The sequence below is a fragment of the Janthinobacterium sp. P210006 genome (assembly GCF_036231885.1).
GTDB classification, from domain to species: Bacteria; Pseudomonadota; Gammaproteobacteria; order Burkholderiales; family Burkholderiaceae_D; genus Janthinobacterium; species Janthinobacterium violaceinigrum.
On record NZ_JAZARD010000008.1, the window covers coordinates 1 to 115,343 of the forward strand.

General features: G+C 64.2%; 98 protein-coding genes and 1 tRNA gene (1 of these 99 running past the window's edge). 26 read left to right on the forward strand and 73 right to left on the reverse strand.

Translation table 11 applies throughout. From position 1 onward, the window contains the following. Positions 1-494: 494 nt before the first annotated feature. From VPH41_RS27675 to VPH41_RS27685, 3 genes are all read left to right on the forward strand, one after another. Positions 495-1,787, forward strand: a complete 1,293-nt coding sequence (locus VPH41_RS27675; RefSeq protein ID WP_328572185.1) for a sensor histidine kinase — start codon at positions 495-497, stop codon at positions 1,785-1,787. A gap of 76 nt (positions 1,788-1,863) precedes the next feature. Continuing rightward, positions 1,864-2,622: a LytR/AlgR family response regulator transcription factor gene (locus VPH41_RS27680; RefSeq protein WP_101480230.1), complete on the forward strand. Its 759-nt coding sequence runs from the start codon at positions 1,864-1,866 to the stop codon at positions 2,620-2,622. A gap of 170 nt (positions 2,623-2,792) precedes the next feature. Continuing rightward, positions 2,793-3,983 (forward strand): PAS domain-containing sensor histidine kinase, encoded by a 1,191-nt coding sequence (locus VPH41_RS27685; RefSeq protein ID WP_152284752.1) that lies wholly within the window; start codon positions 2,793-2,795, stop codon positions 3,981-3,983. Positions 3,984-4,030: 47 nt separating this feature from the next. Here VPH41_RS27685 and VPH41_RS27690 read toward each other — a convergent pair whose 3' ends face one another. The 3 genes from VPH41_RS27690 to VPH41_RS27700 form a co-directional block, all read right to left on the reverse strand. Further along, positions 4,031-4,978: a porin gene (locus VPH41_RS27690; RefSeq protein WP_152284751.1), complete on the reverse strand. Its 948-nt coding sequence runs from the start codon at positions 4,976-4,978 to the stop codon at positions 4,031-4,033. 185 nt (positions 4,979-5,163) lie between these two features. Beyond that, positions 5,164-5,814 carry a class I SAM-dependent methyltransferase gene (locus VPH41_RS27695; protein WP_099665030.1) on the reverse strand — a complete coding sequence of 217 codons (651 nt, stop codon included), beginning with the start codon at positions 5,812-5,814 and terminating at the stop codon, positions 5,164-5,166. A gap of 61 nt (positions 5,815-5,875) precedes the next feature. Continuing rightward, positions 5,876-6,817 (reverse strand): CysB family HTH-type transcriptional regulator, encoded by a 942-nt coding sequence (locus VPH41_RS27700; protein ID WP_034751505.1) that lies wholly within the window; start codon positions 6,815-6,817, stop codon positions 5,876-5,878. 160 nt (positions 6,818-6,977) lie between these two features. On the opposite strand from VPH41_RS27700, the gene VPH41_RS27705 reads away from it, so the two are divergent. From VPH41_RS27705 to VPH41_RS27740, 8 genes are all read left to right on the forward strand, one after another. Next, positions 6,978-7,751, forward strand: a complete 774-nt coding sequence (locus VPH41_RS27705) for a sulfite exporter TauE/SafE family protein (RefSeq protein ID WP_152284750.1) — start codon at positions 6,978-6,980, stop codon at positions 7,749-7,751. Between the two features lie 82 nt (positions 7,752-7,833). Further along, entirely contained in the window at positions 7,834-9,522 is a 1,689-nt protein-coding gene (locus VPH41_RS27710) for a nitrite/sulfite reductase (RefSeq protein ID WP_328572186.1), read from the forward strand. Then, positions 9,515-10,075, forward strand: a complete 561-nt coding sequence (locus VPH41_RS27715; protein ID WP_328572187.1) for a DUF934 domain-containing protein — start codon at positions 9,515-9,517, stop codon at positions 10,073-10,075. The genes VPH41_RS27710 and VPH41_RS27715 overlap by 8 nt, the downstream gene beginning before the upstream one ends. 9 nt (positions 10,076-10,084) lie before the next feature. Beyond that, a complete protein-coding gene (locus tag VPH41_RS27720) occupies positions 10,085-10,801 on the forward strand; it encodes a phosphoadenylyl-sulfate reductase (protein ID WP_328572188.1) in 717 nt (238 codons plus the stop codon). Between the two features lie 40 nt (positions 10,802-10,841). Next, on the forward strand, positions 10,842-11,753 hold the full coding sequence (cysD, locus tag VPH41_RS27725; RefSeq protein WP_034782216.1) for a sulfate adenylyltransferase subunit CysD: 912 nt from the start codon (positions 10,842-10,844) through the stop codon (positions 11,751-11,753). Continuing rightward, positions 11,753-13,069, forward strand: coding sequence for a sulfate adenylyltransferase subunit 1 (locus tag VPH41_RS27730; protein WP_287779444.1), 1,317 nt, complete (start codon positions 11,753-11,755; stop codon positions 13,067-13,069). Before cysD ends, VPH41_RS27730 begins: the two co-directional genes overlap by 1 nt. Positions 13,070-13,097: 28 nt before the next feature. After that, complete coding sequence (cobA, locus tag VPH41_RS27735) at positions 13,098-13,862, forward strand: uroporphyrinogen-III C-methyltransferase (RefSeq protein ID WP_328572189.1); 765 nt, start codon at positions 13,098-13,100, stop codon at positions 13,860-13,862. Positions 13,863-14,112: 250 nt separating this feature from the next. Beyond that, entirely contained in the window at positions 14,113-14,763 is a 651-nt protein-coding gene (locus VPH41_RS27740) for a hypothetical protein (RefSeq protein WP_328572190.1), read from the forward strand. 6 nt (positions 14,764-14,769) lie between these two features. Here VPH41_RS27740 and VPH41_RS27745 read toward each other — a convergent pair whose 3' ends face one another. Genes VPH41_RS27745 through lptF form a run of 4 tightly spaced genes read right to left on the reverse strand, consistent with a single transcriptional unit; the run spans position 14,770 to position 18,489 of the window. Then, positions 14,770-15,762 carry a Stealth CR1 domain-containing protein gene (locus VPH41_RS27745; RefSeq protein WP_328572191.1) on the reverse strand — a complete coding sequence of 331 codons (993 nt, stop codon included), beginning with the start codon at positions 15,760-15,762 and terminating at the stop codon, positions 14,770-14,772. Then, positions 15,759-16,178 (reverse strand): sirohydrochlorin chelatase, encoded by a 420-nt coding sequence (locus VPH41_RS27750; protein WP_328572192.1) that lies wholly within the window; start codon positions 16,176-16,178, stop codon positions 15,759-15,761. Before VPH41_RS27750 ends, VPH41_RS27745 begins: the two co-directional genes overlap by 4 nt. Next, entirely contained in the window at positions 16,178-17,347 is a 1,170-nt protein-coding gene (lptG, locus tag VPH41_RS27755) for an LPS export ABC transporter permease LptG (protein ID WP_328572193.1), read from the reverse strand. Before lptG ends, VPH41_RS27750 begins: the two co-directional genes overlap by 1 nt. Next, complete coding sequence (lptF, locus tag VPH41_RS27760; RefSeq protein ID WP_152284740.1) at positions 17,344-18,489, reverse strand: LPS export ABC transporter permease LptF; 1,146 nt, start codon at positions 18,487-18,489, stop codon at positions 17,344-17,346. The genes lptG and lptF overlap by 4 nt, the downstream gene beginning before the upstream one ends. Positions 18,490-18,556: 67 nt before the next feature. On the opposite strand from lptF, the gene VPH41_RS27765 reads away from it, so the two are divergent. Further along, the gene (locus tag VPH41_RS27765; RefSeq protein ID WP_328572194.1) at positions 18,557-20,050 is read left to right on the forward strand and encodes a leucyl aminopeptidase; all 1,494 of its coding nucleotides are present in this window, start codon (positions 18,557-18,559) and stop codon (positions 20,048-20,050) included. A 192-nt stretch (positions 20,051-20,242) separates the two neighbouring features. On the opposite strand, the gene VPH41_RS27770 is transcribed toward VPH41_RS27765, so the two are convergent. From VPH41_RS27770 to VPH41_RS27785, 4 genes are read right to left on the reverse strand one after another with little or no spacing between them, the layout of a single operon-like run. Beyond that, complete coding sequence (locus tag VPH41_RS27770) at positions 20,243-20,767, reverse strand: hypothetical protein (protein ID WP_328572195.1); 525 nt, start codon at positions 20,765-20,767, stop codon at positions 20,243-20,245. A gap of 11 nt (positions 20,768-20,778) precedes the next feature. Next, positions 20,779-21,249 carry a CreA family protein gene (locus VPH41_RS27775; protein WP_328572196.1) on the reverse strand — a complete coding sequence of 157 codons (471 nt, stop codon included), beginning with the start codon at positions 21,247-21,249 and terminating at the stop codon, positions 20,779-20,781. Between the two features lie 33 nt (positions 21,250-21,282). Further along, positions 21,283-21,471: a DUF1653 domain-containing protein gene (locus tag VPH41_RS27780; protein ID WP_034782199.1), complete on the reverse strand. Its 189-nt coding sequence runs from the start codon at positions 21,469-21,471 to the stop codon at positions 21,283-21,285. A gap of 10 nt (positions 21,472-21,481) precedes the next feature. Next, positions 21,482-21,853 carry a hypothetical protein gene (locus VPH41_RS27785; protein ID WP_287779471.1) on the reverse strand — a complete coding sequence of 124 codons (372 nt, stop codon included), beginning with the start codon at positions 21,851-21,853 and terminating at the stop codon, positions 21,482-21,484. A 569-nt stretch (positions 21,854-22,422) separates the two neighbouring features. Between VPH41_RS27785 and xth the strand changes: the two genes are divergently transcribed. Then, positions 22,423-23,187 (forward strand): exodeoxyribonuclease III, encoded by a 765-nt coding sequence (gene xth, locus VPH41_RS27790; RefSeq protein WP_152284737.1) that lies wholly within the window; start codon positions 22,423-22,425, stop codon positions 23,185-23,187. Between the two features lie 22 nt (positions 23,188-23,209). On the opposite strand, the gene VPH41_RS27795 is transcribed toward xth, so the two are convergent. Then, positions 23,210-26,866, reverse strand: coding sequence for a sensor domain-containing protein (locus VPH41_RS27795; RefSeq protein WP_328572197.1), 3,657 nt, complete (start codon positions 26,864-26,866; stop codon positions 23,210-23,212). 210 nt (positions 26,867-27,076) lie between these two features. Between VPH41_RS27795 and prpR the strand changes: the two genes are divergently transcribed. The 5 genes from prpR (at position 27,077) to VPH41_RS27820 (ending at position 32,396) form a co-directional block, all read left to right on the forward strand. Continuing rightward, positions 27,077-28,708 carry a propionate catabolism operon regulatory protein PrpR gene (gene prpR, locus VPH41_RS27800; protein WP_328572198.1) on the forward strand — a complete coding sequence of 544 codons (1,632 nt, stop codon included), beginning with the start codon at positions 27,077-27,079 and terminating at the stop codon, positions 28,706-28,708. 23 nt (positions 28,709-28,731) lie between these two features. Further along, positions 28,732-29,658, forward strand: a complete 927-nt coding sequence (locus VPH41_RS27805; RefSeq protein ID WP_328572199.1) for a phytanoyl-CoA dioxygenase family protein — start codon at positions 28,732-28,734, stop codon at positions 29,656-29,658. 90 nt (positions 29,659-29,748) lie between these two features. Next, positions 29,749-30,621 carry an alpha/beta fold hydrolase gene (locus VPH41_RS27810; protein WP_328572200.1) on the forward strand — a complete coding sequence of 291 codons (873 nt, stop codon included), beginning with the start codon at positions 29,749-29,751 and terminating at the stop codon, positions 30,619-30,621. Positions 30,622-30,624: 3 nt separating this feature from the next. Next, on the forward strand, positions 30,625-31,680 hold the full coding sequence (locus VPH41_RS27815; RefSeq protein ID WP_328572201.1) for a sensor histidine kinase: 1,056 nt from the start codon (positions 30,625-30,627) through the stop codon (positions 31,678-31,680). Further along, a complete protein-coding gene (locus VPH41_RS27820; RefSeq protein WP_328572202.1) occupies positions 31,677-32,396 on the forward strand; it encodes a LytR/AlgR family response regulator transcription factor in 720 nt (239 codons plus the stop codon). Before VPH41_RS27815 ends, VPH41_RS27820 begins: the two co-directional genes overlap by 4 nt. Before the next feature lie 5 nt (positions 32,397-32,401). Here VPH41_RS27820 and VPH41_RS27825 read toward each other — a convergent pair whose 3' ends face one another. The 3 genes from VPH41_RS27825 to clpS all read right to left on the reverse strand — a co-directional run bounded on the left by VPH41_RS27825 (position 32,402) and on the right by clpS (position 38,587). Then, the gene (locus VPH41_RS27825) at positions 32,402-35,773 is read right to left on the reverse strand and encodes a S41 family peptidase (protein ID WP_328572203.1); all 3,372 of its coding nucleotides are present in this window, start codon (positions 35,771-35,773) and stop codon (positions 32,402-32,404) included. 214 nt (positions 35,774-35,987) lie between these two features. After that, positions 35,988-38,288 (reverse strand): ATP-dependent Clp protease ATP-binding subunit ClpA, encoded by a 2,301-nt coding sequence (clpA, locus tag VPH41_RS27830; RefSeq protein WP_152284730.1) that lies wholly within the window; start codon positions 38,286-38,288, stop codon positions 35,988-35,990. Then, positions 38,285-38,587 carry an ATP-dependent Clp protease adapter ClpS gene (clpS, locus tag VPH41_RS27835; RefSeq protein WP_034751577.1) on the reverse strand — a complete coding sequence of 101 codons (303 nt, stop codon included), beginning with the start codon at positions 38,585-38,587 and terminating at the stop codon, positions 38,285-38,287. The genes clpA and clpS overlap by 4 nt, the downstream gene beginning before the upstream one ends. Before the next feature lie 321 nt (positions 38,588-38,908). Between clpS and cspE the strand changes: the two genes are divergently transcribed. Next, on the forward strand, positions 38,909-39,112 hold the full coding sequence (cspE, locus tag VPH41_RS27840) for a transcription antiterminator/RNA stability regulator CspE (RefSeq protein ID WP_010395943.1): 204 nt from the start codon (positions 38,909-38,911) through the stop codon (positions 39,110-39,112). 93 nt (positions 39,113-39,205) lie between these two features. Here the strand turns inward: cspE and icd are convergent, their stop codons facing one another. Then, positions 39,206-40,459 (reverse strand): NADP-dependent isocitrate dehydrogenase, encoded by a 1,254-nt coding sequence (icd, locus tag VPH41_RS27845; RefSeq protein WP_328572204.1) that lies wholly within the window; start codon positions 40,457-40,459, stop codon positions 39,206-39,208. A 310-nt stretch (positions 40,460-40,769) separates the two neighbouring features. Here icd and VPH41_RS27850 point away from each other — a divergent pair, with 310 nt between their 5' ends. The 3 genes from VPH41_RS27850 (at position 40,770) to VPH41_RS27860 (ending at position 42,376) form a co-directional block, all read left to right on the forward strand. Continuing rightward, the gene (locus VPH41_RS27850; RefSeq protein ID WP_096234386.1) at positions 40,770-41,333 is read left to right on the forward strand and encodes a pseudouridine synthase; all 564 of its coding nucleotides are present in this window, start codon (positions 40,770-40,772) and stop codon (positions 41,331-41,333) included. 111 nt (positions 41,334-41,444) lie between these two features. After that, positions 41,445-41,771, forward strand: a complete 327-nt coding sequence (locus VPH41_RS27855; protein WP_226941554.1) for a hypothetical protein — start codon at positions 41,445-41,447, stop codon at positions 41,769-41,771. A 152-nt stretch (positions 41,772-41,923) separates the two neighbouring features. After that, entirely contained in the window at positions 41,924-42,376 is a 453-nt protein-coding gene (locus VPH41_RS27860; protein ID WP_328572205.1) for a DUF192 domain-containing protein, read from the forward strand. Between the two features lie 168 nt (positions 42,377-42,544). Here the strand turns inward: VPH41_RS27860 and rpsT are convergent, their stop codons facing one another. Further along, complete coding sequence (rpsT, locus tag VPH41_RS27865; RefSeq protein WP_038495058.1) at positions 42,545-42,811, reverse strand: 30S ribosomal protein S20; 267 nt, start codon at positions 42,809-42,811, stop codon at positions 42,545-42,547. 308 nt (positions 42,812-43,119) lie between these two features. On the opposite strand from rpsT, the gene murJ reads away from it, so the two are divergent. Then, positions 43,120-44,667 carry a murein biosynthesis integral membrane protein MurJ gene (gene murJ / locus VPH41_RS27870; protein ID WP_328572206.1) on the forward strand — a complete coding sequence of 516 codons (1,548 nt, stop codon included), beginning with the start codon at positions 43,120-43,122 and terminating at the stop codon, positions 44,665-44,667. Between the two features lie 135 nt (positions 44,668-44,802). Here murJ and VPH41_RS27875 read toward each other — a convergent pair whose 3' ends face one another. The 12 genes from VPH41_RS27875 to gspG form a co-directional block, all read right to left on the reverse strand. Continuing rightward, positions 44,803-45,297, reverse strand: a complete 495-nt coding sequence (locus VPH41_RS27875) for an FxDxF family PEP-CTERM protein (protein ID WP_152258773.1) — start codon at positions 45,295-45,297, stop codon at positions 44,803-44,805. 223 nt (positions 45,298-45,520) lie between these two features. Then, positions 45,521-46,153 carry a type II secretion system protein gene (locus VPH41_RS27880; RefSeq protein WP_328572207.1) on the reverse strand — a complete coding sequence of 211 codons (633 nt, stop codon included), beginning with the start codon at positions 46,151-46,153 and terminating at the stop codon, positions 45,521-45,523. A gap of 5 nt (positions 46,154-46,158) precedes the next feature. Further along, positions 46,159-46,551 carry a type II secretion system protein gene (locus tag VPH41_RS27885; RefSeq protein WP_328572208.1) on the reverse strand — a complete coding sequence of 131 codons (393 nt, stop codon included), beginning with the start codon at positions 46,549-46,551 and terminating at the stop codon, positions 46,159-46,161. Positions 46,552-46,554: 3 nt separating this feature from the next. After that, entirely contained in the window at positions 46,555-47,046 is a 492-nt protein-coding gene (locus VPH41_RS27890) for a type II secretion system protein (protein ID WP_328572209.1), read from the reverse strand. Further along, the gene (locus VPH41_RS27895; RefSeq protein WP_328572210.1) at positions 47,043-49,073 is read right to left on the reverse strand and encodes a secretin N-terminal domain-containing protein; all 2,031 of its coding nucleotides are present in this window, start codon (positions 49,071-49,073) and stop codon (positions 47,043-47,045) included. Before VPH41_RS27895 ends, VPH41_RS27890 begins: the two co-directional genes overlap by 4 nt. Further along, a complete protein-coding gene (locus VPH41_RS27900) occupies positions 49,073-49,594 on the reverse strand; it encodes a hypothetical protein (protein ID WP_328572211.1) in 522 nt (173 codons plus the stop codon). The genes VPH41_RS27895 and VPH41_RS27900 overlap by 1 nt, the downstream gene beginning before the upstream one ends. After that, entirely contained in the window at positions 49,591-50,175 is a 585-nt protein-coding gene (locus tag VPH41_RS27905; RefSeq protein ID WP_328572212.1) for a hypothetical protein, read from the reverse strand. Before VPH41_RS27905 ends, VPH41_RS27900 begins: the two co-directional genes overlap by 4 nt. Beyond that, on the reverse strand, positions 50,172-50,720 hold the full coding sequence (locus VPH41_RS27910; RefSeq protein ID WP_328572213.1) for a hypothetical protein: 549 nt from the start codon (positions 50,718-50,720) through the stop codon (positions 50,172-50,174). Before VPH41_RS27910 ends, VPH41_RS27905 begins: the two co-directional genes overlap by 4 nt. Further along, positions 50,717-51,568 carry a hypothetical protein gene (locus VPH41_RS27915; RefSeq protein ID WP_328572214.1) on the reverse strand — a complete coding sequence of 284 codons (852 nt, stop codon included), beginning with the start codon at positions 51,566-51,568 and terminating at the stop codon, positions 50,717-50,719. The genes VPH41_RS27910 and VPH41_RS27915 overlap by 4 nt, the downstream gene beginning before the upstream one ends. Continuing rightward, positions 51,561-53,267: a GspE/PulE family protein gene (locus VPH41_RS27920; RefSeq protein WP_328572215.1), complete on the reverse strand. Its 1,707-nt coding sequence runs from the start codon at positions 53,265-53,267 to the stop codon at positions 51,561-51,563. The genes VPH41_RS27915 and VPH41_RS27920 overlap by 8 nt, the downstream gene beginning before the upstream one ends. Beyond that, positions 53,264-54,469: a type II secretion system F family protein gene (locus tag VPH41_RS27925; protein ID WP_328572216.1), complete on the reverse strand. Its 1,206-nt coding sequence runs from the start codon at positions 54,467-54,469 to the stop codon at positions 53,264-53,266. The genes VPH41_RS27920 and VPH41_RS27925 overlap by 4 nt, the downstream gene beginning before the upstream one ends. A 38-nt stretch (positions 54,470-54,507) precedes the next feature. Beyond that, positions 54,508-54,951, reverse strand: coding sequence for a type II secretion system major pseudopilin GspG (gene gspG / locus VPH41_RS27930; RefSeq protein ID WP_034782166.1), 444 nt, complete (start codon positions 54,949-54,951; stop codon positions 54,508-54,510). Between the two features lie 266 nt (positions 54,952-55,217). Between gspG and VPH41_RS27935 the strand changes: the two genes are divergently transcribed. Next, the gene (locus VPH41_RS27935) at positions 55,218-55,583 is read left to right on the forward strand and encodes a protease inhibitor I9 family protein (RefSeq protein WP_328572217.1); all 366 of its coding nucleotides are present in this window, start codon (positions 55,218-55,220) and stop codon (positions 55,581-55,583) included. Positions 55,584-55,589: 6 nt separating this feature from the next. Here VPH41_RS27935 and VPH41_RS27940 read toward each other — a convergent pair whose 3' ends face one another. The 4 genes from VPH41_RS27940 to VPH41_RS27955 all read right to left on the reverse strand — a co-directional run bounded on the left by VPH41_RS27940 (position 55,590) and on the right by VPH41_RS27955 (position 60,842). Further along, positions 55,590-56,273, reverse strand: a complete 684-nt coding sequence (locus VPH41_RS27940) for a LuxR C-terminal-related transcriptional regulator (RefSeq protein WP_152285154.1) — start codon at positions 56,271-56,273, stop codon at positions 55,590-55,592. Then, positions 56,273-56,986, reverse strand: a complete 714-nt coding sequence (locus VPH41_RS27945; RefSeq protein ID WP_328572218.1) for a winged helix-turn-helix domain-containing protein — start codon at positions 56,984-56,986, stop codon at positions 56,273-56,275. Before VPH41_RS27945 ends, VPH41_RS27940 begins: the two co-directional genes overlap by 1 nt. A 189-nt stretch (positions 56,987-57,175) precedes the next feature. Then, entirely contained in the window at positions 57,176-57,814 is a 639-nt protein-coding gene (locus VPH41_RS27950; protein WP_152285147.1) for an NF038129 family PEP-CTERM protein, read from the reverse strand. Positions 57,815-57,824: 10 nt separating this feature from the next. Then, positions 57,825-60,842 (reverse strand): ExeM/NucH family extracellular endonuclease, encoded by a 3,018-nt coding sequence (locus VPH41_RS27955; protein WP_328572219.1) that lies wholly within the window; start codon positions 60,840-60,842, stop codon positions 57,825-57,827. 459 nt (positions 60,843-61,301) lie between these two features. Between VPH41_RS27955 and VPH41_RS27960 the strand changes: the two genes are divergently transcribed. Beyond that, on the forward strand, positions 61,302-62,039 hold the full coding sequence (locus tag VPH41_RS27960) for a PEP-CTERM sorting domain-containing protein (RefSeq protein WP_226941601.1): 738 nt from the start codon (positions 61,302-61,304) through the stop codon (positions 62,037-62,039). Positions 62,040-62,110: 71 nt separating this feature from the next. Here VPH41_RS27960 and VPH41_RS27965 read toward each other — a convergent pair whose 3' ends face one another. The 40 genes from VPH41_RS27965 to VPH41_RS28160 all read right to left on the reverse strand — a co-directional run bounded on the left by VPH41_RS27965 (position 62,111) and on the right by VPH41_RS28160 (position 114,445). Next, entirely contained in the window at positions 62,111-63,142 is a 1,032-nt protein-coding gene (locus VPH41_RS27965) for a TIGR03790 family protein (protein ID WP_328572220.1), read from the reverse strand. A gap of 72 nt (positions 63,143-63,214) precedes the next feature. Continuing rightward, a complete protein-coding gene (locus VPH41_RS27970; RefSeq protein WP_328572221.1) occupies positions 63,215-64,669 on the reverse strand; it encodes a mannose-1-phosphate guanylyltransferase/mannose-6-phosphate isomerase in 1,455 nt (484 codons plus the stop codon). Between the two features lie 20 nt (positions 64,670-64,689). After that, positions 64,690-65,844, reverse strand: a complete 1,155-nt coding sequence (locus VPH41_RS27975; protein ID WP_328572222.1) for an NDP-sugar synthase — start codon at positions 65,842-65,844, stop codon at positions 64,690-64,692. A gap of 49 nt (positions 65,845-65,893) precedes the next feature. Then, a complete protein-coding gene (locus VPH41_RS27980) occupies positions 65,894-67,156 on the reverse strand; it encodes a glycosyltransferase family 4 protein (RefSeq protein ID WP_328572223.1) in 1,263 nt (420 codons plus the stop codon). Next, positions 67,137-68,447: a UDP-glucose/GDP-mannose dehydrogenase family protein gene (locus VPH41_RS27985; protein ID WP_328572224.1), complete on the reverse strand. Its 1,311-nt coding sequence runs from the start codon at positions 68,445-68,447 to the stop codon at positions 67,137-67,139. The genes VPH41_RS27980 and VPH41_RS27985 overlap by 20 nt, the downstream gene beginning before the upstream one ends. Continuing rightward, complete coding sequence (locus VPH41_RS27990; protein WP_328572225.1) at positions 68,444-70,459, reverse strand: heparinase II/III family protein; 2,016 nt, start codon at positions 70,457-70,459, stop codon at positions 68,444-68,446. The genes VPH41_RS27985 and VPH41_RS27990 overlap by 4 nt, the downstream gene beginning before the upstream one ends. A gap of 7 nt (positions 70,460-70,466) precedes the next feature. Further along, positions 70,467-72,335 carry an asparagine synthase (glutamine-hydrolyzing) gene (asnB, locus tag VPH41_RS27995; protein WP_152285140.1) on the reverse strand — a complete coding sequence of 623 codons (1,869 nt, stop codon included), beginning with the start codon at positions 72,333-72,335 and terminating at the stop codon, positions 70,467-70,469. A 26-nt stretch (positions 72,336-72,361) separates the two neighbouring features. After that, complete coding sequence (locus VPH41_RS28000) at positions 72,362-73,441, reverse strand: glycosyltransferase family 4 protein (protein WP_193317680.1); 1,080 nt, start codon at positions 73,439-73,441, stop codon at positions 72,362-72,364. A gap of 172 nt (positions 73,442-73,613) precedes the next feature. Continuing rightward, positions 73,614-74,828, reverse strand: coding sequence for a glycosyltransferase (locus tag VPH41_RS28005; RefSeq protein ID WP_328572226.1), 1,215 nt, complete (start codon positions 74,826-74,828; stop codon positions 73,614-73,616). 187 nt (positions 74,829-75,015) lie between these two features. Further along, entirely contained in the window at positions 75,016-77,271 is a 2,256-nt protein-coding gene (locus VPH41_RS28010) for a heparinase II/III domain-containing protein (RefSeq protein ID WP_328572227.1), read from the reverse strand. Between the two features lie 193 nt (positions 77,272-77,464). After that, entirely contained in the window at positions 77,465-78,409 is a 945-nt protein-coding gene (locus tag VPH41_RS28015; protein WP_328572228.1) for a glycosyltransferase family 2 protein, read from the reverse strand. After that, positions 78,409-79,824, reverse strand: a complete 1,416-nt coding sequence (locus tag VPH41_RS28020) for an O-antigen ligase family protein (RefSeq protein WP_328572229.1) — start codon at positions 79,822-79,824, stop codon at positions 78,409-78,411. The genes VPH41_RS28015 and VPH41_RS28020 overlap by 1 nt, the downstream gene beginning before the upstream one ends. 93 nt (positions 79,825-79,917) lie before the next feature. Further along, a complete protein-coding gene (locus tag VPH41_RS28025) occupies positions 79,918-81,420 on the reverse strand; it encodes a lipopolysaccharide biosynthesis protein (protein WP_328572230.1) in 1,503 nt (500 codons plus the stop codon). Positions 81,421-81,484: 64 nt separating this feature from the next. Beyond that, a complete protein-coding gene (epsI, locus tag VPH41_RS28030) occupies positions 81,485-82,171 on the reverse strand; it encodes an exosortase-associated protein EpsI, B-type (RefSeq protein ID WP_152285060.1) in 687 nt (228 codons plus the stop codon). Then, on the reverse strand, positions 82,168-83,076 hold the full coding sequence (xrtB, locus tag VPH41_RS28035) for an exosortase B (RefSeq protein WP_152285059.1): 909 nt from the start codon (positions 83,074-83,076) through the stop codon (positions 82,168-82,170). The genes epsI and xrtB overlap by 4 nt, the downstream gene beginning before the upstream one ends. Beyond that, complete coding sequence (gene epsG, locus VPH41_RS28040) at positions 83,076-83,954, reverse strand: chain length determinant protein tyrosine kinase EpsG (RefSeq protein WP_152285058.1); 879 nt, start codon at positions 83,952-83,954, stop codon at positions 83,076-83,078. Before epsG ends, xrtB begins: the two co-directional genes overlap by 1 nt. 13 nt (positions 83,955-83,967) lie before the next feature. Beyond that, a complete protein-coding gene (epsF, locus tag VPH41_RS28045; RefSeq protein WP_152259120.1) occupies positions 83,968-85,365 on the reverse strand; it encodes a chain length determinant protein EpsF in 1,398 nt (465 codons plus the stop codon). 41 nt (positions 85,366-85,406) lie between these two features. After that, positions 85,407-86,195, reverse strand: a complete 789-nt coding sequence (epsE, locus tag VPH41_RS28050) for a polysaccharide export protein EpsE (protein ID WP_152259121.1) — start codon at positions 86,193-86,195, stop codon at positions 85,407-85,409. A 56-nt stretch (positions 86,196-86,251) separates the two neighbouring features. After that, positions 86,252-87,208, reverse strand: a complete 957-nt coding sequence (locus tag VPH41_RS28055) for an EpsD family peptidyl-prolyl cis-trans isomerase (RefSeq protein WP_328572231.1) — start codon at positions 87,206-87,208, stop codon at positions 86,252-86,254. Between the two features lie 572 nt (positions 87,209-87,780). Continuing rightward, positions 87,781-89,163, reverse strand: a complete 1,383-nt coding sequence (locus VPH41_RS28060; protein WP_152285057.1) for an undecaprenyl-phosphate glucose phosphotransferase — start codon at positions 89,161-89,163, stop codon at positions 87,781-87,783. Positions 89,164-89,172: 9 nt separating this feature from the next. After that, the gene (gene epsL, locus VPH41_RS28065; RefSeq protein WP_152285056.1) at positions 89,173-90,417 is read right to left on the reverse strand and encodes an XrtB/PEP-CTERM-associated polysaccharide biosynthesis outer membrane protein EpsL; all 1,245 of its coding nucleotides are present in this window, start codon (positions 90,415-90,417) and stop codon (positions 89,173-89,175) included. Positions 90,418-90,457: 40 nt separating this feature from the next. Continuing rightward, on the reverse strand, positions 90,458-91,120 hold the full coding sequence (locus VPH41_RS28070) for a CAAX prenyl protease-related protein (RefSeq protein ID WP_328572232.1): 663 nt from the start codon (positions 91,118-91,120) through the stop codon (positions 90,458-90,460). A gap of 175 nt (positions 91,121-91,295) precedes the next feature. Then, positions 91,296-93,188 carry an ATP-binding cassette domain-containing protein gene (locus VPH41_RS28075; protein ID WP_328572233.1) on the reverse strand — a complete coding sequence of 631 codons (1,893 nt, stop codon included), beginning with the start codon at positions 93,186-93,188 and terminating at the stop codon, positions 91,296-91,298. 171 nt (positions 93,189-93,359) lie between these two features. Further along, a tRNA-Arg gene (locus VPH41_RS28080) sits at positions 93,360-93,434 on the reverse strand. A gap of 70 nt (positions 93,435-93,504) precedes the next feature. Next, positions 93,505-94,548, reverse strand: a complete 1,044-nt coding sequence (locus tag VPH41_RS28085; RefSeq protein WP_328572234.1) for a hypothetical protein — start codon at positions 94,546-94,548, stop codon at positions 93,505-93,507. Between the two features lie 8 nt (positions 94,549-94,556). Continuing rightward, positions 94,557-96,029: an MBOAT family O-acyltransferase gene (locus tag VPH41_RS28090; RefSeq protein ID WP_328572235.1), complete on the reverse strand. Its 1,473-nt coding sequence runs from the start codon at positions 96,027-96,029 to the stop codon at positions 94,557-94,559. Between the two features lie 166 nt (positions 96,030-96,195). Next, positions 96,196-96,936 (reverse strand): PEP_CTERM-anchored TLD domain-containing protein, encoded by a 741-nt coding sequence (locus VPH41_RS28095; RefSeq protein WP_328572236.1) that lies wholly within the window; start codon positions 96,934-96,936, stop codon positions 96,196-96,198. A gap of 133 nt (positions 96,937-97,069) precedes the next feature. After that, the gene (locus VPH41_RS28100; RefSeq protein WP_035828787.1) at positions 97,070-97,462 is read right to left on the reverse strand and encodes a RidA family protein; all 393 of its coding nucleotides are present in this window, start codon (positions 97,460-97,462) and stop codon (positions 97,070-97,072) included. Positions 97,463-97,479: 17 nt separating this feature from the next. Further along, positions 97,480-98,640 carry an acyl-CoA dehydrogenase family protein gene (locus tag VPH41_RS28105; RefSeq protein ID WP_328572237.1) on the reverse strand — a complete coding sequence of 387 codons (1,161 nt, stop codon included), beginning with the start codon at positions 98,638-98,640 and terminating at the stop codon, positions 97,480-97,482. 4 nt (positions 98,641-98,644) lie between these two features. Beyond that, positions 98,645-99,499 carry an enoyl-CoA hydratase family protein gene (locus tag VPH41_RS28110; protein ID WP_328572238.1) on the reverse strand — a complete coding sequence of 285 codons (855 nt, stop codon included), beginning with the start codon at positions 99,497-99,499 and terminating at the stop codon, positions 98,645-98,647. 2 nt (positions 99,500-99,501) lie between these two features. After that, the gene (locus VPH41_RS28115) at positions 99,502-100,014 is read right to left on the reverse strand and encodes a MarR family winged helix-turn-helix transcriptional regulator (RefSeq protein WP_328572239.1); all 513 of its coding nucleotides are present in this window, start codon (positions 100,012-100,014) and stop codon (positions 99,502-99,504) included. Positions 100,015-100,027: 13 nt separating this feature from the next. Continuing rightward, positions 100,028-100,810 (reverse strand): SDR family NAD(P)-dependent oxidoreductase, encoded by a 783-nt coding sequence (locus VPH41_RS28120; protein WP_328572240.1) that lies wholly within the window; start codon positions 100,808-100,810, stop codon positions 100,028-100,030. A gap of 19 nt (positions 100,811-100,829) precedes the next feature. Continuing rightward, the gene (locus VPH41_RS28125; RefSeq protein ID WP_328572241.1) at positions 100,830-103,217 is read right to left on the reverse strand and encodes a bifunctional salicylyl-CoA 5-hydroxylase/oxidoreductase; all 2,388 of its coding nucleotides are present in this window, start codon (positions 103,215-103,217) and stop codon (positions 100,830-100,832) included. Then, positions 103,214-104,833 carry an AMP-binding protein gene (locus VPH41_RS28130; protein ID WP_328572242.1) on the reverse strand — a complete coding sequence of 540 codons (1,620 nt, stop codon included), beginning with the start codon at positions 104,831-104,833 and terminating at the stop codon, positions 103,214-103,216. Before VPH41_RS28130 ends, VPH41_RS28125 begins: the two co-directional genes overlap by 4 nt. Positions 104,834-104,926: 93 nt before the next feature. Beyond that, positions 104,927-105,637 carry a response regulator gene (locus tag VPH41_RS28135; protein ID WP_152285044.1) on the reverse strand — a complete coding sequence of 237 codons (711 nt, stop codon included), beginning with the start codon at positions 105,635-105,637 and terminating at the stop codon, positions 104,927-104,929. Positions 105,638-105,723: 86 nt separating this feature from the next. Further along, positions 105,724-109,908: a hybrid sensor histidine kinase/response regulator gene (locus VPH41_RS28140; protein WP_328572243.1), complete on the reverse strand. Its 4,185-nt coding sequence runs from the start codon at positions 109,906-109,908 to the stop codon at positions 105,724-105,726. 98 nt (positions 109,909-110,006) lie between these two features. Next, positions 110,007-111,176 (reverse strand): patatin-like phospholipase family protein, encoded by a 1,170-nt coding sequence (locus tag VPH41_RS28145; RefSeq protein ID WP_034751717.1) that lies wholly within the window; start codon positions 111,174-111,176, stop codon positions 110,007-110,009. 39 nt (positions 111,177-111,215) lie between these two features. Beyond that, on the reverse strand, positions 111,216-112,991 hold the full coding sequence (ggt, locus tag VPH41_RS28150; protein WP_328572244.1) for a gamma-glutamyltransferase: 1,776 nt from the start codon (positions 112,989-112,991) through the stop codon (positions 111,216-111,218). Positions 112,992-113,076: 85 nt separating this feature from the next. Further along, positions 113,077-113,835 (reverse strand): 3-hydroxyacyl-CoA dehydrogenase, encoded by a 759-nt coding sequence (locus VPH41_RS28155; RefSeq protein WP_152259135.1) that lies wholly within the window; start codon positions 113,833-113,835, stop codon positions 113,077-113,079. Positions 113,836-114,007: 172 nt separating this feature from the next. Continuing rightward, complete coding sequence (locus tag VPH41_RS28160; RefSeq protein WP_328572245.1) at positions 114,008-114,445, reverse strand: hypothetical protein; 438 nt, start codon at positions 114,443-114,445, stop codon at positions 114,008-114,010. A 286-nt stretch (positions 114,446-114,731) separates the two neighbouring features. On the opposite strand from VPH41_RS28160, the gene VPH41_RS28165 reads away from it, so the two are divergent. Further along, on the forward strand, positions 114,732-115,343 hold the 5' portion of the coding sequence (locus VPH41_RS28165; RefSeq protein ID WP_328572246.1) for a TonB-dependent receptor domain-containing protein. 1,449 nt of this gene lie beyond the right edge of the window; 612 of the gene's 2,061 nt are visible here — the first part of the coding sequence; the start codon lies at positions 114,732-114,734; its stop codon lies beyond the right edge, outside the window.

Genomic DNA, 115,343 nt, shown 5'->3' on the forward strand with positions numbered 1-115,343 from the left:
ATCCTATTTCATTATTTCTTGTGAACATTTGATATTTTAAGTTTGACGCTGCTTACGCAGCGCTGCACTTACATCAAATGCCCACACTTATCGACTGTTAATTGTTAAAGAACTGTATTCGGTTACTGCTTTCGCGCTATCGACAAAGCGTTGTGTTTGCCAGCTGCGAAGAAGGAAGAGTATGAAGCAATTTGCTACGTCCGTCAACTCCTTCTTTTTCTCGTCTCACTCGGCATTTGCATGCGTCGTTCAACGAGGGGGCGAATTATAGCCAAGGTGCCGCGCCGCCGCAAGGGCTATTTTTATACTACCCCCGTCCCACCGCCCAGCAAGCATAGTCTTCACTTCAAGCGCCTTTTTGTGCAGCCTGTCGCAATCGGCTGGCGTAGTTCGTAGTCTTTAGGCACAGTGGCAACATCAGACTCTGACGCGGCTCAACAAGCGGTTAAACTTGCCCGCTGCGTCGATTAACTCTTGTACTTGAAAGTGCCCCCATGCTTCCGATTTCCAGCCTGCCCCAATTGTTGAAAACCATCCTCGCTTGGTTGCAACGGGCATTCGACGCGACGACGACCTGGGTCACTCAGCTGTCCTGGTGGAAATTTTTCCTGTTTGCCGCGCTGGCCCTGATCGCCGGTTCCATCTTGCAAGATGAGCTGTTCTCGTCCAACCCGGATGAAGAAGTCGTCATCAAGTCGCACAAGCGCAGCAGCAAGGGCTCGGGCGAAACCAATATCCTGATCGACGATACGGGCATCCATTTCAATCCCCGCAACAGCAAGAACCGGCGCAGCAGCACGGCAGATGCGGCCAGCGAGCTGGCCGATGCCGCCGAGACGGATGAGCACGCAAATACCGCGCCGCCGGCGCCACCGGAACCGCCGGCCGCCCCCGCCAAACCCAGCTATCCAGTGACCACGAATGCTTCTGGGGAAGAAGTCCATATTGAATTGCCGCCACAAATCGGTGAAGAGTTGTCGAATGCCATAGAAGAAGCGGTCGATGATGCCGCAGAACAAAAAGTGTCGCGCTATCACCAGCAAGCCTCGACCTGGTTCAAGAGCTTTGTGTCCCTGCTGGTCCTGGCCCTGTTCGCCATGAAGGCCCTGGTGGGCGGCAAGAAACGTGCAGAAGCGGAAACCGTCACGGCAAACGAGGCAGCCGAGCGCGAATCCATGCAGCGCCAGCTCAGCGAAGCGAAGATGCAGATGATGCAGGCGCAAGTCGAGCCGCACTTCCTGTTCAACACGCTTGCCTCCGTCGAACACCTGATCCAGGTCGATCCGCCTCGCGCCGCCAAGATGCAGCGCAGCCTGATCCAGTATCTGCGCGCCGTGCTGCCGCAAATGCGCGACAACGCCCTGATCACCAACCTGGGCCGTGAAGCGGACATGGTGCAAGCGTATCTGAACCTGCTGAAAATGCGCATGGAAGAACGCCTGACCGTCGATTTCCAGATTCCCGACGGCCTGCGCAGTGCCGCCTTCCCTCCCATGATGCTGCAATCGATGGTGGAAAATGCCATCAAGCACGGCCTGGAAGTCAAGCCGGAAGGCGGCACCCTGCGCATCGTGGCCGAAGTGGCGCACAGCAAGCTGCGCGTCACCGTCACCGATGACGGCCTGGGCTTTGGCGTAGTGCCCAGCGATGGCACGGGCCTGGGCTTGCCCACCATCCGCGAACGCTTGAAACTGCTGCATGGCGACCAGGGCAGCCTGACGATCACACCCAACCAGCCCAGCGGCGTGTGCGCCGTGATCGAAGTGCCATATCAACTGTCCAAATAAGCTGCCCAAATAAGACAGTTGATAAAAACGCTAAATCATTGAATAATCAATCTTCGCCTGTTCACACTTGAGACCTATGCCTACCGCTATTATTGCCGACGACGAAAGACTGATGCGCGACCAGCTGCGCCTGCGCCTGGGCCAGGCCTGGCCCGAACTGGAAATCATCGGCGAAGCCAAGAATGGCGACGAAGCGATCGAACTGGTGGAACAACTCAAACCCGATTTTGCTTTCCTCGATATCCGCATGCCGGGCAAGACGGGCATGGAAGCGGCGCAAGTGATTGGCAGCAAGACGCATATTGTCTTTGTCACGGCCTACGATACCCACGCCGTGGAAGCGTTCGAGCGGGGCGCCGTCGATTATGTGCTCAAGCCGCCCGAGCATGAGCGCTTGCTGGTGACGGTGGAGCGCCTGAAAACGCACTTGAACAAGCCGGCCCTCGATGTCAACAGCAGCGTCACGGCCATGCTGTCGCAGCTGGCGGAGAAAATCACGGCCAAGCCCACCTACCTGCAATGGATACAGGCCAGCATCGGCCAGGACTTGCGCATGATTCCCGTGGAAGAGATTTTATTTTTCCGCTCCGACGAGAAATACACCTGCGTGCAGACCGCCAAGTATGAGGCGCTGATCCGCAAGCCCGTGCGCGACCTGGCCGAAGAGCTCGACCCTTCGCTGTTCTGGCAAATCCACCGCGCCACCCTCGTCAACGTGAATGCCATCGAAGGCGTGACGCGCGACATCCGCGGACGCCACCTGGTGCTCATCAAAGGCAAATCCGACAAGCTCGAAGTGAGCCGCAGCTTCTTGCACCTGTTCAAGCAAATGTAAGTCCGCCGCCGCCCGGCCCATGCCGGCGCGGCGTCTTGATCTCGTCCACTCCCCTTCCTGCGCCACATCAAGCCGCGCCGTCCCAGCAGGCATAGGCTATTTACTTAGATAAAGTCCTGCCCGCCATCGCTGTCTTGCCTGCCTTCGTACACGTTCGCAAGGAGATACCCATGCCCGACCGAGGCAGTCCCGCACTGCTGCGCATCCTGCCGCTGGGCATGGCGGCGGCGCTTTTGCTGTGTTTGTTTCCTCCGTTGAAAGCCCGCCGGCAACGGCAGGCGCGTGGCCAGGCCATCATCGACAACGCCAGCGACGCCATCATCAGCATCAACAGCGAACAAATCATCCTGCATGCGAACGCGGCGGCAGCCAGGTTATTCGATGACACGCCGGCCGGCATGCGCGGCATGCGCCTGGGTCACTACATTCTGCGCGACTTGCGCACCCTGGGCGGCCTGGGCAAGCAGGATGGCGATCCGCCGTTCGGCGATATCAGCCAGGAGCTGCGCCTGACGGGCCGGCGCGCCACCGACTACACCCTGACGGGACGGCGCAACGATGGCGCCATGTTCCCCCTCGAAGGCTCGCTGTCCAGCATGCAGGAAGACGGCCATAGCGTGTTTACCATCATCGTGCGCGACATCAGTGCGCGCCAGCAGATGCATGAACAGCTGGCCCGCTCCTTTTCGCAATTGCGTGAATTGTCGAGCGCGCTGCAATCCATCCGCGAAGAAGAGCGCAAGCATATCGCGCGCGAACTGCATGACGACCTGGGGCAGTTGCTGGCCACCTTGCGCGTCGACCTGACCCTCGTGCGCCAGCACACGGATACCACCGTGCCCCTGCAGGCCTTGCTGCATAGCATGGACGGCTTGCTGGTGACGGCCATCACTTCGCTGCGGCGCATCGCCAGCAACCTGCGTCCGCGCGCGCTCGATGAAGGGGGCTTGTATTTCGCGCTGCAAAAACTGCGCCACGATTTCCTGTTGCGCCGCGCCATCCATTTCGACTTGCTGGCCGACGAGGCCGACCTCGTGCTCGACGATGCGCGCAGCACGGCCATCTACCGCATAGTGCAAGAGGCGCTGACGAATATCGCACGCCATGCCGAAGCGAACCACATCACCATCGCCCTGCACCGCATCGATTCCTCGCTGGCGATCACCATCCAGGATGACGGCCGCGGCATTGCCGAACACGACCTGGAAAAAGCCACGGCACTGGGACTGCTGGGCATGCGCGAACGGGTGTGGGGCTTGAACGGCAGCATCCATATCGGCGCCGATAGCGAACTGGGCGGCACGCGCATCGAAATCTCGCTGCCCATGCATGCGGAGGCGGCCGCCGCGGCGATGCAATAAGAAAGGCGCCCGCAGGCGCCCTTGTCATCCCTCACATCAAGCGATGCTTAGAATTTGTGTGCGATACCAACCTGGTACGAGGTCAGCGATTTCACGCGCTCGCGGCCGGCGTAAGCGTACACGTCGGTGCGCTTCGACAGGTGGTAGTCGTAACCGACGCCGAATTCCTTGATGGTGTCCTGATCCTTGAACTTGTTGTTGCTTTGCTCTTGCTTGCCATACGACACTTTGGCATCGCCGCCGCCAACCGTGTAGTTCAGGCCGATCAGGTAGGACTTGAATTCGCCGGTGGTTGCCACCTTGGTGTCGCCTTTCGAGTAGGCAGCCGTGATCTTGGCTGGGCCGAATTTATAGCCGCCACCGATGGACCACAGGTCAGCCTTGGCGGACGTTGCCGTTGCTTGCACGGCTTTTTCGTAGCCGGCGTGCAGGCTGATCGGGCCATTGTCGTAGGTTGCCAGGCCGATCACGCCAGCGTCAGCGCTGTTGACTTCGCTCAGCACGTATTGCAGGCTGCCCACGAAACCTTCAAAGCTTGGGCTGTTGTAGGTCACGGCGTTGTTCACGCGCGACGAGCCGACGCCCGAACGCAGCAGGGTTTCATTGTTCTTGCCAACCACGCCGTAGGTATTGAATGGGTCGACGCGGGCGATGGTGCCATCGACCAGGTTCTTGGTGCGGCCCAGGATGGCGGTACCGAAAGCGCCTTTCAAGCCCACATACGCTTGACGGTCGAACAACACGCCTTTTTGCGCGCCGGTGTCGGCCAGGAATTCACTTTCCAGGTTGAAAATTGCGGACAGGCCGCCACCCAAATCTTCCGTACCCTTGAAACCGAGGCGCGATGCATTGTTTTCGCGTTCGACGGTCGGCTGGCCAGTGGTCTTGGCGATACCGAGGTCAACCAGGCCGTACACGGTGACGTTCGATTGTGCTTGCGCCGTAGCTGCCGCGAAGGTGCCGATGATCAATGCTGCCAGAGTAATTTTTTTCACTTGAGATTCTCTACATTAGGTTGGACAAGAGTGTTGCTGCTTAGCTGCTGAACCGAATCATGCCCATCAAATACTTCAACAATATGACATCGACAAGATGTTGCTTTTTGGCACAACACCGTGTTACCTAAAAACAACAGGCGAAAAAAAACCGCCCGAAGGCGGTTCATATTGTCGTTCCGGCCTTACTTCAGGCGGCAGCTCAGCAGCCAGTAGTATTCCAGGCGTTTCATGCGGATTTCACGGGCCGAGTGGGCAAACTTCTTGCGCAGATGGCTATCCGACGGGAAATTCTTCAGCACTTCATAGCGCTCGCCCCCCTCCGTCGTGCGGAACTGGTGGGTATTGCCTTCCAGGTCAGTGCGCGCGATCACGGTGCTGCTGCCATCGACATAGGAATTGTCGATCAGCACCAGCAGGATGTCCTTGCCCAGCTTGCTGCGCAATTGCTTCAGATACTTGTCCTGGTCTTCGCGCTTGACGTGCGACCACCAGAAGCCGGCAAACACGGCCGTGAACTTGCCCAGCAAGTCATCGGGCAGGTTAAAGGCGTCGAGCTTGGCGAACGTGACGTTGTCTGGCAAGCCGCGCGCCTGGGCCAGCGCCAGCATTTCATCGTTGATATCGGTGGCCAGCACGGATTCGGCCGATTCGGCGACCACTTCCGTCCAGTAGCCGGTGCCGCAAGCCAGTTCCAGCACGGTGTGGCCTTCCAGCACGTCGGCGACCTTGTCGCGCAACACTTCCAGGTCTTCCTGGCGTTCGGGCTTGTCATAGACGCGCTCGTACTGCTGCGCGATGGTGGCGTAATATTTGGCAAGCTGATCGGTAATCATTGTTTCTTCTCTTCTTAAATAATCTTGGCCAGGCACATCGCCCGGCCGACTTCATGCATTGTTATAGTTCGTAGTGCTCTTTATCACCGCTCATCGCCTGCTCGATGAGCTTGCGATTCAGGGTCGGCGTCAGCAACTCGATAAAGGTATAGATATAGCTGCGCAAATACGCGCCCTGCTTGACGGCCACGCGCGACACATTCATGCCGAACAGGTGGCCGACAGGGATGGCGCGCAAGCCTTTGTCGCGCTCGGCATCGAAGGCCATACCCGCTATGATACCAATCCCCATGCCCAACTCGACATAAGTCTTGATCACGTCCGCATCGATGGCCTCGAGCAAGATGTCCGGCTTCAAGCCCCGCAGCACGAAAGCGTGGTCGATTTTGTTGCGTCCGGCAAACGCGCTGTCATAGGTAATCAGGGGGAAGGCGGCGATTTCTTCCAGGGTCACGGACTTCGATTTGAGCAGCGGATGGTCAACCGGCACCACCACCACGTGCTCCCATTGATAGCAGGGCAAGGTGATCAGGCCATCGATGGCGGCGATCGATTCCGTGGCGATGGCCAGGTCGGCCTGGTCGCGCTGCACCATCTCGGCGATCTGGCGCGGATTGCCTTGCAGTAAAGACAATCGTACCTTGGGGAACTTCAGCATGAAAGCTTGCACCACCTTGGGCAAGGTGTAGCGCGCCTGCGTATGCGTGGTGGCAATGGTGAAGCTGCCGCTGTCCTGCGCCGCGAATTCCTTGCCGATGCGCTTCATGCTGTCGATTTCCTGCATGATCAGCTCGACGGACTCCAGCACCAGGCGGCCCGGCTCCGTCAAGCCGCGGATGCGTTTGCCGTGGCGCGTAAAGATATCCACGCCCAGTTCTTCTTCCAGCTCGATAATGGCCTTCGATACGCCCGGCTGCGACGTAAACAAGGCCTTGGCGGCGTCCGTCAGGTTGTAATTCTGCCGGACCGCTTCGCGCACGAAGCGCAGTTGATGGAGATTCATTGCTGGTTTGCCCTAGATTGCCGTGATTTGCCGAGTTTCCGCCCCACCCATGATTTTGCGTTCATGCATATACGCATATCGCATATAAGCAAATGCGTACTAAGTAGTTTGGATTAAACGCCAAGTTTATTACTATTGCGGGTACTTTGGGGGTGAAAGCATGACTTTGTCTTATATAGTCTCAGGATTTGCCGTAGGATTACTCGTAGGAATGACCGGTGTGGGCGGCGGTTCGCTGATGACGCCGCTGTTAACCCTGCTGTTTGGCGTGCCGCCCTCCGTGGCCGTCGGCACGGACCTGGCCTTCGCCTCGATCACCAAGAGCGCCGGCACCCTGACGCACCGCCTGCGCGGCACCATCCGCTGGGATATCGTCAAGCGCCTGTGCATCGGCGCCCTGCCCGCTGCCGTCGTCTCGACCCTGGCGCTGAAATCGTTCGGCACCCTGTCGCCGGAGATCGGCCAGATCATCCGCTATTCCATCGCAGCTTCCGTGCTGCTGACCGTCGTGGCGCTGATCTTCAAGGGCCGCATGCTGGCCTGGATCAATGCCCACCCTGAAAAACAATTACAAGGCAACAAGCTTGCCGCCGCGACCATTTTTTCCGGCGCCGTGCTGGGCGTGCTGGTAACGGTGTCGTCGATTGGCGCCGGCGCCATCGGCGCCACCCTGCTGGTGATGCTGTATCCACGCATGAGCTCAGCCGAAGTGGCGGGCACCGACATCGCCTACGCCGTACCCCTGACGGCCATCGCCGCCCTGGGCCACTGGTGGCTCGGTTCCATCCACTGGGAATTGCTGGCTTCCTTGCTGGTCGGCTCCCTGCCCGGCATCACGCTCGGCTCCTGGGTGGCCCGCTCCGTGCCGGAAAAGTTTTTGAGAGTCTTGCTGGCGATGACCTTGACCGGCGTGGCAGTAAAGCTAATCTATTAATTGACCGACCATGTGACACGAACAGTATCAAGAACATAATCCCAGGCAATCTTCCAGCACCCCGGCTTTTTTAGGAATTGATATGTACCATTACGATCAGTACGACCACCTCATCATCAAAGAACGCATCGCCCAGTACCGAGACCAGGTTGCGCGCCGTATCGCCAATGAACTGACGGAAGAGGAATTCATTCCGCTGCGCCTGCAAAACGGCCTGTACATGCAACGCCACGCCTACATGCTGCGCATCGCCGTGCCCTACGGCTTGCTGTCGTCGAAGCAGATGCGCATGTTCGCGCACATCGCGCGCAAGTATGACCGCGGCTATGGTCACTTCACCACGCGCCAGAACATCCAGTTCAACTGGATCGAGCTGGAGCAGACACCCGATATCCTGACGGACCTGGCGTCCGTGGAAATGCACGCGATCCAGACCTCCGGTAACTGTATCCGCAATACAACATCGGACCCGTATGCCGGCGTCGCCGCCGATGAAATCATCGATCCGCGCCCGTACGCGGAAGTATTGCGCCAGTGGAGCACCTTCCACCCCGAATTCATCGCCCTGCCCCGCAAGTTCAAGGTCGCCATCAATGGCGCCGAGGAAGACCGCGCCGCCATCGCCGTGCACGACATCGGCTTGACGGCCGTGCGCAACGCAGCCGGCGAAGTGGGCTTCAAGGTGATGGCCGGTGGCGGCATGGGCCGCACGCCGATTCTGGGCAGCGTGGTGCGCGAATTTTTACCGTGGCAGCATTTGCTGACCTACATCCAGGCCATCATGCGCGTGTACAACCTGCACGGCCGCCGCGACAACAAATACAAGGCGCGCATCAAGATCTTGCTCAAAGCCATCGGCGTGGAAGAATTCACGCGCCAGGTGGAAGAAGAGTGGGTCGATCTGAAAGATGGCCCGGAAACCTTGACGGCAGAGGAAATGCAGCGCGTGGCGGACTTCTTCAATCCGCCCGCCTACCTTGCCCTGCCGGAACTCGACTACCAGGCGGAGCACGCGGACAACAAGGCGTATGTGAACTGGCTGGCGCGCAACGTCAAGCCGCACCAGCGTCCCGGCTACGTGGCCGTGGTGCTGTCCTTGAAGAAAACGGGCGTGCCGCCCGGCGACGCGACGGCCGAGCAGATCGACTTCGTGGCCGATCTGGCCGACCGCTACAGCTTTGGCGAGCTGCGCGTGACGCATGAACAGAACCTGGTGCTGGCCGACGTGGAGCAATCGAAACTCTTTAAACTGTGGCAGGAAGCCAAGGCGCACGGCCTGGCCACGCCGAACATCGGCTTGCTGACCGACATGATCTGCTGCCCCGGCGGCGATTTCTGCTCGCTGGCCAACGCCAAGTCCTTGCCGATCGCGGCTGCCATCGCGGAACGCTTCGACAGCATCGACTTCCAGCACGACATCGGCGAGATCGAACTGAATATTTCCGGCTGCATCAATGCCTGCGGCCACCATCACGTGGGCAGCATCGGCATCCTCGGCGTCGACAAGGATGGCAGCGAATGGTATCAAGTGTCGATCGGCGGCGCGCAAGGCAACAACGCCGCCATCGGCAAGATCATCGGACCATCGTTCTCCTCCCTGCAGATGCCTGAAGTCATCGGCCGCCTGCTGCACGTCTACGTGCGCGAACGCCATGAAGGCGAGCGCTTCGTCGACACGGCCCAGCGCCTGGGCCTGGCGCCGTTCAAGGAACACGTATATGCAACGCCGATCACGGTCGGCAACCTGGTGGGAGAAGACGAATATGTTTGAAGTACGCGAAGAAATCATCAAGAACGCCGCCGTGGTGCCGAATACCTGGGGCTTGCTGCGCCTCGATGAAAACGAGACGCCGGAAACGGTGGTCGTACCCGCCGGCAAGGTCATCGTGCCCCTGCCCGTGTGGCAAGCCCAGCGCGAGGCCCTGGCCGCCCGCCTGCCCGACATCGGCGTCTGGCTGGCCAGCGACGAGCGCCCGGAAGAACTGGCGGCCGACGTGGCGCAACTGCCCGTCATCGGCGTGGACTTCCCGAAATTCACGGATGGCCGCGGCTATTCCATCGCCTTCAACCTGCGCGCCCGCCTCGGTTTCCAGGGTGAATTGCGGGCCATCGGCGACGTGCTGCGCGACCAGCTGTTTTCCATGCACAGGGTCGGCTTCGATGCGTATGCGACGCGGCCGGACCGCAGCATCCATGACGCCTTGAAAGGCCTGTCCGTGTTTTCGGAAACCTACCAGGCGTCGTGGGACCAGAAGTCGCCGCTGTTCCGCCGCCACCACCGCGAAGGCCAGAATCCCGACCTCGACAACGCGGCCGGCATCTGAGGAATTGTCATGAGCGATTTGACTTCTTTGATACACGCCACCGAGCAAACGCTGACACGCATCGCCGCGGACTTTTCGCCGGCCGTGTTCGCGTCCAGCCTGGCAGCCGAAGACATGGTGTTGACCGACATGATTCTCAAAGCGAAGCTGCCGATCGGCATCTTTTCTCTGGAAACGGGCCGGTTGCACCAGGAAACCCTGGCCGTGCTCGACAAGGTGAAAGCCCGCTACGGCCACGACATCACCCTGTACCGCCCGCAGCCGGAAGCCGTGGCCGCCTACGTGGAACAGCATGGCCTGAACGCCTTTTATGACAGCGTCGAGATGCGCCGCGAATGCTGCCGCATCCGCAAGGTCGAGCCGCTGGGCCGCGCCCTGGCCGGCAACAAGGCCTGGGTGACGGGCCAGCGCCGCGCGCAGTCCACCACGCGCGCCGAACTGCACGTGCAGGAAGACGATGCGGCGCACGCGATGACGAAATTCAATCCGCTGGCCGACTGGTCCGAGCAGGACGTGTGGGACTATATCCGCGCCAACGACGTGCCCTACAATGCGCTGCACGACCAGGGCTACCCGTCCATCGGCTGCGAACCGTGCACGCGGGCCGTCCAGCCGGGCGAAGATGTCCGGGCCGGGCGCTGGTGGTGGGAAAATCCCGATTCCAAGGAATGCGGCCTGCACATGGTGGACGGCAAACTCATACGCATCAAATCCGTGGCTGCCTGAACAGACATAACAGACGCAGCAGAACAAGAAAGCACTCCATATGAGCAATATTTTGAACCAGCGCCACCTCGACAGCCTTGAGTCGGAAGCCATTCACATCATGCGCGAAGTGGCGGCCGAATCGGCCAACCCCGCCCTGCTGTTTTCCGGCGGCAAGGATTCCGTCGTCCTGCTGCGCCTGGCCGAAAAGGCCTTCCGCCCAGGCAAGTTTCCATTTCCCCTCGTGCATATCGACACGGGCCACAACTTCCCGGAAGTCATCACTTTCCGCGACAAGAAAGTGGCAGAACTGGGCGAACGCCTGATCGTCGGTTCCGTCGAAGATTCGATCAAGCGCGGTACCGTGCGCCTGCGCAACCCGGCCACGGATTCGCGCAATGCGGCGCAAGCCGTGACCTTGCTGGAAACCATCGCCGAACACGGTTTTGACGCCTGCATCGGCGGCGCCCGCCGCGATGAAGAAAAGGCCCGCGCCAAGGAACGCATCTTTTCGTTCCGCGACGAATTCGGCGCCTGGGATCCGAAAGCCCAGCGTCCGGAATTGTGGGACCTGTATAACACCCGCGTGCATCCCGGCGAAAACATGCGCGTGTTTCCCATCTCGAACTGGACGGAGCTGGACGTATGGCAATACATCGCCCGTGAGCAGCTGGAATTGCCGCCGATCTACTTCGCGCACGAACGCCAGGTGATTCCGCGCAACGGCCTGCTGGTGCCGCTGACGGACCTGACGCCGCCGCGCGAAGGCGAGACGGTGGAAACGCAAGTCGTGCGCTTCCGCACGGTGGGCGATATCTCGTGCACCTGCCCCGTGTCGTCCGATGCGGCCACGGTGGACGCCATCATCGCCGAAACGGCAATCACGCAAATCACGGAACGGGGCGCCACCCGCATGGATGACCAGACTTCCGAAGCCTCGATGGAAAAACGCAAGAAAGCAGGGTATTTCTAATGAACGCAGCAATCCAGAACACCAATCTCACCGACAGCGTCGAACGCGGCATGTTGCGTTTTATCACGGCCGGTTCCGTCGATGACGGCAAGAGCACGCTGATCGGCCGCCTGCTGTTCGACAGCAAGGGCATCTTCGCCGACCAGCTCGACGCCATGTCGCGCTCCAAGCACAAGCGCACGGTGGGCGACACGGTCGACCTGTCCCTGCTGACGGACGGCCTGGAAGCGGAACGCGAGCAAGGCATCACCATCGACGTGGCCTACCGTTACTTTGCCACGCCGAAGCGCAAATTCATCATCGCCGATACGCCCGGCCACGAGCAATACACGCGCAACATGGTCACGGGCGCATCCACGGCCGACGCCGTCATCATCCTGATCGACGTGTCGAAGGTGAAACTGGGCGACGACGGCAGCGTGGAACTGCTGATCCAGACCAAACGCCACTCGACCATCGCCCACTTGCTGCAGATCGAGCACGTGGTCGTCGCCGTCAACAAGATGGACCTGGTCGACTACGATGAAACGGTGTACAACCGCATCGTCGCCGCCTACCGCGAATTCGCCCAGTCGCTGGGCCTGAAGGACATCACGCCGATCCCCCTGTCGGCACTCACGGGCGACAACGTCGTCGAACGGGGCGACAAGCTGGGCTGGTACACGGGCCCCACCCTGATCGAACTGCTCGAATCGCTGTCCGTCTACGACGAATCGCACGACGCGCCCTTCCGCTTCCCCGTGCAGCTGGTGGCGCGCCACAACGGCCACGAAGCCAATGATTTCCGCGGCTACATGGGCCGCATCGAGGCGGGCAAGGTCAGCATCGGCGACACCCTGGTGGTGCAGCCGTCCGGCCAGACGGCCACCGTCAAGGATATCGTCACCCTGGACGGCTCGCTGCCGACGGCCGTGGTGGGCCAGTCCGTGACCCTGCTGCTCAATGAATACCTCGATATCTCGCGCGGCGACTTGCTGGCCAGCAGCGAACGCCCTGCCACCCTGCTGAAACAGGTGGTGGCCGACGTGTGCTGGCTGTCGGAAGACGCGCTGGACCTGCGCCGCAAGTACTGGATCAAGCACGGCACGAAGCAGACGGCGGCCAAGGTAACGGCGATCGAGTCCATTCTCGATATCAACACGCAGCAGCGCCACCCGGCCGATGGCTTGAAGCTGAACGATATCGCCCGCATCAGCCTGAACGTGCAGCAGGCGCTGGCGGCCGATGCGTATGCCGATATCCGCGCCACGGGCGCGTTTATCCTGATCGATGAAGTGACCCACCAGACGGTTGCGGCCGGCATGGTCCGACTCTAACCCCGCATCGTCCAGGAAAGGCAGCCATATGAACAGCTCCCCATCTCTCCCCGGCAAGGTTTACCTGATCGGCGCCGGCCCCGGTGCGCAAGATCTGATGACCTTGCGCGGCGCGCGCCTGCTGGCGCAAGCGGACGTCGTGCTGCACGACGCGCTGGTCACCGAAGAGATGCTGGAGCTGTGCCCGCAGGCGCAAAAAATCCTGGTCGGCAAGCGCTGCGGCCAGCTGTCGACGGCGCAGGCGTTCATCAACAAGCAACTGGTCGACCACGCGCGCAAGCACGCCGTCGTGGTGCGACTGAAAGGGGGCGACCCCATGCTGTTCGGCCGCGCCGACGAGGAACTGCGGGCGCTGGAAGAAGCGGGCATCGCCGTCGAAGTGGTGCCCGGCATTACCACGGCGCTCGCTGCCGCGGCCGCCACGCAGCAGCCGCTGACAAAGCGGGGCGTGTCGCGCAGCGTCGCCTTCTTCACGTCCAGCACGGCGCCGGGCGAGCCGGACCAGACGCGCATTCCCGACTGCGATACCCTCGTGCAATACATGGGCGGGCGCGAAGCCATCGCCACGGCGCAGCGCTTGCTGGCCCAGGGCCGGCGCTTTGACACGCCCGTGGTGATGATTGAAAACTGCAGCCGCCCGGACCAGCGCATCGTGCGCCTGCCGCTGAGCGCCCTCGCGCACGGTCTGGGCGACACCCACGGCCCCGTGCTGGTGATGCTGGGCGACGCCATGGCCGCGCGCGCGCACCAGGCCATCGACGAAGAGGCCGCCATTGTGGCGCGCCATGCTTGAATAAATACACCGTATTTTACCGACTTTAAAGTCAGTAACTGACGTCTTTCGGCGAAACATGATACGATGCTCACGCATCTTTTCTCGAGAAGTTGTTGCGTGATAGCAAGAAAATCACGCTTCGCCCCGCCATAGCGCTTGCTGCGCGGCTTCCCCGCTGACGGGAACCGCCCCCGGCAATCTCCCCGAAAAAAGCTGCGCCCGCAGGCTGCAATACCGCGCCGCGCAACTTGAGCCGTCACAATCAACAATGAATTTCTCTTCCGTGCGCGAAGCCCTGACTTCGCTCAGCCGCAGCAATGCCGGCGTCGCCAGCGCTGTGCTGTTCAGCATGCTTGCCTCCATCGCCCTGTGGACGGTGTTTCCGAATATCGACGATGAAAACCACTTGCTGGAATGGCTGCAGGCGCTGTTCCTGGCCCTGGCCTGCACGGTGCACGGCGCGCGCGCGTGGCAGGAGCCCGACCGCCAGTCCCTGCGTTTCCTCATGCATGCCGGCTTGTCGGCGCTGCTGTTCGGCTTCCTGCTGCGCGAACTCGATATCGACCAGTTCGGCACGGCGCCCGCGTGGGCGCAGCTGGAAAAGGCCCTGCGCGTGGTCGAGCTGCTGATCCTGATACGCGTACTGATCTTCTTCGCGCCGCGCGCCCGCAAGGTGTTTGCCCAGGCGCCGCAGATTTTCAGCATGCGCATCACCATCCTGACGGCCATCGGCGGCTTGCTGATGGTCGCCGGCTGGCCCTTCGACAAGAAGGTCTTCCACGGCATGCCGGACGCCTACGCGCTGCTGGGCGAAGAAGTGCTGGAACTGGGCGCCTATCTGCTGCTGTTCCTCGCCGCGCTGTCCGACAGCTCGGCCGCCGCCCGTATCAGCCTGGCGCCAAACAAGAAAGCGGCTTGAGCGCCGTCACATTTCAAACGAAGAGGGCAGCGGCAGCAGCCGCTGCAAGGTAGCGGCCACGCGCAGCAAGCGCGGATCGTCGTCTTCGGCCTCGTCGCAGGTATCGTTGATGCAAAAAAACGGCAAGCGGCCGAACTGCGCCAGCAGCTGCTCCAGCTGCCGCGGCGCATCCGCGTCGCCGCTGGCGATATGCAGCGGATCGAGCATGCGCGCCCGCGCCACTCCCTGATGCACCATCCAGCGCGGCACCAGGTCGGGCAGCAATGCCGGCACCTGCCAGGAGCGGAACACGGTCGCGCGCACGCCGGCAAACATGGCCGGCGCCAGCCCTTCCAGTGCATGCAGCGCGCTTTTCAGCATGGGCCGCGGCGCATGCGCATACAGGCGCGGCTCATGCCGGTAATCGGCGTACTGCGCCGACAGCCATTGCCGCGACAAGGTGGCGCAATTGACGGGCGCCGCCACGTCGGCGCGCAAGCCCTGCATGTCGTCCTGCAGCGCACTCTCCGTGAAAACGCTCAAGCGCCCGTCCCCTTCCCCGCCGAACCAGAAGGCCGGCTCGAACGGCGCGCCAAAGAATACGTCGTCGTTCAGATACAGGAAGCGCTCGGACAGGCCCGGAATATGGTGCAGATACGATTCGATATGGCCGGAATCGAACACGGGCAGGGACGCGCCGGGCATCAGGCTCGCATGGTCGATCACCGTCAGGCGCGGCGACGCGCGCAGCCAGGCAGGCACCTGGCGGTCCGTCAGCAGATAGATATGGCCGTGGCCGGGGAAGAAGCGCTCGAGCGCGCGCAGGTTGTAGCGCAGTTCGCCGTTGTCGCGGTAGCGCCCCGCCACGTTACCGTGCAGGGCCAGCTGGCCCGGATGCGCCTGCTCCCAGGCGGCATACGCGTGCTGCCGGCGCGCGCGCCAGGCCGGGTCGGCGCCATCGACCCACAGGTAGACGATGTCGATGGCCGCGGCAGGCATCGCGCTGGCGGCGCCGTTCAAGGGATAGGGCTGGAGCTGGGACTGGTGCCTGGCGCGGCCACGCAGTAGTCGGCGATGGCGGCGAGCACGCTGGCGTTCTCGCCCACCGCTTCGACCACCTTCAGGCGCAGTTGCGGATGCTGCTGGCGCAATTCTTCCAGCAAGAGCGGCAAGTCGCGCAGCACATGCCCGCCCTGCCCCAGGAACACGGGCACCACGGTGGCGTCCAACACGGCGCCGGCGGGCAGCTGGGCCAGCAGGGCCGCCACCAGCTCGGGCAGGCGCGGCGACATCAGTTCCAGGAAAGCCAGGTGCACGCTGGCGTCGGGCATGCGCGCCTGGGTCAGGTCGCGCAGGCGCTCGAAGGGCGCGGCCCACGATGCGGCGCGCGCGCCGTGGGCAAACAGGATCAATGCCTGTTGCACGTGCGCCGCCATCAGTGCCGCTCCACCCACCACAGGGCGCCCAGCGCCAGCAGCAGGTACAGGGCGCTCGGCGCCACCGCCGTCACGAAGGCTGGCCATGTGCTGAGCAGCCCGAGATGCGAGAACAGGGTGTTGACCAGCATGAAGCTCACGCCGATCATGATGCCGATGAAGATCTTCAGGCTGATGCCGCCGCTGCGCGTGTGCATGTAGGCGAACGGCAGCGCCAGCGCCATCAGCACGAAAATGGCCAGCGGATCGATCAGCTTTTTCCAGAAGGCGATGCGGAAACGCTCGGTTTCCTGCTTGTTCTCGGCCAGGTGGCGCGTATACACGGCCAGTTCGCTGGCCGACATGCGCTCGGGATCGGACGCCGACACCGTCAGGATCTTCGGCGTCACTTCCGACGTCATGTCCTTGCTGGCGCTTTGCACGGTGCGCACCAGGCTCGTCTCCTGGCCATAGTAGTTCGACAGCTTCGGCTCGAAGCCGGGCGCGGTGGCCGCGCTGTTCGAGAACGAGGTTTCCGTCACCTCGGTCAGGCGCCAGATATTATTGCCCTGGTAGGTAGCGCCCTTGGCCACGGTCAAGGTGCGCAAGCGCATGTCGGTGTCGAATTCATACAGCTTGACGTTTTTCAGCTGGCCGTCGGGACGCGCTTCGCCCACATTGAAAAAGCGCGAGCCGGTGACGGTGCCCGTCAGGCCGTCGCTCTTGACCATGTCCTTGGTCCACAGGCCGGAGCGGAACTCGCTCGACACGGCCGCGCCGCGCGACGTCAGCTTGATACGCTCGGCCAGCGGCTCCGTGCGCGGCGTGATCAGTTCACCGAAGATGAAGGTGATGACGACGAAGACGATACCGATGCGGAACAGGAAACCGGCCGCCATCGCCGTCGACATGCTCGACGCGCGCATGATGGTAAATTCGGAGCTGGCGGCAAACTGCGCCATCGTATAAATGGTGCCGATCAGGGCCGCGATCGGCATCACCTCGTACACATGCCCCGGCACCAGCACCAGCACGTACAGGAACGCATACTGGATGGTATAGCCGTTGCGGCCCACCTTGGGCAGCTCGCCCGTCAGGTCGATGAAGGCCTGCAGTGCCAGAAAGGCCAGCAGCACGAACAGCACCGCCTGGAATATCGAGACCGCAAAATAGCGCTGTAAAATCTTCATTTCGATGCCGCTTTACTTGTATTGCCGGCGCGGCGCGCGCGCTTGAAGGACGCCAGCAGGACCAGCGGATGATAGCGGTGATTCACATTCAGGCGCCATGCAAACAGCACCACCACGGCCAGTGCCGCCAGCAAATGCAGCGGCCACCAGGCCACGCCAAAGCTCAGGCGCCCCTGTTTCACGCTCGCTTCGACGACCTTGATAAGGTTGCTGTAGGTAAAGAAAATCAGCAGGGCGATGATCAGGTTGGTCGAACTGCCGGCGCGCGGATTGACAAAGCCCAGCGGAATGGCCAGCAGGATCAGCATCAGGCCGATCAACGGCGCACTGACCCGCCACAGCAATTCGGCCATGGTGTACGGGTTCGGCTCGGCGATGAGCGCCATGGTGCTCATGGCGCGCACGCCCAGTTCCGCTCCCAGCTCCTGCTGCTTGCTCTCGATGCGCATGATGTACTGCTCGAATTCCATGGTCTGGAAGTCCGCTTGCGTCGGCACGCCCTGGTAGCGGCGGCCGCTCTTGAGCACCAGGAAGCGTTCGCCCTTGGCGTCGGTATTGATCACGCCTTCGCGGGCGACGACGACGACGGCGCTGCCTTTTTCATCGACGGTATTGACGAAAACATTCTGCACCACGTTTTTCTCGCCGCTGACGCCCTCGACGAAGAAGATGCGGTTGCTGCCGGCCGATTCGCGGAACTGGCCCGGCGTGACTTTCTGCAGGTCTTCCCGCTTTTCGAAGCGCGCCACATATTCATCGCTTTTCTTTTGCGCCCACGGCGTGGCGTACAGGCTCAGGACGCCGGTGGCCAGCACCAGCGGCAGGCCGAAGCTGAGGACGGGCCAGATCCAGCGCGACAGGCTCAGGCCGGAAGCGAACCACACCACCATCTCCGACTCCTTGTAGCTGCGCGTGACGACCATCAGCACCGAAATGAAACCGGTGAGGATGATGATGGTGGGCAGCTGCATCAGGGCGGAAAAGACCATCAGGGACATGACGTCGGACGACGCGATTTTGCCGCCCGCCGCCTTGCCGAGAATACCGATCAGCATCCAGGTGAGCAGGATACTGAACAAAACAGTGAAGGTGGCCCCGGCGGCACTAGCCAATTCACGTCGAAGGGCGCGTTGAAAGATCATTCGGAGTTTATAATTCGGGTCAGTTAGTTGAGTAACACGTTACTAGTAAATGAAAACGGAGAACCAAATGGACTTTAGCATAAAAGCATTCGATACCAAGAGCACCCTCGGCACGGCCAAAAGCGGATGCATCGCGGTTGCGGTATTCGAAAACAAAAAACTGTCGCCAGCGGCAAAATCGCTGGACAGCAAGGGTGCGATTTCGGCTGCGCTGAAGTCCGGCGACATCAGCGGCAAGCCTGGCAGCACGTTGCTGCTGCGCGCAGTCGATGGCGTCGCCGCGGAACGTGTTCTGCTCGTCGGCATGGGCAGCGATGAAACTGTCAGCGAAAAAAGCTTCGCCAGCGGCGTGCAAGCGGCGCTCAAGGCGTTTGGCTCGCTGGGCGCTGCGGACGCCATTATCGCATTACCGCTGACGGAAGTGAAAGAGCGCGACGTAAATTGGGCAATCCGTTGCGTGGTGCAAGCCGCCCACGACAGCGAATACCGCTGCGACTCGCAAAAAAGCAAAAAAGACCCGGCACCCGCGGGCGTGCGCAAGATCGTCCTGTCGGCACCAGCAACGGCCGCTACCCGCGGCGCGCTGGCGCAAGCCATCGCCATCGCCAACGGTTCCGACCTGACGCGCAAGCTGGGCGACCTGCCGGCGAACATCGCCAACCCGACCTACCTGGCCAACACGGCCAAGCAGCTGGCCAAGGATTACAAGTTCGAAGTCGAAGTGCTGGACCGCAAACAGCTCGAAGCGCTGAAAATGGGCAGCTTCCTGTCCGTCACCAACGGCAGCGAGCAGCCGCCGAAATTCATCGTCCTGAAACACATGGGCGGCAAGGCCAAGGATGCGCCAGTGGTCCTGGTCGGCAAGGGCATCACCTTCGACACGGGCGGCATTTCCATCAAGGCCGGTCCCGGCATGGATGAAATGAAGTACGACATGTGCGGCGCCGCCTCGGTACTGGGCACCTTCCGCGCCATCGGCGAAATGAATCTGAAGCTGAACGTCATCGGCGTCATCGCCGCGTGCGAAAACATGCCGTCGGGCCGCGCCACCAAACCGGGCGACATCGTCACCTCGATGAATGGCCTGACCATCGAAGTGCTGAACACGGACGCCGAAGGCCGTCTGGTGCTGTGCGACGCGCTGACCTACGCCGAACGCTTCAAGCCGGCAGCCGTGGTCGATATCGCCACCCTGACGGGCGCTTGCGTGGTCGCGCTGGGCCACCACAACAGCGGCCTGTTCACGCGCAGCGATGCGGCGCATGACCAGCTGGCCAATGAACTGCTGGCAGCGGGCAAGCAATCGAGCGACACGGCATGGCGCATGCCGATCGAAGAGGCGTACAACGAGCAGCTGAAGTCGAACTTCGCCGACCTGGCCAACATCGGCACGCCAGGCGGCGGTTCGGTGACGGCAGCGGCGTTCCTGGAAAACTTCACCAAGAAGTACACCTGGGCGCATCTGGACATCGCCGGCACGGCATGGAAATCGGGTGGCGCAAAAGGCGCGACCGGCCGTCCAGTGCCGCTCTTGACGACGTTCCTGATCAACCGCGTGTAAGGAAACGCCAGACCAAACCTGCTGCGCGGGGCTATTGGCTGCCGGCGATGCTCGCTGTACCTGAAGTACAGCTGCGCTTCTCGGCCACCACTAGCTCCCGCTCGCGACGGTTTTGTCAGGCGTCGTGACACCGTGAAAAAAACCGCCAGGTCTTGCGACCATGGCGGTTTTTTTTTATGCGCAGCGCATGAATCAGTAGACGACGGGATCGGGAATCGGCAGCGGCGCCACCTTGGGCTGCACCACCGCTTCCGGCACGGCGGCCGCCGGCGGCGGTGCGGGAACCGGCGGAGGCGGCGCCAGGCGCGCGGGGTCCTGCATGACGATGGTCAGAATGGACGGGTAGTCGAAGCCGGCACCCGTGTTGCGGTCGACGAAATAGCCGACGCCCAGGGTCAGGATGACATTACCCCAGACGCTGCCATTGAGCTTGGGATCGATATGGTCGTCCGTCGCGATGGCGGGCGAACCGTGCTTGCGGCAATCGACCTTCAGCGGTTCCTGGCTCTTGCGGATGGTGATGCGCCCCGGCGTGGTGACAAACCACTTGCCCACGTCGTTGCTGAGGATGCAGCCGGCGCCGCTCAGTTCGCGGTTGTCCTGGATGGTTTGCACCAGCACCATCTGCTCGGTGTTGCCCGTCAACGTGGCGCAGCCGCCCAGGCCAAACAGCAGCAGCGTCCTGGCGGCAATGGCGGCAGACGATGGTACGCGCATGGATGGCTCGCTTAACGGACGGGAATCGGCTGGTCGCCCGGCACGGCGACGGCGGTGACGCTATTTTTCGGGCTACCCTCGATCAGGCGGTCGGAATAGACGAGATAGACGAGCGCATTGCGCTTGCTGTCGACCATGCGCACGACGCGCACATGCTTGAAGAAGATCGAGGCGCGCTCGGTAAACACTTCTTCCTGGCGCGGCAGCTTGCCCTTGAATTGCAGCGGTCCCACCTGGCGGCAGGCCACGGCCGCATCGGCCTTGTCTTCGGCCAGACCGACGGCGCCCTTGATGCCGCCCGTCTTGGCGCGCGACAGATAGCAGCTGACGCCGGCGACGCGGGGATCGTCATACGCTTCGACGACGATCTTGTGGTCAGGGCCGATCAGCTTGAACACCGTGTCGACCGAACCGATGGTTTCGGCATGCGCCGCGGTGCAGGCAAGGGCCAGCAGCACTGCGGCAGGCAGCAATTTACGCATGAAGATAATCCCGGGCACGCACGCAGGCGGCCATCAGTTGATGGGGGCGAAACGCTGGACCATGACGCCTTCGACCTCGATCAGCTGAAAGAACACGTCTTTCGGCCGGGTCCAGATGGAACCGTCGGCGGCGCGATAGACGATCATCGGCGTGAGATCCGCTTCCAGCGTGGCTTCGCACACCAGTTCATAAATGCCGCCCTTGTAGTGCCGATAACGCATCGCCGTCTCCTCAAGCCGTGGAATCTTCGCTCTTGTCGTCGGCCAGTGCCTTCTGCTTCATTTTCAGGCTCTGGATCACTTTCAGTATGCCTTCCATGCCGGCCGCGCCATCGGCGCCGCTGAAGGCGTCGAGCACCTCATTGAGCACCTTGTTGCGCACGGTCGCTTCATCGGAAGACATTTCCAGCGCGCGCTGGGCCTTCGCCGCCTTTTCGGCAGCGCTCACCCGCGGCTTCGCAGCCGTCTTGCCATGCGTCAGAGCAGCCTGCCAGATAACCCAGCGACGCTGGGTCTCGAAGATCAGGTACTCATCCGGTTTGTCTTCTCTTCGCCGCACAATGTGGCCGTCACGCTGCGCCCACGCTTCAAATGCAGTTCGCATTTTCTTCCTTTGCAAATGCTACGCGCAAGTCTCACTATTAAAACTGCAACATTTCAAAATAGTACCATCTATTGATGTCGCAAAACAGTCTCATAGATATAGTACTGCAATTTATATAACAAGTCTGGCGGCGCCAAGGACGGAATCTACGCTCCGCCCCGGGCACAGTGGTCATGTAATCGGAATAGCAATTACAACTAATTACAACTGCTTCCTGTTCGGTTCTTAACTTGGCTGTAACAAAGCCGTATGACACAGTTGTTACATTGTGCCATTTTAGTAGTTTTTATCGCGTTTTAGCGAGAAACTTTACACCTTTGTCGCGTTAAATGGGGAGACGCAGCCTGCCGCGCCAGCCACTTATGCCAAATCAAACATAGGGGTTGATCAATGATACACAAAAACATAATATTCATGCGCCACGATTGGTTAAATATAAATACTTTATTAATACTCTTTTTCCCTGCAAGCAAATAAAGCATGCCCCCGGCAAGCGGGGCAGGACGCTGCCGGCACGCATGCGGTAAGATTCGCGCCTATCGATACCTATTCAAGCAAGGATTTTTCCCATGAAACTCGCCACCTGGAACGTCAACTCGCTCAAAGTGCGCCTGCCGCAAGTGCTGCAGTGGCTGACAGACAACCCGGTCGACATACTCTGCTTGCAAGAGACCAAGCTCACGGACGACAAGTTCCCCGTCGCCGAGATCGAGGCGGCCGGCTACCAGGTGGTCTTCAGCGGCCAGAAAACCTACAACGGCGTGGCCATTCTGTCGAAGCTGCCGATCACCGACGTGGTGAAGAACAATCCCCGCTATGAAGATGCGCAGCAGCGCATCCTGGCCGCCACCATCGGTGGCGTGCGCGTCGTCTGCGCCTATGTGCCGAACGGCCAGAGCGTCGACTCGGACAAGTACGAATACAAGCTGGGCTGGCTGGCCGCCCTGCACGACTGGCTGGCCGAAGAAGCGCAGCAGCATCCGCAACTGGCCGTCGTGGGCGACTACAATATCGCGCCCGACGACCGCGACGTGCACGATCCCGTCGCCTGGGCCGGCCAGGTGCTGGTGTCGGACAAGGAACGCGCGGCCCTGCAGCGCCTGTTCGACATCGGCCTGGCGGATGCCTTCCGCCTGTTCGAGCAGGCTGACAAATCGTTCAGCTGGTGGGACTACCGCCAGCTGGGCTTCCGCCTGAACAAGGGCCTGCGCATCGACCATATCCTGCTCTCGCCCGCCCTCGCCGCCCGCTGCACGGCCTGCGTGATCGACCGCGTGCCCCGCAAGTGGGAGCAGCCGTCCGACCATGCGCCCGTCGTGGCCACCATCGACTGATCGCCGGCCGAAGCGCGGCAGTTCAGGTCGCGCTCTCCAGCAGCACCTGCGCATTCGCCGCAGGCACCGGAGCGGAAAACAGATAGCCCTGCGCATAGCGGCAGCCGCTTGCCTGCAGCAGGGCGAACTGCTCTTCCGTCTCCACGCCCTCGGCCACGGTCGACAATTGCAGGCTGTCGGCCAGCGCGATGATGGCCGCCACGATGGCGCGGTCTTCCCCGCTGTGCTCCAGATCCTTGATGAAGGCGCGGTCGATCTTGACCTTCTTCACGGGGAAGCGCTTCAGGTAGGCCAGGCTGGAATAACCGGTGCCGAAATCGTCGATCGACAGGCGCAGGCCCATGCCATTGATCTGCCGCAAAATCTCCAGCGTATGCTCGCCATGCTGCATCAGCGCCGTCTCGGTGATCTCGAATTCCAGCAGTGACGGGTCGATGCCCGTTTCCCGCACCACGGCGCCGATGGCCGCCACCAGGCCCTTGTGCATGAACTGGCGCGGCGACAGGTTCACCGCCAGCGGCACCGCTTGCAGGCCCTGGCGCTGCCAGGCCATGCTTTGCTCGCACGCCTGGCGCATCACCCACTCGCCCACGGGCACGATCAGGCCATTTTCCTCCATGATGGGAATGAAGCGGTCAGGCAGCACCAGTCCATGGCCGGGACGGCGCCAGCGCAGCAGCACTTCCATGCCATGCAGGCGGCGCGTGCCGATATCGATGACGGGCTGGTAAAACAGCTCGAACTGCTGCAGCGCCAGCGCCGTGCGCAAGCTGCTTTCCAGGTCGAAGTGCAGGGCCGCCGCCTGGTTCATCGTCTGCGTGAAGAACTGGTAATTGTTGCGGCCATTGCCCTTGGCGTGGTACATGGCTGCATCCGCATGGCGCATCAGGGCGTCGACGTCGCCGCCATCGTCCGGATACACGCAGATGCCGATCGACGGCGTCACGTGCAGCACATGGCCGTCGAGCGGAAAGGCGGGCGTCAGCGCCTCGATGATCTTCTCGGCCACGCGCGCCGCTTCATCGGTGCCGCGAATGCCCGGCACCAGCACGACGAATTCATCGCCGCCCAGGCGCGCCACCGTGTCGCTGGCGCGCACGGCGCCGCACAGCCGCGCGGCCACTTCCTTGAGCAGCAGGTCGCCCGTCATGTGGCCCAGCGAATCGTTGATGGTCTTGAAGCGGTCCAGGTCGATGAACATCACGGCCAGCTTGCGGCCGGAACGCTGCGCGGCCAGCATGGCCCGTTCCAGCCGGTCCGACAGCAGCGCGCGGTTCGGCAAGCCCGTCAGGTTGTCGTGGTAGGCCATGTGGTGCACCCGCGCCTCGGCCTGGCGCCGCTCGACGATTTCGCCCTGGAGCAGCAGGTTGGCGCCGGCCAGTTCGGCCGTGCGCTCCTGCACCCGCAGTTCCAGTTCGTCGCGCGCGCGGCGCACCGCCTCGGCCGCCTCGCGGCGCGCCGTCACGTCGTCAACCAGCCACACCGAACGGCCATGCGCATGCGCCAGGTCGAACGGCCGGCCGGACAGGCGCGCCCAGAAACGGCTGCCATCCTTGCGCACCAGCTGGTATTCCGACATGTGCACCCTGCCCGCGCCGAAGTCGCGCGCCGTCTCGCCGCGCGCCGCCTTCCACGCAGCGACGTCCGGATACAGGGCCTGCACCGACAGGCCGTTGATCTCGCCGGGGCCGTAGCCGAACAGCTCTTCCATCTTGCTGTTGCTGCGCAAATTGTAGCCGTCCTCCACCACCGAGATGCCCAGCACGGCGCTGTCGAGGATGGCCTGGTTTTCCAGCAGCGCGTTGCGCAGGGATTCCTCGGCGCGCTTCGCTTCCGTGCGGTCCTCGATGATCCAGATGGTGCCGGCGGCGGGATCGTCCGGATTGACGACATAGGCGATCAGCTGCGCCCACAAGGTGCTGCCGTCGCGGCGCATCATTTCCACTTCCGTCTGGAAGGGCTTGGCCACCGACAGGAAGGGGAAGGCCGCCGCGCCCAGCAGCTCGTAGGACTGCTGCGAGACGTACAGCGCGCGGCCGGGCAAGCCCAGCGCCTCGTCGCCGCTGTAGCCGAACATCGCGGCAAAGCCCAGGTTGTAGCGCGTGATCTGGCGGTTCTTGGTATACAGGATGCTCACCGAGGCATTCGTCATGATGGCCGCCACTTCCATCTGCGTCTGGCGGCTGGCCGTGACGTCTTCGAGGATCCAGATGGTGCCCTGCTCGCTGTGCACCTGGTCGACGGCCTTGGCGCGGATGCGGCACCAGAACAGGCTGCCGTCGCGGCGGCGGAACAGCGCTTCATCCTGCTCGTACGGCAAGCCCTGTCCCAGCAGCGGCGTGGCCTGCACGCCAAATTCCTCGTAGGCGGCGGGCGAGGGAAACAGCTCGGCGGCGGGCAGGCCCGTCATCTCCTCCTGCGCGTAGCCGAACATTTCGGCGAAGCGGGGATTGCAGCGCAGGACCAGGCGCGAACGGGAAAACAGGATGCCGACGGAGGCGTTGTCGAGGATGGCCTGCTGCTCCAGCATCAGCTGGCGCGTGGCTTCCTCGGCCGCCTTTTGCGCGCTGCGGTCGTCGAACAGCCAGATCGTGTCGCGCAGGCCGCGGTCGGCCTGGCTCTCCGGGTTCAGGACATAGCCATACGCGAGCGCCCAGAACGTGGAACCGTCGCGGCGGCGCATCTCCATCTCGCCCTGGAACGGCAAGCCGCGCCGCAGCAGGGGCGCCGCCTGCCTGACGACATGGTCGTACGCCGCGCGCGACGGATACAGGTCGGCCACCGGCAAGCCCACGCCGCTGTCGCCGTCAAAGCCGAAGCATTCGGCGAAGCGCCGGTTGTAGCGCAGCACGCCCTTGTCGCGCTGAAAACCAATGGCCAGCGGCGCGTTGTCCATCACGGCCTGCATTTCCAGCATGGCGCGGCGCAGCTGGTCTTCATCGCGCCGGTGGTCGCTGATATCCTCGATGATCCATACCGTGCCGTCATGGGTATTGAGGGGATCGACGGCGCGCCCGTGCAACCGGCTCCAGAACAAGGTGCCATCCTGGCGCCGCAATTCCAGTTCGGTGCGGTACGGCTTGCCCTTCGACAGCAGCGGCGCCGCTTCCAGCCCCAGCGCGCGGCAATGCTCGGCGGAGCGGTACAGCACCGCGCCCGGCATGCCCGTCAACTGGTGGCGCGCATAACCGAGCATCTCGGCGGCGCGGATATTGCACTCCTCGATGAATCCGCCCTTGGAAAACACGATGCCGACGGCCGCGCTTTCCAGGATGGCCTGCTGTTCCAGCAGGGTCTTGCGCAAGGCTTGCTGGTCGCGCTGCTGCACGCTGATGTCGGCAAACACCAGGGTCGCCCCCGGCAAGCCATCGCCCACCGGCAGCGGCCTGGCCCACACCTGCACGGCGATGGCGCCCGCCTCCCCTTCGAGGCTGCTGTCCCAGTGCCGCTCGCGCCCCGCCGCGCCCAGCGCGCCGCGCAGCATGCTGGTGCTCGACGCGCGGTAGGCGTCGCTGAAACAATCGGCCAGCAGCCGGCCCGACACATCCCTGCCCAGCAAGGCGTTCAAGGCGCCATTCGCGGCCACCACCATGCCGCAGGCATCGCAGGCGCACGCCGGCAAGGCGATCAGTTGCAAGGCATCGGCGATGAAATCGGGACTGGTCGGTACGCGGTTCATGGACACCATGGGTCGGTTGGTAACGGTCGAACATGCGCCTGAGCAATATATTCCATAGGCATCATGGTGCTGCTAGATCATAAACCAGTTTCCCGGGGTTTTTTCATATTCCTTATTGGCAATATCTGAAACGCCACAGACTGCTTGCAACACGCCCGTTGCAAGGCCGTTGCATGGCTAAAAAATGAAACAAATCGTTTAGAATAAAGCATGCGCCGCCCTCCCCAACCTCCGCTCGACCACCGCGACAAACCCGTCATCTGGACCGTCTCCGTCTCGCGCCTGTTCGACCTGTTCCGCGACATCACGCTCGAATACGACGACCTGGCAACGATCGAGCCGATCAACCTGGGCTTCGACGACGCCGTGCGCCACATCCGCGAACGCATGGCCACCGAGCGCTGCGACGCCGTCATCGCGGCCGGCTCGAACGGCGCCTACCTGAAAGGCCGGCTGTCGGTGCCCGTCATCATCGCCAAGGCCAGCGGCTACGACGTGATGCAGGCGCTGGCGCGCGCGCGGCGCATCTCGCCGCAGATCGGCGTCGTCACCTATCAGGACCCGATGCCGGAACTGGGCGAATTTGCCGCCACATTCGGCTTTCCGATCTTTCAACGCACCTATGCCACCGAGGAAGACGCGCGCGCGCAGATCAACGAACTCAAGGCGGCCGGCGTCAAGGCCGTCGTCGGCGCGGGCCTCGTCACCGACCTGGCAGAGGAAGCGGGACTGGCCGCCGTCTTCGTGTACTCGGCCACGGCCATCCGGCGCGCCTTCGACGACGCGCTGGAACTGGCGCGCCTGACCCAGATCGAATCGAACCGCGGACGCCGCGCAGTGGTGGCCGACACCCTGCGCGCACGCCACGGCCTGCACGATCTGCGCGGCGAATCCGAAGCGATGGAGGCGCTGCGCCAGTCGGTGGTGCTGTACGCCCGCTCGCCGGCAACGGTGCTGATCCAGGGCGAGACGGGCAGCGGCAAGGAACTGGTGGCGCAGGCCATCCACCGCGAAAGCCCCCGCAGCCTGGGCGCGAACCGGCCCTTCATCGCCATCAATTGCGGCGCCATCGCCGAGTCCCTGCTGGAATCGGAACTGTTCGGCCACGAAGACGGGGCATTCACGGGCGCGCGCCGGGGCGGCCACGCGGGCCTGTTCGAGGCGGCCAACCACGGCACCCTGTTCCTCGACGAAATCGGCGAAATGCCGCTGGCCCTGCAAACGCGGCTGCTGCGCGTGCTGGAAGAGCGCGAAGTGGTGCGCGTGGGCGGCACGCGGCCCATCGCCATCAATGTGCGCATCATCAGCGCCACCCACTGCGACCTGGAGCAGCGCATCCGCGAAGGACGCTTCCGCGCCGACCTGTTCTACCGCCTGGCCGTGCTGCGCCTGCATTTGCCTGCCTTGCGCGAACGCGCCAGCGATATTCCCGGCCTGGCCGAATGGTCGCTGAAAAACGCGCTGGCCGCGCTGGGCGCCCGTCCGCACCCCAACCTGCACGCGGAAATCATCGCCTGCGCGCCGCTGCTGCGCCGCTACGACTGGCCCGGCAACGTGCGCGAACTGCGCAACCTGGCCGAACGCCTGGCCCTGTTCCTGGCCGCCGAACCGCTGCAGGCGCTCACTCCCGCCTTCGTGCTGGGCGTGGCGCCGGAACTGACCAATGGCGCCGGCACGGCGGCGCTGCCGCCGGCTGCTACCACCACCGCCACCGCCGCGCCGCGCCCGGAAGACGAAAGCGCCAGCGCCGTACTGGCGCGCTTCGGCGGGCGCCGCGACGCCGCCGCCCAATACCTGGGCATCAGCCGCACCACCCTGTGGCGCCGCCTGCGCGCCGGCTAATTTCTCAATCACCTCAAGACACCATGGACGACTGGCCTCATTTGCACCAATTATGGCAGCGCTGCACGGGACAAGGCGGTGCGCCTGGCGCCGACGGACTGGCGCGCGACAACGGGGACATCAAGGCGCTGTATGCGCGCGGCATTTCGATGGAAGACGCGCTGCACTTCCTGTACCAGCAGCGGCCCACCCTGCAAGCCTACGCCGACTGGATCGCCGCGCGCACGCGGCCCCGCCCGGCCCACGCCAGCAGCCCGCACGAGGACGTGCTGTCCGCCGCCGAACTGCGCCATTTCGAGGAACACGGCTACCTGGTGCTGCGCGGCGCCGTGCCGCGCGCGCAGTGCGCCGCCGCCCAGGCGGCCATCTGGGACTACCTGGGCGCCTCCCCCGACGAACCTGCATCGTGGTACCGGCCGCACCCGGGCAAGCGGGGCCTGATGCTGCAGTTTTCCGACCATCCGGCCCTCGAGGCAAACCGCCACGTCGCGCGCATCCGCCACGCCTACCAGCAGCTGTACGGCGCAGGCACCGGCATCTATGCCAGCATCGACAAGGTGAGCTTCAATGCCCCGGAAACGCCGCAGCACCGTTTCCTCGGCAGCGCCCTGCACTGGGACGTCAGCCTGCAACAGCCGATTCCGTTCAAACTGCAGGGCATGCTGTACCTGAGCGACTGTCCGGCGCAGCACGGCGCCTTCCACTGCGTGCCCGGTTTCCAGCGGCACATCGCCGGCTGGATGCAGCAGGTGCCGCCCGGCACCACGCCGCGCGAATGGGCCATCCACAGCCTGCAGCCCGTGCCCGTCGAAGGCCAGGCCGGCGATTTCATCATCTGGCACCAGGCCCTGCCCCATTGCGCCACGCCCAACCGGGGCCCCGCGCCGCGCATGGTGCAGTACCTGACCTACCATCCGGAGCACTGCCAGGATCAGGATGTGTGGATCTGAACCGTTCATCCCGCCCTGGCGCCGCTCATCCCGCAGCGCTGGCTGCGGGGCGCCTGCGCCGCTAGCATGGTCGTCAAGGAGGAGTACCCCATGAAACGAACATTGCAAACATTGATACTGCTCAGTAGCGCGCTGCTGGCGGGCGCCGGCCAGGCCGCCGCGCCCGCGGCATTCACGGTCGAGGTCACGGGCCAAGGCCGTCCCCTCATCCTGATTCCCGGCCTCGCATCCTCGGGCGAAGTCTGGCAAGGCACGGTGGCGCGCCTGTGCGGACCGCAGGCCGGGCGCGCCTGCCACGTGCTGACACTGGCCGGCTTTGCCGGCGTGGCACCGATCGAAGGCGACCTGCTGGCGCAGGCGGAACAGCAGCTGGCCGACTACATCACCGGAAAAAAACTGGGCCGGCCGGCCATCATCGGACATAGTCTGGGCGGCTTCCTGGCCCTGAAGATGGCCATCGACCATCCCGCACAGGCGGGCAAGCTGGTGATCGTCGATTCGCTGCCGGCGCTGGGCGCGACGCAGCTGCCCTCCATCACGCCGGAACAGCTGCAAGCGATGTCGCAGCAGATGCAGGCGGCCATGCGGGCCCAGGATGCGGCGGCCGCCAGCGCCAGCCGGCGCCGCACCGTCGCGGCCATGGCCAGCGCGCCGGCCGACGTGGAACGCATCGTCGGCTGGGGCCAGCGCTCGGACCGCGAAACGGTCATCAGCGCCATGGGCACCCTGATGGCCAGCGACCTGCGCCAGGATGTAGCGAAAGTGCAGTCGCCCACCCTGGTGCTGGGCACCTGGATCGCCTACCAGGACTACGCGCCGCGTGCCGCCATCGAAGCCACTTTCCAGCAGCAGTACCGCCAGCTGCCCGGCGTGCAGATCGCGCTGGCCGACACGGCGCGCCACTTCATCATGTACGACCAGCCGGACTGGATGTTCGGCCAGATCGAGCAATTTCTGCGCTGAGCCATGACGCCACTCCGCCGCCCACCGCTGCTGGCCCGGATCGACTGGTACTGGACCTTCCAGCTGGCCGGCTGGGGCGCGCTGGCCCTGTTCAACAGCGTGTACGGCGGCTCCTCGCAACTGCGCATCGTCGCGACCATCGCCTGCTGGGGATCGCTGGGCGGCTTGCTGCTGTCGCACCTGTGGCATGGCGTGCTGCGCCGGCGCGGCTGGGCGGCCAACGGCTTACGCTGGAAACGCATCGTGCCGTCGCTGGTCCTGCTGGCCGCCATCCAGACGGCCAGCGTGACGGCCGCCTTCCACGTCATGTATCCGCCCGACATCCTGCGCGGCATCGCCTGGCTGCCCGGCGCGCTGCTGTTCTGGTTCGGGGTCTTCCTGACCTGGACGGTGTTTTACTTCACCGCGCTGTCGCTGCGCCGCGCCGCCCGCCTGGAAGCGGAAACCCTGCGCCTGCAGCTGCATGGACGGGAGGCCGAACTGCGCGCCCTGCAGGCGCAGGTCAACCCGCATTTTTTCTTCAACAGCCTCAATAGCGTGCGCGCCCTGATCTACGAAGACCGCGAGGCTGCCGCGCACATGATCGACCAGCTGGCAGGCCTGATGCGCCACGCGCTGCAATCGGGCCAGCATGACACGGTGCCGCTGTCGGCAGAACTGGAAGCCGTGCGCGCCTACCTGGCGATCGAACAGATACGTTTCGAGGAGCGCCTGCGCGTCAGCTTCGACATCGCCCCCGGGCTCGATCACGTGCGCGTGCCGCCCATGGCCTTGCAGACGCTGGTGGAAAACGCCGTCAAGTACGGCGTCGAAATTAGCGCCGACGGCAGCGACATCCGCATCGCGGCGCGGCGTGCGCCCCCTGCCGAAGGCGTGGCCATGCTGCAGGTCGAAGTGGCCAACACGGGCGCCTTGCGCGAACCCGGCACGTCCACCAGCGTCGGCCTGCGCAATGCGCGCCAGCGCTTGCAGCTGGCCTGCGGCGAGCACGCCAGCCTGGAATTGCGCGAACAGGCGGGCTGGGTCTGCGCCACCATGGACCTGCCGGAGCAGCCATGAGCGCGCCGCCGCTGAAGGTCTTGCTGGTCGATGACGAGCGCCTGGCGCGCGCCGAGCTGCGGCGCCTGCTGGCGCCCCACGTGCAATGCGGCGCCGTCGACATCGTGGGCGAGGCGGCCAGCGCGGCCGACGCCGTCGCGCAGATCGGCAAGCTGCAGCCCGACCTGCTGCTGCTCGACGTGCAGATGCCGGGCGGCTCCGGCTTCGACCTGCTGGCGTCGCTCGACGCGGCGCCCGACGTCATCTTCTGCACGGCCTTCGACCAGTACGCGCTGCAGGCATTTGAAGTGAGCGCCCTCGACTACCTGCAAAAACCCGTCCAGGCGGCGCGCCTGGCCACGGCGCTGGCGCGCGCCGGCGCGCGGGCGCAGGCCGTGCCGACACCCGCGCCGCGCAAGGTCTTCATCAAGGATGGGGAGCGCTGCTGGTTTGTCGCGCTTGACGATATCCGCCTGCTGGAATCGGAAGGCAACTACACGCGCGTGCATTTCGGCGCGCAGCATCCGCTGATGCTGCGCACCCTGAACCAGTTGGAGGAGAAACTGGATCCGGCCCTGTTCTTTCGCGCCAACCGGCGCCAGATCGTCAGCCTGGCGCAGGTGGTGCAGGTGGCGCCGAATGCCGCCGATGGCCTCGACCTGCGCCTGCAGGACGGCAGCGTGATCGAAGTATCGCGCCGCCGCGCGCAGCAGTTCAAGGCAATCACCGGCCTGTAGCGGCCTTACTTCAGCGCGGGAATCGGCTGCGCCTGGAACGCGGGGCGCGGCTGCTCCCTGAGCTTTTTCGCCAGCATGTCCAGCGCCACTTCCAGCTGGCGGTCGGCGCCATTGAAGGTGGCGTGCGGCGGATTTTCCACCTCCACGTCCGGCACCACGCCCACGCCTTCGATCAGCCACTGGCCATCGATGCCGAACTGGCCGTTTTCCGCCACGCGCGCCATGCCGTTGTCGGCCAGGCGCGTATTGTCGCTGAGCCAGACGCCGGCGCCGGCCGTGCGCTTGCCCACCAGCGGCGCCAGGCCCAGGGCCTTGATGCCGGCGGCGAAGGTCTCGCCATCCGAGTACGTGAGCTCGTCGACCAGCACGACCAGGTGGCCGCGGAAGGTGTTCTGCATGTTCGACGACGGCTGCACGCCCGGCGGCGCCCAGTAGGCCCAGGCCTTGCGCAGCAGTTTTTCGATGATCCAGCTGTCGATATTGCCGCCGTTGTTGCGCCGCACGTCGATGATCAGGCCTTCGCGGTTGATGTTGGCGTAAAAGTCGCGCGCAAACGAGGCGATGTCATTGGGTCCCATGGCGCGCAAATGCAGGTAGCCGATGCGCCCTTGCGAGGCGGCAGCCACCTGCTCGGCGCGGCTCAGTTCCCAGTCGCCATAGCGCAGCGCCGTCTGTTTCGCCATGTTGACGGGCGTGACGATGACGGCGCGCGGCGCAGCCTTGCCCCGCTTCACCTGCAGCAGTACCTGCTTGTCCGCCTGGTTCAGCAGCAGGTCGCTGATGTCGCGCGCGGCCAGCACGTCCTTGCCGTTGACGGCCGTGATCACGTCGCCCGCCTTCACATCCACGTCGGGACGCGACAGGGGCGCGCGCGCCGCGGGCAATTCCGCCTCGCTGCGGTAGACATGTTCGACCGCGTAGCCGTCGCTGGTGCGCGCCAGCACGGCGCCCAGGCCCGCCGGCGCGCCCTCCTGCTCCGTGCGGCGCAATTCGCCGGGACGGATCTGCGAATGCAGGGCGCCCACTTCGGCCACCATCATGCCCAGCACGTCATTGAGTTCGGCCCGGTCCGTGACCCGCTCGACCAGCGGCGCATATTTGTCGCGCGCCGCCTTCCAGTTCACGCCGCGCATCTTCGCGTCGTACAGGAAGTCGCGGTGCAAACGCCAGGCGTCGTTGAACATCTGCTTCCACTCCAGGCGCGGGTTCGACACGAAAGTCCAGTCGTCGACCTTGACCTTGGCCTTCGACAGGTCGGCCGGCAGCTTGGCGCCCGCCTCGATCACCAGCATCTCGCCCGGCCCGGTCGCGGCCGCCGTGCGGTAGTACAGGTGTTTTTTATCCTGGGCCAGGTCGAATTCGCGCACATTGGCCACCAGCAGCTCCGGCTTGGAACCGGTATTGCCGATGGCGAGCGTCTTCAGGCTGGACTTGTTCTCGCCGCCGTCGCGCTCGAGGAAATACAGGCGCTTGTCGTCGGCGGCCAGCGCGCTGTAATTGCCCGCCGCCAGCGGCACTTCATACAGGCGCTCGGCCAGGCCCTGGCTGACGATGGACGGCAGCGCGGCCGGCGCCTTCTTCACGGCCGCCTTGCCGCCCGCCTTTTCCAGCGCCTTTTCCGCCGCCAGTTCGGCCGCCTTTTCATCGTCCGTCTCGGCCGGCTTGACGCCGGGGCGGCTCAGTTCATCGTCGGGCTGGAACGGAAAACGGTTGCCCGGCTGCAGCGCCAGCGCATACACGCCGATGCGCTTGTCGAACACGGGACCCATGTTGCGGTCGCCCCAAGGCGAACCGTTGGCCAGCTGGAAATTGCGCGCCGACAGGAAATACAGCCACTTGCCGTCGGGTGAAAACACGGGCGAGCCGGACGTGTAGCGGTCGCTGGTGACGAACTGCAGCTGCTTCGTGGCCAGCGTGTACAGGCCGATCTGTTCGCGCTGCTCGTTGCTGGCCACGCGCACGATGGCCAGGTTGCGGCTGTCGGGCGACCATTGCACTTCGTCGTGCTTGTCCACGCCCGCCTTGCCCGCGTCGTCGATCAGCGCGTTGCCCCTGGTCGCCAGGTCCAGCAGCCAGAAACGGCCCTTCTTGTCCGTGTGCGCCAGCCAGCGCCCGTCCGGCGACGGATACAGTTTCCAGCGGTGGTTGTCGCCCTGCGTCGTCAGCTGCTCGCCCTTGCCCGAGCCATCGGCGGCGTACTTCCAGATTTCGTTCTCGCCGCTCGTGTCGACGATGGCGAACACGGATTTCTCGTCGCTGGAAAAGACCGCGTCGCGCGCCCGCGCCCCTTCGGGAATGGCGATGTCGACGCGGCGCAAGCTGCCCGTGCCCGCGATGCTGACCCTGCCCCGCGCCGTCAGGATGATGCGTTCGTCCTTGCCCGATACCTGCACATTGCTCAAGGTATCGAGCGGCGAGCGGATCTGGCGCGCGCGCTGCTGGTCGAAATCGGACACGAGGCTGATGGCCAGCGGCTGCGAGGTGGAAGAGGCCGAGGACGCGGCGGGCGCGTTCAGGTCCAGCACGTGCAGGTCGGCGCCCAGCTGGTAGACGATCTTGCCATCGCCCAGCGCCGCATTGCGCACGTCCCACTGCGTGTGGCCGGTCAAGGCACGGCGGTCGGAGCCGTCGGGCAGCATGCTCCACAGATTGTCGCTGCCGCCCTCGTCGCTGATGTAATAGACGCGGCCCTGCCACCACATGGGGCGCTTGTTATTGCCCGCCAACACGGCAGGCTCCGCGTGCATGCGCACGGCTTCGCCCTTACCATCCAGGTCATAGCGCCACAGGGTGGCATGGGCGCCGCCCCGGTAGTTGCGCACATTGTCGTTGGTCATGGCCAGGCCGAAACGGGTGAAGAACAGCGTCTTGCCCGCGTCGTCGAGCACGGCATCGTTGGCGTCGGCCACGGGAAACACGCGGCGCGTCTGTTTCACGGGATCGATGGCGGCAACGATGCGGCGCGAAGCGGGACCATCCGTATTTTGCGTGCTGACCAGCACTTCGCCCTGGGCCGTCCAGCCCAGCACCAGCACGCCGCCATTGTCGTACGAAATACGGCGCGGCAAGCCGCCGGCCAGCGGCATCACATATGCTTCCTGCGCGCCCTCGTAGGCGGCGGAAAAGGCCAGCCACTGACCGTCGCGCGAAATTGCCGCATTCGTTTCATAACCGGGATGCGTGGTCAAACGCTGCGCGGCACCGCCGCGCACGCTGCTTTTCCACAGGTCGCCTTCGGCCGTGAACACGACGGTATCGCCGCGCACGGCAGGAAAACGGAAATAGCTGCCTGCCGTCGCGGCAGCGGCCATGACGGCCGTGCTGCCCAGGAGACCGGCGGAACACAACAGGAAGGCAAGAGTACGGGAAATTTTCATGTAAGCAGTCTTTCAACGAGCTAGGGAGGCGAAACGATGTGGAGCGCAGCCGACATCGGGATCATGATTCTTGCATAGCTTGTGCGAAAGCAATACCTATTTTTAAACAAAGCTATTTTTACAACATTTCAGCCCTCGGCATGGCTGGCACGTAAAAAAACCCGCGCCACTTGCGTGGGGCGGGTTTTTCGGATGCGCGTGGCGCAGGCTGCGCTTACTCCACTTCCACCGTTTCCGGTGCAGCCGTCGGCGCCGCGTCTGGCGGTTCCGGGAATTCCAGCAAGACCTGCTCCTTGTCGTCGAGGTCGACCGTGACCCGTCCGCCGGTAACCAGGCGACCGAACAGCAGCTCGTCGGCCAGGGCCTTGCGGATCAGATCCTGGATCAGGCGCGCCATCGGCCGCGCGCCCATCAGCGGATCGAAGCCCTTCTTGCCCAGGAAGGTGCGCAGCTTCTCGGTAAACACGGCTTCGACCTTTTTCTCGTGCAACTGCTCTTCCAGCTGCATGAGGAACTTGTCGACCACGCGCAGGATGATTTCCTGGTCCAGCGCGCGGAAGCTGATGGTCGCGTCGATGCGGTTGCGGAATTCCGGCGTAAACATGCGCTTGATGTCGGCCATCTCGTCGCCTGCCTGCTTGGAATTCGTGAAGCCGATCGAAGCTTTCTGCAAGCTTTCCGCCCCCGCATTGGTGGTCATGATGATGATCACGTTGCGGAAATCGGCTTTGCGGCCATTGTTATCCGTCAAGGTACCGTGATCCATCACTTGCAGCAGGATATTGAAAATGTCCGGATGGGCTTTTTCAATTTCATCGAGCAGCAGCACCGCATGCGGTTTCTTGGTGATCGCTTCCGTCAGCAGGCCGCCCTGGTCGAAACCGACGTAGCCCGGTGGCGCGCCGATCAGACGGCTGACGGCGTGGCGTTCCATGTATTCCGACATGTCGAAACGGATCAGCTCGATGCCGAGGATGAACGCCAGTTGCTTGGCCACCTCGGTCTTGCCCACGCCGGTCGGACCGGAGAACAGGAAGGAGCCGATCGGCTTGTCCGTCTTGCCCAGGCCGGCACGGGCCATCTTGATGGCCGAGGCCAGCGCGTCGATGGCGGGATCTTGCCCGAACACCACGTTGCGCAAGTCGCGGTCGATCGTCTGCAGCTTGCTGCGGTCGTCCTGGTTGACCGTTTGCGGCGGAATGCGGGCGATCTTGGCGATGATGTCCTCGATCTCGGCCTTGCCGATGGTTTTCTTCTGTTTCGACTTCGGCAGGATGCGCTGTGCTGCGCCCGCTTCATCGATGACGTCGATCGCCTTGTCGGGCAGATGGCGGTCGTTGATGAAGCGCGCCGCCAGTTCGGCCGCCGTCGACAGGGCCGAGGCCGAGTATTTCACGCCATGGTGCTCTTCGAAGCGCGACTTGAGGCCGCGCAGGATCTGCACGGTTTGCTCGACGGTCGGCTCGTTGACGTCCACTTTCTGGAAGCGGCGGCTCAAGGCATGGTCTTTCTCGAACACGCCGCGGAATTCCGTGTACGTGGTCGCGCCGATGCACTTCAGCTGGCCATTGGCCAGTGCCGGTTTCAGCAGGTTCGATGCGTCCAGCGTGCCGCCCGAAGCCGAACCCGCACCGATGATGGTGTGGATTTCGTCGATGAACAGGATGCCGTTCGGGTTGTCCTTCAGCTGTTTCAGCACGGCTTTCAGGCGCTGTTCGAAGTCGCCGCGGTATTTGGTACCGGCCAGCAAGGCGCCCATGTCCAGCGAATACACGACGGCATTCTGCAGGATTTCGGGCACGTCGCTCTGCGTGATGCGGTAAGCGAGGCCTTCGGCGATGGCCGTCTTGCCCACGCCCGCCTCGCCGACGAGCAGCGGATTGTTCTTGCGGCGGCGGCACAGGATCTGGATCACGCGGTCGACTTCTTCCTCGCGGCCGATCAGCGGGTCGATCTTGCCTTCGGCAGCGGCCTTGTTCAGGTTTTGCGTGAACTGGTCGAGCGGGCTTTCCTTCGGCTGGCCGTCGACAGGCGCTTCTTCCACGCCTTCGGACGCTTTCGCGCTTTCCGTCGACTGGTCCTTGCGCACGCCGTGCGAGATGAAATTGACCACGTCCAGGCGCGTCACGCCCTGCTGGTGCAGGTAGTACACCGCATGCGAGTCCTTTTCGCCGAAGATGGCCACCAGCACATTGGCGCCCGTGACTTCCTTCTTGCCATTCGAGGCAGACTGGACATGCATGATGGCGCGCTGGATCACGCGCTGGAAACCAAGCGTCGGCTGGGTGTCGACTTCGCCCGTGCCAGGCACGGTCGGCGTGTTATCGCCGATGAAATTGGTGAGGGTCTTGCGCAGGTCTTCAATATTGACCGCGCAGGCACGCAATACCTCGGCAGCGGAGGGATTGTCCAGCAGTGCCAGCAGTAAATGCTCAACCGTGATGAATTCGTGCCGTGCCTGTCGAGCTTCGACAAACGCCATGTGCAAACTTACTTCTAATTCCTGCGCAATCATACTTCCTCCATCACGCACTGCAGGGGATGCCCCGCCTTGCGCGCATGCGTTAAAACGAACTCCACTTTGGTACACGCTATATCTTTAGAGAACACGCCGCACACTCCTTTGCCGTAGCGATGAACACTGAGCATGATTTGCGTCGCCGTTTCACGGTCCTTGTTGAAATACTCCTGAATGATAGCCACCACAAATTCCATCGGGGTGTAGTCGTCATTGAGCAAGGCTACCTGGTAGAGCGGTGGCGGCTTCAGCACTTGCCGCTCCAGCAGGGTTTCTGTGTCGTGCTTGGTTGCCATACGCTTATTCTAATGCTTTCACAGTGGTTGTCATGCGCAATATCTACGCCTTTCCAATTGTTTTCAATCTTACGCGTTTTCTTAATAGTGCGCAGATGGCGACCTTGCTGTCAAAATCAAGAGTTGCTTTTTTGGTTGTCGTGAAGAATTTGGCAATATCGATGGAAAAGCGCTTGACTTCATTATTTATTCCGCCAACAATGCTGTATCGACTGTTGCAGTAATGTACAGCTTGATAAGAAGTGAGACGTCGAGGAGGGGGCAAGAAGCTTCTTGCTTTTATGGCTCGTGTGATTTGTTTTAATTTTGAAAGTTCTTTTTATGGCAACAGGTACAGTTAAGTGGTTCAATGATTCCAAAGGTTTTGGCTTCATCACTCCAGATGACGGCGGCGAAGATTTGTTTGCTCACTTCTCCGCAATCAACATGAACGGTTTCAAGACCCTCAAAGAAGGTCAAAAAGTTCAATTCGAAGTCACGCAAGGCCCTAAAGGCAAGCAAGCTTCCAACATCCAAGCAGCCTAAGCATCGCCGGCCCTCAGATGTGAAAAACCCCGTTGCGAAACGGGGTTTTTTTTCGTCCGCAGGGTGCCCTGCCCGGCACCCTGCCCCCTCGTGTTACATGTGCTCGATCATCACCTGGCCGAAACCGGAGCACGATACCTGCGTCGCGCCTTCCATCAGGCGGGCGAAGTCATAGGTGACGCGCTTCGAGGCGATCGACTTCTGCATCGCGGCAATCACCAGGTCGGCCGCCTCCAGCCAGCCCATGTGGCGCAGCATCATTTCCGCCGACAGGATCAGGGAACCGGGATTCACGTAATCCTTGCCCGCGTACTTCGGTGCCGTGCCGTGCGTCGCTTCGAACATGGCCACGGAATCGGACAGGTTGGCGCCCGGCGCGATGCCGATGCCGCCCACTTGCGCCGCCAGCGCGTCGGAAATATAGTCGCCGTTCAGATTCAAGGTGGCGATGACGCTGTATTCGGCCGGGCGCAGCAGGATTTGTTGCAGGAACGCGTCAGCGATGGAATCCTTGACGATGATGTCGCGGCCCGTCTTCGGATTCTTGAACTTGCACCACGGACCACCATCGATCAGCTCGGCGCCGAATTCCTTTTGCGCCAGCGCATACGCCCAGTCGCGGAAACCGCCTTCCGTGTACTTCATGATGTTGCCTTTGTGCACGATCGTCACGGAAGGCTTGTCATTGTCGATCGCGTACTGGATGGCCTTGCGCACCAGGCGCTCCGTGCCTTCGATGGACACGGGCTTGATGCCGATGCCGGAGGTGTTCGGGAAGCGGATCTTCGACACGCCCATTTCCTTGACGAGGAAATCGATGAGCTTTTTCGCGCCTTCGGAACCCTGCTGGTATTCGATGCCCGCGTAGATGTCTTCCGAGTTCTCGCGGAAAATCACCATGTCCGTCTTTTCCGGCTCTTTCACGGGCGACGGCACGCCCGTGAAGTAGCGCACGGGGCGCAGGCAGACGTACAGGTCCAGCTGCTGGCGCAGGGCCACGTTCAGGGAGCGGATGCCGCCGCCGACGGGCGTCGTCAGCGGGCCCTTGATGGAGACCACGTAGTCTTTCAGCACGGCCAGGGTTTCTTCCGGCAGCCACACATCGGGACCGTACACATTCGTCGATTTTTCGCCCGCATAGATTTCCATCCAGCTGATCTTGCGCGCGCCGCCATAGGCCTTGGCCACGGCAGCGTCGATCACCTTGATCATGACGGGACTGATATCGATGCCCGTGCCATCGCCTTCAATGAAGGGAACGATGGGATTATCTGGTACATTCAGCGAAAAATCGGCGTTGACGGTGATTTTTTGGCCGTCAGCAGGTACAGTGATATGTTGATACATCGTGATCTCCGAAGTGGGACACGCCGCCGGCGGGCAACACAGGCCGGCGACGCGCTCTGCGGTTGCAGAGTTTACAAAAACAAGTCCGAACATGGCGGCAACAACGCACTTTAGCAGGGAAAGAAGCCCCGGGCCATCCGCATCGCCATGCAGCACGCCGCGCCAGGGAAGCGTACGGGCACGCGGACCTCAAGTCTTCTATAAGACATAAGACTATCATTTCACATTATGCACCAGTATCTTACAAGGCGCCACGCTTTTGCGGCGCCAATCAGCAGCCACCATCGTTTGCATCAATTAATCGACCAGCATGCCACTCATCCTCTTCAATAAACCATTCCAGGTCCTGTGCCAGTTTTCGCCGCAGGACGGCCGCGCCACCCTGGCCGACCATTTGACCATTCCCGGCATCTATCCGGCCGGCCGGCTCGACGCCGACAGCGAAGGCTTGCTGCTGCTGACGGACGACGGCCGCCTGCAGCACGAAATCAGCCACCCGGACCGCAAGGAAGCGAAAACCTACCTGGTACAGGTCGATGGAGTGCCCGATGCGGCCAGCCTGGCGCGCCTGCAGGCGCCGCTGGACCTGGGCGACTTCATCACCAAGCCGTGCAAGGCCGTGCGCATCGCCGAGCCGGACTGGCTGTGGCCCCGCAATCCGCCCATCCGCGCGCGCGCCGACAAGCCCACGTCCTGGCTGGCGATCACTCTCAAGGAAGGAAAAAACCGGCAAGTGCGGCGCATGACGGCGGCCGTCGGCTTGCCCACCCTGCGCCTGGTGCGCAGCGCCATCGGCCCGTTCTCGCTGGCCAGCCACCCATTGCTGCCCGGCGAATGGTGCGAAGTGCCGGCCGAGAACATTGGAAAAGCGTGAGCAGGACAAGAAATAGCGAGTTCGCTGCTGAAATTTTGCCAATAAGCACTATTTATTTTTAGATAATGCATTAAAATCATCTCACCTTAACATGACGGAAAAGGAAAGATGATGACAAAAGTAATACTGACCCTGGCCGCTTCCCTGCTTGCTGGCGCCGCACTGGCCCAGTCGGGCGCCCAGGTACATGCTTCCGCAGCCACCGATGCCGTCAAACCGCCACCCGCATCGGCCGCCAGCCATGCATCGGCCGCCACCGACGCCGCCAAGCCGGTACCGCCGGCATCGGCGTCCACCAATGCGTCCGCCGCGACGGATGCGGCACGTTCGGGTGCGTCGACCAAGGCCTCGGCCGCAACCGATGCGCCGCAACGCCTGGTTCCCCAGGCGCGCAAGACGAACAAGCCGGCCGCCGAAGCAGGCAAGCCGGTGAAGTAAGTCGCAAGAGGTAGGAATCAAGGGTAATTCCCGGGGTTACGGCGGCAGTCATGTTGCTGTAACCCCACGCTTTCGGCGCGGCCAGGCAGCATGCTTGACCGGGCAAGCGCCAGCATGGCTTAATCGCCGCTTCGCAGCCACCATCCCGCCCCATGAAAAATTCCCTGCACCGTCTCAGCCTGTCCATCGCCGTGATGGCGTGCGCCGGCATTGCTCAAGCACAAGCACCGCAAGGCAAGAGCCTGCAGCTATCGGCCGGCATGCACCTGATCCAGGCGGAAGTGGCCGCCACGGAAGAGCAGCGCGAACTGGGCTTGATGTACCGTGAAAAGATGCCGGCAAATGCGGGCATGCTGTTTGTCTTTGGCAACCCATCCACGCAATGCATGTGGATGAAAAACACGCCGCTGCCCCTGTCGGTGGCCTTTATCGATGCCAGCGGCAAGATCGTCAACATCGAAGACATGCAGCCGCACACCCTCGACAGCCATTGCTCCACCAGGACCGTGCCCGTGCGCTATGCGCTGGAAATGAACCTGGGCTGGTTCAAACAGAAAAACATCAAGCCAGGCATGAGCATCGGCAACTTGCCCGCGCTGCGCTAGCCTGTGGCGGCCGGCGGCTGCCGGCAAGCGCTGCCGGCGACAACGGCAAAAACCGCGCATGAACGCGAAAAAACCCGCCAGAATGAATCTGCGGGTTTTTGCTTTTCAACCAGTGCCAGCGTACTGGCACAGGCAAGGCCGCCTTGGCGGCTTGCCTGCTGGCGAATATTAAGCGGACAGTGCCTTCAAAGCAGCTGCCAGACGGCTCTTATGGCGAGCTGCCTTGTTTTTGTGGATGATCTTCTTGTCAGCGATACGGTCGATGGTCGACACGGATGCTTGGAAGATTGCAGCAGCAGCTGCCTTGTCGCCGCCCTGGATCGCTTTGCGAGCAGCTTTGATAGCCGTGCGCAAGGTCGAACGTTGGGACGAATTTTGTGCGTTTTGCTTAACTGCTTGACGAGCGCGTTTGCGCGCTTGTGCGGTATTTGCCATGGAATTTCCTAAAACAGGGTCAAAGTGCGTTTGCAAACATTAGTGTTTGCCAACCGGTGCGTTCTGTGCGTCTGCCGAACCATGTGTGCCAAACCAGTGCCTGTCAAACATTAGTGTCTGCGTAACAGAATTCTGTACAGCCTTCGATTATAGCGATATTTTCAAGCGGGGGCAAATCAAAAAACCGTGTATCACGCCAAAAACACGTGAAAATGGGGCCGGCAAGGGCATATCCGCAGCGAATCGGCAGCAATTGTTACCATATTTTAAGCGTTTAACGGTACCGCCCCCGGCTATAATCTGCCCCCATGAACTTGCTTAAAACCCTCGCCGCCATCTCCAGCATGACCATGCTGTCCCGTGTAACCGGATTATTGCGCGAAAGCCTGTTCGCGCGCGCCTTTGGCGCCGGCGCCTACACGGACGCCTTCATTGTTGCCTTCCGCATCCCCAACCTGTTGCGCCGCCTGTTTGCCGAGGGGGCGTTCTCGCAAGCCTTCGTGCCGATCTTGTCTGAATACAAGAACCAGCATGGCCAGGAAGCCAGCAAGCAACTGGCCGACCATGTGGCCACCACCCTCGTCTGGGCCACCTTGCTCGTGTCCGCAGTCGGCATCGTGGGCGCGCCCTGGTTCGTGTACGCGATCGCCACGGGCCTGTCCAAGGACCCGGGCGCGTTCGATGCGGCCGTGTGGATGACGCGGCTGATGTTCCCTTATATTAGCTGCATGTCCTTCGTGGCCCTGGCCGGCGGCATTCTGAACACCTGGCGCGAATTCAAGATCCCCGCGTTCACGCCAGTGCTGCTGAACCTGTCGTTCATCGCCGCCTCGCTCTTCCTCGCGCCCCACCTGAAACAGCCGATCTACGCCATGGCCATTGCCGTGTTTGCCGGCGGCGTACTGCAGGTGGCCATCCAGATTCCCGCGCTGATCAAGATCGGCATGCTGCCGCGCCTGTCGATCAATCCCGCCATCGGCCTGTCCGACGGCGGCGTGCGCCGTGTACTGAAAAAGATGGGACCGGCCGTGTTTGCCGTCTCCGCAGCCCAGATCAGCCTGATGATCAACACCAGCATCGCCTCGCGCCTGGCCGAAGGCAGCATTTCCTGGCTGTCGTATGCGGACCGCCTGATGGAATTCCCCACCGCCATGCTGGGCGTGGCCCTGGGTACCATCTTGCTGCCCAGCCTGTCGAAGGCCAACGTGGATGGCGACAAGACGGAATACTCGGCCCTGCTGGACTGGGGCTTGCGCCTGACTTTCCTGCTGGCCCTGCCCGCCGCCGTCGGCATGGCGACCCTGGCCACACCCCTGATCGCCACCCTCTTCCATTACGGCAAGTTCACGGCCGAATCCGTGACCATGTCGACGGAGCCGCTGGTCGCCTACAGCCTGGGCCTGATCGGCATCATCCTCGTGAAAACCCTGGCGCCCGCCTTCTATGCGCGCCAGGACATCCGTACGCCCGTCAAGATCGCCATCGGCGTGCTGATCGCCACGCAGCTGATGAATTTGCTGTTCGTGCCCTACATCGCCGTGGCCGGCCTGGCCCTGTCCATCGGCCTGGGCGCCTGCCTGAACGCCAGCTTCCTGTACTGGGGCTTGCGCAAGCGGGGCATCTACCAGCCGAAACCGGGCTGGGCCAAGTTCTTCCTGCGCCTGTTACCGGCACTCATCGTGATGGGCGGCGTGGCGTATCTGGGCGCCCTGCGCATCGACTGGATCGCTATGCAAGCCCATCCGCTGCTGCGGGCCGGCGCGCTGGCCCTCGTGGTGAGCCTGTGCGGCGTGGCTTACTTTGCCACCCTATTCCTTGTTGGCTTCCGTTTCCGCGACTTCAAGCGCAGCGCCTGACAAGCTGCGCAGGACGTTGTTGCCTGCGTCTCGCCGTACTGGCGTACTGTCTTCGACTTGGCGCCTAGTCCTGCGCAGGTTGCAGAAACAAAAAAACCCGCCTCGGCGGGTTTTGTCATTCTGGCTGGGAAACAATCAAACGGCTTTGCGAGCGCGGCGGGCGGCGAAACCGACCAGCGCCAGGCCACCCAGCAGCATGCCGTAGGTTTCCGGCTCAGGTACCGGCAAGGCCGATACCGAACCCAGATACTGGGCCTTTGCCAGACCCGTCAGGCCAGTGACGTGCACGGTGTACTCGCCAGCGGCCAGGGGACCCGTCCAGCTCAGGCTTTGCACCCCGGCCGCAGTGCTGTTGGTGAGACTGCCATACCCGAGCAAGGTGGCCGAAAAATCCTGGATCGCGCCTTCCACCACGGAAAACGTTTGCAGGGCACCAAACGACGTCGACGATGGCGTTACCAGTTTAAAGGTCCAGAAGTCGTCAACCAGGGCCCCCGCCGTGAATTTGGTGGTGATTGCCGACAGCGTATCGGAACCGCTAGGGTCCAGGATGCCCAGGTCGTACGTTGCCGCCGACGCGCTGAACGATGCTGCAGCCAGGATGCCTGCCGCGATAAATTTCAATTTCATAACTTATCCTTAAAAGTAATTTATGGCCGCCACAATGGAGCCAGCCACCGTTTTAGTACCGAAAGTACCAAGCACGATAGTAGCATAAAGGCATTAAATTACTTATAAATATTTTATCGAAATTTCATTTATTGCAATTCTTTCCTCTATGAAATGGTTGCAGGCGATGGAGTATTTCCAAGTGAAAATAGTTCTACCTGCCTTGTTCATTGTTAACTTATGGTTAAGGCGGATCGCGCGCCTCTTGCTGCGCACCGGCCTCTTCCTCCGGTTCCGCCGCCTCGGGCGCCGCTGGTTCGGCTGTTGGCACTGCTGGCCGAGGCGGTGGAAACAAGGCGGGCGGCGCGGGTACGTCTGCCGGCACCTGCGCCAGCCCCGCCGGCGGCACGGGGCTGCCGACGACGAATTGCCACTCGGACAAATGCGTCTTGCCTTCAAAGCCAGTGAAGCGGGCCTCGAAATTGCCCACCTTTAAGGGCGCGGATGACGACAGGCTATGCACGCCGATGATGCCCCGGCTGCCGGGCTGGTACAGCAAGCCCCATTCGGCGCGCCCCGTGATGGGGTCGACGTACAGCTTGCGCAGGTGGCGGCGCACCTGAGGAAAACGGGGATCGCGCAGCAAGGCGGCCAGGGTGGGCGGCTGCTGCGGCTGGCCGGCCGGCGTGGCGCCCGCGTAGCTCTGCAGCGCATCGGCAAACTGCTCGCCGATGTCGAGCAGCTCCTGCTCGGCCGCCTGGCGCTGCAGCAGAGAACCCACCTTCAAGCCGGCCGCCCCCACCAGGCCCAGGATGGCCACCAGGATGATCAGGCCCAGGTAAGTAAAGCCGCGCTGGCGGCGTGCGAAACGGCGCATTGCCGCTACCAGTCGGCAAACGGCGTGCCGCTGCGGTCCTTGCCGGGCGCGCCGCTTTTCACGTCATACACCTGGCCCGGCGTGTCGTCCGGTGGCGGCACGATGAGCCAGCTGGTGTCGCTGTCCGTGATGGGGTCGATGGGCATGGCACGCAGGTATTTCTTTTCCACCAGCTGCTCCAGGGAATCTGGATAGCGGCCCGTATCGCCGTGAAACTGGTCGATGGTGGCGCGCAGGTTGCGCAAATTGTCCGCCAGCACGGTTTCCTTCGCCTTGTCGAGGCTGGGAAAGTAACGGGGCACGGCCAGGGTCAGCAGCAGCGCCACGATGCCGAGCACCACCAGCAATTCGATCAGGGTAAAGCCGCGCGGGCGGGCCGGGGCATTTTCAGCAGCCATGGTTCACCATAAACGGTAGGGCACGTCGTTCAAGCCGGTCTTGCCGGACGTGCAATACACATCGTAGACATCGTCGCCTTCGCGCGGCTCGGCCGCTTCGCTGGCGTAGCTGCGCTTGCCCCACGTTTGCGCATCGCTCAGGCCCGCGTTCGCGTTGAACGGGTCGCGCGGTACGCGGCGCAGGAAAAACAGCTTGCTGCGCTTCGGATTGCGCTGGTCCGGCACGCCCTCGACCAGCAATTCCAGGCTTTTCGGATAGCCGCTGGCATCGGGCGCGCGCAGGATGCGGCCTTCGTCGCCTGCCCGCTTGTACGCGTCGAGCCCCTGGCGGATCTCGCGCAGCGCGCGCCGCAGCTCCTGCTCCTGGCGCCGCTGCACCGTCACCTGCGTGACGGGAATGACCAGGGTGGCCAGCACGCCCAGGATGGCCAAGGTCACCAGCAGCTCGATCAGGGTGAAGCCACCTTGATCGCCCTGCGCAGGCGCCAGCCTCATTTGGCGGGCTGCGGCGCCACCGGCACCGGCTGGCTGGACGACAGCGGCAAGGGCGACGCCTGCAGCGGCACGGGCTGGCCCGACGATATGGGCAGGGACGACGGGGCCGGCTCGGGCGACGGCGCCACTTCCGGCGCCGGCACGCTCTGCGGCAAGGTTGACGGCACCTGGCCCGGCGCCATCAGCGGCTGCGGCGGCGCCGCCTGCATGCCGACGGCCGACGGGCCGGAACGCACGATCACCGTGCCCGGCATCTGCGTGGGCGCCTTGGCCGCCATGTCGGGACGGCGGCGGAAGCTGCCTTCCGTGCCGGCGGAAAATTCCGATTCCTTCGCTTCCGGACGCTGCACCGTGCGCACCAGGTGCGGCGTAATCGACAGCACGATTTCCGTCTTCTGGCTGTCGTCCTTGCTGCTGCCGAACAGGCGTCCCAGCACGGGAATCTCGCCCAGGCCCGGCACCTTGTTGCCCGAGCTGCGCTCCTCATTGTTGATCAGGCCCGCCAGCACCTGGTTTTCGCCATCCTTCAATTGCAGCATGGTCGACGCCTGGCGCGTGCCGATCTGGTACAGGGTCGAGCCGCTCTTGGTGATGGTGGCCGCGCCCAGGTTGCTCACTTCCAGCGAGATGCGGATGCCCACTTCATTGTTCAGATAGATGGTCGGTTCCGCGTTCACCGTCAGGCCCACGTCCAGGTAGCTGATGGATTCGGAGGCAAAACCGCCCATGCCCGGCGAAATGGTGGTGGTAATCACGGGCACCCTGTCGCCGATGACGAATTTCGCCTTTTCCCGGTTGCGCACGCGTATGCGGGGGTTGGCCAGGATGTTCGCATCGCCGTCCGTCTTCTTGGCGTTCGCCGTCACGGACAGGTCGCTCACGCCGATGCTGTGCTGGTTCAGGTTATTCAGGTCGCTGACCGTCAGCCCCAGGCCGCCCGACCGGCTCAGTGGCGCCAGGGTCAGGCTCGACGGCCAGGCCACGCCCAGCTCCAGCAGGCGGCTGCGCTTGACTTCGAGGATTTCCAGCTCCAGCACCACCTCCGCCTCGGGCACGTCCTGCAGCGCGATCAGGCGCTCGGCCAGGCGGATCGCCTCGGGCGTGTCGCGCACGATGACGAGGTTGAGCTTTTCATCGGCCACCACGTCGCGCGTCTTCAGGATGGTCTTGAGCGTGTTGGCCACCTGCTTGGCATCCGCGTTCGCCAGGAAGAAGGTCTTGACCAGCACTTCCTGGTATTCCTTCAGTTTTGCCGCCACATTGGGATAGATCAGAATGGTGTTCGCATCCATCACCTGCTGTTCCAGCTGGTTCGTCACCAGCAGGAAGTAGACGGCCGATTCCACCGTGCTGTTCTTCAGGAAGATCGAGGTTTTCGCATCGGCCTTGACGTCCTTGTCGAAGACGAAATTGAGGCCGGAACGGCGCGCGATCAGCTCGAACACCTGTTTTAACGGCGCGTCGCGGAACTCGATCGTGATCGGCTGCTTGTACGATCTGGCCAGGCCCGATTCGACCACGGGCGGCGCCGTCTTTTCATCGACGTCGCGCAGCAGCGCGCGCGCGCCGGCGTGATTCGGCTGCTCCGTGAGGATGGCGTTCAGGCGCTGGCGCGCCGGGTCGTAGCGCTTCGCTTCGACATCCTTCTGCGCTTCGGCCAGCAGCTTGCCCTGGCGCTGCTCGCGTTCGAGCGCGCGCAAGCCGCTGGCGGCCCGCTCGTTCTGCGCATCGATTTCCAGCACGCTTAGAAAGCCCGCGCGCGCCTGCTCGCCCTGCCCCGCCTGCGCCTGGCGCTCGGCCTGCTGCAAGCGGCTGCTGGTGGCCCGTTCGCGCGCCTGCAGGTACGCGCTGCGGTATTGCGCGTTGCCGGGGTCCTGCTGCAGCGCTTCCTGCAGCTTTTGCAGGCCGGCCGGCACCTGGTCTTGCGCGATCAGCTCGCGCCCGTCGCGGTAGGCTTGCTGCCCGGCGCAGCCGGCCAGCAGCACCAGCAGTGCCAGCAACGGCGCCGATGAAAAGGAACGGGACATCACTCGAGTACTCCAATGTTGAGCTGCTGAACCTGGTTCAACGGCAGATAAGTGAGCGTCATGACGGGCGGCGCGATCGCCACGACCTTGTAGGCGCCATCGATGACGGTATTGGCGCGCACGATATACGTCTTGTCGGCGCGCGACAAAAACACTTCCCAGGCGCCGTCGGCGGCCGCCTTGCCCAGGTAGACGAAGGGCAGCGGCGGCGCCATCGGCGCAGGTGGCGGCGGCGCGGCAACGGCCACCACCTTCGGCGGCGGCGGGGTCCAGTTCTGGCTCTGGAACACGCCGCCGGCGCCGCCAAAGGTATCGCCATCCTCGCCCGCCACTTCGCTGCGCGGCAGCAGGGCCAGGATGGCCGGTTGCGCGGCCTGCGGCCTGGCGGCCGCATGGCGCACCGGCACGACGGCCCGCTCCACCGCCTCGGCCACTTCGGCCACGGGCTGACGCTCGCCGAACAGCAGCAAGGCGCCCGCCCCCAGCACGCCGGCCAGCATCAGATAGTGGCGCGGCATCATGGCGCGCCTCCCGCATCGGCCGGCGTACCGGCCTGCGCATCGGTCAAGTAAAAGGTCAGGCGCAGACGCGCTTCGAGCTCCGTATCGGCGATCTGCTCGCGGCGAAAACTCAATTCGTCCAGCGAGGCGAAGGGGACGGCGCGCAGCGCCTGCAGCGCGAACTGCCACACGGCCGCGTAGCTGCCCTTCAGCGGCAAGGTCACCTGGTACGTGGCGACCCTGCTGGCCTTGTCGTAGCCGCTCTTGTATTCGCCCTGCGCCAGCAGCAAGCCGTTCTTCGCGGCCAGGTCGAACAGCTGCTTGACTTGCTGCTCCGCATGGCGCTGCTGTCCCAGCGCGGCATAAAAGCGCGCCAGGTTCTCGCTGGCCGTCGCCGGAGGCACCGCGATGGCGACGGCCACCGAAGGCTGCGGCAAGGGCCGCGCTTCCAGCCGCGCCGCCACGGCGCGCTGCTGCCAGGCCCACGCCCAGGCGGCCATGCCCAGCACGAGCAGGGCCACGGCCAGGCAGGCCGGTGCGCCCAGGCGGCGCAGCAGCAGTTGCGCGCGCAGGCGCAGCAGCGCGAGGTCGGTGGCCATCATGGCGCGCCCCAGTGCGCTTCGAGCTGGAAGCGCAAGGGCTTGTTCGGATCGAGCGCGTTGATTTCATGGCGCAGCAGCTGCACCCGGGTGCCAAACAGCTCCTGCTGCTTCAGTTGCGCGATGTAGGCCACCATGGCGTCGCTGCCCGTCGTCTCGGCCGTGATCTTCAGCACGCGCTTGCGCGCATCCGGCTCCAGCGCCAGCAGCGCGATGCCGGGCGGCGTGGCACTGGCCAGCGCATCCTGCACATCGCGCCACGGCAGGTTCAATTGCAGGATGGCCGCATTCACGGCCGCCGCCTGCGCCGGCGCGATGGGCGCTTGCGGTGCCGGCGCCGGCCCCTGCGTGGCGGCCAGCACGCGCTGCTGCGCGCGCTGCAGCTGCCCCTCGCGCAGTTGCTGGCGCTGCAATGCGGCGCTGCCGCTCCATGCGGCCGTGACGGTCAGCACCACGCCCAGCGCGCCCACGCCCCACGCCCACGTCGGCACGCGGTGCAGGCTGCGGCGCCAGCCGGGCGGCGCGAAATCGACATCGAGGCGCGTCATGCCACGCCTCCGCTGTGCGCCAGGCGGGCGGCCGGCACAGGCACGTCGCCGGCCGCGGGCAGCGCAAACGGCTGGCAGGCGAAACCGCCCGCCGCGTGCGGCGCCAGCCACGATGCCGGTGGCGCGCCGCACAGCTGCAGCAAGGCCGGCGCGGGCACGCCTTGCAGCAGCGCCTCGCGCGCCAGCGTCTGTTCCAGCCAGTCCCGGCCCGCGCCGGGCGGCACGGGCAGCGCGCGCACGGCGCACAGGCGGCCGTCGTGCAGCACGCCCAGGGTCAAGGCGTTCTCCTGCAGCTGGCCGAACCAGGCACCCGGCTTCAGCGCGCCGTGCCAGCGGTTCCAGTGGCGCGCGAATTGCGGCGTGATGAAAATCAGGGCCAGCTTGCGCGCGGCGGCCACGCGGGTCAGCTGCGCCAGCAGCGCGCGGGGCACGGCGCAAAAAAACGGCGCGCGCGCATCCCAGGCGCTGCTGCTGTGCCATAGGCCGGGCGCATCGCCATACAGCGACTGGAAGCGCAGCGCGGCGGCCGCCTCGATGTCGGCCAGGCGCGCGGCGCCTTGCGGCGCATCGACCTGCCACAGGCGCGTCAAGCCGTCGTCGAGCACCACGGACAATGGCCAACCCGCGTACTCGTTCGCCGGCAGCAGCCGGTCCAGCAACTGCGCGAGCGCCTGGCCCAGGGCGGAAAAATCGCCGTGCAGCGAGTCGTCCGGCGCATACGCGGCTTCGCCCAGCAAGGTCCATGCGGGCGCGCGCAAGCGGCTGCTGCGCCACAGGCTCGCATGGCCCGCCGCCACGCCCAGGCGCAGCCCCTGCCCCAGGTTCAACTTCGCAAAACCTCTACGCATGCAGGGTGACCCTCTTGATTTCCGTGATGGTGGTGGCGCCCCGCTTGACCAGTTCCAGCGCCGCCAGGCGCAGGCTGCGCGTGCCGTTCGCATACGCGGCCGCCTTGATCTGGCGGATCGGCTTCTTGTCGACGATCAGTTCGCGGATTTCATCGGTCAGCACGAGAATCTCGGCGATCGAGCGGCGCCCCTTATAGCCCGTGCCGCGGCAGTCGCCGCAGCCCTTGCCCTGCTTGAACTGGTACTGCGCCACGTCGGCGCGCGCCAGGCCCACGCTGGCCAGCTCCAGGTCGTCGGGCACGTACCCGGTGGCGCAATGGGGACAGTTGGTGCGGATCAGCCGCTGCGCCCAGATGCCGTTCAGGGCCGAGACAAACGCATACGGGTCGATGCCCATGTGCGTGAAGCGGCCGAACACGTCGAACACATTATTCGCGTGCACGGTGGTGAGCACCAGATGGCCCGTGAGGGCCGATTGCACAGCGATTTCCGCCGTCTCGCGGTCGCGGATCTCGCCCACCATGATCTTGTCGGGGTCATGGCGCAGGATCGAGCGCAGGCCCTTGGCAAACGTCAGCCCCTTCTTTTCATTGACGGGTATCTGCAGGATGCCGGGCAGCTGGTATTCGACGGGGTCCTCGATGGTGATGATCTTTTCGCGCCCGTTGTGGATTTCCGTCAGCGCCGCATACAAGGTCGTCGTCTTGCCCGACCCCGTGGGACCGGTGACGAGCAGCATGCCGTAGGCTTCCTGCGCCAGCGCGCGCAGGGCTTCCAGCGATGGCGCGTCAAAGCCCAGCGCTTCGAGGGTCAGGGCGCCATACGCCTCGATCATGGCGCGCTTGTCGAGGATGCGGATGACGGCGTCCTCGCCATGGATGCTGGGCATGATGGAGACGCGCAGATCGATTTCGCGCCCGCCCGCCTCGACGCGGAAGCTGCCGTCCTGCGGCACGCGGCGCTCGGCGATATCGAGTTCGGCCAGCACTTTCAGGCGCGAGATGATGTGCTCGGCCACTTCGATGCCATTGACGGACGTGGCGTGATCGAGCACGCCGTCGACGCGGTACTTGACGGCCAGGCCGCCGGCCGTGCTTTCCAGGTGGATGTCCGAGGCGCCCGCCTTCAGCGCGTCGTACAATGTCGAATTGACCAGCTTGACGGCGGGGCTGGCCGCTTCCGACACGCTGGCGAACGACAGCACGGCGGCCGTCTTGCCGTCGCGCCGCGCGTCCGTGGCGGCGCCGGGCAGCAGGCTGTCGACGGCGCGCGCCGATTCTTCCTGCTTCGACAGGTAGGCGCCGATGTCGGCCTGCAGCGCCAGGCGCACGCTCAGGGCACCCTGCCCCGCGCGCGCGCCGAGCCAGGTTTGCAGGTCCAGGTCGAAGGGGTCGGCGATCACGCCCACCAGCTGGCCGTCGGCGGCGCGCAGCAGCACGCTGTGGCGCGCCAGCGCCTGCGACAGGGGCAGCACGTCGAAGGCGGGAGAAAAGGCCAGCATGTCGGCCGTTTCCAGCACGTCCAGGCCGAACGGGCGCGCCAGCTCGCGCACCACGGCGCGCGCCTCGATGCCGCTCAACTGCTGCAATTCCTCGACCAGGCTGCGCTTCGATTGCCGGCACAGGGCGCGCGCGCGCTGCAGCAGCGCGGCATCGATGGCCACGCCGGCCACGGTGGATTCGGCTGCGCTCTGCATCATGAAATGTCGCCGGCAAGGTCGAAGATGGGCATGTACAGCAGGATCACGATGGCGCCCACGACCAGGCCGATGGCCGCCATCAGCAGCGGCTCGAAGGTGCGCGTGAAACGGTCGATCCAGCGGCTGATTTCGCCGTCGTAAAAGGCAGCCGACTGCGTCAGCATGGGGCCCATGTCGCCCGTGCGCTCGCCCACGCGCAGCATGCGCAGCGAGATGGGCGTAGTCAATTGATGCTGCTCGAACGCGGACGACAGGGGCTGGCCCGCCTCGATGGCGCCGCGCGCGCCCTGCAAGGACGCCTGCATGCCGGGCGAGACCATCGCCTGCACGGTGCCGATCGCCTGCACGATGGTGATGCCGCCCTCGGCCAGCATGCCCAGGGTCAGGTACAGGCGCGACAGTTCATAGATACGCACGCGCTCGCCGATGCCGGGCAATTTCGCCAGCAGGCGCGCTACGCCGCCATGGCGCAGCACGCGCCGCACGGCCATGAACACGGCGCTGCCGGCCAGCGCCAGCCCCAGCAAGAGCAGCAAGCCATGCTGCGTGACGAACTGCCCCCAGCTGAGCATCACTTGCGACATCCACGGCAGGTTCCGCCCGGCGCCCTGGTAGACCTCGGCGAAACGGGGCACCACATAGCTGATCAGGAAAGCGCTGACGCCGCCGCCCACGGCCAGCAGGATGGCGGGATAGATGGCGGCGCTGACGATCTTGCTGCGCACCGTATCGATGCGCTGCTGGTAGTCGATGTAGCGCGACAGCGCGCGCGGCAGGTCGCTGGTGCCCTCGGCCGCCTTGACGATGCCGATGTACAGGGGTGGAAACAGTTCGGACTGCTCCGCCAGCACGGCGGAAAAGCGCTTGCCTTCGCGTAAGCCTTCCAGCAGGCGCGTGAGCACGCTGCGCGTGGCCGGCGCGGCCTCCTTTTCCAGCAAGGCTTCCAGCGCCTCGACGATGCCCAGGCCCGCGTTGAGCAAGGCCAGCAATTCCTGGCTGAACAGCAGCAAGGGCAGCGCCCGCGCGCGCTGGCGCCCGGCCGCGCTGAACGGCGTGGCCCGCAGCGGACGGATGGCGCTGACAAACAGGCCCCGCGCCTCGGCCTGGCGGCGCGCATCGGCTTCGTCGCGGCCGTCGATCACGCAAGTGTGCAAGGTAGCAACGGCCTGGTCCGTGGAAAGCGCGCGTACTTCAAACTGCATGATGGCGTGTCCGTGACAAAAGAGTGAGCGCGCTGGCCTTATTGCGAACTGATGTCCGCATTCTCGCCGCTGCCGCCCGGTTGGCCATCCTTGCCCATGGAAACGATGTCATATTCGCCCTTGCTGCCGGGCGCGCGGTATTGATAGGCATGGCCCCACGGGTCGAGCGGCACGGCCTTTTTCAGGTAAGGGCCATTCCAGCGCGTGCCGGCGGCGGGCGGCGCGGCCAGCAGCGCGGCCAGGCCCTCTTCCGTGGTGGGATAGCGCCCCACGTCGAGGCGGTAGGTGTCCAGCGATTTTTCAAACGCCTCGATCTGGGCCTTGGCCACCGTCACTTCGGATTTGCCCAGCTGGGCAAAATATTTGGGACCCACATAGGCCGCCAGCAAGCCGATGATCACGATCACGACCAACAGTTCGAGCAAGGTAAAGCCGCGCGCATGGCGCGTTGCCGCAAGGTTCTGCCTGTGTGCTGCATGCATCCGCTAACTCCTTATTGCCTACCTTCAATACATTGCCGCCATGTGCACCGCTGGTGGCCGCGCACAGGCGGCGCGCGCCTGCCTGATGCCTAGCAGGCTACCATGCCGCTTATGGTAAATACAATCTTTTCTTTGTACTGAAAACAACAAAATTCCGGGGGAAACCATCGAGTGCGCACTCACGCAAGCCGCGCGCCACCGGCCCTGCTGCCGGCGTACAATCGGCGCATGGGCGGCCATGCCGCCGCCTCCCGCGAAAGGAACGCATGTCCGCCATCCGCTTGAGCCTTGCCCTCCTGGCCGCCGCCAGCGTGCTGCCTGCCGGCGCGTCGGCCGCGCCCCAGCGCCAGGCATACGTCGTGGAACTGCGCGCGCAACTGGCGCCGCCTGACGCGGCGCAAAGAGAAACACAGCGGGAAGCGGGACGCCGCGCCGTGCTGGCGCTGGTGCCCGATGCCACGGTGCAATACCATTACACGGCCGCGCTGAACGGCTTTGCCGCCATGCTGACGCCGGCCGAAGTCCAGCGCCTGCGCGCCAGCCCCCTCGTCGCGCGGGTCGCGCCCGGCACCGACGATCAGTTCAACGGTGGCGGCACGCACAAGGCTGCCGCACCCGAGCCGCAGCGCTGAGCGGCATCAGGCGGCCAGCAGGCGCAAAGCGATGCCGCGCGAAACGGCTTGCGTGCGGTTGCTCACGCCCAATAATTTATAGATGCGCTGCAAATGGCTTTTCACGGTCCCGCCGCTGATGCCGAGGATTTGCCCCACTTCCTCATTGCTCTTGCCGATGCTGACCCAGTGCAGCACTTCCAGCTCGCGCGCACTGGCCGCGCGCGCCGCGCCGGCGGGAGCCGCCTGCGTGCCGTCCGGCAGCGCCAGCCAATGCACGTGCAGGTAGGGCAGCAGCAGTTCCAGCACGTACGCCTGGCGCGCCGGGTCCGGCCAGGATGCGCAAGGGGCGCAGAACAGGGCAAAGAAACTGCCGCCGCCAGCGCCCGCGCTGCCATGCACGAGCACCCCGTCGATGATGGCAACGCGCCGCCCGCCCGCGCGCCAGGCCCGCGCCAGGCACGCCACCTGCCCCTGGCGCGGGTCGCCGAGCGCCTGCACTTCGGCCTCGTCCAGCACGGCGCTATGCCACGCCGCGCTGCGCACCACGCCGCCATCGGCGCCCAGCTGCGCGCAGACGAGGACGGCATGCGGCAGCAGCGCCTGCAGCGGCCCCTGGCTCCACAAAAAGAAATCGCCGGGCGCGGCGATGCCATGCGCGCCCAGCACGGCGTGCAGCAGGTATTCCTGCTCCCTCCCCGTCAGCAGCATCAGGCGCACACGGCGGCGTCCAGCGCCAGATAACGGTAGCCGCTGCCGCGCACGGTTTCGATGCGGTGGCCGCAACCGCCCGGCTGCAAAGCCTGCCGCAGGCGGCCCACGTGGGCGTCGACCGTGCGTTCGTCCAGATAGGCCCCATGGCCCCACACCTGGTCCAGCAGCTGCGCGCGGCTGTGCACCCGGTCCGGGTGGCCCATCAGAAAATGCAGCAGCCTGAATTCCACGCGGCCCAGGTTGACGGACACGCTGCCGGCCGTCACGCGCTGGGTGTGCGGGTCGAGCCGCAAGGCGGTGGTGCCGTCCGCGCCCGAGCCGGCGCGCAAGGCCGCCGGTGCGCGCCGGCGCAGCAGCGCGCGCACGCGGGCCAGCATTTCACGGGGGCCGAAAGGCTTGCACAGGTAATCGTCGGCGCCGCTTTCCAGCGCCAGCACCTTGTCCTGCTCGCTGTCGCGCGCGCTGACCATGATGATGGGCAAGTCGCACAGCAAGCCATCCTGGCGCACCTGGCGCAGCAGCGCGATGCCGGACGCATCGGGCAATGCCCATTCCAGCAGCAGCACGTCGGGCGGATCGGCCGCCAGCAGGGCCAGCGCGCCGCGCGCATCCGGGGCGCAGCTGACCCGGTAGCCCGCGCCCTCGAGGTTGTGCGCAAGCAGCGCTTGCATGGCGGGCGCAGGGTCCAGCACCAGGATATGGCCAGGCATCGATGCATCCTCCCGAAAAAAGTTGGCAGCAATCATGAAAATACTAGACTGCCCGACAAGTTTTTTACTATGCATCAAGCGTAAAACGGTGACCAATACAATTTAGTTTCCTGATTTATAGCTATTTCGAATAAATAGTCGAAAAAAAACACAGCGGCCCGCAGGCGCGTTGTGTCCAGGCTGGAAAGACTAGGCGCGCGTGACGGGTTGGCGGCGGCGCAGGGCAAAAGCGATCAGCGCCAGGCCGCCCGTGAGCATCATCCATTCCGACGCTTCGGGCACGGCCGAGATCGTCGCGATGCTGGCGTAGCTGCTGCCGGTAATGCTGGCAGGCAAGCCGCCGTTGAGCGGGGTCAGCTCGAATTGCAGCACGTTGCCATTCGCATTGCCCAGGTAAGACATACCCGTGTAGTCGAGCAAGCCCACGCCAAAGGTCGTGCCCGCATTGCCGGCCGTGTTCAGGAAATCGCCGCCAAACACGATATTGAAACCGAACTTGCCGCCCAGGGTCACGTTGTGAAACCAGTCGTTATAGGCGCCGCTATTGCCGAAGGTCAAGGTGCCGGGCACGCTGCCGCTGACATTGCCTTCCTGCGATTCCAGTGCGCCGAAAGCGCCCGAGAAATTGCTGAGGACGGCGCTGGCGCCGGGCGCGGGGCTGTTGCCGGCGATAAAGGCGAAATCGAGGAAACCGGCGCCCGCAAACGCGCTCGTGTCGATTTCCACGCGATAGGCTAGCGGATCCGCCAGCGCCACGCTGGAACTGGCAGCCAGCACGGCGGCCAGCAGGGCGCGGCGCAGGGCCGGAGGGAGTGTCGTTGTCATCATGATGGTGTCCTTAGAAATTGCCGGCGTAAATGCTGGCGGAATAATTGATCGTCACTTTCGACGGATTGCTGAAGCTGACGGCAAACGAAGCCGTGGCGCCCGGCGCCAGGCTGGCCGCATTCACCGTGACATACGCGGCACCCGCATGGCTGCCCGTGGCGTTGGCCAGGCTGACGCCGGCCGGCAAGCCGCCGAACACCACCTGGAACGGACCGGCCAGGGCACTCGTGCCCGTGTTGGTGAACGAGAACGTGCCCGTGTACTTTTGCGTCGCGCGGTTGTACGCGAGGCCCGAACCGGCTTGCGCCACGCTGGCCGTGATGTCGCGGTAGGCGGGCTGCAAGTCCAGGCTAATGACGACGGGATCGTGGTCCGAGGCGCGGTAGGGCAAGGCGTTGTACAGGTCTTGCGGCTTGGCAGAGTCGATGTTGTAGTCGATCACTTCCGGCTCGTCCGCATTCACATGCCATTCGGCCACGCCCGCCACTTGCGGGCTCAGCGAGGCGCTGGCCAGCGCATGGTCGAGGTAGCCGCTCTGGCCGCCGAATACATACGAGTACGGCATGCCGGACGGCCGCACGAAACGCTCGAGTTCATTGACGAAACCGGCGCCCGTGATGACCTGGATCGGGTCTTCCGCGCCATATGAATTGAGGTCGCCGATGACCAGCACGTCGGCGTCGCCGGCAACGGCCGCCACCTGCGGCACGAAGCTGCCCACCAGGCGCTGGGCCTGCTGCACGCGGGTGGCGTTCCAGCAGCTCTGGCTATCGTTGTTGTCCGCATCGGGCCCCGTGCCGGACGGGCAGCTGCCCTTCGACTTCAGGTGGTTGACGATCAGCGAAAACTTTTCGCCATTGCCCGCCTGGAAGGTTTGCGCCATCGGCGGACGGTTGTTGATGGCGTTGGCGTCCGACATGGCGCCGCCCACCAGGCCCAGCCTGGCCGGCTTGTAGATCATGGCCACGCGGATGGCGTCCGTGCCCGTGGCGGCCGGCTTCGGCACCACGGCGTACGTGACGCCGCCGATGGCCGCGTTCAACTGCTCGACCAGGTAGGTGACGGCTATTTCGCCATTGTTCTGGATTTCCATCAAGCCCACCACGTCCGCATCGATGGCTTTCAGTTCGGCCACGATCTTGTCGCGCTGGCGCTCGAACTCGGCCAGGTTGTCGGCGCCGCGGCAATTGCTCTTGGTGGTAGAGGCACCCACGGTGCAGCCCTGCCCCGTCTGGCCAAAGATATTGTTGCCATTGGTAAAGGTCGTAAAGAAATTGAGCACATTCGCGCTGGCCACCTTGACGTTGCCCGATGGCAGTTCCGGGCTGCCCGTGCGCGGGTTGTCGCGCGAAAATTGCGGCGGCTGCGTCGGCTGCAATTTATACGCGGCGCCGCCACCGCCGATGACACCGAAATCCACCACGCCCGTCAGGTCGGCCACCGTGTCGCCGCTGCGCACGGTGTTGTCCTGGCCGATGTAGGGAATGGTGGGCGGCGTGACAAAAATCCCATCATCGAGCACGATCAGGTTGTTCGCATTGGCGGCGATCAAGGCTTGCGCTTCGGCGGAGCCGGCCGGATAGCGGTTGGTCGGCACTTCGCGCCGTCCCGCCGACAGGGTCAATTCGCCGCGCGCGCCCAGGTAGGCGTTTTGCGACACGGTCAGGGGCTGCGTGAAACGCACGAGCATGCCTTCCACGGCGGCCAGCTTGTCGTTCGGCAAGGTCACGTTCGTGGGCACGATGCTGTGGCCCGCGCTTTGCGTGAGGATGGCCGTCACGTCCTTCAATTCCGTGTAGGAATTCTTTGCGCCCGTGGGCGTGTATTCGAACACCGTGCCCGTCACGCGCACCAGCTCGCCCGGCTGCACGGTGGTGGCCGTCGCGCCCGTGTACACAAAGATGCCGTCCGACGTGGAAGGGTCGCCATCGCCGGCCGCATCCTGGATGAAGAAGCCCGTGCCCACTTTCAGGGTCACCACGCCCTCCGTCGTCTGCACGGAATTGGCGTAGGGGCTGGCCGCGCCCGCGCCCTGGATTTGCGGAATCGTGTGGCTGACGGCAGCCAGTCCTTGCACGGCGACATCGACCTTGCAAGTGGCCGTCTGCTGCTGGTCATTGCTGAAGCTGACGATGACGGGGTAGTTGCCCACCGGCACGCCGGCAGCCACCAGCAGGCTGACCGTGGCGCTTTCGCCCGCCACGCCGGCCGCGCTGAAACCGGCCAGGCTGATGCCGGCCACGGCCGGCGAGCTCAAGATAGCGGCGTTCACGACGCCATCCACGTCGGACGCGCGCAGCACGGCGCTGCCGCCGCTGCCGGCGGCCAGGGCCAGGCTGGCGGGGCAGCTGGTGACGATCTTGTGCACGACGGGGCCGCCGCACACATTCAGCGGCGAGGCCGTATTGCGCGGCGTTACGCTGCCGGTGGCGAAGTCCACGCTGTTGTCGTCCGTGTCGCCGCAGCCGCCATTGGCGCGCAGGATGGACAAGGTATTCGATGGCGCGGGCGCCACGGCCCCTTCGAAGCCGTTGGCCGTGCCGAAACCGACGAGGTCGATGACGGCCGCGCCCGTGGGGCTGGCGCCCACCTGGGCCGTCTTGCTATTACTCAACAACACCTTGCCCGTCGTGCCCGACAAGGCCAGGGTGCCCGTGGCGTCCGGCGCGGGCAAGTCCTGCGTGCCGCCCGTGCCCTTGGCTTGCTGGACCAGCAAATACTGGCCAGGTTGCAAATCGATAGCCGGCAAGGCTGTCACGGACCAGCTCGTGTTGGCGGCGGCGCCGTACTGCACGCTCCAGTTGCTCAGGTTGACGGGGCTGGCGCCGCGGTTGAACAGTTCGATGAAATCGTTGCGGTACACGGCACCCGTGTTGCCGCCACCGCCATACACCTGGCTGATGACGATATCGGAGGCGGCCAGTGCCGGCAGGGACAGACTGGCCAGCACGGCGGCCATGACCGTCAGGCGCAGGGGCTTGTGCAGGGGCGAAGGCGAGACGGACGGGGCGGCAAGAGGGAAAGGCATGGTTTTCCTGGTCGGTTAAGGGTGGCCGGCGGGTGGCCGGCCCGGGTGGGCGCTGGCAAGCTGGTCTTGATAAAATGATGACGAACTTATTATTTACATACTAAACAGCGCGCATGACGAGTTGATGACATTTCGTTAAGCTGAACGGAGTAATGGCGGAACGGAATCCAGGCGGGCTGCCGCATGCGGCCAGTATCTTTTCAGCAACGCCAAGCGCGACAAAGCAATTCCGGCGCGCATGTGGCCGCGCAATGTGATATAATTCAAACAAATAAGTTTAGTTCCTGACAATGAATTGAACTGCGACACCAGACCCCGTAGTGCAGGCCCCATCCATGCCTGACCTTGAAATGCTCTCCCGCCTTGCTCGCAACAGTAGCCTGGACGGGACCAGCAACAATCGCATGCGGATAGCCGCGTCGAGCGACGCACCGTTCCATGCTTTTTGAGAGATCGATCATGCCAACACCAATTTTCACGCCAGCCTCTTCCCGTCCCTTGCTTCTGGCCGCAGCATTGATGCTGTTCGGCGCCAGCGCCCAGGCACAGACACAAGCGGCCGCGCCTGCTCAGCAGAATGAAAAGAATTGCCAGGCCAGCACGCACGCCGCGAACGGCAATGCGAAAGACGCCAATCTGGACGGCACCTACAGCGCCTGCAGCCTGGCCAACGGCTTCATCGGCGCGGGCACGCGCACCAACGACGGCTCGAACAAGACGCCGGAATTCAACGGCGGCGTATCCGACCAGGAATTCCGCAACGCGCAATCGGGCGACAATAACCACCGCCTGGCCACGCGCCAGTTGCCGGCCGACAGCAGTGCCGAGGAACCGCGCAAGGCGCTCGCCAACAGCGACCGCAACTTCCGTTTTGCCACGCGCGACTTCGTGGCATCCGAGGAAAACCGTCCCTTCGACGATGGCCCCGGCTATACGGCCCCAGGCCGCTCGTACAACCAGGCCCGCGGCAGCGACACCTATGCGCCCCTGGTCGTTTCCAGGCCCCTCGGCGATGGCTTGCCTACGGGCAATAACGGCGGCGGCGTGGGCGGCGGCGGCTCCGGTGGCGGTTTCACGGGCGGCAGCATCATTCCCGTGACGCCGGACATTCCCGCCGTGCCGGAACCGGAAACCTATGCCATGCTGCTGGCCGGACTGGGCCTCGTCGCCCTGGCGCGCCGCCGCAAAAGCAAGTAACAGCCGCAGTCACGCTGCACCATGAAAAAAGGCCCGCAAGGGCCTTTTTTATTGTCTGAAAGAATCAGGCTTCAACGCCGGAAGCCCGCATACGGGGCGGCCAGCGGATCGCCGATGAACAGGCCCTGGGCGGGCCACAGCACGCTGCCCCAGTACGCTTCCAGCGCCGTACTGCCGGACAGGTAGCGGCGCAGCAGCACGGTCGGATTGGGAAACTTCTGCCAGTAGCTGCACGGTTCGCTGACGGTGCCATAGCTGGCCGTCGCACCCGCTTCCAGCCAGCGCTGGCTGCTCATCTGGCTGCTGCCCTGCAAGTCGCCGCCAAACGAGGTCAGGTGGTCGGCCAGGGCGCCGGGCAGGAAATGCAGGGTTTCCAGCTTGGCCACCTTGGCCAGTCCCGTCTGGTACACCATGATGTCTTGCGCCCCTTCCAGGCTGTCCGCCTTGAGGTTCTTGACGGTCAGCTTGCGCTGGCGCACCACGCCCGCGGGCGGAAAGAAGGCGGCCCGGCTGTTGCGCGCCGTGTCGCTGGTGGTCAGGTAGTACGCGCTGGCTGCCGGCACGGAAAAGCCGCTGACGGCGCCGCGGTCCACCACGGCCTTGGCCTCTTCCACGAAATCGATGGGCAGCAGCATCGACAGGCGCAAGCCCAGCTGTGTGTAGGGCTGCGCCGCCTCGCTGTTGAAATATCTGCTCGGTTTACCGGGATCGCAAGTCTTCGCGCATTGATCCCCGTCATAACCGAGGGTGAAGGCGGCCGTGATGGCATTGCATTCGACGGCGTACGGCGCACTCCACACCATCAGCACGGCCTGGATCTCGGGTTTCAGCTGCGCATTGATGCGCTCTTTCAACTGCGTGAACTGGTCGATGCTGAGCTTGCGCGGGCGGTTGGGGATGTTGACGTGCGCCACATTCGCGGCGGGTATGCCGTGCGCCTTGCGGTAGTACTCGCCCACCTCGACACTGTTGGGCTCGGCATCATTGATGACGATGGCCAGCTGCGCCGCCTGCAAGCCGGGCGGCACCGCAGCTGCGGCAGGCGCGTCGGCATGGGCGGCGCCGGCGGCCAGCGCCAGCGAAAGACAAAGGAAGTTACGCAAGGGTCGGTGCACCGGTAAGGGGAATCGGAGGCAGGCGGCCGGGGCCGCGGCTGCCCTGCGGTGATGGCGCCATCAGGCGCGCTGGTAGACATCCTCCAGGCGCACGATGTCGTCCTCGCCCAGATAGCTGCCCGACTGCACCTCGATCAGGTGCAGGGGCAGCTTGCCCGGATTTTCCAGCCGGTGCGTCATGCCGATGGGAATGTACGTGGATTCATTTTCCGTCAGCAAGGTCACCTTGTCGCCGCACGTGACTTGCGCCGTGCCGCTGACCACCACCCAGTGTTCGGCGCGGTGATGGTGCATCTGCAGCGACAGCTTGCCGCCCGGATTGACGGTGATGCGCTTGACCTGGAAACGCTCGCCGATATCGATGCCTTCATAGCTGCCCCACGGGCGGTACACCTTGCGGTGCTGCACGTGTTCGCTGCGGCCCGCCTGCTTCAGGTGGTCAACCACCTGTTTCACGCGCTGCACCTGGTCCTTGTGCGCCACCAGGACGGCGTCGTCCGTTTCCACCACCACCAGGTCCTGCACGCCCAGCACGGCCACCATGCGGCGCTCGGCACGCACCAGGCAATTGCTCACGCCATCGAGATACACGTCGCCGCGCACCACGTTGCCGCTGGCATCGCCCTGCTGCACTTCCCACAGGGCCGACCAGGAACCGACATCGCTCCAGCCGATGGCGGCCGGCAGCACCACCGCATGCGCCGTGTGCTCCATGACGGCATAGTCGATCGAGTCCGATGGGCAGGCGGCAAAGGCCTTCTCTTCCAGACGGCAGAAATCGAGGTCGCGGTAGCCGTCGCGCACGGCCGCTTCGCTGGCGGCCAGCATGGCCGGCTGGAACTGCCCCAGCTCGCCCAGATAGCGTTCGGCGCGGAACATGAACATGCCGCTGTTCCAGAAATAATTACCGGCGGCCAGGAACGACTGCGCCGTGGCCAGGTCCGGCTTTTCCACGAAACGCTCGACCTTGCAGCCTGCCCCGCCGGGGTGCACGGGCGCGCCGCTGCGGATGTAGCCATAGCCCGTCTCCGGCGCCGTCGGCACGATGCCGAAGGTGGCCAGCGCGCCGTCGGCCGCCAGCAAGGCCGCCTGGGCGATGGCCTGGTGAAACGCGGCCACATCGGTGATGACATGGTCGGCCGGCAAGACCAGCATCAGCGCATCGGGATCGATGGCCAGCAGGTATTGCGCGGCGACGGCCACGGCCGGCGCCGTGTTGCGCCCCACCGGTTCAAGCAGGATGCCCAGCGGCGGCAAGCCGATCTCGCGCAATTGCTCGGCCACCATGAAGCGGTGTTCATTGCCGCACACCACCAGCGGCGGCATGACGTCGAAATCGGCCAGTCCGCTATCGCCGGCACGGCGGTTGGGCAGGCTCTGCACGCGCAGTGCCGTTTCCTGCAACATGGTCTTGTCCGTTACCAGCGGCAACAGCTGCTTGGGCAGCACGGCGCGCGACAGCGGCCATAAACGGGTGCCCGAACCGCCGGACAGGATGACTGGATAAATTTTCATGGTTTCACTTCACAAACAGTTTATTGGGCAGCATACAGGGCCGGCGGCGTGTCCGCGCGGCGCAGGCTGCGCCGGTCGCGCGCATTGCCCCAGGCATCTTTTTCATACTCGGAAACATGGCGCATCTGGCCGGCACGGTCGACACTATAATCCTTAAAGACAATCATTTCATCCAGCGCCACGCCAGGCAGCACGCGCGTGTATTCGAACAGCACGCTGCGCACCACTTCGGCGCCATCGCAGATGTGGCTACCGTGGCCTATCCAGGCGGGTCCGATGATGGTCGCACCCGCTTCAATGCGGCAGCCCGAACCGATATACACGGGGCCCTCGATGCGCGTGCCGCCGCTCCAGTCGATGCTCGTGTTCAAGCCCGCCCACACGCCTTCGGCGATCTGGGTGCCAGGCACGTGCAAATGGGCCACCTCCCCCATCAGCACGCTTTGCAGCACTTCCCAGTAATCCTTGACGCTGCCGATATCGATCCAGTTGTACTGGCGCTTTTGCGCATAGAAGGGCAAGCCCTGCGCGACCAGCAAGGGAAACAGTTCCGAACCGATATCGAACGCCTGGCCGGGCGGAATCAGGTCCAGCACGGCCGGCTCGAAAATATAAATGCCCGTGCTGACGCAGTTGGACAGCGCGTCAGCCTGCGCCGGTTTTTCCTGGAACGCGCGGATGCGCCCATCGTCGTCGCTGACCACCACGCCATAGCTCGACACCTTGTCCCACGGCACTTCCAGGGTGATGACGGACGCCAGCGCACCGGTGCGGCGGTGCTCGCGCAGGGCCGCTTCCAGGTCCAGGTCGATCAAGGCGTCGCCGCACAGGACGATGGTCGTGTCGTCAAAAAAGCCGCCGAATTCCTGGATCTTCTTCATGCCGCCAGCCGAGCCCAGCGGTTGCGGCACGACCTCGCCCGCATCGTTCGTATAGCCTTCGAAGGAATAGCCGATGCGCACGCCGAACTGGTGGCCTTCGCCGAAATACTCCTCGATCTTTTCATGCAGGTAGCTGACGTTGACCATGATGTCGGTCACGCCGTGCTGGGCCAGGTGTTCCACCAGATAAGCCATCACAGGCTTGCCCAGGATGGGAATCATGGGCTTGGGCAAATCGTAGGTCAGGGGCTGCACGCGCGTGCCCTTGCCTGCCGCCAATATCATCGCTTTCATCGTCGTACTACTCCATCAAGGTTGGGGATGGCTGGCCAGGCAGCGCATGTCAGCGGCCGTCCTTGCTCAAGGTTACGGGAGCCGCGGGCGCGGCGGCGGGAAACAGGCGCGCATACGCGGCCAGCAGTTTCGGCGCTTCATACTCCCACTCCAGTTCGTTGACCACGCGATGGCGGCCGAACGCCCCCATCTGCTCGCGGCGGGCGGGGTCGTCCAGCAGTTCGACGATCTTGCGCGCCATGTCGACGGGATCGTTCTTCAATGCGTACAAGGATGCCTGCTGTGCAGAAACCTTGCCCTCGACCAGGTCGAACTGCACGATCGGTTTGCCCAGGGCCATGTATTCCATGATCTTGTTCATGGTCGACTTGTCGTTCATGTCGTTGGCAACGTCCGGGTTCACGCACACGTCCGAGGTATTGAGCATTTCCAGCAGTTGCTGGTCCGGCACGCGTCCCGTGAAGGTCACGTAGTCGGCAATGCCCAGGTCCTGCGCCATCTGTTTCATCTGCTCCAGCGAGGTGCCGCCACCCACCAGGCCGAACTGCACATCCTCGCGCTTCAAGGTCTGCACGATGTATTGCGCCGCCTGCAGCAGCAGGTCGATGCCTTCCTGCGCGCCCATCACGCCCACGTAGCCGACCAGGTAGGCGCGGCCTTTCTTGAGGGCTGGCACGGGCGGCAGCACGCGCAGGCGGTCCAGTTTGGGACCGCTGCGCACCACGTAGACATCCTCGGGCTGCATGCCGCCCCGCTCGATGGCGATCTTCTTGTACGACTCGTTGGTGGCGATCGACACGTCGGCGCTCTGGAACGACCAGCGCTCGAACAGCACCATCAGCTTGTAAAAGAAATCGCGCCGGCCGAACTTGGCTTCGTACAGTTCCGGGTTGATGTCATGGTGGTCGAACAGGAAACGCTTGCCCATCGTCAACTTGAAGAAGCCGCCGATGAGGAACAGCAGGTCGGGCGGATTGCAGGCGTGGACGACGTCGAAGCCGCGCGCGAAATGCACCTTCCATGCCAGGCGGAAGGTATGGAACAGGGCCAGCGAATATTCCACCAGGTACCCCTTCGCCCCTTCCGCTTCCAGCGGCAGGTTGTAGCGGTAGATATGGATGCCGTCAATGGCTTCATAGCGCGATTCATAGCCCTTGCCCGTCGGGCAGATGATCGACACTTCATAGCCGTTCGCATGCAGGGTGGTCGCTTCCTGCCACACGCGCCGGTCGAACGGCGACGGCAGGTTTTCCACCAGGATCAGCACCCGGCGCGGCTGTCCTGCCACGGTATTACCAGCAGATGCCGTCATATTGCTCTCCACTTTGTTCTTTGCTGATGCGCACCAGATCGACGATGTGCTGGTGCGGCTGCAGGCTGCCGGGCACGGTCTTGAATTCGGCCGCGCCATTGCCGATGACGATGGTGTCGGCAAAATCGAGCACATCCTGCATATTCGTCACCATCAGCTTGGAAATGTGCGGGATGTGATTGAGGATGTAATCCTGGTTGGCGCCCGTCAAGGCCGCCAGGTTGACGTTCTTGTCGTACAGCTTCAGTTCGTAGCCCTTGCCCAGCAGATATTCGATGACATCGACCAGCGGCGACTCGCGCAAGTCGTCCGTGCCGGCCTTGAACGAGAAGCCCAGGATACCCACCTTGCGCGCGCCCTTGTCGACGATCATCTTGATGCCCTTTTCCACTTGCCGCTGGTTCGACGGCAGGATGGAATTGAGCAACGGCAAATCGAGGTCCAGGCTGCGCGCCTTGTAGGTCAGCGCGCGCACGTCTTTCGGCAGACAGGAGCCGCCAAAGGCAAAGCCCGGCTTCATGTAGTACGGCGACAGGTTCAGCTTGGTGTCCTGGCAGAAGATCTCCATCACCTTGTGGCCATCGATGCCGACGGCCTTGCAGATGTTGCCGATTTCATTCGCGAACGCCACTTTCACGGCGTGCCAGGTATTGTCCGTGTACTTGACCATCTCGGCCGTCTCGACGTCCGTGCGCACCAGCGGCGCATCCATCTTTTCATACAGCTGCACCAGCAGTGCACCCGCCTTTTCATCGGATTCGCCGATCACCGTCTTCGGCGGATTGTAATAATCGTAGACGGCCGTGCCTTCGCGCAGGAATTCCGGGTTGTTGCACACGCCGAAATCGACGCCGGCCACCTTGCCCGACGCCGCTTCCAGGGTCGGAATGACGAGCGAACGCATGGAGCCGGGCAGCATGGTCGAGCGCGCCACGACGACGTGGAAGCTATCCTTTTCACGGATGGCGGCGCCGATTTCCTGGCACACCTTGCGCACATGGCTCAGGTCCAGGTTGCCATTGAGCTGCGACGGCGTGCCCACGCAGATGAGCGACATGTCCGAGCCGAAGACGGCGTCGCGCACGTCGAAGGTGGCGCGCAAATGGCCGCTTTTCACGGTGGCGGCGATCATTTCGCCGATGTCTTTTTCAATGATGGGCGTGGTGCCCTGGTTGATCAGCTCCACCTTGGTTCTGTTCGGATCGACGCCGATCACTTCGTGTCCATCCGTTGCCAGGCAACCAGCCGAGACGGCACCCACATAACCCAAACCAAATATGCTAATTTTCATGTTTTCCTCGTATTTTCTGACAGATCAGGGGTAGCCAAACTCAGGTGAAACTCCGTGCGCAAGGTGGCCGTGCCTTGCAGCCGCCCACGCCAGACCAGCACAGGCGCAGCCTGCTTTTCATCGAAGCGGTGCGAAATCCAGCCCAGCGGCGGATCGTCGCTGCCGCACACCAGCTGCACGGTCGCGTCGGGCAAGCGCGGCACATGCATGTCCAGCGCGAAGGCATCGCCCGTCACATGCAGCACATGGCCGTCCAGCTGCAAGCGGCAGCGGGGATCGAAGTGCCAGAACAGCTCCACCTCATGCGCGCCCTGGCACTCGAGCACGTCGTCGACCGCGATCAGCGCGGCACCGGGCGCCACGCGCACGTCGCGCCGGTGCAGCACACCATCCTTCAAGCCCAGGTAGCCGTCGTGGCTGGCGCTCCAGAATTGCCCATCGGCATCGTCGCGCCACGCCAGGCACTGCGCGCGGGCCTTGTGCAGCCACAGGAAGTTGCCGCCCGATTCGGACTGGTCGCGGCCATCGATGCGCACCGTGTTGTGCGCACTGGTGCCGCGGAAATAATCGCGCCACTGCTTTTGCGTGTGGTAGGCGTAGGTGCCGGGGTCGACCAGCACCATCTGGCCCGCCACGGACAAGGTCAGCGCCAGCGCATCGGCGTGGCCGTGCGCGGCGATGCCCAGGTAGCCCAGCGGACCGGCGTCGGCAATCAGCCGCACTTCGGAGCGCGTGCCGAAACCGCTGCCCATCATATAGTAGCCGCCGTCGGGAAAGGCGCGCGGCAGGGTATCGGGCGCGCCATCCGGCAAGGCGTCAAACGCCTGGCGTCCCGCCTCGCCCAGCAGCCAGGCGCTCTTGTCGTCGAACGCGCGCGCCTTGGCCTTGAAATCGGCGCGACCGAACAGGGCCGCGCCGCTGGCCAGCAGCGCGGCGTAGGGACTCGCGCCGGGCGCCTTGTCCCAGTGCGCCAGTTGCGCGTCGTCCGCGTCGCCGATCATCGGCACTTCGCCCGCCACGTTCAGCATGGCGGCGATAAATTCCAGCATGGCTTCCAGGCGCCGCAAAAAGGCAGCCGAGCGGGGACGGCCATTGGCCTGGCCCGCCAGCACGCACAGCAGCATCTCGTCGGCCACCGTGTGCTGGTAATAGATGGCTTGCTCGCGGTTCACGCCATCGGGGCCGTTCTGTTTCAGCGCCTCCCCTTCCAGTTCCCGTTCCGTCTGCGCCAGCCAGCCGGCACTTTCCGGCCAGCAAGGCCAAGTGAGCGCGGCAATATGCAAGCCCGTCAATTCGCCGAACAGGTGGTTGTTGGCCGACGAGTGGCGCGAAAAATGTCCGGCGATGAAATGGCAATGCTGGTAGATGCTGTCGAGCCAGCGCTGCAGGAACGCCTGTCCCTGCGCGCCCTGGAACAAGGGGCTGTTGATGCCACCCAGCAAGTGCCACGCATGCGACCAGCTGACCAGGCGCAAGGCCAGTTCCAGCGCGCTGCTCCAGTTCGGCCCCAGCGGATACGGACACTGCTGCCACCACGATTCCAGCAACGCTTGCGCGCCGTGCGCATGGCGCAGGTCGCCGCCGAGCCGGTACGCCATCGCCAGGTCGGCCACGGCCAGGTGGCGGTTCGGTTCCCACAGGCATTTGATGTCGCCCACCACCGCTTCATCGCGGTAATTGAGCGTCTTGCCAAAGCCCAGCGGCACCACGGTGCCCGTCTTCGGGTCGCGGTTCCATTCGGGCGGGAAACCCAGGTCCGCATCGCGCAGGGCAAACACGTCGAAGCGGCCCGCCAGGATGCGTTCGGCCGCCGCCAGGTGCGGCGCCGCGTCAACAGGCAATCCCAGCCATGGCGCGCCGAAGCGCTGGCGCGCGGCGGTGGGCGGCACATGCGCCAGGCCATAGCCGCGCGCCTGCAGCTTTTGCTGCACGGCATCGCGCACGCGGTGCGCCACCTCGGGCGCTCCCATGGCGCGCAAGCGGTTCAGTTTCCAGGACAGGTTACTCAGCATGGGCATATCACAGATACTGGCGGTGCCAGATTTCCAGGGTCAGCAAGCTCCACAGCAACTTCTCGTGGTTTTGCCGCCCGGCCACGTGCTCAGCCAGCACCTGCTGCAGCGCCGCCGCATGGTAATAGTGGCGCGTGCGGGAATCGGCGCCCGTCAGGTGGTCGTACAGATAGTCCTTCATGGGGCCGCGGAACCATTCGTTGACGGGCACGCGGAAACCCACTTTCGGCCGCGACAGGATATTTTCCGGCAGTAACTGCTTCATGGCTTCGCGCAAGATCCACTTGGTCGTGCGGCCCCGCACGCGGTAGTCGTCCGGCAGGCTAGCCACATACGCGGCCAGTTCGTGGTCCATGAAGGGCATGCGCGCTTCCAGCGACGCGGCCATGGTCATGCGGTCGCCCCGTTCCAGCAGGTTGTCGGGCAGCCAGCTCAGCTGGTCGAAGCACAGGATGCGGCGCAAGGCGCTGTTGTCCCCGTTGCCGCAGCCCAGCGAAGGATCGCGCTGGCGCGCCGGCGCCGGCATGGCCACCAGGCGCGCCCGTTCCTGGTCGGACATCATGCCGAACCAGCGCGGCATGCGCTCGTCGAACGCTTCCAGGCCCAGATTGACGATGGCCGTCTTGGCGCGGCGGAAACGGTAGGGCAAGGCGCCGATGGCCGGCTCGATCAAGCCCCGGCGCAGCAGGCCCGGCAGCATCTGGTAATTGCCCGCATAGCGCTCGTACACATGCTTGGGGTAGCCGCCCAGGATTTCATCGGAGCCTTCGCCCGTCAAGACCATCTTCACCGTCTTGCGCGATTCCTTCGCCAGCAAATAGATGGGAATGTCGGACGGTTCGGCCACGGGAGCGTCGCGGAAGCGCACGAGGTCGGGCAGCAAGGCGATGACCTGGTCGACGGACACTTCCAGCTCATGGTGTTCGGTGGAAAACTGACGGGCGATATCGGCCGCATATGCCAGTTCGCTGAAGCCGCCCTCCTTGAAGCCGACGGAAAAGGTTTTCACGGGCACGCCCGCATGGCGCGACATCAGCGCCACCACGGCCGACGAGTCGATGCCGCCGGACAGGAAGGCGCCGAAGGGCACGTCGGAAATCATGCGGATGCGCACCGATTCGTCGAGCTTGTCGAGGAAGGTGGCGACGGGGTCGGCCGGCAGCGGCGCGGCCGCGCGGGGCCGGCTGTCCGGCGGCGTGTAATACACGCGTTCGCGCAGCACGCCGTTTTCCCACGTGGCCGTGGACCCGGGCGCCAGCTTGCGGATGCCCTGGAACAAGGTGGCCGGACCCGGCACGTAGCGGTAGGCGAAATAATCCCAGATGGCGGCCTGGTCCGCTTGCGGCGCCACGTCCGGCAAGGCCAGCAGGGCCTTGATTTCCGAACCGAAAGCCAGCTTGCCTTCCTGCTGCCACAGGAACAGGGGTTTCTTGCCGAACGGGTCGCGCGCCATGAACAGGCGCTCGTTGCGCGCATCCCAGATGGCAAACGCAAACATGCCGCGGAAATGCTGCACGCAATCCTCGCCCCATTGCACGTAGGCATGCACGATGGTTTCCGTGTCGGATGCCGTGCGGAAATGGTGGCCCAGCGCGATCAGCTCGTCGCGCAGGGGCTGGAAATTATAGATTTCGCCGTTGAAGATGATCTGCACGTCGCCATCCGCGTTGCCCAGCGGCTGGTGGCCCGTGGCGATATCGATGATGGACAGGCGGCGGTGCAGCAAGCCCACCTGCCAGGCGCCGTCGGCCGTGGCCGCCTGCAGCACGCCCGTGTCATCGGGGCCGCGGTGCGCGATGGCGCGCCCCATGGCGTCGAGCGCCGCAGGCAGGCCGGCGACGGACGAGGGGAAAATCAAACCGGCAATACCGCACATATAGGCTCGCTTAAAAAAGGGTCCGACTAGATCGCTGGCGGCGCCAGCAGGGTGCGATAGACGCGGCGAAAATCCTGCGCCAGGCGTTCCACCGTGTAATGGCGCTCGATGCGCTCGCGGCAAGCCTGGCCCATGCGCTGCAGCAGGGCGCGGTCGCCATCGAGGCGCACGATGGCGTCGGCCAGCGCCTGCGCATTGCGCGGCGGCACGAAGACGCCATGCACGCCGTCCTGCATCACATCGGGAATCGCGCCCACGGGACACACGAGGGCCGGCGTGCGCGCGGCCATACTTTCCAGCAAGGCGTACGGCAAGCCCTCATGGTGCGTGGGAAAGCCGAACAGGTCGGCATCGCGCCACGCCGCGTCTTTTTCCGCGCCAAACTTCTGTCCCAGGAACGTCACTTCCTGCTGCAAGCCCAGCGCCGCCACCCGTTCGCGCAGGGCCCCGTCGGCCGGGCCGCTGCCCACCAGCGCCAGGGTGGCCGCCACGCCGGCGCCGCGCACCAGGCGCATCGCCTCGACCAACTCGAACAATCCCTTGCTGTCGGCCAGGCGGCCCACATACACGAGCGACAGCGGACGCAGCGGCGCAAGCGGCTTGGCGCCCGCATCCATGCCCGCATCGATGGCGTTCGGTATCACTTCAGGAGCCAGTGCCGCATCGAAGCGGCGGTAGCCCAGCAATTCGCACTGCGCCAGCAAGACCAGCGCATCGGGCAGGCGCAGCACGCGCCGCAGCAGACCCGTCAGCAGACCCTTGCCGCCAAAAAATACCTGCGGCAAGGCACCGCCATGCACCTGGTACAGCACGCGCTTGCCCATGGCCTTGGCCAGCAGCAAGTACACGAGGTCGCGCCAATAGCTTTTCACTTCCATCGACGTGTTGATATGCACGATCTGCGGCTGGTGCACGCGCAAGGCGCGCACGAACTGAACGGGACTCCAGGCAAAACGCAGCAGCTTGCGCAAGCGCGACTCTTGCCGGCCTTCACTTCCCACCTGGAAATGCACCAGTTGAAAGTCGCGCGACAGGGAACAGGAAAACAGTTGATTCAAATGGGTAGTCACCCCGCTGACCGCATTGAGCGCGGGTCCAAGCAACATTACAGTAGTCATATTGACATTATATGTTATAAATTTGCAATTGAGCTATGGACGCACCTATTTTTACACCGATCAGGCCACACTCCAGTTGCTTTCACGCAGCATGGCCAGCTTCATTCTGCGCGCCACGGCTTGAATCGGCAACAAATACTTGCTGTCTGTACACATGCCGTCAGGCAGCAGCCAGGACCCGGTAGCGCTGCGCCAGTTCCGCCGCCAGCACGCGGTAGCTGCGCTGCGCTTCGATATACGGGGCGCCGGCCAAGGCGCGCGCGCGCGCCGCCGGCACGTCGCGCAAAATCTCCGTCATCGCCACGGCCATCGCGGCCGGATTGCTGGCCGTCAGCCAGCCCGCCTGGCTGTCCGACAGCACGCGCACCTGGTCGGGATTGTCATTGCCCACGGCCGGCAGGCACAGGGCCAGGTATTCCAGCAGCTTGGTGGGCGAGCAGACATCGCCGATCGTGCCGCGTGGAAAATACGACAGGGCTGCATCGGTGCCCGCCAGCAAGGGCCAGGCCTGGCTGGACGGCAGCCAGCCCGTCACGCGCACGGCGTCGGCCAGGCCCGCGCGCTGCGCGTAATCGAGCAGTTCATCCACGTCGGACGGCGTATCCGATGCGCCGATCAGCAGCAGACAGGCGTCGGGCAGCTGCTGGCGCACGATCAGCAAGGCGTCGAGCAGGCGTTCGAGCTGGCGCGACTGGTCCAGGGTGCCCAGGTAGCCCAGCAGCGGCACGCTTTCCCAGCCTGCGGGCCGGCATGCCGCGATCGATTGCTGGCCCAGCACTTCCGTATCCACGCCCATGGGCACGGCGCTCATGCGCTGCGCCGCGATGCCGTGCCCGCGCATCAGCTCGAGCATCGCATCGCTTTGCACGAAGACATGGTCGGCGCGCGGCAGCACGACCCGGTACAGCAGCCAGCGCTCGACCAGGCCCTTGCACAGCACCAGGCGCGCGCGCACGGTGCGGCGCTGCGCCAGGCTGCTGCGCGCCCGCTCGATGCGCCCTTCGCTGATCAGGAACGAAACCCAGTAATAAAAGGGGATGCCCTTCAGGCGCGCCGCCAGCAGGGCCATCAGCCCCGTGGGCACCATGTCGCGCACCTGGATCGCATCGCAGTTGGCGCGCGTGGCCGCCAGCAAGGCGCGCAGGCAAGTCCATTGAAACGCCAGTTCGCGCGCGATGCGGTTGTGCCGGAAGCGGCCGCTGCGCACGGAGCGGAAGCCCTGCGCCGCCGGCGTATCGGGAGAAGCGGGCGTGGGCATGCCGACGATGTCGCATTCGACGCCGTGGCGCGGCAGGTATTTGCCGAACAGCACGGCGACATCGGCGCGGAAGGTGGGCAGGCTTTCCGGTACAAATTGTAAAATCTTCAAGGGCATGGGGCAACCGTCTACCTGGCGCATCAGAGGGGAAACAAGGCTCGGGCATAGTCTACACCACCCGATACTCATATGAATTTATTATCTATGTTACATGAAAAACAGCATGCTCGCGACATGCTGCGGCGCAAAAAAAAAAAGCAATGCCACGGTTGGCATTGCTTTTCTCGGGTGCTGCGCGCGGACCTTACTTGGGCAGCGGCAAGGTCAACGTTTGCGTGCCGACGATCACCTTGCGCAAGCCGGCGCTGGTGTCGAGTTTGACGGCGGTATTCTTGCAGCCCACGTCGAGCACGGTGAGGAATTCGCCGCTGGTGGCAGCGGCCGCCTTGACGAACACGCCGTGGTCTTCATAGGTACCCGCTTGCGGCGGCGGTCCCACGCGGCGTTCGAAACGCTGCGCCGTCGTGGCCAGCGGCACGATGCACACCTTGCGGCTCTGGTTGGTGATCGAGATCTTGCCGGCAGCGTCGGCAACGATGGGGGCGTAACCGTGGAAGTTCCACTCGAACACGCGCGGCGTGGCCGACGAGAACTGGTCAAGGATCACCGCCGTGTCCGTGCCGCGCACATACCAGATCTTGCGCACGGCCGACTTCAGCAAGCCCGCGTAAGCCAGGGTGGCGTCGCCCTCCACGTAATCGACGGCCGCCGTGGTGGAAAACGCCGTGATGCGGCCATTGCGCGCCAGCGGCTCTTCATAGCCATCCACGTTTTGCCCGACGCCGCCGTCGAAGGTCAGCGCATTGTGCGACTTCGACGGACGGTACCAGGAATTCCACAGCGGCGAATCGTACCAGTCATACCAGCCCGTCTCCGTCAGCAGGGGCACGCCGCCGCTGAACAGCACGAAACCGTTCTGGTCGCCATGGCTGTGGTTGAACGAGCCGTACGCGCTGGACTTGAAGTACAGCGAAGTGCGGCCGCTGTCGGCCAGGTTGCTGTGCATGGCCGTCCAGCCGATGCTCGGGTAGTAGGCGGCGTTGGCCGGCGGCGTGGCCGTGGCCGTCACGCTGTTGACGGGCATCGGATAAGGCGACTGCAAGGTGGTCAGCACGTCGTCCGGACGCGTCAGGTTCTTCACGTACCAGGCCGACTGCGGCGTGGCGTAGCGCGAGGCAAAGCCCTTCATGAAGCGGTACTCGGGCGCCGTCTCGTGGCCATCGCCAAAGACGTGCGTCTGCTGGCCCGGCGGCACGAAATGCATGAGGAATTGCGCGAAACCGCGCGACCAGGGCTTGTCGAACATGTTCACACCCGTGGCCTGGGCCAGCGCCGGCCAGATCTGCAGCGCGAAGTCCGCTTCGTATTCCGCATACGCCGTGCCGTTGGCGAAACCGCCCTCCGGACCGCTCCAGATGCTGAACGAGCTGGCAAACGCGCGGAAGGCGAAGTCGAACCAGGTCTGCGCATCGGGGATGTCGCCCAGCGCCAGGGTCGACGTCAGGGTCAGATAGGCCATGCTGGTGGCCGCGTGCGAATCGTAGGGGTACTGGTCGAGGCGGCCGCCATTGGCCGACAGGTCCTTGTACAGCGCATTCGTGCGCGTCGCCACCACGGACAGCCACTTGTTGCGCCGCGTGGCGTCGCCATTGACGACCAGCGCCGTGCCCAGGTAATCGATGGCCTTGATCAGGCTTTGCGCCATGACGCGGCTGGCCATGTCCTGGTTCGCATAGCTGGTGGGGCCCGTCAGGTTCAGCGCGGCGAACTGGTCGCCACGGCGGATCGCTTCATCGAGGTAGATCTTGTCGCCCGTCAGGCGGTACAGCAGCGCCGCGCCTTCCAGCTGGCGCGCATTCGGATTGACGCGCGTCATGATGTTGGCCGCCTGCGCCACCACGGCGGCCGTGCGGATCGCGCCCGGCACCAGCGGCCATTCGCTGTCGGCCACCGTCTTGAGGCCCGTCATGTAATACTTGACTTCGCCCGTCAGGCCATTCAACGCAGGCGTGCGGTCCGTGCGCATGGCTGCCGTCCACGCGGAAAACAGCTTGGTGCCGCTCGGCAATGAGCGCGGCCGTGCCTTGTTCAGGATGGTGTTACGCAAAGTCACATTTTCCGGCACTTCAAACAACTGTGAGTTACTACCGATTACAAAGTTACGGGGGCTCGACCACTCTTGCGAAGTCGATGGCCGCACGCGCCATGTGTAGCTGCCGGCAGGAAATGATTTCGGCGGCAAGTACCAGTTGCGCGTGGCATTGAAGGTTTTATACACGGCGCCGCCCTGCATCACCTGGATGACATAGGCTGGCGGCAGGGTGGCATGCCGCGACCAGGTGAAGGTGGGCGGGTTTTGCGGCTGCGACTGCATATTGTCGGGCAGCGGACGAACGGCAAGGGCTTCGCTCGATTGGACCCAGTCAGCCTGGGCCAGTCCGCACAGCGGCAACAACAATAGCCAGGCGGCGCGCAGCAGTGGACGTTTGCTAGATTTCATGGCGGGGGCTTCCTTTGCCGGGGGGCGGGTTGAGCGTCGAGAAAACATTACTTTTGGTTACTATTTAACTCGTACAACGTTACCGTAACGCAAACAGTACGGTTTTTTCGTACATGGATAAGGGGGTTTCTGCGCCCGAAGAACTCAGGCGTATGCCGCAATTATACCGAAATGCCTAACGGCAACGCCGGAATTAAGCGGGAGTGCGTGATTTACGCCACAAGGACCAGCGCCGCGTCATGCCCGGTGTAAACAGCACGCACATGGCCGCCGTCGTCCACCAGTGGCGCGTTACGCCATCGCGCGCCGCGCGCGCCAGTTCGGCCAGGGCGGCGCCGCGCCGGCCCCCTTCGAGCAGTTCGCGCACCACGGCCACGCGCGCATTCGACGCCAGCAGCAAGGCGGAACGGCGCGCGCCGTTGCTGGCTGGCCAGGCGCGCGCGCGCGCTTCGAGCCGCAGAAACACGGGCAAGACCACGTCGCGTCCCAGGATGGCCGTCAGGCTGCCGCCCACTTCGCGCCGGTACGCCACCAGGGGCGCGGCCGCCAGGACCAGGCGGTGGCGCTCGGCCAGGCGGAACCACAGGTCCAGGTCTTCGCCAAATTGCTCGCCTTCCGGGAAACACGGTTGCAGCGCGGCCAGCGCGGCGCGCCGCACGGCCACGGAATTGGTGCAGAAGAAGGGCCAGTGGTGGTTGAAGTGCGTGAAGAATTCATCGATGCGCTGCGCCTGGGCGGGCGCGACGGGCGAGGTCGCCATGTCCGGCATGCTGCCGGGCGCAAAGCTGGTGTAGCCGGTGGCAAAGAAGCATTCGTCGGGAAACGCCTGCGCCAGGCCCACCTGCGTGCGCAGGTAATCGGGCGCGTACAGGTCGTCCGCGTCGAGAAAACAGACGAGTTCGCCCCGCGCCTCGGCGATGCCGTGGTTGCGCGCGCGCGACACGCCGCCATTCGCCTGGCGGATCAGGCGCACGCGCGCATCGGCGCAGGCCAGCACGCGCTGCGCGCCGTCGTCGCTGGAACCGTCGTCGACCACCAGCACTTCCCAGTCGCCATGCGTCTGCGCCAGCACCGACGCCAGGGTCGCCTCGACGTACGGCCCCTTGTTATACAGCGGGATGATGACGGAACACAGCATTACGCCATTCCCGGCACGCGGACCTTGCGCGCCCTGACGGCTTGCCGGTCGGCCGTGGGATAGTAGGCGGCCACGATGATAAGCAGCAGCAAATGCGTGAGCGCCTCGGCGGCAAAGCCGGCCAGCGACAGGGGCACCTCGCTGAACGAGCGGCTGGCGATGAGCACGAACAAGGCCATCGACAGCCCCTTGCTGGCCTTGGCCGTGCGCGCTGCGCCGTACAGCAGCACGATCACGTACAGCACCAGGCCGACGGCGCCGACGGTGCCGGCGCTGGCCAGACTCTGGTAGAACTGGCTGTGCGCATGCGTGGCGTAGGGCATGCCGATGCTCAGGCGGAAGGCGTCATCCCACAGCGGCAGGCCGTAGCCGAACACGGGACTCTTGTGCCACTCCTGCACGGCCACCTGCCAGATCACGTCGCGGCCCGTCAGACTGAGCAGTTCAAACCCTTCGCTGCTCGAGGCGAAACGCGCCAGCTTGGCATCGATATTGCCGAACATCACCAGCAACATGCCCAGCACGCACATCAGGATGAAACCGAAGATGGCGATGATCGACAGCTGCGGCCGGCGGTAGTCGAACAGGCGTTCCTTGATCTGCTCGCGGAAACCGAAATACGCGATACAGGCAAAGCACAGGATGCAGGCGATCCAGTTGGTTTTCGATTGCGTCAGCAGCAGGCTGCCCAGGCCCAGTGCCCAGGCAAACAGGTTCAGCGAACGCCAGGCATACGGCTTGCTCCACAGGCACAGCAGGAAAGCGACCACCATCGGCGCCAGGCTGTTCGCATGGCTGGCCAGGCCCGCATAGCGCACGCTGAGAAAGGGCAGCAAGCCATGGTAGTTCTTGTTGAGCACCATGTTCGGGTTCCAGGCCACGACGGCGGCGCTGAGCACGAGGAACAGCAAGGTAGCATTGCGCATCGACACGATGCTCTTGTCGACCTCGCGCGAGGTCATCAGCAATCCAGCATAGCCGGCCAGGAACATGTACAGGTATTCATGCGAGACATCGGTATGGCTGCCCAGGAAGGCGGGGCTCAGGATATTCGTCAGGAAATAGATCAGCAGCGCCCAGAACAGCAGCATCGGCATGGGCTTCTGCACTTCGCGCGTCACCAGGCGGTGCAGGATGCGCTCGCCGCAGGCAAAGATCACGAACAGCGAGGTCAGCCGGCCGAACCAGACGCCGGCCGGGTGGCGTATCGTTTGCACGGTCAGCAGGATCTCGTTGCCGGAGATATCGCGGTTCGACAGGATGGCCGTCACCGCGATCGACAGCATGACGGGATAGAACACGTACGGCACCAGCCCCGTCTCGCGTTTATTGCCCCAATGAATGCTCAAGGCGATGACGAACACCACCACCAGCGCGCTGATCAGAGCAAACAGGCCAAACAGTATTTCACTCATGTGGTTCTCGCGTATCCAGTAAATTGTCGCAGGCGCAGCGCGCCGCTTGATCGGTATTTCCCTGCCCTGCCCCGTATTGCATCGGGCCCTGCATCAGGCGCTGCAGCGGGCGCGCAGATAACTGCCCACGCGCGCCGGCAACGGCGGACTGAAGCGCGCCAGCATGCCCACCACGCGCGTGCCCAGCAAACCCGGCCAGGCCAGCACGGCCAGCAGCAAGGTCAGGCCGCCCAGCAGCGCGCCGCCCAGGAAGGCCGGCAGCGGATGGCTGCCGCCCAGGCTGCCCAGCACGGCGCCGCCCCAGCTGCCGGCGGCGGCCAGCAAGCCCATGGCCAGGCCCCGCGCAGCCAGCGGCGCCAGCTCGCCCGCCCGCACGCCCAGGCGCAGGCACGCCACCGAGCCCACCACCAGCGCGCGCGCCAGCAGGGTGCCGGCGGCGATCATGGCCACCACCGCCACGCCCTGCCCCGCCCACAGCCACAGCGCCGCGCCGGCCAGCGCGATCAGCGGCAGCTGCAGCAGGCTTTCCAGGTGCTTGCCGCCCGTATTCCATAAAATCGGCGTCGACATGCCCCACGTGATGTACGCGGGCATGGCCAGCGCCAGGATGCTCAGCACGATGCCCGACTCTTGCCATACCTTGCCATACAACACGCCGATCAGGTCGGGCGCCGTCATCGCCAGCAGCACGAACAGCGGCAGGATGACGATCCAGATGGTCGCCAGCACCGACAGGTAGGTGTCGCGCAGGCGCGGCAGATCGTCCTGCAGCTTGGCGCCCGTGGCCAGGAAGGCCGGCTGCAGGGCGCTCAGGAACAGGGAATTGGGCGTGTTGGCCAGGTTGTAGCCGACCGCATACACGCCCACCGCGTGGGCGTTCAGGAAGCGGCCCAGGAACACGCGGTCCATATTGTTCAGGCACCAGTTGCACAGATTCGTCGCAAACACCGTCACGCCCACATTCGTCGAGCGCCGCGCGCCCTCGTACCACAGCAGCGGCTTGAGCGAGAAGCGCGTGCGCGCATACGTCAGCACCAGCGCCGTGGCCGATTGTCCCAGCCAGGCGGCCACCAGGGTCCACACGCCGGCGCCCGCATACGCGAGCGGCAAGCCCACCAGCAGGTAGCCGACGATGTAGCTGCTCACCTGGATGATGTTGAGCCAGCGGAAATCGAGGGCGCGCCGCAGCAGGCTGCTGCCCGGCGCCGTCAGCGCGTTCAGCAGGCAGGTCAGGCTCATCCAGGCGATCACGGGCGCGATGCGCGCTTCCTTGAAATAGGCGGCAATCCACGGCGCCATGAAAAACAGCAAGGTCATGGCCGCCAGGCCCGTCAGCGCCTGCCAGGTGACGGTGAAGCGCACGTCCTCGTCGCTGAGCGTGCGGTTTTGCACCAGCCCCCAGGAAAAACCGAAATCGGCCAGAAAGTTGCTAAATGTCAGCACAATCAGTCCCATGGCGAACAAGCCGTAGTTTTCCGGACCCAGCAGGCGCGCCAGCACCACTTGCGTGACCAGCTGCAGCCCGAACATGAGGACCGTGCCCATCGCCGCCCATTTGACGGCGCTGACGCTTTTCTTGTTGATGTCGCTGCTCATGATTCTCGCTATCTGCTACCTTGCGCCACGCCCGCCGGCGCCATCCCGACTATCAAGCCGCGCCTCAACCGGGCGGCACGCCGATCAGGCGGCTCCGGTCCGCTGCCGGCATGCTGGCCAGCAAGCCGTTGACGAAACTGGCTTGCAGCCGGTACGCGCGCGGCAAGTCCGTATCGATGCTCGACACGCGGAACAGCATGGCGTCGGCGACGGTGCCCGTCAGGCCGTAGCGCAACTGCTCGAGGCGCTGCTGCATGCCCACCTTGCTGATCTTGTCGCCGATGGTGATCCAGTACGTGATGGGTTCGCTGCGGTTGCCATTCACGGCCAGCAAGCGCTTCACGGGCAGGCTGCCGTAGGCCGAAGCCAGCTCGCCATACTCGTCGCGTTCGACCTGGAAACCCTGCGCCGCGTAGCACACTTCCGGCTTGTGCACGCCCATGTTGTCGCTCTGGTCGCCGCCATACGCGATCGACAGCATCACCCGTTCGCCCTGCGTATTGATGTAGGTGCGCGACAGGGTCTGGTTGTAGATCTTGTTCAGGCGCGCCTGGGTCTCCGGGTCCACCTGCAGCGGCACGATCGAGCTGTCGACGCGCCACTCGCCGAACGCTTGCGGCACGGCCGCTTCCAGCGAAAAACTGGGACGCTGGTCGGCCAGCTTCACGCCCGGCGCCACGGCGTGGCTGAGGATAGCCGCGCCCAGCAGCAAGGCGCCCAGCAGTACATTCATGCGCAATGCCCCGTTCATGTCGACGCTCCCATGGCTGGCGCGCGGCGCGCCTGGCGCCTGCGCACGATCCACTGCAGCAGGCTATCGACGCTGAGGATCAGCAGCAGCGCGGAAATGAACAGCACCATGCCGGCAAAGCCATGCAGGAAGCCCTGCCCCGCCGCATCGCCGAAGTAATACGTGATCAGGGTCAGCACCATCACGCGGATGACGTTGGCCGTGAAGGAAATCGGCACGATCAGCAGGGCCAGCACGATGTTGCGGAACGGCGAAGTATGGCGCACCAGGTTCAGGTAGAACAGGCCCAGCGCTTCCAGCGTCAGCAGGGTCTGCAAGCCGGCGCAGGCGTCGGCCACCAGCAGCTGGTACTGGCCGATCTGCAGGATCACGCCATTGCGCGCGATCGGATAGCCGGCCAGGAAAAGAATATGTTCGGTCACATAGGACACGGCCATCTTCATCGGCATGGTCAGGGTCGTCACCAGCGGCAGCGGCAGCGGCACCATGAACAGCATGAAGAAGAAGGGGAACCACAGGATGCGCGCGGCAACCCAGCCGCGCTTGAGCAGCAGCAGGGCCAGGCCGGTAGCGATCAGGGCGAGGATTTCCAGCGACAGGATCTGCTGCGAACGGCCCAGCACATACAGCAGCAGCGCGGCGACCAGCAGCGGCCAGCCGGCCCGGGCCGAACGGGCGCCGGCGCTCTGCGCCAGCATCTCGGGCCATTTGCGGTAGATCAGCCACAGCGACAGGGCCAGGATGATGGGCCCGTGCGCCTGTTCTTCCGTGGACCAGATACCGCGAAACAGCCCGACCAGGCTGGGCACCAGCATGGCCAGGAAGCCCAGTGCCAGCGGCAGCCAGTCCGGCAAGGCGGACCGGCCGGCCCGCTCCGGCGGGATGGCATGGCCAGGCGCAGCCATCAAAAGTCGACCATCACGGAACCGACCACCTGGGCACCGCTGTGCGTCATTTGCTCGGTCATGGCCGCCACGTCCGCCATCGGCGTCTTGTTCTTGCGCGCCACCAGCAGCACGCCGCCCGCACGCGCCGCGACGGCGAGCGCATCGGAACCGGTGGCATACGCCGGCACGTCGTACAACACCACGTCGTAGCGGCTTTCCAGCTGCTTGTTGAGCGTGACGAAGGAGCTACGGCTGAGCAATTCCTGCGGATTCGGCGGCAAGGTGCCGGCGGCCAGCACGGACAGCGCGACAAACGATTCCACCTTGGCGATGATATCGAGTTCGGCGCGGCCGGCCAGCACGTCGGACAGGCCCTGGCGCGTTTTCAGGTCGAAGATTTCCTGCTGGCGCGGCGCGCGCAGGTTGGCGTCGACCAGCAGGGTATGCTCGCCCAGCTGGGAAAACACGACGGCCAGGTTGGCCGCGAACAGGCTGGCGCCGTCGCCCGGCTCCATGCCCAGCACGACCAGCGACTTGCTGCCGCGGGCGAACCAGCGCAGCATCAGCTGGCTGCGCACGGCGCGCAGGGTTTCCACCTGGTGGCTGAACGGCTGGTAGGCGGCCACCAGTTCCTGCGGATACTTGCCGGCGCCCGGCTGCAGGTACGGGTAGTCGAACTGGCGCGCCAGCACCTGCTCGATATCGGCTTCCGTGATCAAACCCAGGCGCAGGGCCGCTTCGCCGAAGCGGATGCCCAGTTCTTTTTGCATGCGCAGCACGCGTTCGGCGTTTTCCGGCGTGATCTTGCCCGATTCGAGCAACAGGCCGCCAATGCTGGAATCGGCACCGCGCACCAGCGGTGCAGTGCTATTGAGGAGGTGTGGACTTGAAGTCATGATAGGTTCCATCTCAGTTCAGGCGCAAACGGCGCGGCAGCATGCCGCGCATGCGACGCTGTTTGGGTTTCCAGTCGACCACGCCGAACACGGGAATCTGCAGCACTTCGCTCAGGTCCTGGTCGGAACGGATACGGCGGTCCAGCAATTCGGCCAGCAGCGCGATGCCGCAGCCCAGCATGAGGCCGAGGAAGATCGACAGCAGCACGTTGCGGGGAATCTTCGGGCTGTCCGGCTCGATCGGCGCGGTGGCCGGGTTCAGCATGGCGATGTCGGACTGCTCCGCCTGGCCTTCGATACGCGTCTGCGACAGGCGCTGCGACGTCACGTCGAAGGCGCGCTGGGCGCTTTCCACATCCTTGCTCAGCACGCCCATTTCATCGCGCGTCCGGTTCAGTTCCAGCACCTTGGCTTTTTGCGCCGCCAGGGCGGCACGGATGGCGCCTTCGCGCTGCTGCAGGATCTGCGCATTGTTGCCCACGCTTTGCGAGGTGGCGCGCGTCTGCTCGGCCAGGTCGCGGCGCAGCTTGTCCACTTCCGCCTTGGCGCTCTGGTATTGCGGGTGATTGCGGTCCAGGCGCTGGCCCAGTTCGGCCAATTTACCTTCGGCATTGCCCAGGCCCAGCTTCAGGCTCTGGATCAGGGGATTCGACGCCACGTCCGGCGATTCGGACAGGTTGCCGCCCTGCGCCATGCGCTGGCGCGAATTGGCTTCCATGGCCTGGCCCTGCGCCAGCACCAGCTGCGCCGACAGGTCGTTCAGGCGGTTCGATTCCACGTCGAGACGGTTGTCGACGCTGACGATGCCATTGTCCTGCTGGTATTTCGACAGGCGGCTTTGCGCGCGCTCGACGTTATCGCGCAGCAATTTTGTCTGGTCATCGAAGTAGGTGGTCGCCTTGCGCATCGGATCGACCTTCAGCTGGATGCTGACCTTTTGATACTGTTCCGCAAAGGCGTTCGACACGGCGGCCACGAATTGCGGGTCGGCGCCCTTGAAGCTGACGTCGACCACGCTGCTTTCGCGCGACGGCATCACTTCGAGTTTCTTCAGCAGCAAATCGGCCAGCCAGTCGCGCACCGTGCCCTTGCCCTGTGCCGCTTCATTGAACTGGGCGATCACGGCCGGGCTGCGTGCCAGCTCCAGCTGGTCGACGACGCGCAAGGCCACGTTCTTGCTGCCGATAATGTCGACCTGGGTCGCCATGTAGCCGGGCAACAGCTGTCCTGGCATGGTCATGCCGGTCAGGGGATCGACTCCCTTGTAGTTCAGCAGCAAGGTGCTGGTGGCCTTGTAGGTCTTCGGCAGCACGAGGCTGACGCCCAGCGCCAGCGCCACGGTGATCATCAAGGTCAGCAGCACAATCTTCTTGCGTGCCCGAAGGATCAGCAATAGTTGGGTGAGGTTCATTTGTAAACTTTCAATACTAAAAGATAGGGAGCCAGTTGCTCTTAGAACAGGCTTTCCTGGACATACACGACATCGTCGACGCGCAACAAGTCGTCATGCTTGACCGACAGCACTTCCATCTGGCCTTCCGCATTGCGGCGCTTGACGCGCACGCCGCGCTCGGTGCCGCGCGCCGTCAGGCCGCCGCCCACGGACAGCGCTTGCAGCACGGTCATGTTGCGTTCCAGGCGGAAGGCGCCCGGGCGCTGCACTTCGCCGTAGATGTAGAAGCGCGGCGCGCGTTCGACGTAGATGATGTCGTTGCCGCCCACTTCCGTGTCGCCCTTCAGGTCACCGTTGCGCACGATGTCGAGGATATCGGCCACGTCGCGCGTGCTGTTGCCGCCGCGCTTGCGGATCACGGTGATCTGGTCGGCGCCGTCAGGACTCACGCCGCCGGCCATGGCCAGCATGTCCATCACGCTGCGCTTGCCTTCCACCGGGTAGCGGCCCGGGCGGTTCACCTGGCCCAGCACGGAAGCCTGCTGGCTTTGCAGGCTGGTGACGATGATGTTCACTTGCGCCTTGCGCAGGAAGCCGCCGCTCTCGAGCAGGCCGCCCAGTTTCTTTTCCGCTGCCGACGTGGACAGGCCGCCGACGGCCACCGCGCCCACCAGCGGGAAGGTGATCTCGCCCGCTTCGCTCACGCGCGTCTCCAGGCCCAGGTCCGGGTTGCCGTAGACGGAAATTTTCAGCACATCACCAGCCCCAAGGGGGACATCGGCTGCACCGGCCATGCCTGCGGCGAGGGCCAGGAAGGCCGCCATCATCCAGTTTGCGAGTCGTTTCATGATTACAGATTCCCGTTGGTAGATTGCTGATGTTGAACTACTTGTCGATACGTCACTTATTTCAATCCCGCTACGCCGCGCACATTCGCTTCATGATCGCTGTTTGCCGGCGCCGCTGCCGCAGGTGCGGCAGCCGATGCGCTGGCCGAGGGTGCCGCCGAGGCCGTAGCCGATGCATCCTTGTTGAAATACTCGATCTTGGCGCTGGCGCGCAGGCGTTTCAGCTCCGCTTCGGCCGCATCCTTGTTCTTCTTGTTTGCCAGGAACTGTTCAATCTGCGGCGCGGCCGCGTCCGGGCCCACGGGGCTGTCCTTGATATCGGCCAAGGCGATGAGCAGGCTGCGCTCGCCTTCGCGCACGATGAACAGCTGGCCCTTGGGCATCGATTGCAGCTTGCTGCTCAGTTCGGGCGCCAGGTCTGCGCTGGTGCGCGACACCTGGCTGCGGCCATACGCGATCTTGTGCTCATCGAGCCATTGCGCCACGTCTTCCAGCGACTTGGCGCGGTCCATGACGGCCTTGAGCTCGTCGTTCAGCGCCGCCGTCGGAATGACGAGCTCGCGCAAATCGAATTGCTTGCGCTGGCTGAAGAACAGGGGGTTTTTCGCGTAGTACTCGTCCACTTCCGTCTTGCTGGGACGGGTGGCCGCGCCGATGCGCTTTTGCATGTATGCCTGGGCAACGATCAGCGCCTTGGCGCGTTCGATGGCCTGCATGACTTTCGGATCGCGGTCGACCTTTTCCTTGGCCGCTTCATTCTGCAGCAACTGGCGGTCGATCAGGGACTCGAGCAACTGCTTGCTGGCCGCAGCCTGCTGCGGCGCCTGCACGCCGGCGCGCTGCAACTCTTCATTCAACTGCAGGATGGTGATTTCTTCGCCATTCACGCTGGCCAGCGCCTGGCCGGCCTTTTTTTCCTTGTTGCCGCAAGCGGACAGGCCGGCAGCGGCCAGCAGGACCAGGGCGGCGCACAGCAGGCGCGGCGCGGGACGGGAGTGGATAAAGTGATTCAAGCGTGCTCCTTCGGATGACGGGTATGACGGGTGGAAAATCCGGCGAGTGTAACGGCCCGGGGCCGCTGGCAGCGCACGAAATGATTTCCCCGAAAATAGTTATGCGTCAAATAATTAACAATATTGTAAACATAATACACATAATGCACGACGACAAGGAAAATATTTGCTTAAAAATCTACTTATGAGATATAAAAACAACTATTTCCGTAGTCTGCTTGATTGCAAAAAATTATGTATTGCGTGGTTCAGACTGACTTTAAAAATGATAGTTGGCGCGTGGCGGCCCCGACGACTGCCCGTCAGGGTGACGCAACGACCGGCAGGGGCAAGGCCGGATACTGCACACATCGTCGGACCCTTTCCAAGAGGAAAGTAATGTGCCGCAACACGGTGACGTCATCGCCTGCCTGTCGCGGCCTGGCGCATGGCCGGCACGACTCGTGGCAGGATGCGCGCGGAGTAGTCGCGTGATGCGCTGGTGCTGTCTAAGATGCTCCATTTTAACGCGTATTGACTCCGTGCAAAGTATATTCAAACGCTATTTTTTCCTGCCAGCACCAGACTGGCGCTCAATGCGCGTTCTCGCGCGCCAGCACCACTTTCACCGTGCGCGCAATAATCCACAGATCCAGCCATAGCGACCAGTTGCGCAGGTAATCGAGGTCGAAATGGATGCGCGCCTCCATCTTGTCCAGCGTTTCCGTCTCGCCCCGCAAGCCGTTGACCTGGGCCCAGCCCGTGATGCCGGGCTTGACCTTGTGGCGCAGCATGTAGCCCTTGATCAGCTTGCGGTACTGCTCGTTATGCACCACCGCATGGGGGCGCGGCCCCACGATGCTCATGCGGCCCTGCAGGACGTTGAGAAACTGCGGCAGCTCGTCGAGCGAGCTGCGGCGCAGGAAGGCGCCCACCCGCGTCACGCGCTGGTCGTTCTTGGTGGCCTGCACCACCTTGTCGCCATCCTCGCCCACCGTCATGGAGCGGAATTTGTAGACGACGATCTCTTCGCCATACAGGCCGTAGCGGCGCTGGCGGAAAATCACGGGGCCTTTCGAGGTGGTCTTGACGGCGATGGCGATCACCAGCATCACCGGCAGCAGCAGCACCTGGATCACCAGTCCCAGCACGATGTCGCTGCCCCGCTTGACCATGCTGTTAAAGCCCGTGAACGGCGATTCGCGGATGGCGATGACGGGCATGCCGCCCACGTTGTCGAAGCGCGCCTGCATCAGGTCGAAGATATAAATGTCGGGCAAGAAATACACGGAAGCCGTCGTATCTTCGAGCTCGTCGAGCATCTTGCGGATGCGCGGCTGGGCCGAAATCGGCTGGCTGATGAAGATCATCTTGATATTGTGTTCGCGCACGTAGGTGGCGATATCGTCCATGCGCCCCAGCATCGGTTCGCGCATCTTTTCCGGCCAGCGGTCGTCCGTGCGGTCGTCGAAAAAGCCATGCACGTGCATGAACAGGTTGGCATTGCGCTCGATGGTGGCGGCAAACTTCAGGCTGGCGTCGTTGGCGCCGATGATGACCACCGAACGCACTTCGCTTTCGCCGTCCGGATGCAGGCTGAACTTGCGTCCGGCCAGGTGCCCGGCCAGCAGCACGAAGGGCGTGAGAACGAACCAGGCCAGCACCACTTCGGTATCGAAATGATAGGCCAGGCCCGTGGCCGAACCCAGGAAGGTGAGGATCAGCGCGACGATCGTCCAGCCCACGAGGATATCGCGCGCATAGGCCAGCATGCGGCCGCTGCGCCAGGTACGGTAGGGATCGATGTGCTGGAAGACCGTCGACGAAATGAAGACGGCCAGTATCATCAGCACCAGCGTATAGCCGGTGAATGGCGAACCCGACAAAACCGTCATCAGGTACAGCAAGCCCATGATGATGATCGGGTCGAGGATGCGCTGGAAAAACGAAATCAGGGGTATATCATTGACCGTCATGTTGATCTTTTAAAACTGTACGCTGCCATTGAAGGAAATGCCCTTGGCCCGGTAGCTGCCGCTATCGATGATGGCGACGCCTTCGCGCCGCTCCTGGAACACGCGCACGCCAAGCTGGATCTTCTGGTAAGGCGCATACGTGACGCCCAGCGAGGCCGTGCGCGTGGTATCGCGCCCGTCGCCCGGCAGCACCAGGCCGCTGACGGCGGAGAAATCGCGCCGCTCCTGGCGCAGCAGCGCATCGACGCGCACCTTCGCCGTGGCCGTCCAGGCGGCCGACACGCTGGCGCCCGTGTTCAGGCTGCTCGTCACCAGCGAGTTGTCGACGGAACCGAATTCGCGCCAGACCATGCCCGTGAAATTGACCTTGCCCAGCGGCTGCCAGTACATGCTCAGGCGTCCGTTCGTGCCGCTGACATCGCGCCCCGACAGCAGGTTGTTGCGGTGGCGCACCCAGCCGCCCAAAAACTCCAGCTGCGTGATGCCGCTCAGCGCCCAATAGATGTTCGCCTTGATCTCGTCCTGGCGGTAGCCGCTGCCGTACACGCTCGATTCAAGCGCGTTGCGGTTCGGATACTTGCCGTTCAGGTGGCGCAGCTGCACGCCGATGCGGCTGTTGCTGGGCGCCAGGTAATCCACGCCCAGTTCGGTGGCGTCTTCCGTCCAGTTGGAAAAAGCCTGCGACGGCAAATCGTAGGAATAGCGGTCGCGCGACAGGCCGCCGCGCACGCGCCAGCTGGGGTGGAAGCGCCAGGCGCCGTTCAGGTACTCGCGCCGCTGCGTGCGCAAATTGCGCACATTGGTCTGGAAGTCGCTGAACGGCGTGAGGGTCTGCGCATAGCTGGCGCCCGCATGGCCTTCGAGGTGGTTGGCGATGTGCCACTCCAGGTCGGCCAGGAAATCCTTGCCGTCGTAATCGAACTGGCTGAAGCGGTCGAAGCTCACCTTCGACCACTTGGCCTGCCCCGTCAGTATCTGGCGGCCGATGGGACGGTTGAACAGGAAACCCGCCTGCAGCATCCTCGACGTATCCGAACGGGGACCGGAAAAGCCCGGCACGTCGTCGGGCAAGCGCATCAGGTTGTCATCGTACGAATAGGTCGTGGCGACGAAAGGCTTGATGGTGTCGCTGATATCGGCCAGCGCGGCGCCGCTGGCCAGGGTGCCGGCCACGGCCAGGAGCAGCGCGGCTGGCAGGCGTGGGCTGGCCGTCAGGGCGGCGGCAACGGCATTTTTACGCAAGGTATTCAACATGGATTTTGTCTTTGAAAGATCACACAGTTGATAGGCAATACTACCAGTAAATCCAGTGCCCACCAGAAATAATCCAGAGCCCCAGCACACCGTTCGTCACGCCGTGCGCGAGGATAGGCGACCACAGGGACTGGCTACGCATGTACAACAAACTATATGCCGCACCGGCCACCATGCCGGCCAGCCATAAATTATGTTCAAAGCCAAACAGCAGCACGCTGATGGCGAAGGCCTTGGCGCTGGCCAGGCGCGGATCGGCCCGCAAAAAATCCGGCTTGTCGATCCAGCGCAGCAGGAAGGAGCGCCAGAACAGCTCCTCCATCACGGGCACCACCAGCGCCGCGCCGGCGATGCGCAGCACCACCAGGCTCCACTCGATGCGGCCATCGGTGCGGGGATCGAAGCCGTCGGCATTGCCGATCATCATCCAGTTGGCGTCGAGATTAATCCACAGCAAAAAAACAACAACACCGCCAGCCAGCGCCCCGAGAATGGCACGCGCGCCCAACGGCGTCCACACCAATTCCGTGTAACTGCGGCGCCAGTACAACAGCATGCCCAGCACGACGCCGATCTTGACGGGATACAGCCAGCGCAAGTCCTGCGCGGCCACGCCCAGACGGCCCAGCATGTCGGCAATGAAAATGAAGGAGAGGTAGGCCAGGAATGGCGCTACCCGGGGCAAGGCGGCGCGGTCAAACATATTGCCGCGCATCGGAGGTGGAACCACGCGCCGGACGCGGTGGTCCGGGGCGCGTGCTTTTCATGACAAACATGCATCCTCCGATGTAATAAATATAATTATATAATTATATCAAGCGGGACCGTTGCCGTGGCAAATAATCCTGACTTAAATTACAACAGAGTATGCAACAACATCAACCGTTGGCGCGCGCCTCGATCTGCTCCCATTTTTCCAGCGCTTCCAGCAGTTCGCCCTCGATCTCGGCCACGCGCGCATTCAGGCGCTTGCCTTCGGCGGGCGTCTTCTTATAGAAGTCCGGATGCGACAGCTCGGCGGCCAGCACCGATTGCTCGTCTTCCAGCTTGGCGATCAGCTTGGGCAGCTCTTCCAGCTCGCGCTGCTCCTTGTAGCTGAGCTTTTTCTGCTTGGCGGCCGGTGCGGCAGCCTCGACCTTCACGGCCGGCTTGCTGGCGGGCGCCGTGGCGATCGGCAGGGTGCGCACGCGCTCCCAGTCCGTGTAGCCGCCGACGAATTCGCGCCACTTGCCTTCGCCTTCGGCGACGATCACCTGCGTGACGACGTTGTCGAGGAAGGTGCGGTCATGGCTGACGAGGAAGACGGTGCCCGTGTATTCTTCCAGCAACTCTTCCAGCAATTCCAGGGTATCGATATCCAGGTCGTTGGTGGGCTCATCGAGCACCAGCACGTTGGCCGGCTTGGCGAACAGACGCGCCAGCAGCAGACGGTTGCGTTCGCCACCGGACAGGGACTTGACGGGCGACCGCGCGCGTTCCGGTGCGAACAGGAAGTCGTTCAGGTAAGTCATCACGTGACGGCGCTGGCCGTTGATCTCGACCCAGTCGCTGCCCGGCGCGATGGTTTCCATCAGGTTCGCCTCTTCGTTCAGCTGCGTGCGCATCTGGTCGAAATACGCCACTTGCAGCTTGGTACCGAGGCGGATGGTGCCCGTGTCCGACTGCTCTTCGCCCAGGATCATCTTCAGCAGGGTGGTCTTGCCGGCGCCGTTGGCACCGATCAGGCCAACCTTGTCGCCGCGCAGGATGGTGGCGCTGAAATCCTTGACGATGACCTTGTCGCCATAAATCTTGGAAACGTTTTCCAGGTCCGCCACGATCTTGCCCGAGCGTTCGCCGGCCGACACGTCGAGCTTGACCTGTCCCTGCTGTTCGCGGCGCGCATTGCGCGTCAGACGCAGCGCTTCCAGGCGGCGCACGCGGCCTTCGTCGCGCACGCGGCGGGCCTTGACGCCCTTGCGTATCCACACTTCTTCCTGCGCCAGGAACTTGTCGAACTTGGCGTTTTCCACTTCTTCGATTTCCAGCTGCTCGGCCTTGCGCACTTGATACGCCGTGAAGTTGCCCGGATACGACAGCAGACGGCCGCGGTCGAGTTCGATGATGCGCGTGGCGACGTTGTCGAGGAAGGAGCGGTCATGGGTAATGAACAGCACGCTGCCCTTGAAGTCGCGCAACAGACCTTCCAGCCACAGGATGGAGCTGAAGTCCAGATGGTTGGTAGGCTCATCGAGCAGCAGCACGTCGGGCGCCGACACCAGCGCGCGCGCCAGCGCCACGCGCTTCTGCATCCCGCCGGACAGGGTTTTCATGGCCATGTCGCCCGTCAGGTTCAAACGGTCGAGCACGGTTTCCACCTTGTTCGGCAAGCTCCACGCATCGGCCGCATCGAGTTTGACCTGGATGTCGTGCATGCGTTCCATCAGTTCGTCGTCATTGCCCTGGCCAAACTGGCCCGTCAATGCATCGTATTCCTTCAGCCACGTCTGCGACTCGCCCATGCCGGACGCGACGGCATCGAACACGGACATTTCCGGATCGAATTGCGGCTCTTGCTCCACATAGGCGATCTTGATGCCTTGCTGCATCACCAACAAGCCGTCATCGAGCTTGAACTTGCCCGAAATAACCTTCAACAGCGACGATTTCCCCGTGCCGTTGCGGCCGATCAAGCCGACCCGCTCCGAGGTTTCCAGTGAAAATTCCGCGTGATCGAGCAGCGCGACGTGACCGAACGCAAGTTGCGCCGATGAAAGAGAAATGACAGCCATAATGAGTAAGAGTGCTCGGGCGCCGTCTCGCGCACACCGTGTGGTGTGCAAAACAGCCGCCGATTGGATGAATGAAGCACGCATTGTACCGATAACTCGGACTTCAATCGCCATCGACCACCAAATTGCGCCCGCATGGACCCGGGCCGCCGACGCGCGCTGCGTGGAATGTGGTGTCGCCAGCAGGAATCGAACCTGCATTTAAGTCTTAGGAGGACCTTGTACTATCCATTGTACGATGGCGACACGCGAAGCGGCATTATACAGCCTGGCGCGGCGCATTAGTAGTCCGGCAAGTCGAATCTCGCCACGGCAATCAGTTTCCCGCAGCCCCAGGAGGGGGCGGCGCGTCCGCCGCCAGCAGGGGCAGGACCTGCTGCGCCGCCAGCGCGTGCGCCACCTTGTTCCAGTGCCCGTCCATGGGCAGGAAATCCATGCGTTCGCGCCGCAAGGCCCAGTGCTGCGCGAATACAGGCTGCATGTCGGCCACCGCATAGCCATGCCGCCTGGCGCGCTCGAGGAAGAACGCGCGGTTGTCGCCGTGCCACTGGGGCTTGGCGTGGCCCGGTTCGTACAGCAGGTTGCGCTCGCCATCGACGAGGAAGATGACGCGCGTCGCCGCCCCGCCCGCCTGGCGCAGCTGCGTCAGATAGAACTCCAGCGCCGCCTCACGCGCGCCGGCCGGGGCAGCCGCGGCGGCGCCGGCCGGCTTGCTGCTCTGCAACTTGGACAGCAGCCAGTCCGACAGCTTCAGGTTGTAATACACATAGCGCGCCAGCGCCGAATGGGCCACCAGGCGCTTGACCTTCGATTCGGCATAGGGGGTGTGCGCGACGGAAACGGCCTGTCCATCCACGACAAAATTGCTGTGTCCGCGCTGGGCCGGCGCCAGCAGCTCATTCAGATTGCCCGCATCGACAAACAGCAGCACCGTGCGCGGATGCAATCGCGGCTGGTAATAGCGCAGCATTTCCAGGCCGTCCGCCAGACCGTTGCCGGAACCGGCCGCGGCATACACCTTGCCGCCCAAGGCCTGGTCCAATTTGCCTTGCACGGTGTCGGCATAGTCGAGCATCAGGCTTTCGACGAAGCTGTCGCCCAGCACCAGCACGGCAGCGCCCTCCTGGAAGTCGGCAGAATTATTGTAGCCCTGGGCATTCGTCACGCCGCGCCGGGCATTGGCCAGGGCCCAGCCATGCGAATACACATACGGCTGCCCGGGCAGATAGCGGTTGAACGGCACGGCGCTGCTGCTGTCTGCCATGCGCAGGCCGGACACCACCGGCAGGCATTGCAGGACGACTTCCAGCACCAGCGCCGTGGCCACGACACCGAGGCCGATTGCAAATAATGGGCGCATAGGATGAGTTAGAAATTAAAGTACAAGAATTCGGAAACGCCGCGTGTCTCGCTAATGGCCAGCAACAACATGCACAACGTCAACATGGCGCCCAGCAAGAAGGTGCCGCGGCTGCCGTTCAGGCCCGCCTCCCGCTCGCGCAGCAAGCCGCGCCCCAGCATCTGGTAGGCGTTCGGCAGGCAAAAGGCGATCGCCGCACAGGCGCCCAGCCACCACAGGCAGCTTCCCAGTTCCATGATGCGGTTCATGCCCAGCGCTCCCGCCTGCATGGGCAGCGTCAGCGTGCTGCCCGTCATGGCGCGCAGCACGTCGAACGCCACCGCCACCGAACTGGCGCGGAAGAAGACCCAGGCCAGCACCACGGCAAGAAAGGTGACAACGCTGCCGGCCACGCGGATCGCCAGGTTGCTGTATCCCCCCAGAAGATGCCGCAGGGCGTGATTGACGATCAGGTAGATGCCGTGCAACATGCCCCAAACGATAAAGGTCCAGTTGGCGCCATGCCAGAGTCCGCCCAGCAACATGGTCAGCAACAGGTTGCGGTAGCGCTGGAACGCCCCCTGGCGGTTGCCGCCCAGCGGGATGTACAGGTAGTCGCGCAGGAAGTTGGACAAGGTGATGTGCCAGCGGCGCCAGAAATCGATGATGGAAGCGGCCTTGTACGGCGAATTGAAATTGATCGGCAAAATAATGCCGAACATATAGGACAGTCCGTAAGCCATGTCGCAATAGGCGGAAAAATCAAAGTACAGCTGGAAGGTGTAGGCCAGCGTGCCCGCCCACGCTTCCAGCATGCTCAGGTGCTGATGGTGCAGGTCGAAGACCGGACTCACATAGCGCGCCACGCCATCGGCGAGGATCACTTTCTTGAACAGGCCGATGGTGAAGAAGGCCAGGCCCACGACCAGCCGCCCCCGGCTGAAGCGGTGCGATTCCGCCGCCACGAACTGCGGCATCATTTCCTTGTGATGCAGGATGGGGCCGGCGATCAGGTGGGGGAAATACGTGACAAACAAGCCGTAGCTTTCTGGCTGGTAATCCTTGACCTTGCCTGCGTGGCAGTCGACCAGATAGGCAATCTGGGTAAACGTAAAAAAAGATATGCCGATGGGCAATGTGATCCCGATGGCCGCGATCGGGGCGCCCGTCACGGCGGCGATATTACTGAGCAGGAAATCAAAATACTTGAAGAAGACCAGCAGCGACAGATTGAATGCCAGGCCGGCGATCAGCCAGGCCTTGGCGCTGCGCGCCCTGCCCTGCTCCTTGCGCTGCGATATGGCCCGGCCGACGGCGAAGTTGCAACACACGGACAGCGCCAGCAAGGGCAGGTAGGACACGTCCCAGTAGCTGTAGAACGCGACCGAGGCAAACAGCAGGAAAATGATGGAAAGGCGTAAGGAATATTTTGACAGCAAAAAATAGCCCAGCAGGGCCAGCGGCAAAAACACCAGAAAAAAAGGAAATGAATTAAATAGCACAGCGCGATCCCGAAAGACGAAGGTGACTCATGGAAGAACTTCAATTGCACAATAATATTATTGTGAAAATATTATTAACCTAAAGAAACATGCATAGTAGAAATCTTCCATCGTCATCCGCATCGTCTACCGATATTGTCTCGTCGTCAATAGCAACGGAGCGGACTCAGGCCTTGCCGCCGTGACGCCGGCGCCGGCGCGCCTGCCAGCTGCCCAGCATGATCAGGCCGAATGCCAGCATCGCGTAGCTTGCCGGTTCCGGCACGGCGCTGACGCTAAATACTTGCATGGCGCCAAACGTGACATTGGGATACGAGCCGTACGGCGTGCCATCGAGCAAGCTTGCGCCAAAGATGCCATTGACGGGATCGATATACGAGTAGCGCGAGGACACGCCATTGCTGCTCAGGTCAGCCGACATGCCCAGGTCTGCGCCGATGCCGAACGTGGGGCCCGCGTTGATATCGTTGAAGGTCTGGTACGAGCCGACAGTATCGAGCGCATAGGTTTTCGGCGTTTGCCGGAAATGCTGGCCCGATGTCAGGTTGAAGATGAAGGCCGTGCGGTCGCGGTCTTCGGGCGTCATGTTGTAGTTGCCCGAGGAATTCCAGCTTTGCGGATTGTAGCCGCCCACCAGCCAGGTCTGGCCCGCAGCGTTGCTCGCCTGCATCACCGAAAACGTGCGCCCCTTGCCGTCGGCCGCCAGGTGAAAGTCGCGCGACGTGTCGCCCGCCGCCTTCGTGTAGATGGCCGTCAGCGCCAGCGGCCCTTCGCCCAGCCAGGCGGACAACTGCGCTTCCTGCGCGCCGTTGAGCAGGGATTGCGCCATGGCGGCAGGGGCGATGGCGGCGCACAGCATGGCGCCAGCCAGCAAGGTGGCGGGCCGCGCCGCCTTGATTCTCAGCATGATTTGTTCTTGCATCGCTCCCCCTGTGTGTATGCCGCAAAATTTCGGCATATCAATATAGCACAAGGTGATGCATTAATTACATTAATTTATTTCAATTGAAATGCCGTTAATGCAATTATTTATGCCGCCATCATGGCGGCAGCACGGCCGTCACCTCGATTTCCACCCTGGCGCGGTCCTCGATCAGGCCCGCTACCTGCACGGCCGTCATGGCGGGGAAATGCTTGCCGATCAGCTCGCGGTACGCCACGCCGATTTGCGGGTACGCCGCCACATATTCCTTCTTGTCGAGCACATACCAGTTCATGCGCACGATATGCTCGGGCAAGGCGCCCGCCTCGGCCAGCACGGCGACGATGTTCTGCAGCGCCTGGCGCACCTGTCCCGCGAAATCGTCCGTATGGAACTGGCCCTGCGCATCCCAGCCTATCATGCCACTGACATAGACCGTCCGCCCGCTGGCGGCCACGCCGTTCGCATAGCCGCGCGGCCTCGCCCATCCCGGTGGTTGCAGCACCTGCATCGTCTTCTCCTCGTTGTTCATGCGTCCGCCGCCTCGCGCAGCAGTTCGCGCGCGATGATCAATTGCTGTACCTCGCTGGCGCCTTCGTAGATGCGCAGGGCGCGGATTTCGCGGTACAGGCGCTCGACGGGGTGGTCGCTGACCACGCCCATGCCGCCGAACATCTGCACGGCCGCGTCGATCACCTGCTGCGCCGTTTCCGTGGCCGTCAGCTTGGCCATGGCCGCCTCCTTCGTCACCTTGCGGCCCTGGTCGCGCTGCCAGGCGGCGCGGTAGGTCAGCAAGGCGCACGCATCGATGCCGGTGGCCATCTGCGCCAATTTTGCCTGCGTCAGCTGGAAGTCCGCCAGGGTCTGGCCGAACATCTGGCGCTTTGTCGCGTGGCGCAGCGCCTCGTCGAAGGCGCGCCGCGCAAAGCCCAGTGCGGCGGCGGCCACCGACGTGCGGAACACGTCCAGCGTCGCCATCGCCACCTTGAAGCCCTGCCCCGCTTCGCCCAGGCGCTGCGACACGGGCACGCGGCAGTGCTTGAAGCGCAGACGCGCCAGCGGATGCGGTGCGATGACGGCGATGCGTTCGGCGATTTCCAGTCCGGGATTGTCGGCGTCGACGATGAAGGCGCTGATGCCGCGCGCGCCGGGCGCCTCGCCCGTGCGGGCAAACACCACGTAGAAGTCGGCGATGCCGCCGTTCGAGATCCACGTCTTTTCGCCATCGAGCACATACTCGTCGCCGTCGCGCCGGGCCGCGCACGCCATGGCCGCCACGTCCGACCCGGCCTGCGGCTCGGACAGGGCAAACGCGGCGATGCGCTTGCCGCTGGCCACGTCGGGCAGGTAGCGCGCCTTGTTCTGCGCACTGCCGAACAGGCCGATGGCGCCCGATCCCAGGCCCTGCATGGCAAACGCAAAATCGGCCAGGCCATTGTGGCGCGCCAGGGTTTCGCGCATCAGGCAAATGGCGCGCGTGTCGATCTGGCCATCGATGCCCGTGGCATGCGCGAGCCAGCCGCCCTGCCCCAGCTGCGCCACCAGCGTGCGGCAGGCGTCATCGACGTCGGCGCCATGGGCTTCCTGCAGGTGCTGCGCGGCCCAGGCGTCGAGCGCCCGTTCGAGTTCGGCATGGCGCGCTTCGAAGAACGGCCAGTCCAGGTAAGTGGTGTCGCGTGTAGTGTTCATCTTCTTAATCGCCCTCGAAGCGGGGTTGCTCTTTCGCCACGAAAGCGTGATAGGCGCGGTGGAAATCGTTGGTGGCCATGCAGATGGCCTGCGCCTGCGCTTCCGCCTCGATGGCTTCGTCGACGCCCATGTTCCACTCCTGCTGCAGCATTTTCTTCGTCATGCCGTGCGCGAAGGTGGGACCGCCGGCCAGGCCGGCGGCAAACAGCTGCGCCGCCTGCGCCAGTTCTTCCGGCTCGGCCAGGCTGTTGAACCAGCCCCAGCGCTCGGCTTCCAGTCCCGGCAGGGAGCGGCCCGTGTACAGCAGTTCGGCGGCCCGGCCCTGGCCGATCACGCGCGGCAGCAGAGCGCAGGCGCCCATGTCGCAGCCGGCCAGGCCCACGCGGGTAAACAGGAAAGCCGTCTTGCTGCGCGCCGTGCCGATGCGGATATCGGAAGCCAGCGCCAGCATGGCGCCGGCGCCCGCGCAAATGCCGTCGATGGCGGCGACGATGGGCTGCGGGCAGGCGCGCATGGCTTTCACCACGTCGCCCGTCATGCGGGTAAACGCCAGCAAGCCGGGCATGTCGAGCTTCGTCAGGGGCCCGATGATGTCGTGCACGTCGCCGCCCGAACAGAAATTGCCGCCGCTGCCCGTGATCACCACGGCCTTGACATCGTCCGCATGCGCCAGCGCGCGGAACAGTTCGCGCAATTCCGCATACGAATCGAAGGTGAGCGGATTCTTGCGCTCGGGCCGGTGCAGGGTCAACGTGGCGACGCCCGCATCGACGGAAAACAGAAAATGCCGCGCGGCGTAGCCGGCCAGGCTGGCACGGTTGCCTGGCAGGTCTTGCGGCTGGCCGGGGAGATGGCGCATGGTCAATCCTTTAATGAGGTGTCATTGAGCTGCTGTTTCATGTGCGACAGCAGGTCGATCAACTGGGTTTTGTCGTCCGGCGTGACGCCCTGCAGCAGTTCGGCGATCCAGCCTTCGTGCACCCTGGCCATCTCGTCGAACGCGCGCCGGCCCGCCGGGGTCAGCTTGACACTGTACGAGCGGCGGTCCTTCGGATCGACCACGCGCACCACCAGTTTTTCCTGCTCCAGCTGGTCGGTGATGCCCGTGATATTGCCGCCCGTGACCATCATGCGCTTGGACAGTTCGCCCATGCGCAAGCCGTCGGGAAAGCGCTCGAGCTGCGCCATCAGGTCGAAGCGGGGCAAGGTGATGCCGAAGGTGGCGCGCAAACGCGTGCGCACCTCGTTTTCGATTTTTACCGTGCACGAGAGCATGCGCAGCCACAGCTTGAGCGACTGGTGGTGGTCCTGCGTCAGGCGGCTGGACAGGTCCAGCACCGGTTGTTCTTGCGCGTCAGCGCTGTCTTTATCCATGATCTTCATTCAGTTACATTACTTCGCCGCCGGCGACGGCGATCGATTGTCCATTCATGGCGGCCGACGCGGGCAGGCATAGCCAGGCCACCGCATCGGCCACTTCCCGTGGCTGCACCAGCCGCTGCTGCGGATTGGCCGCGGCCAGTTCCGCGCGGGCCGCGTCTTCGCCCCGCCCCGTCTTGCGCACGATGTTCTGCACGGCCTGCGCCACCATCTCCGTTTCCGTGTAGCCGGGGCAGACGGCGTTGACGGTGATGCCGCGCGGCGCCACTTCCAGCGCCAGCGCGCGCGTCAGGCCGATCACGCCGTGCTTAGCGGCGACATAGGCGCTGACATAGCGATAGCCTTTCAGGCCCGCCGTCGACGCCACGTTGACGATGCGCCCCCAGCCCGATTCCAGCATGGCCGGCATGGCGGCCTGGCAGCAGTGGAACACGCCCGTCAGGTTCACGGCCAGCATCTGCTGCCAGATGGCCGCATCCGTCTTGCCGAACGGCGCCGCATGCGCCTGGCCCGCGTTATTGATCAATATGTCGATGCGGCCGAAGTGCGCGGCCGCCTGCGCGAAACCAGCCTGCACGGACGCTTCCACGGCCACGTCGAGCACGCAGATGGCCACCCTTCCCGCGTGGCCCTCCTCTTCCAGCTGCATGCGCGCGCGCGCCAGCCGCGCCCCGTCGCGCCCAGCCAGGGTGACCCGGGCGCCCGCGTCCAGCAAGGCGCCCGCGCAAGCGAGGCCGATGCCGCTGCCGGCGCCCGTCACCAGCGCATGTTTTTCTGACAACGTGTCCATCAATGCTACCTTGCTCATGTCATCCTTCCAGCAGCCGCGCGGCCACCTGTTGCGGGGTCAGTCCCGTGTTGGCGGCGGCCAGCTGGCGCTCGCGCTGCAGATTGCGTTCCAGCTGCTGCTGGCCCGGCCGGTACTGTTTCGGCCAGCTTGAAGCGGCGCCGCTGTAGCCGATGCGCGCCATCTCCGTCAGGGTCCAGGCCGGGTTGGCCAGGTGCGGGCGGCCCACGGCGCACAGGTCGGCGCGGCCGGCGGCGATGATGCTGTTGGCGTGGTCCGCCTCGAAGATGGATCCGACGGCCATGCTGGCGATGCCCGCCTCGTTGCGCACGCGGTCGGCGAACGGCGCCTGGAACATGCGTCCGTACACGGGCTGTTCGAGCTTGCTGACCTGGCCCGAGGAACAGTCGATCAGGTCGGCGCCTGCCTGCTTGAACAGGCGCGCGATGACGACCGCGTCGTCGGGCGTGATGCCGCCTTCGACCCAGTCGTGGGCCGAGATGCGCACGCTCATGGGTTTATCCTGCGGCCAGGCGGCGCGCATGGCGCGGAACACGCGCAAGGGATAGCGGCAGCGGTTTTCCAGGCTGCCGCCATAGTCGTCCGTGCGGCGGTTGGTCAGCGGCGAGATAAAACTCGACAGCAGATAACCATGCGCGCAGTGCAGTTCCAGCCAGTCGAAACCGGCGACGGCCGCCGCCAGGGTGGCACGCACGAAGTCCTGCTCGATGCGCGCCAGGTCGCTTTCCGTGGCCGCGCGCGCCACCTGCGACACGCCGGCCAGGTACTGCTGGCTGGACGCGGCCAGCAGCGGCCAGTTGCCCTCCTTCAGGGGCAGGTCGATGCCGTCCCACATGGGGCGCGTCGAGCCTTTCGGCCCCGCATGGCCCAGCTGCAGGGCGATCTTCGCATCGCTGCCGGCATGCACGAAATCGACGATGCGCCGCCACGCCTGCGTGTGCGCTTCGCTGTACATGCCGGGACAGGCGGGCGTGATGCGCGCGTCGGCCGAGACGCACGTCATCTCGGCAAACACGAGGCCCGCGCCGCCCATGGCGCGCGCGCCCAGGTGCATCAGGTGGTAGTCGCCCGCCACGCCGTCGACGGCGCTGTACTGCGCCATCGGCGAAACGGCGATGCGGTTTTTCAGCAGCACGCCGCGCAGCCGGAAGGGCGTGAGCATGGGCGGCAGGGCCTCGTCCGGCATCGCCACGCCGGCCTGTTCGCCCGCGCGCCGCGCCAGCCACCGCTCATAACCGGCCACGTACGCGGGATCGCGCAGGCGCAGGTTTTCATGCGAGATGCGCTGGCTGCGCGTGAGCATGGAATAGGCGAACTGCGGCGCCTCCATGGCGCTGTAGCGCTCGACGTTTTCAAACCACTCCATGGAATTGCGCGCCGCGCTCTGGATCTTGAGCACTTCGACGGCGCGCAGCTGCTGGTAGGCGGCCAGCGCCGCATCGGTGCCGGCAGCGCTATCGGCGTGCTGGCCGAAGCAGCGCGCCAGCTCGATCGCGTCTTCCAGCGCCAGCTTGGTGCCGGAGCCGATGGAGTAATGGGCCGTGTGGGCCGCGTCGCCCATCAGCACGACGGGCACGCCATCCTGTACATGCACCCATTGCCGGCAGACGATGCGGGGGAAGGTGATCCACTGGGCCGAGCCGCGCAAGTGCGGCGAATTGCTCAGCAAAGAGTGGCCATCGAGTTCCCCGGCAAACAGCGCTTCGCAAAAGGCGATGCCCTCTTCCTGGCTCATACTGTCGAGTCCCGCCGCGCGCCACACGTGTTCGGGCGTCTCGACGATGAAGGTCGACGTGTCGCCGTCATACTGGTAGATGTGCGCCTGGAACCAGCCGTGCGGCGTCTGGCGGAAGGCAAACGTGAACGCTTCGAATTTCTTGCGCGTGCCCAGCCAGACGAAGCGGCAATGGCGCTGCTCGATCTCGGGCTGGTAGCTGGCCGCATAGCGCGTGCGGATGCGGCTGTTCAAGCCGTCGCTGGCGATCACCAGGTCGGCGCCGTACTGGCGCGCGATGGCCTGGTCGTCCTGCACTTCCGTCTCGAACACCAGCTGCACGCCCAGTTCCTCGCAGCGCGCCTGCAGGATATTGAGCAGGCGCTTGCGGCCGATGCCGCAAAAGCCGTGGCCGCCCGAACGCACGGTCTCGCCCTTGAAGTGGATCTCGATATCGTCCCAGTGGTTGAACGCCTGCAGGATGGCGCGCGCCGTCGGCTCGTCCGCATTGGCCAGGTTGCCCAGGGTCTGGTCGGAAAACACCACGCCCCAGCCAAACGTGTCATACGGGCGGTTGCGCTCGATGACCGTGATGCGGTGCCCGGGATTCTGCTTTTTCATGAGCAGGCTGAAATACAGGCCGGCGGGACCGCCGCCGATGCAGACAATATTCATGGGGTGTCCGTGCGAAGTTTGAAGCGCTGCAGCTTGCCCGTTTCCGTGCGGGGCAAGGCCGGCAGGAAACGGATGGCGCGCGGATATTTATACGGGGCGATCTGCTGGCGCACGAAGTCCTGCAGTTCGGCCGCCAGCACGTCGCCGGCCTGGAAGCCGTCCTTCAGCACCACGTGCGCCTCGACGATCTGGCCACGCCCGGCATCGGCGCGCCCGACCACGCCGCATTCGGCCACGGCCGGATGGCGCAGCAGCGCCTCCTCCACTTCCGGGCCGGCGATGTTGTAGCCGGCCGAGACGATCATGTCGTCGCTGCGCGAGCGGTAATAGAAATAGCCGTCGCCATCCATCTCGAAGGTGTCGCCCGTCAGGTTCCAGCCGTTCTGCACATATTCGTGCTGGCGCGGGTCGGACAGGTAGCGGCAGCCGGTGGGCCCTTTCACGGCCAGGCGGCCCGTCACGCCGGGCGGCTGCACCACGCCCGCGTCGTCGACGATGCACGCCTGGTAGCCGGGGATGGCCTTGCCGATGGCGCCGCGGCGTATGCCATCGCCCGTGGCAGAAATGAAGATGTGCAGCATTTCGGTGGCGCCGATGCCGTCCGTCATGGCCAGGCCCGTCGCCTCCTGCCAGGCGTCGCGCGTGGCCAGCGGCAGCGCCTCGCCCGCCGAGACGGACAGGCGCAGGCTGCGCACGTCATGACTGGCCGCCAAGGGCGCCATCTGGCGGTAGAAGGTCGGCGCCGTGAAGCAGATAGTGGCCTGGTATGCGGCGATGGCGCGCAGCAGGGTATCGGGCGTGAGTTTTTCCAGCAGCACGGTGGCCGCACCGAAGCGCAGGGGGAACAGCAGCAGGCCACCCAGGCCGAAGGTGAACGCCAGCGGCGGCGTGCCGATGAAGATATCGTCGGCGCGCACCTGCAGCATGGAGCGGGGAAAGCAGTCGCAGATGGCCAGCAGGTCGCGGTGCATGTGCATGGTCCCCTTCGGCACGCCCGTCGTGCCCGAGGTAAAGCTGATCAGGCACACGTCGTCGGCCGCCGTGTCGTGTGCGGCAAACGGGCTGGCGTGCGCCGCCATGCGCTGTTCCAGTTCGGCGCCCTCGGCGCCAAAGCACAGCATGCGCGGCAAGCCGGACATGCCGTCGAGTTCCGCGCGCAAGCCGTGCGCGCACAGCACGGCGTTCACTTCCGCCTTGGCTGCGATGGTGGACAGCTCGCGCGCGCGCAGCAGCGGCATGGTGGGCACGGCGATGCAGCCGGCCTTCAGCACGGCCAGCAGGCAGGCGGCCATCATGGGGGTATTCGCGCCGCGCAGCAGCACGCGGTTGCCGGGGATCAGGCGCAGGTCGGCCTGCAGCACGTGGGCGATGCGGTCGACCTGCTGCGCCAGCTGCGCGTAGGTCCAGCGCTGGCCGTCGGCAAGGATGGCGGTGCGTCCGCCGCCACCGCCGGCCACGGCCGCATCAAGCAGCGCGGCGGCGCAATTGAGACGGGGCGGATACTGCAGCTCGGGCAAGTCAAGGCACAGCTGCGGCCACAGTTCGCGCGGCGGCAGGTGCGCGCGCGCAAAGTCGTCCTGGGGAGATGCGGTGGTAGGCGAAGGGTCGCTGCTCATGCTCATCCTGGCTGGTGACGGGCGCGTGCACAAGGCCCGGAAGCAGATACTTTAAACCTAAAGTATTTTTCCAGCAAGGGGAAAACGGCAGATTCAGTCCATCCCGTCCTGTTGACGCAGCAGGTGGGCCTGTTGCGCCACGCTGCGCGCCAGCGCGGCCAGGGCACCCTGTATCTGCTCACCATCGAGCACCGACGCCTGCAGCAGGTCCATCATCGCGGCCTCCGCGCCATGCAGGCCCAGGGTACGGCAACCGAGGTGCAGCCGTTCGAGCTGCTGGCGCGCCTGCGCCGGTTCGCCGCGCGCCAGCAAGGCGTCGACCTGTTCGCCGGCGGCGCCGACCTGCCCCTGGAAGCCCGTCAGGTAGGCCAGCAAACGTTCGCCGTCGATGCCCAGCCGCTGCAGCGTGTCGCGCGGCGCCTCGGCCGGCAAGGCCGACACGTCGAAGCAGGCGTCGATATGCTGGCGCACCTGCTCCGGTTGAAAAGGCTTGACGATATAGCCGGCAGCGCCGGCCTGCACGGCGTCGCGCACCGTGTCCTGGTCGTTGGCCGACGACACCAGCACCAGCGGCATGGCGTCGAGCGCGCTGTCGGAGCGGATTTTCTGCAGCAGCTCCATGCCGGACAGGCGTGGCATGCGCAGATCGCAAAAACACAGCGATGGGCGCAAGCCGCCTTCGAGCTGCTCCCACGCCGCCGCGCCATCTTCGGCTTCCACGATATCGTGCACGCCGCAGCTGTCGATCAAATGCATCAATACCATGCGCGACACGACATCATCGTCAACCACCAGTACTTTCATTGCTTTCTCCATTGCCGGCAGCATCAGGGCGCCTGGCCGTATTCTACCCAGTTTCGCCGCGCACTCCATGGCCGGCATTGCCTATTTTACATTTCCTTGTCCGAAACGGCTATTTGCGTCAACAGTGCGCGCAATTGGGGCAAATGCAAGGCCACCTGGGTCCAGCGCCCGCCGTCCGCCGCCTCCTCCAGTTCCGTGCACAGCATGTGCAGCTGCGTTTCATCGAGATACGCGGCGCTGCCCTTCAAGCCGTGCAGCAGGCGCCCCGCGCCGTCCTTGTCCTGCGCCGCCAGCGCTGCGTCGAGTTCACGCAGGCGCCCCTCCAGGTCGGCGACGAAGGCGATGCGGATGCGCCGCTGCAGTTCGCCGCTGCGGCCGGACGGGGAAGGCGCCGGGGCGGGGATGGCCGGTGCGATGCCGAACAGGGCATCGAGTTCGGCCTGCCCCCGCGCAGCGCCGCGCGGCACGTTGGTCGGCATGCGCGGCAGCATGAAACCGCGCTGCAACTGGCGCTCGATGGCGCGCGCCAGCAAGCCATGCAGCGCCGCCTCGTCCACTGGCTTGCTGAGGAAATCATCCATGCCGACACCCAGGTAGCGGCTGCGGTCCTCTTCGCTGGCATTCGCCGTCAGGGCCACGATCATCAGTTCCTGGTCGCGCACGGGCTGGTCCGGCCAGCCGCCCACGCGGATCAATCGCGTCGCCGTCGCCCCATCCATCTCCGGCATGCGCCCGTCCATCAGGATCAGGTCATAGCGCGTATGCACGCAGGCGGCCACCGCCAGCGCGCCGTTGGCCACCACGTCGACCCGGTGCCCCAGCTCCTCGAGCATGACGCGGATGATGATCTGGTTGGTGGGGAAGTCTTCCGCGCACAGCACGCGCAGCTGGTGGCTGTGCGGCGCCAGCGCCACCTGCGGCACCAGCGGCGGCGCCACGCCATCGGCCAGCGGCAAGGTGAAGGCAAAGGTGCTGCCCTGCCCCGGCGTGCTGGCCACTTCGATCTCGCCATCCATCAGTTCGACCAGCTGGCGGCAGATCGCCAGGCCCAGCCCCGTGCCGCCGTAGCGCCGCGTGGTGCTGGCGTCGGCCTGCTCGAACTTCTGGAACAGGCGCGCCATCGCATCGGCATCGATGCCGATGCCGCTGTCGCTGACCGTGAAGCGGATCAGGCTGACCTTGCGCCCGCCGCTGCCGCCGGCCACGCCGGCCCGCTCGACGCTCACGCTGACACCGCCGCGCTGGGTGAACTTGAAGGCATTGCCCACCAGGTTGACCAGCACCTGGCGCAAACGGGTGGGGTCGCCCACCACAAACGGCGGCAGGTCGGGCGCGAAATCGATGGAGAAACCGATGCTGCGCGCGGCCGCCTGCTCCTCGAACAGGCTGACGACCGTCTCGATCGCCGCGCCGAGCGCGAAGTCGATGTTTTCAATACTCAGCTTGCCCGCCTCGATCTTGGAAAAATCGAGCAAGTCATTGATGATCACCAGCAGCGACTGGGCATTGGCCTGGCCGCGCAGGATCTGCTCGCGCGTCGCATCGTGCAGCTGCTCGTCGCGCAGGGCAAAGCCCAGCATGCCGATCACGCCGGCCAGCGGCGTGCGCATCTCGTGGCTCATGTTGGCCAAAAATTCCGACTTCTGGCGCGTCGCATCCTCGGCCTTGCGCTTGGCCTGGCGCAGGCTTTCCTCGTTTTTCGTCAGGCTGCTGTTGACCTGGGCCAGCTTTTCCGACTGGGCCAGCACTTCGATTTCCTTGCTCTGCAACTCGGCCGTGCGTTCGCTGACCAGCTCTTCCAGTTCGTTCTGCTGGCGCCGCAGCGCGCGCACGCGCTGGCGGTAGGCGCCATACACGGCGCCCAGCAGCAGCGCCGCCATCAGGGTGCGAAACCACCAGGTTTTCCAGAACGGCGGCAGGATCGTGATGGCCAGGGTGGCGCCGCTCTCGTTCCACACGCCGTCCTTGTTGGCCGCCTTGACGCGAAACACGTAATTGCCGGCATCGAGGTTGGTGTAGGTGGCGAAGCGCCGCCCCGCATCCGTCATGACCCAGTCCTGGTCGAAGCCTTCGAGCCGGTAGGCGAACATATTGCGCTGGGGCGCAGCGAAATGCAGGGCCGCGAATTCCAGCGAAAAGACGCTTTCGCGGCTGGTCAGCACCAGGTTGCGCGTATGGTCGATCGCCGTCTTGAGCACGTGCGCGAACTCGCCGCGGCCGATGGCCACGGGCTTGTTGAATATCTGCAGTTCCGTGACGGCCACCAGCGGCGGCACGCGGTTGTCGTGGATATCCTGCGGCACGAACGCCGTCATGCCGTTGAAGCCGCCGAAGTACATGGTCCCGTCCGACGCGCGCAGGGCCGCGCCATCGAAGTACGAGCCTTCCACGGTGCCATCGGCGCTGTCGTAGTTGCGGAACAGGCCGCTGCGCATGTCGAGCCGCGTGATGCCGCTGTTCGTGCTCAGCCACAGCTGCTCGTTGTCATCGCCGAGGATGCTGGCGACGGCATCGTCGGCCATGCCATCCTTGCGCACGAAGCGGCGGAAGCGGATCTCGCCCTTCGCATCGACGTCCATGCGGTTCAGGCCATTGGCCGTGCCCACCCACAGCACGCCGCGCTTGTCCTCGTGCAGGTAGTGCACCTCGTCGTGGCTGAGGCTATGGGGATTTTGCGGATCGTGGCGGAAATGCCGGAAATGGCCGCTGGCGCGGTCCAGCAAGTCCAGGCCATGGAAGGAGCCTATCCACAGCTGCCCCTTGCCGTCTTCCAGCACGGGCCGCACCATATTGTCGGACAGGCTGTTCGGATCGGCCGGATCGTGGCGGTAGGTGGTAAAGCGCTGGCTGGCGGGGTCGAAACGGTGCACGCCGCCCCGCGTCGAGACCCACAGCATGCCGCTGCGGTCGCTCACGACATTGCGGATGGTGTCGCTGTTCGGGTCGCCGGCGGCAAAACGCATGGTGAAGAAGCGCCCCAGTGCCGGGTCGAAGCGGTGCAAGCCCGTCGAGCCGCCCACCCACAGGGTGCCGTCCGGCGCCTTGTACAGGGTGGTGACCTGCTCGTCGCGCGACATGCCGGGCGAACTGCGCAGGTCGAACACGCGCGAGCTGCCGTCGCGCGTGTCGTACAGTTTCAGGCCCGCCTTGGTGGCCAGCCACAGCTTGCCATTGCCCGCGTCGGCCACGGCGCGCACTTTCTTGTCCGCCAGGGCGCCCACATCGCCGGGTGCGCGCGCCATGCGCGAAAAGCCGCCGCTGCCCAGGTCCACGCGGCTCACGCCGTTGTACCAGGAACCGACCCAGAACGTGCCCGCGCGGTCGCGGTACAGCGACGACAACTGGTTGTCGGCGACGCTGAACTTGTCGCCCGTCTGGTGGCGGTACTGCAGGAAGGTGTCGCTCCCGGGCTGCCAGCGGAACAGGCCGTCGGCATTGCTGCCCAGCCAGACGGTGGCGTCGACATCCTGGTACAGGCTGGCGACGCGGATGGCGGAAAAGCCCTGTTTTTCACTGAGGCGCAGGCGCGACTGGGGCGCTTCGCCCGCGCCGCCCAGGCGCCAGCGCTCGGCGCCGGCCATCGTGCCTATCCACAGGTTCTGCTGGCGGTCGACCAGCAGCGCCTGGATCACGTTGTACTTCGAGCCGGGCGCCGCATCGACGGAGAAATGCTCGAAGCGGTCGCTGCCCGGCGCCAGCATGTCCAGGCCCGTGACCGTGCCGATCCACAGGCGCTTTTGCCCGTCCAGCACCAGCGCCTTGATTTCATTGTCGCCCAGGCTGTGCGGATTGCCTTCTTCATGGTGCCAGGTGCGGAAGGTGCCCGTGGCGGGGTCGAAATGCTGCAGACCGTCCGAGGTGGCGATCCAGAACCCGCGCGCGCCATCGTCGACAATGGCGTGGATATGCCGGTTGCCGTTGCCGCGCTTGCTCTTTTCGGCCGGCACGTAGTGGATGAAGGTCTGGCTGGCCGCGTCGAAGCGGTCCAGGCCGTTGTCGGTGCCCACCCACAGCTGGCCCTGGCTATCGACGTGCAGCTCGCCGACCCAGTTGTCGGCCAGGCTGGTCTTGTCGCCCTCGACATTCTTGTAGACGACCATGCGGTAGCCATCGTAGCGGCTCAGGCCGGACTGGCTGCCGAACCACATATAGCCCTGCCGGTCCTGGGCGATGGCCAGCACCGATTCCTGCGCCAGGCCCTGGTCGACGCTGAGCTGGTCGAAGCGCAGGGTGGGCGCAGGCGCCGCCGCGGCGGCACCGCCCAGCAGCAAAATTAGCAGTAAGGCAACATCATGAACACGTCGAAATACCTGCACAATCGTCCTGTCAAAAAAACGCGAAAACTCCGGCTACTGTGCCGGGGGCCGTCTCAAGAACCAAAAAACGCCAGTACATCGTCCTTGCGGGCCTGCGTATCGCGCTGTCCAAGACGGATCAGCTCATTAGTATACGTCGATTCGAACAATAAATACGATGCCAGCGCCGCGCCGCGCGCTTCGGCGGCGCCGATGCCCGACAACATGGTGCGGATGGGACGGGGCAAACTGCCGATATGCCGGCTGGCGATGGCGTCGAGCCGTTCGGATGGCGCGATGACCAGCAATTCCACGGGCCGCAAGGCCGTCTTGCCCAGCAATTCGGGCGGCAGCATCGACAAGGTCAGGTTGATGCGGTTCAGGCGCTCGATGTCGACGGCCAGGCCGTCGAGGAAGATCGACGACAGCGCATGGCCGGCGATCTGCGCCAGGCTGGGGTAGCGCGCCGCTTCGGACGCGGCGGGCGCCGGTTCCGTCATGCGTCCCGCACCCACCACCAGCACCTTGTTCGCGCCCAGGTGGATGGCCGGCGAAATCGGCGCCAGCTGGCGCATCGAGCCGTCGCCGCAGTACTCGCGCTGGCCGCCCACGTACAAGGGCACGGCGGGAAAGATGAAGGGGATGGCGGCCGAGGCCAGCAAGTGCTCCACGCCGATCTGGTCGGGCAAGGCCAGGCGCTGCGTGCGCACCCACGGCGCGATATCCTCGGCCGTCTGGTAAAACGTCATGTGGCGGCTGCCCGAGTACGACGACGCCGTCACGGCCAGCGCATGCAGCAGGCCGTCGGCCAGGGCCGCGTCCAGGCGCGGCAGGTCGAGCATGCGGTGCAGCAGGCTGACCAGCGGGGTATTGTCGAGCAGGGAACTGGGCGGCGACGCATGCCACTGGCGCAGCAGCCAGCCGAACGACAGCAGCGACAGCCAGCGCGCGCCCGAACGGATCACGCCCAGCGAATCGGCGCGGTAGACCTGTTCGACCTCGATGTGCTGCCACACGTCGAGCAGCTTTTGCACGCCTTCGCCGAAGTTGTCGGCACGGCAGGCCAGCGCCGTGGCATTGATGGCGCCGGCCGAGGTGCCGCAGATGATGTCGAACGGATTGCGCGCCGGCGCCCAGCCCGCTTCCCACAGGATCGCCGAAATCGCCTGCAGCACGCCCACCTGGTAGGCGGCACGGGCGCCCCCTCCCGTCAGTATCAAGCCTGTTTTATTTTGCATTCCCATGCCGGCAGATTAGCAGGGTCTTGATGCTTTGTGGAAATTTCAGTCGCCGCGCACCATGCCTTCACGGCGCGGGTCCGCGCCGCCAAACCAAAAATCCTTGCCGTGCGCATTCAGGCGCATGATGCCCTGCAGGCCGGAATTCTGCTCGATCACGCGCACTTCGTGGCCCATCGCCTGCAGCGCCTCGACCTGGGCGGCCGGCGCGCGGCCCTTTTCCAGCTCCGTCGGGCCGTTGCGGCTGCCGAAATTCGGCAGGCTGATGGCTTGCTGCACGTTCAGGCCCCAGTCCATGGTGCCGACCAGGACCTTGGCCACGTAATTGATGATGGACGAGCCGCCCGGCGACCCCGTCGCCAGCACCAGCTTGTGCGTGCCCTTTTCAAACACGAGGGTGGGCGACATGGCGCTGCGCGGACGCTTGCCCGCCTCGACGCGGTTGGCGATGGGGCCATCCGCATCGCGCGAATCGAACGAGAAATCCGTCAGCTGGTTATTCAGCAAGAAGCCGTCGACCATCTGGCGCGAGCCGAACGCGTCTTCCACGCTGGTGGTCATCGACAGGCCGCCGCCGAACGCGTCCACGGCCACCAGGTGCGACGTCGACGGACGCTGCAAGGCGTTGTCCATGCCCCACGCCACCTGCATGCCGGGCGGCGTGCCGGGCAAGGCGCGGCCCATGGATTTGTCGCCGATCAGCGAGGCGCGCTGCGCCAGATAGGTTTTATCGAGCATCGAGGCGACGCCGTTGCCGGGCAGCGGGACGAAGTCCGTGTCGGCCACGTAGCGGTTGCGGTCCGCGTAGGCCAGGCGCCCCGCTTCCGAGAACAAATGGATGGCTTGCGCATCGAGCACGCCGTCGACGGGCGGATACGGGCGGATATCCTTCACTTCCAGCATGCCCAGCATCTGCGCAATGGCGATGCCGCCCGACGATGGCGGCGGCATGCCGCACACGGTCCAGGCCTTGTAGTCGCTGCAGACGGGTTCGCGCACCTTGGCCCGGTAGCCGGCAATGTCGGCCGCCGTCAGCTTGCCTGGATTGGTCGGATGCGCCGCCACCTTGGCGGCGATGTCGCGCGCGATGCGGCCGTTGTAAAACGCGTCGGCGCCGCCGCGGGCGATCTCGCGCAGGGTGCGCGCCAGTTGCGGGTTTTTCAGCACATGGCCGACGGGCCAGGCCTTGCCTTCCTGGTCATAGAAATACGCGGCGGCGACGGGGTCGCGCTTCAGGGCCTGGTCCCAGTTCAGCAAGCCATTGAGGCGCTGGCTGACGGGAAAGCCGCCGTGCGCCAGCTTGATGGCGGGGCCGAACAGGGTCGCCCACGGCAGCTTGCCATGCTCCTTGTGCGCCAGTTCCAGCATGCGCAGCACGCCCGGCGCGCCCACGGAACGCCCGCCCACCACGCCCGTGGCGCGCGAGACGGGGCTGCCGTCCGCATTCTGGAACAGGTGTTCATCGGCGGCGGCCGGCGCCGTTTCGCGCCCGTCGAACGCCTGCACGCCCTTGGCGGTGGAGTACAGCAGGAAGGCGCCGCCGCCGATGCCCGAGGACTGCGGCTCGACCAGGGTCAACACCAGCTGCGTGGCAATGGCCGCATCGATGGCGCTGCCGCCCTTTTTCAGCATCTGGTAGCCCGCATCGGCAGCCAGCGGATTGGCGGCGGCCACCATGAATTTCTGCGCCGACCAGCCCGATTTTTCCGCATACGCGGTGGCGATTTCCGGTGCCTTCTGCGGCACTTCGGCAAATACGGGACTGGCGGCCAGGGCCCCCAGCAAGGTCAGGCTCAGCGCCAGCGGCTTCAATGTGATCATGGATTCTCCGATAAAAAAAGGGCGCACAGCCAGGCAAGGCTGTACGCCCCATACGGGGGTATCCTACATCAAATGCCCATGAGGCTTATTTCGGCTGCATGCGGATCGCGCCGTCCAATCTAATTGTTTCGCCATTGAGCATGACGTTTTCCACGATGGCCTTGACCAGCTGCGCGTATTCGCCCGGCTTGCCCAGGCGCGAAGGGAACGGCACCATCTTGCCCAGCGCATCCTGCACTTCGGCAGGCATGCCCAGCAACATGGGGGTTTCGAAAATGCCGGGCGCCACCGTCATCACGCGGATGCCGTTGCGCGACAGGTCGCGCGCCATCGGCAACGTCAGGCCCACCACGGCCGCCTTCGACGACGCATACGCGGCCTGGCCGATCTGGCCATCGTAGGCCGCCACGGAAGCCGTGTTGATGATGATGCCGCGCTCGCCTTCGGCCGTCGCATCCTGCTTGGCCATGGCGTCGGCCGCCAGGCGGCACATATTGAAGGTGCCCACCAGGTTGATGTTGACGACCTTCTGGAACAGGGCCAGTGGATGCGGGCCATCCTTGCCCACGGTTTTCACGGCAGGCGCCACGCCGGCGCAATTGACCAGGCCGCGCAGGGTGCCCAGTTTGGTCGCCGCGGCCACCACGGCCATGCCGTCTTCTTCCGACGTCACGTCGCACTGCACGAACGCGCCGTTCAATTCAGCGGCCAGCGCCTGGCCCGCCTCCGTCTGTACGTCGGCCAGCACGACCTTGCCGCCCGCCGCCGTCAGCATGCGCGCCGTGGCCGCGCCCAGGCCCGATGCGCCGCCCGTGATGATGAATACGTTGTCCTGAATCTGCATGAAATCTCCTGAGTGATAAGGGCCGTGTTCCCGGCGCCTGATGGTTGATGCACGATGCCATCATTACGCGCCATGACGCGCTATTACGTTTACGTAAACGTAATGTCGGCGACAATTGTAGCCACTTTTGCGCCCACCGAGCGAAAACTTGCAGCGCCGGCGTACGGCAGGGTTAAAAACACTGGATAAAGGCGCCGTTGCGGTGGCAGATGCGGCCGTTGGCATCGAGCGTGGCGTTGCCCTGGCCGTTGTAGCGCGCGCCGGCCGCATCGCGGCAGCCGCCCGTGTCGCACGAGCCGATGGCTTGCGGCGCGCGCGGCATGGGCATGGCCGGACTGGGCGGCAGCGGCGCCATGGGCACGACGGGCGGCGCAGGCTGCGCCGGCATGCGGCCGATCACCTGCGCCACGGAACGGCGCGGCTGCACGGGCGGCGCCGGGCGGCACGGCTCCACCGCCAGCCTGCTGCTGTCGCGCGGGTCGAGCTGGCACACGGGCAATGACCCGGACGCCGCCCCCTCCTGCGCGCCAGCGTGGGCACCGGCAAGGGCACCAGCAAGTACCGCCGTGCCGCAGGCCAGCGCCAGTATCGTTTTTCTCTTCGTTTTCATGCTACCTCCCCACGCATCCATCGCCAGCCTTCATTATTGGCACACGCCGCGCCAGATGCCAGCGAGGTAACAGTTTCTCACGCTTGCACCGGCTGCCCGGCGCGGATGCGCGTACGGTAACGGTGTTTTATTTCCTTTCAGCACTTTCCTTCTTGCCAGGATGGCATTACAATAAGAACGATTCTTATTCTCATTCGCAGAATTCGAGCGCAGTTTATACCCTATTCATTCATACCCGAGCCACCCGGAAGGCAGCCAGGAAATAACAACATCCGGAAAGTTCACCATGACCCAGCGTAGTCCCGTCTTCGCAGCTCCCGTCGCCACTCCCGCCCGCCCCCGCCATTCCGCCGCCCTGCTCCTGCCCTGCCTGCTGTCGCTGGCCGTCAGCAGCGCCTGGGCCGAAGGCAATGTGGCCGCCGATCCCACCATGAACACGGTGGTCGTCACCGCATCGGGCACGGCCATCGACATCAAGGATGCGCCGGCCAGCATCAGCGTCATCACGCGCGAGGAAATCGAACGCCAGCCCGTGTATGACCTGAACACCCTGCTGCGCCGCATCCCCGGCGTGACGGGCGGCACCGGTCCCGAAGGCGAAGCGTCGAAGATCAAGCTGCGCGGCCTGCCCGACAAGTACACCCTGATCCTCGTCGACGGCAAGCGCGTGGGCAGCTCGGCCGACACGGCTTACCGTCCCGACCTGGGCCGCCAGGACTTGAACTGGATTTCGCCCGACATGATCGAGCGCATCGAAGTGGTGCGGGGCCCCATGTCTTCGCTGTACGGCTCCGACGCCATGGGCGGCGTGATCAACATCATTACGCGCAAGGTGCCGGGCAAATGGAACGGTTCGGCCACGGCCAACTACACGCAGCCGCAGGACAGCGGCCGCGGC

Bases quoted from the DNA above. Each gene is read 5' to 3' on its own strand.
- VPH41_RS27955 (WP_328572219.1), bottom strand. From the start codon at position 60,842: ATGCCTTTCCCTCTTGCCGCCCCGTCCGTCTCGCCTTCGCCCCTGCAC.
- VPH41_RS27970 (WP_328572221.1), bottom strand. From the start codon at position 64,669: ATGAAAATTTATCCAGTCATCCTGTCCGGCGGTTCGGGCACCCGTTTA.
- VPH41_RS27675 (WP_328572185.1), top strand. From the start codon at position 495: ATGCTTCCGATTTCCAGCCTGCCCCAATTGTTGAAAACCATCCTCGCT.
- VPH41_RS27795 (WP_328572197.1), bottom strand. From the start codon at position 26,866: ATGAACCGCGTACCGACCAGTCCCGATTTCATCGCCGATGCCTTGCAA.
- VPH41_RS27940 (WP_152285154.1), bottom strand. From the start codon at position 56,273: ATGCTGCTGACGGGGAGGGAGCAGGAATACCTGCTGCACGCCGTGCTG.
- VPH41_RS27850 (WP_096234386.1), top strand. From the start codon at position 40,770: ATGCCACTCATCCTCTTCAATAAACCATTCCAGGTCCTGTGCCAGTTT.
- cysD (WP_034782216.1), top strand. From the start codon at position 10,842: ATGAGCAATATTTTGAACCAGCGCCACCTCGACAGCCTTGAGTCGGAA.
- VPH41_RS27785 (WP_287779471.1), bottom strand. From the start codon at position 21,853: ATGCGAACTGCATTTGAAGCGTGGGCGCAGCGTGACGGCCACATTGTG.
- VPH41_RS27710 (WP_328572186.1), top strand. From the start codon at position 7,834: ATGTACCATTACGATCAGTACGACCACCTCATCATCAAAGAACGCATC.
- VPH41_RS28100 (WP_035828787.1), bottom strand. From the start codon at position 97,462: ATGCAGGTGCTGCAACCACCGGGATGGGCGAGGCCGCGCGGCTATGCG.
- clpA (WP_152284730.1), bottom strand. From the start codon at position 38,288: ATGATTGCGCAGGAATTAGAAGTAAGTTTGCACATGGCGTTTGTCGAA.
- VPH41_RS27925 (WP_328572216.1), bottom strand. From the start codon at position 54,469: ATGCAGTTTGAAGTACGCGCGCTTTCCACGGACCAGGCCGTTGCTACC.
- VPH41_RS27765 (WP_328572194.1), top strand. From the start codon at position 18,557: ATGGACTTTAGCATAAAAGCATTCGATACCAAGAGCACCCTCGGCACG.
- VPH41_RS28145 (WP_034751717.1), bottom strand. From the start codon at position 111,176: ATGGGAATGCAAAATAAAACAGGCTTGATACTGACGGGAGGGGGCGCC.
- VPH41_RS27885 (WP_328572208.1), bottom strand. From the start codon at position 46,551: ATGGCTGCTGAAAATGCCCCGGCCCGCCCGCGCGGCTTTACCCTGATC.
- VPH41_RS28125 (WP_328572241.1), bottom strand. From the start codon at position 103,217: ATGAATATTGTCTGCATCGGCGGCGGTCCCGCCGGCCTGTATTTCAGC.
- VPH41_RS27750 (WP_328572192.1), bottom strand. From the start codon at position 16,178: ATGGCGGCGCACGTGCAACAGGCATTGATCCTGTTTGCCCACGGCGCG.
- VPH41_RS28075 (WP_328572233.1), bottom strand. From the start codon at position 93,188: ATGGCTGTCATTTCTCTTTCATCGGCGCAACTTGCGTTCGGTCACGTC.
- rpsT (WP_038495058.1), bottom strand. From the start codon at position 42,811: ATGGCAAATACCGCACAAGCGCGCAAACGCGCTCGTCAAGCAGTTAAG.
- VPH41_RS27770 (WP_328572195.1), bottom strand. From the start codon at position 20,767: ATGCGCGTACCATCGTCTGCCGCCATTGCCGCCAGGACGCTGCTGCTG.
- VPH41_RS27915 (WP_328572214.1), bottom strand. From the start codon at position 51,568: ATGCGTAGAGGTTTTGCGAAGTTGAACCTGGGGCAGGGGCTGCGCCTG.
- VPH41_RS27815 (WP_328572201.1), top strand. From the start codon at position 30,625: ATGACGCCACTCCGCCGCCCACCGCTGCTGGCCCGGATCGACTGGTAC.
- VPH41_RS27740 (WP_328572190.1), top strand. From the start codon at position 14,113: ATGAATTTCTCTTCCGTGCGCGAAGCCCTGACTTCGCTCAGCCGCAGC.
- VPH41_RS28115 (WP_328572239.1), bottom strand. From the start codon at position 100,014: ATGGATAAAGACAGCGCTGACGCGCAAGAACAACCGGTGCTGGACCTG.
- lptG (WP_328572193.1), bottom strand. From the start codon at position 17,347: ATGAAGATTTTACAGCGCTATTTTGCGGTCTCGATATTCCAGGCGGTG.
- VPH41_RS28110 (WP_328572238.1), bottom strand. From the start codon at position 99,499: ATGCGCCATCTCCCCGGCCAGCCGCAAGACCTGCCAGGCAACCGTGCC.
- epsE (WP_152259121.1), bottom strand. From the start codon at position 86,195: ATGAAACGACTCGCAAACTGGATGATGGCGGCCTTCCTGGCCCTCGCC.
- VPH41_RS28015 (WP_328572228.1), bottom strand. From the start codon at position 78,409: ATGCTGTGTTCCGTCATCATCCCGCTGTATAACAAGGGGCCGTACGTC.
- VPH41_RS27820 (WP_328572202.1), top strand. From the start codon at position 31,677: ATGAGCGCGCCGCCGCTGAAGGTCTTGCTGGTCGATGACGAGCGCCTG.
- VPH41_RS27805 (WP_328572199.1), top strand. From the start codon at position 28,732: ATGGACGACTGGCCTCATTTGCACCAATTATGGCAGCGCTGCACGGGA.
- VPH41_RS27985 (WP_328572224.1), bottom strand. From the start codon at position 68,447: ATGAAAATTAGCATATTTGGTTTGGGTTATGTGGGTGCCGTCTCGGCT.
- VPH41_RS28025 (WP_328572230.1), bottom strand. From the start codon at position 81,420: ATGAGCAGCGACATCAACAAGAAAAGCGTCAGCGCCGTCAAATGGGCG.
- VPH41_RS27980 (WP_328572223.1), bottom strand. From the start codon at position 67,156: ATGACGGCATCTGCTGGTAATACCGTGGCAGGACAGCCGCGCCGGGTG.
- VPH41_RS28010 (WP_328572227.1), bottom strand. From the start codon at position 77,271: ATGAAATCTAGCAAACGTCCACTGCTGCGCGCCGCCTGGCTATTGTTG.
- VPH41_RS27900 (WP_328572211.1), bottom strand. From the start codon at position 49,594: ATGATGCCGCGCCACTATCTGATGCTGGCCGGCGTGCTGGGGGCGGGC.
- asnB (WP_152285140.1), bottom strand. From the start codon at position 72,335: ATGTGCGGTATTGCCGGTTTGATTTTCCCCTCGTCCGTCGCCGGCCTG.
- VPH41_RS27975 (WP_328572222.1), bottom strand. From the start codon at position 65,844: ATGAAAGCGATGATATTGGCGGCAGGCAAGGGCACGCGCGTGCAGCCC.
- VPH41_RS27905 (WP_328572212.1), bottom strand. From the start codon at position 50,175: ATGATGGCCACCGACCTCGCGCTGCTGCGCCTGCGCGCGCAACTGCTG.
- epsF (WP_152259120.1), bottom strand. From the start codon at position 85,365: ATGAACCTCACCCAACTATTGCTGATCCTTCGGGCACGCAAGAAGATT.
- VPH41_RS27730 (WP_287779444.1), top strand. From the start codon at position 11,753: ATGAACGCAGCAATCCAGAACACCAATCTCACCGACAGCGTCGAACGC.
- xrtB (WP_152285059.1), bottom strand. From the start codon at position 83,076: ATGGCTGCGCCTGGCCATGCCATCCCGCCGGAGCGGGCCGGCCGGTCC.
- VPH41_RS27775 (WP_328572196.1), bottom strand. From the start codon at position 21,249: ATGCGTAAATTGCTGCCTGCCGCAGTGCTGCTGGCCCTTGCCTGCACC.
- VPH41_RS27780 (WP_034782199.1), bottom strand. From the start codon at position 21,471: ATGCGTTATCGGCACTACAAGGGCGGCATTTATGAACTGGTGTGCGAA.
- VPH41_RS27910 (WP_328572213.1), bottom strand. From the start codon at position 50,720: ATGACGCGCCTCGATGTCGATTTCGCGCCGCCCGGCTGGCGCCGCAGC.
- VPH41_RS28130 (WP_328572242.1), bottom strand. From the start codon at position 104,833: ATGAGCAGCGACCCTTCGCCTACCACCGCATCTCCCCAGGACGACTTT.
- cspE (WP_010395943.1), top strand. From the start codon at position 38,909: ATGGCAACAGGTACAGTTAAGTGGTTCAATGATTCCAAAGGTTTTGGC.
- VPH41_RS27700 (WP_034751505.1), bottom strand. From the start codon at position 6,817: ATGAATCTCCATCAACTGCGCTTCGTGCGCGAAGCGGTCCGGCAGAAT.
- VPH41_RS27990 (WP_328572225.1), bottom strand. From the start codon at position 70,459: ATGCTGAGTAACCTGTCCTGGAAACTGAACCGCTTGCGCGCCATGGGA.
- VPH41_RS28155 (WP_152259135.1), bottom strand. From the start codon at position 113,835: ATGCAGATTCAGGACAACGTATTCATCATCACGGGCGGCGCATCGGGC.
- VPH41_RS27950 (WP_152285147.1), bottom strand. From the start codon at position 57,814: ATGATGACAACGACACTCCCTCCGGCCCTGCGCCGCGCCCTGCTGGCC.
- epsG (WP_152285058.1), bottom strand. From the start codon at position 83,954: ATGACTTCAAGTCCACACCTCCTCAATAGCACTGCACCGCTGGTGCGC.
- murJ (WP_328572206.1), top strand. From the start codon at position 43,120: ATGAACTTGCTTAAAACCCTCGCCGCCATCTCCAGCATGACCATGCTG.
- VPH41_RS27935 (WP_328572217.1), top strand. From the start codon at position 55,218: ATGTCCGCCATCCGCTTGAGCCTTGCCCTCCTGGCCGCCGCCAGCGTG.
- VPH41_RS27945 (WP_328572218.1), bottom strand. From the start codon at position 56,986: ATGCCTGGCCATATCCTGGTGCTGGACCCTGCGCCCGCCATGCAAGCG.
- VPH41_RS27895 (WP_328572210.1), bottom strand. From the start codon at position 49,073: ATGTCCCGTTCCTTTTCATCGGCGCCGTTGCTGGCACTGCTGGTGCTG.
- VPH41_RS27875 (WP_152258773.1), bottom strand. From the start codon at position 45,297: ATGAAATTGAAATTTATCGCGGCAGGCATCCTGGCTGCAGCATCGTTC.
- VPH41_RS28135 (WP_152285044.1), bottom strand. From the start codon at position 105,637: ATGAAAGTACTGGTGGTTGACGATGATGTCGTGTCGCGCATGGTATTG.
- VPH41_RS28020 (WP_328572229.1), bottom strand. From the start codon at position 79,824: ATGAGTGAAATACTGTTTGGCCTGTTTGCTCTGATCAGCGCGCTGGTG.
- VPH41_RS27695 (WP_099665030.1), bottom strand. From the start codon at position 5,814: ATGATTACCGATCAGCTTGCCAAATATTACGCCACCATCGCGCAGCAG.
- VPH41_RS28095 (WP_328572236.1), bottom strand. From the start codon at position 96,936: ATGCTGAGAATCAAGGCGGCGCGGCCCGCCACCTTGCTGGCTGGCGCC.
- epsI (WP_152285060.1), bottom strand. From the start codon at position 82,171: ATGAACGGGGCATTGCGCATGAATGTACTGCTGGGCGCCTTGCTGCTG.
- VPH41_RS28000 (WP_193317680.1), bottom strand. From the start codon at position 73,441: ATGTTGCTTGGACCCGCGCTCAATGCGGTCAGCGGGGTGACTACCCAT.
- VPH41_RS27680 (WP_101480230.1), top strand. From the start codon at position 1,864: ATGCCTACCGCTATTATTGCCGACGACGAAAGACTGATGCGCGACCAG.
- VPH41_RS27685 (WP_152284752.1), top strand. From the start codon at position 2,793: ATGCCCGACCGAGGCAGTCCCGCACTGCTGCGCATCCTGCCGCTGGGC.
- clpS (WP_034751577.1), bottom strand. From the start codon at position 38,587: ATGGCAACCAAGCACGACACAGAAACCCTGCTGGAGCGGCAAGTGCTG.
- VPH41_RS28070 (WP_328572232.1), bottom strand. From the start codon at position 91,120: ATGTTTGACCGCGCCGCCTTGCCCCGGGTAGCGCCATTCCTGGCCTAC.
- cobA (WP_328572189.1), top strand. From the start codon at position 13,098: ATGAACAGCTCCCCATCTCTCCCCGGCAAGGTTTACCTGATCGGCGCC.
- gspG (WP_034782166.1), bottom strand. From the start codon at position 54,951: ATGCATGCAGCACACAGGCAGAACCTTGCGGCAACGCGCCATGCGCGC.
- ggt (WP_328572244.1), bottom strand. From the start codon at position 112,991: ATGATCACATTGAAGCCGCTGGCGCTGAGCCTGACCTTGCTGGGGGCC.
- VPH41_RS27705 (WP_152284750.1), top strand. From the start codon at position 6,978: ATGACTTTGTCTTATATAGTCTCAGGATTTGCCGTAGGATTACTCGTA.
- xth (WP_152284737.1), top strand. From the start codon at position 22,423: ATGAAACTCGCCACCTGGAACGTCAACTCGCTCAAAGTGCGCCTGCCG.
- VPH41_RS27825 (WP_328572203.1), bottom strand. From the start codon at position 35,773: ATGAAAATTTCCCGTACTCTTGCCTTCCTGTTGTGTTCCGCCGGTCTC.
- VPH41_RS28060 (WP_152285057.1), bottom strand. From the start codon at position 89,163: ATGACGGTCAATGATATACCCCTGATTTCGTTTTTCCAGCGCATCCTC.
- VPH41_RS27890 (WP_328572209.1), bottom strand. From the start codon at position 47,046: ATGAGGCTGGCGCCTGCGCAGGGCGATCAAGGTGGCTTCACCCTGATC.
- VPH41_RS27720 (WP_328572188.1), top strand. From the start codon at position 10,085: ATGAGCGATTTGACTTCTTTGATACACGCCACCGAGCAAACGCTGACA.
- VPH41_RS27855 (WP_226941554.1), top strand. From the start codon at position 41,445: ATGACAAAAGTAATACTGACCCTGGCCGCTTCCCTGCTTGCTGGCGCC.
- VPH41_RS27810 (WP_328572200.1), top strand. From the start codon at position 29,749: ATGAAACGAACATTGCAAACATTGATACTGCTCAGTAGCGCGCTGCTG.
- epsL (WP_152285056.1), bottom strand. From the start codon at position 90,417: ATGTTGAATACCTTGCGTAAAAATGCCGTTGCCGCCGCCCTGACGGCC.
- VPH41_RS28085 (WP_328572234.1), bottom strand. From the start codon at position 94,548: ATGCGCCCATTATTTGCAATCGGCCTCGGTGTCGTGGCCACGGCGCTG.
- lptF (WP_152284740.1), bottom strand. From the start codon at position 18,489: ATGATCTTTCAACGCGCCCTTCGACGTGAATTGGCTAGTGCCGCCGGG.
- VPH41_RS28120 (WP_328572240.1), bottom strand. From the start codon at position 100,810: ATGGACACGTTGTCAGAAAAACATGCGCTGGTGACGGGCGCCGGCAGC.
- VPH41_RS27860 (WP_328572205.1), top strand. From the start codon at position 41,924: ATGAAAAATTCCCTGCACCGTCTCAGCCTGTCCATCGCCGTGATGGCG.
- VPH41_RS27880 (WP_328572207.1), bottom strand. From the start codon at position 46,153: ATGCGCCGTTTCGCACGCCGCCAGCGCGGCTTTACTTACCTGGGCCTG.
- VPH41_RS28105 (WP_328572237.1), bottom strand. From the start codon at position 98,640: ATGAACACTACACGCGACACCACTTACCTGGACTGGCCGTTCTTCGAA.
- VPH41_RS27715 (WP_328572187.1), top strand. From the start codon at position 9,515: ATGTTTGAAGTACGCGAAGAAATCATCAAGAACGCCGCCGTGGTGCCG.
- prpR (WP_328572198.1), top strand. From the start codon at position 27,077: ATGCGCCGCCCTCCCCAACCTCCGCTCGACCACCGCGACAAACCCGTC.
- VPH41_RS28005 (WP_328572226.1), bottom strand. From the start codon at position 74,828: ATGCCCTTGAAGATTTTACAATTTGTACCGGAAAGCCTGCCCACCTTC.
- icd (WP_328572204.1), bottom strand. From the start codon at position 40,459: ATGTATCAACATATCACTGTACCTGCTGACGGCCAAAAAATCACCGTC.
- VPH41_RS27960 (WP_226941601.1), top strand. From the start codon at position 61,302: ATGCCAACACCAATTTTCACGCCAGCCTCTTCCCGTCCCTTGCTTCTG.
- VPH41_RS28160 (WP_328572245.1), bottom strand. From the start codon at position 114,445: ATGAAAACGAAGAGAAAAACGATACTGGCGCTGGCCTGCGGCACGGCG.
- VPH41_RS27920 (WP_328572215.1), bottom strand. From the start codon at position 53,267: ATGATGCAGAGCGCAGCCGAATCCACCGTGGCCGGCGTGGCCATCGAT.